The sequence below is a fragment of the Streptomyces sp. ATexAB-D23 genome, assembly GCF_000373645.1.
In the GTDB taxonomy this organism is placed as follows: Bacteria; Actinomycetota; Actinomycetes; order Streptomycetales; family Streptomycetaceae; genus Streptomyces; species Streptomyces castrisilvae.
The window spans coordinates 1-113,141 of sequence record NZ_KB892013.1; the positions used below are offsets into that span (position 1 = coordinate 1).

Annotated in this window: 100 protein-coding genes, 1 tRNA gene and 2 pseudogenes (1 of these 103 running past the window's edge); 46 read left to right on the top strand and 57 right to left on the bottom strand. The window is 71.7% G+C overall.

The genetic code is table 11. The features are described 5' to 3' along the window. Positions 1 to 197: 197 nt before the first annotated feature. On the bottom strand, positions 198 to 1,553 hold the full coding sequence (locus B082_RS0113105) for an ROK family transcriptional regulator (protein ID WP_026249742.1): 1,356 nt from the start codon (positions 1,551 to 1,553) through the stop codon (positions 198 to 200). 144 nt (positions 1,554 to 1,697) lie between these two features. Between B082_RS0113105 and B082_RS0113110 the strand changes: the two genes are divergently transcribed. Genes B082_RS0113110 through B082_RS0113125 form a run of 4 tightly spaced genes read left to right on the top strand, consistent with a single transcriptional unit; the run spans position 1,698 to position 6,309 of the window. Then, positions 1,698 to 3,008, top strand: coding sequence for an ABC transporter substrate-binding protein (locus B082_RS0113110; protein ID WP_018552255.1), 1,311 nt, complete (start codon positions 1,698 to 1,700; stop codon positions 3,006 to 3,008). A 10-nt stretch (positions 3,009 to 3,018) separates the two neighbouring features. Then, complete coding sequence (locus B082_RS0113115; RefSeq protein ID WP_018552256.1) at positions 3,019 to 4,029, top strand: carbohydrate ABC transporter permease; 1,011 nt, start codon at positions 3,019 to 3,021, stop codon at positions 4,027 to 4,029. Continuing rightward, positions 4,022 to 4,930 carry a carbohydrate ABC transporter permease gene (locus B082_RS0113120; RefSeq protein WP_078622564.1) on the top strand — a complete coding sequence of 303 codons (909 nt, stop codon included), beginning with the start codon at positions 4,022 to 4,024 and terminating at the stop codon, positions 4,928 to 4,930. The genes B082_RS0113115 and B082_RS0113120 overlap by 8 nt, the downstream gene beginning before the upstream one ends. Before the next feature lie 20 nt (positions 4,931 to 4,950). Next, positions 4,951 to 6,309, top strand: coding sequence for a GH1 family beta-glucosidase (locus B082_RS0113125; protein ID WP_026249743.1), 1,359 nt, complete (start codon positions 4,951 to 4,953; stop codon positions 6,307 to 6,309). 73 nt (positions 6,310 to 6,382) lie between these two features. Here the strand turns inward: B082_RS0113125 and B082_RS0113130 are convergent, their stop codons facing one another. Next, complete coding sequence (locus B082_RS0113130) at positions 6,383 to 6,964, bottom strand: TetR/AcrR family transcriptional regulator (RefSeq protein ID WP_018552259.1); 582 nt, start codon at positions 6,962 to 6,964, stop codon at positions 6,383 to 6,385. 468 nt (positions 6,965 to 7,432) lie between these two features. On the opposite strand from B082_RS0113130, the gene gndA reads away from it, so the two are divergent. Further along, on the top strand, positions 7,433 to 8,875 hold the full coding sequence (gene gndA / locus B082_RS0113135) for an NADP-dependent phosphogluconate dehydrogenase (RefSeq protein ID WP_018552260.1): 1,443 nt from the start codon (positions 7,433 to 7,435) through the stop codon (positions 8,873 to 8,875). A 31-nt stretch (positions 8,876 to 8,906) separates the two neighbouring features. Here gndA and B082_RS0113140 read toward each other — a convergent pair whose 3' ends face one another. Continuing rightward, positions 8,907 to 9,602, bottom strand: coding sequence for a type 1 glutamine amidotransferase domain-containing protein (locus B082_RS0113140; RefSeq protein WP_026249744.1), 696 nt, complete (start codon positions 9,600 to 9,602; stop codon positions 8,907 to 8,909). A gap of 429 nt (positions 9,603 to 10,031) precedes the next feature. Here B082_RS0113140 and B082_RS0113145 point away from each other — a divergent pair, with 429 nt between their 5' ends. The 5 genes from B082_RS0113145 to B082_RS0113165 all read left to right on the top strand — a co-directional run bounded on the left by B082_RS0113145 (position 10,032) and on the right by B082_RS0113165 (position 15,056). After that, a complete protein-coding gene (locus B082_RS0113145) occupies positions 10,032 to 10,778 on the top strand; it encodes an MgtC/SapB family protein (RefSeq protein ID WP_018552263.1) in 747 nt (248 codons plus the stop codon). A gap of 61 nt (positions 10,779 to 10,839) precedes the next feature. Then, on the top strand, positions 10,840 to 12,480 hold the full coding sequence (locus B082_RS0113150) for a PucR family transcriptional regulator (protein ID WP_018552264.1): 1,641 nt from the start codon (positions 10,840 to 10,842) through the stop codon (positions 12,478 to 12,480). 156 nt (positions 12,481 to 12,636) lie between these two features. After that, on the top strand, positions 12,637 to 14,034 hold the full coding sequence (locus B082_RS0113155; RefSeq protein WP_018552265.1) for a diaminopimelate decarboxylase: 1,398 nt from the start codon (positions 12,637 to 12,639) through the stop codon (positions 14,032 to 14,034). Positions 14,035 to 14,133: 99 nt separating this feature from the next. Next, on the top strand, positions 14,134 to 14,610 hold the full coding sequence (locus B082_RS0113160; protein ID WP_018552266.1) for a MarR family winged helix-turn-helix transcriptional regulator: 477 nt from the start codon (positions 14,134 to 14,136) through the stop codon (positions 14,608 to 14,610). A 2-nt stretch (positions 14,611 to 14,612) separates the two neighbouring features. Continuing rightward, positions 14,613 to 15,056 carry a hypothetical protein gene (locus B082_RS0113165; RefSeq protein ID WP_018552267.1) on the top strand — a complete coding sequence of 148 codons (444 nt, stop codon included), beginning with the start codon at positions 14,613 to 14,615 and terminating at the stop codon, positions 15,054 to 15,056. Positions 15,057 to 15,116: 60 nt separating this feature from the next. On the opposite strand, the gene B082_RS37945 is transcribed toward B082_RS0113165, so the two are convergent. The 5 genes from B082_RS37945 to B082_RS0113185 all read right to left on the bottom strand — a co-directional run bounded on the left by B082_RS37945 (position 15,117) and on the right by B082_RS0113185 (position 18,400). Beyond that, complete coding sequence (locus B082_RS37945) at positions 15,117 to 15,341, bottom strand: hypothetical protein (protein ID WP_078622565.1); 225 nt, start codon at positions 15,339 to 15,341, stop codon at positions 15,117 to 15,119. Between the two features lie 124 nt (positions 15,342 to 15,465). After that, positions 15,466 to 16,104, bottom strand: a complete 639-nt coding sequence (locus B082_RS0113170) for an aspartate/glutamate racemase family protein (RefSeq protein WP_018552268.1) — start codon at positions 16,102 to 16,104, stop codon at positions 15,466 to 15,468. A gap of 24 nt (positions 16,105 to 16,128) precedes the next feature. After that, entirely contained in the window at positions 16,129 to 16,482 is a 354-nt protein-coding gene (locus tag B082_RS0113175) for a GNAT family N-acetyltransferase (RefSeq protein WP_018552269.1), read from the bottom strand. A gap of 30 nt (positions 16,483 to 16,512) precedes the next feature. Beyond that, entirely contained in the window at positions 16,513 to 16,938 is a 426-nt protein-coding gene (gene panD / locus B082_RS0113180; RefSeq protein WP_018552270.1) for an aspartate 1-decarboxylase, read from the bottom strand. An 880-nt stretch (positions 16,939 to 17,818) separates the two neighbouring features. Next, positions 17,819 to 18,400 (bottom strand): hypothetical protein, encoded by a 582-nt coding sequence (locus tag B082_RS0113185; protein ID WP_018552271.1) that lies wholly within the window; start codon positions 18,398 to 18,400, stop codon positions 17,819 to 17,821. Between the two features lie 101 nt (positions 18,401 to 18,501). On the opposite strand from B082_RS0113185, the gene B082_RS0113195 reads away from it, so the two are divergent. Continuing rightward, a complete protein-coding gene (locus B082_RS0113195; RefSeq protein WP_026249746.1) occupies positions 18,502 to 18,693 on the top strand; it encodes a hypothetical protein in 192 nt (63 codons plus the stop codon). Positions 18,694 to 18,987: 294 nt separating this feature from the next. Beyond that, on the top strand, positions 18,988 to 19,548 hold the full coding sequence (locus B082_RS0113200) for an RICIN domain-containing protein (RefSeq protein WP_018552272.1): 561 nt from the start codon (positions 18,988 to 18,990) through the stop codon (positions 19,546 to 19,548). A 226-nt stretch (positions 19,549 to 19,774) separates the two neighbouring features. Here the strand turns inward: B082_RS0113200 and B082_RS0113205 are convergent, their stop codons facing one another. From B082_RS0113205 to B082_RS0113225, 5 genes are read right to left on the bottom strand one after another with little or no spacing between them, the layout of a single operon-like run. Then, positions 19,775 to 21,232: an NAD(P)/FAD-dependent oxidoreductase gene (locus B082_RS0113205; RefSeq protein ID WP_018552273.1), complete on the bottom strand. Its 1,458-nt coding sequence runs from the start codon at positions 21,230 to 21,232 to the stop codon at positions 19,775 to 19,777. Beyond that, positions 21,232 to 21,522, bottom strand: a complete 291-nt coding sequence (locus tag B082_RS0113210) for a (2Fe-2S)-binding protein (RefSeq protein ID WP_018552274.1) — start codon at positions 21,520 to 21,522, stop codon at positions 21,232 to 21,234. Before B082_RS0113210 ends, B082_RS0113205 begins: the two co-directional genes overlap by 1 nt. 11 nt (positions 21,523 to 21,533) lie before the next feature. Further along, positions 21,534 to 22,721: an NAD(P)/FAD-dependent oxidoreductase gene (locus B082_RS0113215; protein WP_018552275.1), complete on the bottom strand. Its 1,188-nt coding sequence runs from the start codon at positions 22,719 to 22,721 to the stop codon at positions 21,534 to 21,536. Then, complete coding sequence (locus B082_RS0113220; protein WP_018552276.1) at positions 22,714 to 23,652, bottom strand: dihydrodipicolinate synthase family protein; 939 nt, start codon at positions 23,650 to 23,652, stop codon at positions 22,714 to 22,716. Before B082_RS0113220 ends, B082_RS0113215 begins: the two co-directional genes overlap by 8 nt. 53 nt (positions 23,653 to 23,705) lie before the next feature. Next, entirely contained in the window at positions 23,706 to 25,163 is a 1,458-nt protein-coding gene (locus B082_RS0113225) for a Na+/H+ antiporter NhaC family protein (RefSeq protein ID WP_018552277.1), read from the bottom strand. 208 nt (positions 25,164 to 25,371) lie between these two features. Here B082_RS0113225 and B082_RS0113230 point away from each other — a divergent pair, with 208 nt between their 5' ends. Next, positions 25,372 to 25,905 (top strand): helix-turn-helix domain-containing protein, encoded by a 534-nt coding sequence (locus B082_RS0113230; protein WP_018552278.1) that lies wholly within the window; start codon positions 25,372 to 25,374, stop codon positions 25,903 to 25,905. Positions 25,906 to 25,995: 90 nt separating this feature from the next. Here B082_RS0113230 and B082_RS0113235 read toward each other — a convergent pair whose 3' ends face one another. The 4 genes from B082_RS0113235 to B082_RS0113250 all read right to left on the bottom strand — a co-directional run bounded on the left by B082_RS0113235 (position 25,996) and on the right by B082_RS0113250 (position 30,676). Then, entirely contained in the window at positions 25,996 to 27,654 is a 1,659-nt protein-coding gene (locus B082_RS0113235) for a catalase (RefSeq protein ID WP_018552279.1), read from the bottom strand. A gap of 178 nt (positions 27,655 to 27,832) precedes the next feature. Continuing rightward, the gene (locus tag B082_RS0113240) at positions 27,833 to 28,078 is read right to left on the bottom strand and encodes a DUF6480 family protein (protein WP_026249748.1); all 246 of its coding nucleotides are present in this window, start codon (positions 28,076 to 28,078) and stop codon (positions 27,833 to 27,835) included. A 157-nt stretch (positions 28,079 to 28,235) separates the two neighbouring features. Then, positions 28,236 to 29,792, bottom strand: a complete 1,557-nt coding sequence (locus B082_RS0113245; RefSeq protein ID WP_018552281.1) for a pectate lyase family protein — start codon at positions 29,790 to 29,792, stop codon at positions 28,236 to 28,238. Between the two features lie 458 nt (positions 29,793 to 30,250). Then, a complete protein-coding gene (locus tag B082_RS0113250; RefSeq protein WP_018552282.1) occupies positions 30,251 to 30,676 on the bottom strand; it encodes a DUF3592 domain-containing protein in 426 nt (141 codons plus the stop codon). Between the two features lie 341 nt (positions 30,677 to 31,017). Between B082_RS0113250 and B082_RS0113255 the strand changes: the two genes are divergently transcribed. After that, positions 31,018 to 31,932 carry an AurF N-oxygenase family protein gene (locus B082_RS0113255; protein WP_018552283.1) on the top strand — a complete coding sequence of 305 codons (915 nt, stop codon included), beginning with the start codon at positions 31,018 to 31,020 and terminating at the stop codon, positions 31,930 to 31,932. Positions 31,933 to 31,957: 25 nt separating this feature from the next. Further along, on the top strand, positions 31,958 to 33,604 hold the full coding sequence (locus B082_RS0113260; protein WP_018552284.1) for an FAD-dependent oxidoreductase: 1,647 nt from the start codon (positions 31,958 to 31,960) through the stop codon (positions 33,602 to 33,604). Positions 33,605 to 33,712: 108 nt separating this feature from the next. Here the strand turns inward: B082_RS0113260 and B082_RS0113265 are convergent, their stop codons facing one another. Next, complete coding sequence (locus tag B082_RS0113265; protein WP_018552285.1) at positions 33,713 to 34,237, bottom strand: DoxX family protein; 525 nt, start codon at positions 34,235 to 34,237, stop codon at positions 33,713 to 33,715. A gap of 234 nt (positions 34,238 to 34,471) precedes the next feature. Between B082_RS0113265 and B082_RS0113270 the strand changes: the two genes are divergently transcribed. Both B082_RS0113270 and B082_RS36075 read left to right on the top strand, forming a co-directional pair. After that, on the top strand, positions 34,472 to 36,487 hold the full coding sequence (locus B082_RS0113270; RefSeq protein ID WP_018552286.1) for an NADPH-dependent 2,4-dienoyl-CoA reductase: 2,016 nt from the start codon (positions 34,472 to 34,474) through the stop codon (positions 36,485 to 36,487). A gap of 53 nt (positions 36,488 to 36,540) precedes the next feature. Then, positions 36,541 to 37,125: a PadR family transcriptional regulator gene (locus B082_RS36075; RefSeq protein ID WP_018552287.1), complete on the top strand. Its 585-nt coding sequence runs from the start codon at positions 36,541 to 36,543 to the stop codon at positions 37,123 to 37,125. On the opposite strand, the gene B082_RS0113280 is transcribed toward B082_RS36075, so the two are convergent. Together B082_RS0113280 and B082_RS0113285 are read right to left on the bottom strand one after the other, a co-directional pair. Beyond that, positions 37,106 to 38,035, bottom strand: coding sequence for a hypothetical protein (locus B082_RS0113280; RefSeq protein ID WP_018552288.1), 930 nt, complete (start codon positions 38,033 to 38,035; stop codon positions 37,106 to 37,108). The genes B082_RS36075 and B082_RS0113280 overlap by 20 nt on opposite strands. Then, a complete protein-coding gene (locus B082_RS0113285) occupies positions 38,032 to 38,847 on the bottom strand; it encodes a phosphatase PAP2 family protein (protein ID WP_018552289.1) in 816 nt (271 codons plus the stop codon). The genes B082_RS0113280 and B082_RS0113285 overlap by 4 nt, the downstream gene beginning before the upstream one ends. 187 nt (positions 38,848 to 39,034) lie before the next feature. Here B082_RS0113285 and B082_RS0113290 point away from each other — a divergent pair, with 187 nt between their 5' ends. From B082_RS0113290 to B082_RS0113310, 5 genes are all read left to right on the top strand, one after another. Continuing rightward, a complete protein-coding gene (locus B082_RS0113290) occupies positions 39,035 to 39,664 on the top strand; it encodes a TetR/AcrR family transcriptional regulator (protein WP_018552290.1) in 630 nt (209 codons plus the stop codon). A 208-nt stretch (positions 39,665 to 39,872) separates the two neighbouring features. Then, entirely contained in the window at positions 39,873 to 40,886 is a 1,014-nt protein-coding gene (locus B082_RS0113295; RefSeq protein ID WP_018552291.1) for an SPFH domain-containing protein, read from the top strand. Then, positions 40,883 to 41,782 (top strand): inorganic polyphosphate kinase, encoded by a 900-nt coding sequence (locus B082_RS0113300; RefSeq protein WP_026249749.1) that lies wholly within the window; start codon positions 40,883 to 40,885, stop codon positions 41,780 to 41,782. Before B082_RS0113295 ends, B082_RS0113300 begins: the two co-directional genes overlap by 4 nt. A 70-nt stretch (positions 41,783 to 41,852) precedes the next feature. Continuing rightward, positions 41,853 to 42,356 carry a nucleotide triphosphate diphosphatase NUDT15 gene (locus B082_RS0113305; RefSeq protein ID WP_018552293.1) on the top strand — a complete coding sequence of 168 codons (504 nt, stop codon included), beginning with the start codon at positions 41,853 to 41,855 and terminating at the stop codon, positions 42,354 to 42,356. A 50-nt stretch (positions 42,357 to 42,406) separates the two neighbouring features. After that, positions 42,407 to 42,901, top strand: coding sequence for an FBP domain-containing protein (locus B082_RS0113310; protein ID WP_018552294.1), 495 nt, complete (start codon positions 42,407 to 42,409; stop codon positions 42,899 to 42,901). A gap of 59 nt (positions 42,902 to 42,960) precedes the next feature. Here B082_RS0113310 and B082_RS0113315 read toward each other — a convergent pair whose 3' ends face one another. From B082_RS0113315 to B082_RS0113340, 6 genes are read right to left on the bottom strand one after another with little or no spacing between them, the layout of a single operon-like run. Next, positions 42,961 to 46,014 (bottom strand): beta-galactosidase, encoded by a 3,054-nt coding sequence (locus B082_RS0113315; protein WP_078622567.1) that lies wholly within the window; start codon positions 46,012 to 46,014, stop codon positions 42,961 to 42,963. A 59-nt stretch (positions 46,015 to 46,073) separates the two neighbouring features. Further along, complete coding sequence (locus B082_RS0113320; RefSeq protein WP_018552296.1) at positions 46,074 to 48,329, bottom strand: DUF4838 domain-containing protein; 2,256 nt, start codon at positions 48,327 to 48,329, stop codon at positions 46,074 to 46,076. Next, positions 48,326 to 49,351 carry an aliphatic sulfonate ABC transporter substrate-binding protein gene (locus tag B082_RS0113325; RefSeq protein WP_018552297.1) on the bottom strand — a complete coding sequence of 342 codons (1,026 nt, stop codon included), beginning with the start codon at positions 49,349 to 49,351 and terminating at the stop codon, positions 48,326 to 48,328. Before B082_RS0113325 ends, B082_RS0113320 begins: the two co-directional genes overlap by 4 nt. Beyond that, positions 49,348 to 50,130, bottom strand: coding sequence for an ABC transporter ATP-binding protein (locus B082_RS0113330; protein WP_018552298.1), 783 nt, complete (start codon positions 50,128 to 50,130; stop codon positions 49,348 to 49,350). The genes B082_RS0113325 and B082_RS0113330 overlap by 4 nt, the downstream gene beginning before the upstream one ends. Before the next feature lie 3 nt (positions 50,131 to 50,133). After that, entirely contained in the window at positions 50,134 to 50,997 is an 864-nt protein-coding gene (locus tag B082_RS0113335) for an ABC transporter permease (protein ID WP_018552299.1), read from the bottom strand. Further along, complete coding sequence (locus tag B082_RS0113340; protein WP_018552300.1) at positions 50,994 to 52,481, bottom strand: sulfatase-like hydrolase/transferase; 1,488 nt, start codon at positions 52,479 to 52,481, stop codon at positions 50,994 to 50,996. The genes B082_RS0113335 and B082_RS0113340 overlap by 4 nt, the downstream gene beginning before the upstream one ends. 204 nt (positions 52,482 to 52,685) lie before the next feature. Here B082_RS0113340 and B082_RS0113345 point away from each other — a divergent pair, with 204 nt between their 5' ends. The 4 genes from B082_RS0113345 to B082_RS0113360 all read left to right on the top strand — a co-directional run bounded on the left by B082_RS0113345 (position 52,686) and on the right by B082_RS0113360 (position 57,671). Then, the gene (locus B082_RS0113345) at positions 52,686 to 53,912 is read left to right on the top strand and encodes an ROK family transcriptional regulator (protein WP_018552301.1); all 1,227 of its coding nucleotides are present in this window, start codon (positions 52,686 to 52,688) and stop codon (positions 53,910 to 53,912) included. Further along, entirely contained in the window at positions 53,909 to 54,892 is a 984-nt protein-coding gene (locus B082_RS0113350; protein ID WP_018552302.1) for a formylglycine-generating enzyme family protein, read from the top strand. The genes B082_RS0113345 and B082_RS0113350 overlap by 4 nt, the downstream gene beginning before the upstream one ends. Before the next feature lie 120 nt (positions 54,893 to 55,012). Next, positions 55,013 to 55,936: an LLM class F420-dependent oxidoreductase gene (locus B082_RS0113355; RefSeq protein ID WP_018552303.1), complete on the top strand. Its 924-nt coding sequence runs from the start codon at positions 55,013 to 55,015 to the stop codon at positions 55,934 to 55,936. 241 nt (positions 55,937 to 56,177) lie between these two features. Continuing rightward, positions 56,178 to 57,671 (top strand): aldehyde dehydrogenase family protein, encoded by a 1,494-nt coding sequence (locus B082_RS0113360; protein WP_018552304.1) that lies wholly within the window; start codon positions 56,178 to 56,180, stop codon positions 57,669 to 57,671. Positions 57,672 to 57,708: 37 nt separating this feature from the next. Here the strand turns inward: B082_RS0113360 and B082_RS0113365 are convergent, their stop codons facing one another. Next, positions 57,709 to 58,335 carry a TetR/AcrR family transcriptional regulator gene (locus B082_RS0113365; protein WP_018552305.1) on the bottom strand — a complete coding sequence of 209 codons (627 nt, stop codon included), beginning with the start codon at positions 58,333 to 58,335 and terminating at the stop codon, positions 57,709 to 57,711. Positions 58,336 to 58,424: 89 nt separating this feature from the next. Between B082_RS0113365 and B082_RS0113370 the strand changes: the two genes are divergently transcribed. After that, entirely contained in the window at positions 58,425 to 59,564 is a 1,140-nt protein-coding gene (locus B082_RS0113370) for an acyl-CoA dehydrogenase family protein (protein WP_018552306.1), read from the top strand. 53 nt (positions 59,565 to 59,617) lie between these two features. On the opposite strand, the gene B082_RS0113375 is transcribed toward B082_RS0113370, so the two are convergent. Both B082_RS0113375 and B082_RS0113380 read right to left on the bottom strand, forming a co-directional pair. Continuing rightward, a complete protein-coding gene (locus B082_RS0113375; protein WP_026249750.1) occupies positions 59,618 to 61,447 on the bottom strand; it encodes an AMP-dependent synthetase/ligase in 1,830 nt (609 codons plus the stop codon). A gap of 50 nt (positions 61,448 to 61,497) precedes the next feature. Beyond that, positions 61,498 to 62,523 carry an LLM class F420-dependent oxidoreductase gene (locus B082_RS0113380; protein ID WP_018552308.1) on the bottom strand — a complete coding sequence of 342 codons (1,026 nt, stop codon included), beginning with the start codon at positions 62,521 to 62,523 and terminating at the stop codon, positions 61,498 to 61,500. A 262-nt stretch (positions 62,524 to 62,785) separates the two neighbouring features. On the opposite strand from B082_RS0113380, the gene B082_RS0113385 reads away from it, so the two are divergent. The 4 genes from B082_RS0113385 to B082_RS0113400 all read left to right on the top strand — a co-directional run bounded on the left by B082_RS0113385 (position 62,786) and on the right by B082_RS0113400 (position 66,353). Continuing rightward, the gene (locus B082_RS0113385; RefSeq protein ID WP_018552309.1) at positions 62,786 to 63,427 is read left to right on the top strand and encodes a TetR/AcrR family transcriptional regulator; all 642 of its coding nucleotides are present in this window, start codon (positions 62,786 to 62,788) and stop codon (positions 63,425 to 63,427) included. 59 nt (positions 63,428 to 63,486) lie between these two features. After that, positions 63,487 to 63,987 carry a DUF4334 domain-containing protein gene (locus B082_RS0113390; protein WP_018552310.1) on the top strand — a complete coding sequence of 167 codons (501 nt, stop codon included), beginning with the start codon at positions 63,487 to 63,489 and terminating at the stop codon, positions 63,985 to 63,987. Further along, positions 63,984 to 65,072, top strand: a complete 1,089-nt coding sequence (locus tag B082_RS0113395; RefSeq protein ID WP_018552311.1) for an NAD(P)-dependent alcohol dehydrogenase — start codon at positions 63,984 to 63,986, stop codon at positions 65,070 to 65,072. The genes B082_RS0113390 and B082_RS0113395 overlap by 4 nt, the downstream gene beginning before the upstream one ends. An 84-nt stretch (positions 65,073 to 65,156) precedes the next feature. Next, positions 65,157 to 66,353 (top strand): TetR/AcrR family transcriptional regulator, encoded by a 1,197-nt coding sequence (locus tag B082_RS0113400; RefSeq protein ID WP_018552312.1) that lies wholly within the window; start codon positions 65,157 to 65,159, stop codon positions 66,351 to 66,353. Between the two features lie 72 nt (positions 66,354 to 66,425). Here B082_RS0113400 and B082_RS0113405 read toward each other — a convergent pair whose 3' ends face one another. Next, on the bottom strand, positions 66,426 to 67,625 hold the full coding sequence (locus B082_RS0113405) for an oxygenase MpaB family protein (protein WP_018552313.1): 1,200 nt from the start codon (positions 67,623 to 67,625) through the stop codon (positions 66,426 to 66,428). Between the two features lie 212 nt (positions 67,626 to 67,837). Here B082_RS0113405 and B082_RS36080 point away from each other — a divergent pair, with 212 nt between their 5' ends. After that, positions 67,838 to 68,878 carry an MBL fold metallo-hydrolase gene (locus B082_RS36080; protein WP_018552314.1) on the top strand — a complete coding sequence of 347 codons (1,041 nt, stop codon included), beginning with the start codon at positions 67,838 to 67,840 and terminating at the stop codon, positions 68,876 to 68,878. Here the strand turns inward: B082_RS36080 and B082_RS37595 are convergent. Beyond that, positions 68,814 to 69,923 carry a PucR family transcriptional regulator gene (locus tag B082_RS37595; protein ID WP_018552315.1) on the bottom strand — a complete coding sequence of 370 codons (1,110 nt, stop codon included), beginning with the start codon at positions 69,921 to 69,923 and terminating at the stop codon, positions 68,814 to 68,816. The two genes, B082_RS36080 and B082_RS37595, sit on opposite strands and share 65 nt — an antisense overlap. Before the next feature lie 388 nt (positions 69,924 to 70,311). Between B082_RS37595 and B082_RS0113420 the strand changes: the two genes are divergently transcribed. Next, positions 70,312 to 70,812: a hypothetical protein gene (locus B082_RS0113420; RefSeq protein ID WP_018552316.1), complete on the top strand. Its 501-nt coding sequence runs from the start codon at positions 70,312 to 70,314 to the stop codon at positions 70,810 to 70,812. Further along, positions 70,809 to 71,180 (top strand): peptidase inhibitor family I36 protein, encoded by a 372-nt coding sequence (locus tag B082_RS0113425; RefSeq protein WP_018552317.1) that lies wholly within the window; start codon positions 70,809 to 70,811, stop codon positions 71,178 to 71,180. The genes B082_RS0113420 and B082_RS0113425 overlap by 4 nt, the downstream gene beginning before the upstream one ends. Before the next feature lie 88 nt (positions 71,181 to 71,268). Here B082_RS0113425 and B082_RS0113430 read toward each other — a convergent pair whose 3' ends face one another. Together B082_RS0113430 and B082_RS0113435 are read right to left on the bottom strand one after the other, a co-directional pair. Then, complete coding sequence (locus B082_RS0113430; RefSeq protein WP_026249754.1) at positions 71,269 to 72,420, bottom strand: lytic polysaccharide monooxygenase auxiliary activity family 9 protein; 1,152 nt, start codon at positions 72,418 to 72,420, stop codon at positions 71,269 to 71,271. 587 nt (positions 72,421 to 73,007) lie between these two features. Continuing rightward, positions 73,008 to 74,030: a LacI family DNA-binding transcriptional regulator gene (locus B082_RS0113435; RefSeq protein WP_026249755.1), complete on the bottom strand. Its 1,023-nt coding sequence runs from the start codon at positions 74,028 to 74,030 to the stop codon at positions 73,008 to 73,010. A 367-nt stretch (positions 74,031 to 74,397) separates the two neighbouring features. Here B082_RS0113435 and B082_RS0113440 point away from each other — a divergent pair, with 367 nt between their 5' ends. The 5 genes from B082_RS0113440 (at position 74,398) to B082_RS0113460 (ending at position 82,403) form a co-directional block, all read left to right on the top strand. Continuing rightward, on the top strand, positions 74,398 to 75,786 hold the full coding sequence (locus tag B082_RS0113440) for a cellulase family glycosylhydrolase (RefSeq protein WP_018552320.1): 1,389 nt from the start codon (positions 74,398 to 74,400) through the stop codon (positions 75,784 to 75,786). An 831-nt stretch (positions 75,787 to 76,617) separates the two neighbouring features. Beyond that, the gene (locus B082_RS0113445) at positions 76,618 to 77,601 is read left to right on the top strand and encodes an ABC transporter permease (RefSeq protein WP_026249756.1); all 984 of its coding nucleotides are present in this window, start codon (positions 76,618 to 76,620) and stop codon (positions 77,599 to 77,601) included. A gap of 1 nt (position 77,602) precedes the next feature. Then, the gene (locus B082_RS0113450) at positions 77,603 to 78,559 is read left to right on the top strand and encodes an ABC transporter permease (RefSeq protein WP_018552322.1); all 957 of its coding nucleotides are present in this window, start codon (positions 77,603 to 77,605) and stop codon (positions 78,557 to 78,559) included. Then, on the top strand, positions 78,556 to 80,682 hold the full coding sequence (locus tag B082_RS0113455; protein WP_018552323.1) for an ABC transporter ATP-binding protein: 2,127 nt from the start codon (positions 78,556 to 78,558) through the stop codon (positions 80,680 to 80,682). Before B082_RS0113450 ends, B082_RS0113455 begins: the two co-directional genes overlap by 4 nt. A gap of 20 nt (positions 80,683 to 80,702) precedes the next feature. After that, a complete protein-coding gene (locus B082_RS0113460; protein ID WP_202454286.1) occupies positions 80,703 to 82,403 on the top strand; it encodes an ABC transporter family substrate-binding protein in 1,701 nt (566 codons plus the stop codon). 181 nt (positions 82,404 to 82,584) lie between these two features. On the opposite strand, the pseudogene B082_RS40495 reads toward B082_RS0113460, so the two are convergent. The 13 genes and pseudogenes from B082_RS40495 to B082_RS0113525 all read right to left on the bottom strand — a co-directional run. Further along, positions 82,585 to 82,692 (bottom strand): annotated as a pseudogene (locus B082_RS40495) (IS3 family transposase); the annotation flags it as partial. Positions 82,693 to 82,909: 217 nt separating this feature from the next. Further along, positions 82,910 to 84,349 carry an aldehyde dehydrogenase gene (locus B082_RS0113470; RefSeq protein WP_018552325.1) on the bottom strand — a complete coding sequence of 480 codons (1,440 nt, stop codon included), beginning with the start codon at positions 84,347 to 84,349 and terminating at the stop codon, positions 82,910 to 82,912. Continuing rightward, positions 84,349 to 84,543 (bottom strand): 2-hydroxymuconate tautomerase, encoded by a 195-nt coding sequence (locus B082_RS0113475; protein WP_018552326.1) that lies wholly within the window; start codon positions 84,541 to 84,543, stop codon positions 84,349 to 84,351. The genes B082_RS0113470 and B082_RS0113475 overlap by 1 nt, the downstream gene beginning before the upstream one ends. Further along, complete coding sequence (locus B082_RS0113480) at positions 84,534 to 85,190, bottom strand: cysteine hydrolase family protein (protein WP_018552327.1); 657 nt, start codon at positions 85,188 to 85,190, stop codon at positions 84,534 to 84,536. Before B082_RS0113480 ends, B082_RS0113475 begins: the two co-directional genes overlap by 10 nt. A 10-nt stretch (positions 85,191 to 85,200) precedes the next feature. After that, positions 85,201 to 85,905 (bottom strand): FadR/GntR family transcriptional regulator, encoded by a 705-nt coding sequence (locus B082_RS0113485; RefSeq protein ID WP_018552328.1) that lies wholly within the window; start codon positions 85,903 to 85,905, stop codon positions 85,201 to 85,203. Further along, on the bottom strand, positions 85,902 to 87,074 hold the full coding sequence (locus tag B082_RS0113490) for an amidohydrolase family protein (RefSeq protein WP_018552329.1): 1,173 nt from the start codon (positions 87,072 to 87,074) through the stop codon (positions 85,902 to 85,904). The genes B082_RS0113485 and B082_RS0113490 overlap by 4 nt, the downstream gene beginning before the upstream one ends. Next, positions 87,067 to 87,396: a hypothetical protein gene (locus tag B082_RS0113495; RefSeq protein WP_018552330.1), complete on the bottom strand. Its 330-nt coding sequence runs from the start codon at positions 87,394 to 87,396 to the stop codon at positions 87,067 to 87,069. The genes B082_RS0113490 and B082_RS0113495 overlap by 8 nt, the downstream gene beginning before the upstream one ends. A 78-nt stretch (positions 87,397 to 87,474) precedes the next feature. Continuing rightward, on the bottom strand, positions 87,475 to 88,320 hold the full coding sequence (locus B082_RS0113500; RefSeq protein WP_026249758.1) for a hypothetical protein: 846 nt from the start codon (positions 88,318 to 88,320) through the stop codon (positions 87,475 to 87,477). Positions 88,321 to 88,377: 57 nt separating this feature from the next. After that, on the bottom strand, positions 88,378 to 89,247 hold the full coding sequence (locus B082_RS0113505; RefSeq protein WP_018552332.1) for an ABC transporter ATP-binding protein: 870 nt from the start codon (positions 89,245 to 89,247) through the stop codon (positions 88,378 to 88,380). Further along, complete coding sequence (locus B082_RS0113510; RefSeq protein WP_018552333.1) at positions 89,244 to 90,032, bottom strand: ABC transporter permease; 789 nt, start codon at positions 90,030 to 90,032, stop codon at positions 89,244 to 89,246. The genes B082_RS0113505 and B082_RS0113510 overlap by 4 nt, the downstream gene beginning before the upstream one ends. Further along, positions 90,029 to 90,952, bottom strand: a complete 924-nt coding sequence (locus B082_RS0113515) for an ABC transporter permease (RefSeq protein ID WP_026249759.1) — start codon at positions 90,950 to 90,952, stop codon at positions 90,029 to 90,031. Before B082_RS0113515 ends, B082_RS0113510 begins: the two co-directional genes overlap by 4 nt. Before the next feature lie 67 nt (positions 90,953 to 91,019). Then, positions 91,020 to 92,018, bottom strand: coding sequence for an ABC transporter substrate-binding protein (locus B082_RS0113520; protein WP_234018155.1), 999 nt, complete (start codon positions 92,016 to 92,018; stop codon positions 91,020 to 91,022). A 197-nt stretch (positions 92,019 to 92,215) separates the two neighbouring features. After that, complete coding sequence (locus B082_RS0113525) at positions 92,216 to 93,004, bottom strand: 2-keto-4-pentenoate hydratase (protein WP_018552336.1); 789 nt, start codon at positions 93,002 to 93,004, stop codon at positions 92,216 to 92,218. Positions 93,005 to 93,633: 629 nt separating this feature from the next. Between B082_RS0113525 and B082_RS0113530 the strand changes: the two genes are divergently transcribed. Both B082_RS0113530 and B082_RS40400 read left to right on the top strand, forming a co-directional pair. Beyond that, complete coding sequence (locus B082_RS0113530; RefSeq protein WP_018552337.1) at positions 93,634 to 94,548, top strand: creatininase family protein; 915 nt, start codon at positions 93,634 to 93,636, stop codon at positions 94,546 to 94,548. Positions 94,549 to 94,688: 140 nt separating this feature from the next. After that, positions 94,689 to 94,856 (top strand): annotated as a pseudogene (locus B082_RS40400) (site-specific integrase); the annotation flags it as partial. A gap of 100 nt (positions 94,857 to 94,956) precedes the next feature. Here B082_RS40400 and B082_RS0113540 read toward each other — a convergent pair. Then, positions 94,957 to 95,030 (bottom strand) — tRNA-Pro (locus tag B082_RS0113540). Positions 95,031 to 95,081: 51 nt separating this feature from the next. Next, the gene (locus tag B082_RS0113545) at positions 95,082 to 97,715 is read right to left on the bottom strand and encodes an ATP-binding protein (RefSeq protein WP_018552339.1); all 2,634 of its coding nucleotides are present in this window, start codon (positions 97,713 to 97,715) and stop codon (positions 95,082 to 95,084) included. Between the two features lie 110 nt (positions 97,716 to 97,825). On the opposite strand from B082_RS0113545, the gene B082_RS0113550 reads away from it, so the two are divergent. Beyond that, the gene (locus B082_RS0113550) at positions 97,826 to 98,320 is read left to right on the top strand and encodes a DUF309 domain-containing protein (RefSeq protein ID WP_018552340.1); all 495 of its coding nucleotides are present in this window, start codon (positions 97,826 to 97,828) and stop codon (positions 98,318 to 98,320) included. A gap of 105 nt (positions 98,321 to 98,425) precedes the next feature. Beyond that, complete coding sequence (locus B082_RS0113555) at positions 98,426 to 98,809, top strand: hypothetical protein (RefSeq protein ID WP_018552341.1); 384 nt, start codon at positions 98,426 to 98,428, stop codon at positions 98,807 to 98,809. A 47-nt stretch (positions 98,810 to 98,856) separates the two neighbouring features. Here the strand turns inward: B082_RS0113555 and B082_RS0113560 are convergent, their stop codons facing one another. The 3 genes from B082_RS0113560 to B082_RS0113570 are packed head-to-tail and all read right to left on the bottom strand — an operon-like array spanning position 98,857 to position 102,933. Next, positions 98,857 to 100,071 (bottom strand): FAD-dependent oxidoreductase, encoded by a 1,215-nt coding sequence (locus tag B082_RS0113560; protein ID WP_018552342.1) that lies wholly within the window; start codon positions 100,069 to 100,071, stop codon positions 98,857 to 98,859. Continuing rightward, entirely contained in the window at positions 100,068 to 101,480 is a 1,413-nt protein-coding gene (locus tag B082_RS0113565; RefSeq protein ID WP_018552343.1) for an NAD(P)/FAD-dependent oxidoreductase, read from the bottom strand. The genes B082_RS0113560 and B082_RS0113565 overlap by 4 nt, the downstream gene beginning before the upstream one ends. Before the next feature lie 19 nt (positions 101,481 to 101,499). Beyond that, positions 101,500 to 102,933, bottom strand: a complete 1,434-nt coding sequence (locus B082_RS0113570) for an FGGY family carbohydrate kinase (RefSeq protein ID WP_018552344.1) — start codon at positions 102,931 to 102,933, stop codon at positions 101,500 to 101,502. A gap of 320 nt (positions 102,934 to 103,253) precedes the next feature. On the opposite strand from B082_RS0113570, the gene B082_RS0113575 reads away from it, so the two are divergent. Together B082_RS0113575 and B082_RS0113580 are read left to right on the top strand one after the other, a co-directional pair. Next, the gene (locus B082_RS0113575) at positions 103,254 to 104,255 is read left to right on the top strand and encodes a hypothetical protein (protein WP_026249761.1); all 1,002 of its coding nucleotides are present in this window, start codon (positions 103,254 to 103,256) and stop codon (positions 104,253 to 104,255) included. Between the two features lie 64 nt (positions 104,256 to 104,319). Then, positions 104,320 to 105,849 (top strand): amino acid permease, encoded by a 1,530-nt coding sequence (locus tag B082_RS0113580; protein WP_018552346.1) that lies wholly within the window; start codon positions 104,320 to 104,322, stop codon positions 105,847 to 105,849. Between the two features lie 63 nt (positions 105,850 to 105,912). Here the strand turns inward: B082_RS0113580 and B082_RS0113585 are convergent, their stop codons facing one another. Beyond that, entirely contained in the window at positions 105,913 to 106,680 is a 768-nt protein-coding gene (locus B082_RS0113585) for a sulfite exporter TauE/SafE family protein (protein ID WP_018552347.1), read from the bottom strand. Positions 106,681 to 106,831: 151 nt separating this feature from the next. Here B082_RS0113585 and B082_RS0113590 point away from each other — a divergent pair, with 151 nt between their 5' ends. Continuing rightward, the gene (locus tag B082_RS0113590; RefSeq protein WP_018552348.1) at positions 106,832 to 107,869 is read left to right on the top strand and encodes a hydroxyacid dehydrogenase; all 1,038 of its coding nucleotides are present in this window, start codon (positions 106,832 to 106,834) and stop codon (positions 107,867 to 107,869) included. A gap of 128 nt (positions 107,870 to 107,997) precedes the next feature. On the opposite strand, the gene B082_RS0113595 is transcribed toward B082_RS0113590, so the two are convergent. From B082_RS0113595 to B082_RS0113615, 5 genes are all read right to left on the bottom strand, one after another. Continuing rightward, positions 107,998 to 108,633, bottom strand: coding sequence for a LutC/YkgG family protein (locus B082_RS0113595; protein WP_018552349.1), 636 nt, complete (start codon positions 108,631 to 108,633; stop codon positions 107,998 to 108,000). Further along, a complete protein-coding gene (locus B082_RS0113600) occupies positions 108,630 to 110,189 on the bottom strand; it encodes a lactate utilization protein B (RefSeq protein ID WP_026249762.1) in 1,560 nt (519 codons plus the stop codon). Before B082_RS0113600 ends, B082_RS0113595 begins: the two co-directional genes overlap by 4 nt. After that, positions 110,186 to 110,953 (bottom strand): (Fe-S)-binding protein, encoded by a 768-nt coding sequence (locus B082_RS0113605; RefSeq protein ID WP_018552351.1) that lies wholly within the window; start codon positions 110,951 to 110,953, stop codon positions 110,186 to 110,188. The genes B082_RS0113600 and B082_RS0113605 overlap by 4 nt, the downstream gene beginning before the upstream one ends. Before the next feature lie 304 nt (positions 110,954 to 111,257). Further along, positions 111,258 to 111,998, bottom strand: a complete 741-nt coding sequence (locus B082_RS0113610) for a FadR/GntR family transcriptional regulator (protein ID WP_018552352.1) — start codon at positions 111,996 to 111,998, stop codon at positions 111,258 to 111,260. A gap of 107 nt (positions 111,999 to 112,105) precedes the next feature. Continuing rightward, positions 112,106 to 113,141, bottom strand: the 3' portion of a protein-coding gene (locus B082_RS0113615) for a S66 family peptidase (protein ID WP_018552353.1). 8 nt of this gene lie beyond the right edge of the window; only the last 1,036 of its 1,044 coding nucleotides appear in the window; its start codon lies off the right edge, out of view; its stop codon occupies positions 112,106 to 112,108.

Sequence of the window (113,141 nt, forward strand, 5' to 3'; positions counted from 1 at the left end):
ACGCGGCGCGCGGGACCGGCACGCGGCGCGCGGGACCGGCACGCGGCGCGCGGGACCGGCACGCCGGGGCCAGGCCATGTGGGCCGCGCCTGGGACGGGAGGGCGGGGCCGCCCGGAAGTCCTGGACCGGGTCCCGAGGCCCGGAGCCGCGCGTACCCGCGAGCACGCACCCCGCACGGCAAGGCGCACGGCTCCCCTCAGCCCGCCTCCGACGTGGTCCGGGAGCGCTCCCTTCTCCGTACGGCGTCCGCCGGGGTGCGCGGCGCCGAGGCCGAGGCGTCGGCCCGGGGCGCGGGTGACGGGCGGCTGCCGCCGCGGGCCAGGAAGTCGGCCAGGGGAAGCGTCGCCGCGCCGACCGTGACCGCGTCGGGCCCGAGGCGGCCCATCTCGATGGTGGTGCGGGCCGCCGCGTGCTTCAGCGCGTACTCCTGGGCGTACCTGCGGATGTCCGGCAGCAGATGGGGGCCGATCAGCAGCCCCGCCCAGCCGCCGAGCAGGATGCGCTCGGGCAGGAAGAGGTTGATCAGGTCGCCCAGCGCCGCGCCCAGGCACTCGGCCGTCTCGTCCAGCAGCGCGACCGCCACGGGGTCGGGTTCACCCCCGACGTCCGGGTAGGCGGCGGCGAGCAGCGCGGCGAGCGCGGTCTCGTCGTCGGCGTCGGCGGGCAGCGGGCCGCCCGCCTCGTGCCAGCGCTCGCGCATCGCCTCGGCGCCCGCGTACGCCTCCAGGCAGCCGATCGATCCGCAGCGGCAGCGCCGGCCGCGCAGCTGCACCGTGCTGTGGCCCCACTCCAGGGCCTGGCTGCTGCGGTCCTCGTCGAGGAGGTCGCCGTGGTTCACGCAGGCGCCGACGCCGGAGCCGATGAGCGCGATGGCCGAGGCGCCCGCGCCACGCCCGCCGCCGAACCACATCTCGGCCTGCCCGAGCGTCTTGGCTCCGTTGTCGATGAAGAACGGGACCTCGGGCGGGACCCGCACGGCGCCCCGGAGCAGCTGCTCGAAGGGCACGGCGCTCCAGTCGATGGTCTGCCCGTGCACGACGGAGCCCACGTCGCCGATGACGCCGTCCGGCGCGTCGCGCTCGATGATGCCGGGGACGCCGATCCCGATGCCGAGCAGCCGGTGCGGGTCGGCGCCGGCGTCCCGCAGCACGTCGGCGACGCCGCTGCGGACATGGCCGACGATGCGGGCGACGTCGTAGCCGTGCTGGGCGAGCAGCCGCTCGGTACGGGCGAGTTCGGTCAGGGAGAGGTCGAAGAGCTCCACCCTGATCCGGGTCTCACCGATGTCGATGCCGATGAGGAGACCGCCGCCGGGGGCGACACGCAGCAAGGTGCGCGGGCGGCCGCCGTCGGAATCGACGACACCGGCCTCCTCCAGGAGGCTCTCGGCGGCGAGTTCCGCAACGACGTTGCTGATGGAACCCGAGCTCAGCCCGGTGGCGGGACCCAGCTCCTGGCGGCTCAGCGGGCCGTCGAAATACAACCGTTGCAATACCCTCGCCCGGTTGCCCCGTCGCAGGTCACGCACGGTCCGTCTGTTGCGCTCAGCCATGTGGCTCCTTCCCTGCCCGCAACATACCGCGACCCCGGGACTTGACGCGACCTTCTCTCACCTCTTAAATCACGTCATAAATTAAGCCCTGAAGGTCGCCCGGCTCCCGGACCGGCCTTCTCCCCCGGAAAGGGGCCACCCAGCATGCGCAACATCAGAGCCGCGGCAGCCGTCACCCTCGCGATCTCCATAGCCGCCGGAGTCACCGGCTGCGGAGGGGGTTCCACGAGCGGCGGCAGCAACGATTCGCCGAAGACCCTCACGTACTGGGCCTCCAACCAGGGCCCCAGCATCGAGGCCGACAAGAAGATCCTGGCGCCCGAGCTGAAGAAGTTCGAGGAGCAGACGGGTATCAAGGTCAAGCTGGAGGTCGTGCCGTGGGCCGACCTGCTCAACCGGATCCTCGCCGCCACCACGTCCGGTCAGGGCCCGGACGTGCTGAACATCGGCAACACCTGGTCGGCCTCGCTCCAGGCGACGGGCGCGCTGCTCCCCTGGAGCAAGGAGAACTTCGACGCGATCGGCGGCCGTGACCGCTTCGTCGACTCGGCGGTGGCCTCGGCCGGCGCGGAGGGCCAGGACCCCGCCGCGGTGCCGCTGTACTCGCTCGCGTACGCCCTCTACTACAACAAGAAGAGCTTCGCCGAGGCCGGCATCGAAAAGCCCCCGGCCACCTGGGACGAGCTGGTCGCGGACGGCAAGAAGCTGTCCAAGGACGGCAAGTGGGGGCTCGGTGCCGAGGGCGCCAACCTCTCCAACAACATCCACCAGACCTTCGTCCTGGGCCAGCAGCACGGCGCGGACTTCTTCGACGGCGACGGCAAGCCGACCTTCACATCGGACGGCGCGGTCGCGGCCGTGAAGCAGTACATCGACTTCATGGCCAAGGACAAGATCATCGCTCCGGGCAACGCGGAGTACGCCCAGAACCAGTCCCTCACGGACTTCGCCAAGGGCAAGACCGCGATGGTGCTGTGGCAGGCCGCCGCCTCCACCTTCGCCTCCCAGGGCATGAAGCCCGAGGACTGGGGAGCGGCCCCCGTCCCCGTCGCCTCCGGCACGCCCGGCGAGGGCAAGAACGTCAACTCCATGGTCGCCGGCATCAACATGGCGGTGTTCAAGAACACCAAGAACATCGACGGCGCCAAGAAGTTCGTGAAGTTCATGACGAGCGACGCCGAGCAGAAGCTGCTCAACAAGACCTACGGGTCGATCCCGCCGGTCAAGACCGCCCAGGCGGACGAGGCGTTCTCGGCGCCCGACCTCGCGGTCCTGCGCGACACGCTGGCCAAGAGCGCGGCCCCGCTGCCGCAGGTGCCGAACGAGTCGCAGTTCGAGACGGCCGTCGGTACGGCGGTCAAGGAGCTGTGGGCCGACGCCGCGGCAGGACGCCCCGTGACCACCGAATCCGTCAAGGCGCGCCTGGAAAAGGCCCAGCAGACGATGCAGCAGTAAGGCACCCTTCATGACCGCCACCGTGACCACCGACAGCCTGACGGAAAAGTCGGACAGGGTGACGAGCCGGGGCAGCGGGGGTGCGCGCAGGAGACTGCCGCGCATCCCCGACCGGATCCGCCAGGGCGGACTGCCCTATCTCCTGCTCCTGCCGGCCGTCCTGCTCGAACTCCTCGTCCACGTGATTCCGATGATCATCGGAATCGTGATGAGCTTCCGCCAGTTCACGCAGTTCTACATCAACAACTGGGGCGGGGCGCCCTGGAGCGGCTTCGACAACTACAAGATCGCCGTCGACTTCAACGCCCCGATCGGCGAGGCACTGCTCCACTCGTTCCTCGTCACTTGCGTCTTCACGTTCTTCGCCGTCGGCCTGGCGTGGCTGTTCGGGGTCGCGGCGGCGATCATGCTCCAGGAGAACTTCCGCGGCAGGGGCTTCCTGCGGGCGATCTTCCTCGTCCCGTACGCCCTGCCGGTCTACGCGGCCGTCATCACCTGGGCCTTCATGTTCCAGCGGGACAACGGCCTGATCAACCACGTGCTGCACGACCAGCTCGGCATCACCGACCAGCCGTCGTTCTGGCTGATCGGCGACAACAGCATCTACGCGCTGATCATCGTCTCGGTCTGGAAGGGCTGGCCCTTCGCCTTCCTGATCGTGATGGCGGGGCTCCAGAACATCCCGCGCGAGCTGTACGAGGCCGCCTCGATCGACGGCGCCGGCATCTGGCAGCAGATCCGCAAGATCACGCTGCCTTCGCTGCGCCCGGTCAACCAGGTGCTGGTGCTGGTGCTGTTCCTCTGGACGTTCAACGACTTCAACACGCCGTACGTGCTGTTCGGGAAGGCCGCCCCGGAGAACGCGGACCTCATCTCGATCCACATCTACCAGTCCTCGTTCGTCACCTGGAACTTCGGCACCGGCTCCGCGATGTCCGTGCTCCTGCTGCTGTTCCTGCTCGTCGTGACGGCCGTCTACCTGCTCATCACCTCACGCGGAAGGAAGGGTGCCGATGCCTAGCCATGCCCAGCCGTCCGCGCTGCCGGCGAAGACGGGAGGGCGTTCGCGCCCCCGTTCCCCGATGGCCGCGCCGCAGTCCTTCCTCTGGACCCGCCGCGTCATCCTGACGTTCCTGGCCGTGTTCGCCCTGCTGCCCGTCTATGTGATGGTCAGCAGCTCGCTCAAGCCGCTCCAGGACGTCTCTGGGAAGTTCCACTGGATACCCTCAGGGCTGACCATCAAGCCCTACTTCGACATCTGGGACACCGTCCCGCTCGCCCGGTACTTCGTGAACTCGCTGATCGTGGCGGGTACGGCGACGGTCCTCTCGGTGATCATCGCGGTGTTCTCGGCCTACGCGGTCAGCCGCTACAAGTTCCGCGGCAAGCGGGTCTTCACCGTCACGGTGCTCTCCACGCAGATGTTCCCGGGCATCCTCTTCCTGCTCCCGCTGTTCCTCATCTTCGTCAACATCGGCAACAGCACGGGCATCGCCCTGTACGGCTCGCGCGGCGGGCTGATCCTCACCTATCTGACGTTCTCGCTGCCGTTCTCCATCTGGATGCTGATCGGCTACTTCGACTCGATCCCCCGGGACCTGGACGAGGCAGCCCTCGTCGACGGCTGCGGGCCGATCGGCGCCCTGTTCCGGGTCGTCGTGCCGGCCGCGGTGCCCGGCATCGTCGCCGTCGCGGTGTACGCGTTCATGACGGCCTGGGGCGAAGTGCTCTTCGCCTCCGTCATGACCAACGACACCACCCGCACGCTGGCCGTCGGCCTCCAGGGCTACGCCACACAGAACGACGTCTACTGGAACCAGGTCATGGCCGCCTCCCTCGTCGTCAGCGTCCCGATCGTCGCCGGCTTCCTGCTCCTGCAGCGCTATCTGGTCGCCGGCCTCACCGCGGGAGCCGTCAAGTGACCGCCAAGGAAAGGAAGTCCGTGAACGACCTCAGCGCCCTCCCGGCCGACTTCACCTGGGGCGTCGCCACAGCCGCGTACCAGATCGAGGGAGCCGTGGCCGAGGACGGCCGCGCCCCCTCCATCTGGGACACGTTCTCCCACACTCCGGGCAAGGTGGCCGGCGGCGACACCGGTGACGTGGCCTGCGACCACTACCACCGGGTGCCGGAGGACATCGGCCTGATCAAGGAGGTCGGCGCGAACGCGTACCGCTTCTCGCTCGCCTGGCCGCGGATCGTGCCCGGCGGCGACGGGCCGGTCAACGCGGCCGGCCTCGACTTCTACGACCGGCTGGTCGACGGCCTCCTGGACGCCGGGATCACCCCGTTCGCCACGCTCTACCACTGGGACCTCCCGCAGGCCCTCCAGGACCGGGGCGGCTGGACCGTACGGGAGACCGCGGAGCACTTCGCCGCGTACACCTCGGTGGTCGTGGAACGGCTCGGCGACCGGGTCAAGGACTGGGCGACCCTGAACGAGCCCCTCTGCTCGGCCTGGATCGGCCATCTGGAGGGCACGATGGCGCCGGGTCTCACCGACCTGACCGCCGCCGTGCGGGCCTCCTACCACCTGCACCTCGGGCACGGCCTCGCCGTCCGGGCGATCCGGAGCCTGACCCCCGACGCCCGCGTCGGCATCGTCAACAACCTGAGCCCGGTGGAGGCGGCCACCGACCGCGAGGCCGACCGGGCGGCCGCGGTGCGCGGCGACGGACACATCAACCGCTGGTGGCTCGACCCGATCCTGGGACGCGGCTACCCGCAGGACATGGTCGACCTGTACGGGGTCGAACTCCCCGTGCGGGACGGCGACATGGAGCTGATCTCGGCGCCGCTGGACTGGCTGGGCGTGAACTACTACTTCCGCCAGGTCGTCACCGCCGACCCGGCCGGTCCCGTCCCGCACGCCAAGCAGGTCTACCTGCCCGGCTCCCGCCACACCCACATGGACTGGGAGGTGCACGCCCAGGGCCTGGAGCAGCTGCTCCTGCGCCTGACCGAGGAGTACGGCGTCGAGCGCGTGTACGTCACCGAGAACGGCTCGGCCTACCAGGACGTCGTACTCGCCGACGGCTCGGTGCACGACCCCGAGCGGACCCAGTACCTGGAGGAACACCTCGCGGCCTGCGCCCGCGCCGTCCGCAAGGGCGCCCCGCTGGCCGGTTACTTCGCCTGGTCCCTCCTGGACAACTTCGAGTGGGCGTACGGCTACGACAAGCGGTTCGGCCTGGTCCACGTCGACTACGCGACCCAGCGCCGCACGGTCAAGAGCAGCGGCCGGCGCTACGCCGAACTGATCCGCGAAGCGGCGGCCGACCGCGACGGCAAGGCCGCCTGACCCGGCGCCCTGCCCCCAGCAGCCTCCGGCCGCGGCGGACTACCGTCGCCGCCGGAGGTTTCGCGCCGTGTACTCACTGTCCGCCGGTCGCCGACGCCCAGTTCGTCAGAAGGAAGTGCAGCCCCTCCACCGCATGCTCCCAGGAGGTCTGCACGGGCCGCGGCGCCTCGAAGCCGCCGTCGGCCTCCAGGGCGGTGAACCCGTGGAAGGTGCTGCGCAGCAGCCGTACCGCGTCGGTGAGGGCGGGTTCGGTCAGACCGTACGCGCGCAGCATCGCCGACGTGGTGCGCAGGGTGCGGTGGTACGCGGGTGCCTCGGCGACGATCGCCGGGTCGACCCGCATCTGCGTGGCCTCGTACCGGCCGGGGCACTCCAGCGCGAAGGTGCGGTAGGCGTCGGCGAACGCGATCAGCGCGTCCTTTCCGGCCCGGCCGGCCACCGCCGCCTCGATCCGGTCGATGAACTCCTCGGCGGCCAGCAGCGCGACCCGGGTCCGCAGGTCGTTCAGGTTCTTGACGTGGGAGTAGAGGCTGGCGTCCTTGACGCCGAAGCCGCGGGCCAGCGCCGAGATGGTGACCTTGTCGAAGCCGGCCGAGTCGGCCAGGTCGGCCGCAGCCGCCACGACCCGCTCGGTGGTGAGCCCCGCGCGAACCATCCCCACCCCCGCCGTCGCATTTCCTAGGACCCTTAGCTTTCCCGAATATACACAGGAGCCCGCAGTGGTCACGGATCACCGTGACCACTGCGGGCTTCCGTACCGTGCCGACAGCGGGGAGTGGGCCGGCACGGTGGTCCGGAGCAGCCGGGAGAGCGCTCTCCCATGTGCGTTGTCAGTGTTGCGCCGCTGTCGACGGAGTGTCAAGAGTTGGCGTGGAACGGCCTTGCTCAGACGTGCACCGGGAAGGACGCCTGGTGGGCCAGCCGCGGTTCGGCACCGTCACCGGTCCCGCCGAGCGACAGGCTAGGGCCGCGGGCGCCCGGCCCCGCCGGTCCAGCCCGGTTCCAGGGGGGCCGCTACCGTCCGCCCGTTGAACAGGCCGTCCCCCGCCCCCGTATCCATACTGGACAACGCCGGCTGCCGCAGCCCCGGCTCCCGGCTTCCCCCTACCGCAGGAGCAGACAGATGAGCGCAACGGCGCAGATCGGCGTCACCGGGCTCGCGGTGATGGGCCGCAACCTGGCTCGCAACTTCGCCCGCAACGGCTTCACGGTCGCCGTGCACAACCGCACGGAGAGCAGGACCGACGCCCTGGTCGAGGAATTCGGCGGCGAGGGTTCCTTCGTCGCCGCGCACAGTCCCGAGGAGTTCGTCCGGTCCCTGGAGCGGCCACGCCGCCTGGTCGTCATGGTGAAGGCGGGCGAGCCGACGGACGCGGTCATCCAGGAGTTCGCCGCGCTGCTCGACGAGGGCGACGTCATCATCGACGGCGGCAACGCCCACTTCGAGGACACCCGGCGCCGGGAGAAGGAGCTGCGCGAGCGCGGCATCCACTTCGTGGGCGCGGGCATCTCCGGCGGTGAGGAGGGCGCGCTGAACGGCCCGAGCATCATGCCGGGCGGCTCCTCCGAGTCGTACGAGTCGCTGGGCCCGATGCTGGAGAGGATCGCGGCGAAGGCCGAGGACGGCACGCCCTGCACGGCGCACATCGGACCGGACGGCGCCGGCCACTTCGTCAAGATGGTGCACAACGGCATCGAGTACGCCGACATGCAGCTGATCGCCGAGGCGTACGACCTGCTGCGCACGGTGGCCGGCTACTCCCCGGCGAGGATCGCCGAGACGTTCCGCGGCTGGAACACCGGCCGCCTCGACTCGTATCTGATCGAGATCACGGCCGAGGTGCTGGCCCACACCGACGCGGCCACCGGCAGGCCGTTCGTGGACATCGTGCAGGACCGGGCGGAGCAGAAGGGCACCGGACGCTGGACGGTGCAGATCGCCCTCGATCTGGGTGTGCCCGTCTCCGGCATCGCGGAGGCGGTCTTCGCCCGTTCGCTGTCCGGGCACAGCGATCTGCGCGAGGCGGCACGGGGTCTCGCGGGTCCCACGGCCACCCCGCTCGGCGAGCGTGAGGCCGCTGCCTTCGCCGACCGGGTCGAGCAGGCGCTGTACGCGTCCAAGATCGTCTCGTACACGCAGGGGTTCCACCAGATCCGGGCGGGCAGCGAGGCGTACGGCTGGAACATCGATCTGGGCTCGGTGGCCTCGATCTGGCGGGCCGGCTGCATCATCCGGGCGGCGTTCCTCGACCGCATCCGCGCGGCCTACGACGCACAGCCGGGGCTGCTGAGCCTGCTGTCCGACGAGCAGTTCGCCGAGGAGATCGGCGCGGCGCAGGACGACTGGCGCTCGGTGGTGGCCGAGGCGGTGCGGCAGGGGGTGCCGACCCCCGGGTTCGCCGCGGCGCTCTCGTACTACGACGGTCTGCGCGCCGACCGGCTGCCGGCGGCGCTCACCCAGGGGCAGCGGGACTTCTTCGGCGCGCACACCTACCGGCGGACCGACCGCGAGGGCTCCTTCCACACCCTCTGGGGCGGGGACAGGACTGAGGTCGAGGCCGGCTGAGCGGGGGCGCCCGGGGCTCTGCGGCGGTCCCTCAGCGCAGTCGCTTGAGCAGTTCACCGGCGAGCGGACCGGCCGATGCGGGGTTCTGGCCGGTGACCAGGTTGCGGTCCACGACCACGTGCGGGGCCCACGGCTCGCCCTCCTGGAAATCGGCCCCGATCTCCACGAGGCGGTCCTGGAGCAGCCACTTGGCCCTGTCGGCGAATCCCGCCTGGCTCTCCTCAGCGTTGGTGAAGCCGGTGAGCCGGTATCCGGCGAAGGTGTGGCCGCCGCCGTCGTCGGTTGCGGCGAGCACGGCGGCCGGGGCGTGGCAGACGATGCCCAGGGGCATGCCCGACTCCAGGGCCCGGTTCAGCAGCCGGCCGGAGTCGGCGTTCACCGCCAGGTCCTCCATGGGGCCGTGTCCGCCGGGGTAGAACACCGCCGCGTAATCCGCGGGGTCGATGTCCTCCACCCTGAGCGGGTGTTCGAGTTCGGTCATGCCGGCGACGGCCGCGGCCATCCGGTCGGCGTTCTCCTGGCCGTCGTTGAACTCGGGAGCAAGGCTGCCCCGGTCGACAGTGGGCACCACGCCGCCGGGGGTGGCGACGACGATCTCGTGCCCCGCCGCTTCGAACGCCTCGTAGGGGGCGACGATCTCCTCCGCCCAGAAGCCGGTCGGATGTTCGGTCCCGTCGGCGAGCGTCCAATGGTCGGCGCCGGTCACAACGAACAGAATCTTTGCCACGTCACGTCTTCCGCAGAGCCGGGGCGTCACCGCCCGGGAGGGTTTCGCGTGACGGCGATCCGGAAAGGGGGCGCCGTCACGCCGGGAGGCAGACCGTACGGCCGCTGCCGTGCGAGGCATACGCGGGCCGCCGCGTGGGAACGGCGGTGCATCCCATGGGATGACGGTGATGAAGCAGACGGCGGTCCCCGGCCCCGCCGACGCCTTCCCGGGCCGGGCGGGGTGAAACCGCGTCATCCCCCGGCGGCCCCGGTGCGGGAGTCACCGCCGTCGGGACGGGTACGGTGGTGATCGCGCCGCCGCACCAGCGCACCGCCCGGCCCGGTGGAGCCCCGGCGCTTCCCCTTCCGGGGGCCGGCCGCCCGGAAGGACGAGGGGTGGCCGTCCGGCACGACGCGCCGGACCGGCCCGACGGGCATCGGAGGTCTCGTGGCACTCGACATCAACGAACCGTTCGGCCAGAACTGGACGCACGCGGCGCAGTTCGGCATCGCGTTCGGCCTGTCGTGTGCGATCGGTATCGAGCGTGAGATCCGCCAGAAGGCGGCAGGACTGCGCACGTACACGATCGTCGGCCTCGGCGCCGCGCTCTTCACACTGGTCAGCAAATTCGGCTTCTCCGACGTCGTGGTCACAGGGCAGGTCGAGCTGGATCCGTCCCGGGTCGCGGCGCAGATCGTCTCCGGGCTCGGGTTCATCGGCGGCGGCGTCATCTTCGTCCACCGCGGCTCGGTACGCGGCCTGACCACGGCGGCCTCGATCTGGCTCACCGCCGCCGTGGGCTGCGCGGCCGGGGCGGGGCTGCCCGTCCTCGCGACGCTGGCCACCCTCGCGTACTTCCTGGTGTCCTACGGCGTCCGTCCCCTCGCCCACCGGCTCCCCGCCCTGCGCAATGCCTCGATCGGCTACCGGATCACCTATACCGAGGGCGTCGGCGCGCTGCGGGAACTCGTCAACCACTGCACGGAGACCGGGTTCGCCGTCTCGGAGCTGACCACGCTCTCCGCCGACGGCTCGGGCATGTTCCGGCGCCGCCGCTCGCAGCCGGACGCCGAGCGGACCGTCGAAGTCGCGCTGAGCGTGCAGGGACGCGGCGACCTGGACGCCCTGACGGCACGGCTGGCGGGCACGGCGGGGGTCCTGGCGTGCAGCCGCAGCGACCTCGCCGACGAGTGAGCGTGGACGGGCGGCGCGAGGGCCGCTCCCGCCTGCCCGTGCGCTCGTATGCTCGGCTGCCATGACGAGACGTACGCCCGCCCCGGCGCAGCCGTCCGTCGCGCTGCGCGAGATCCTCGCCTTCGACGACGGCGGGAGCCTGCGGCTGCTGCTGGCACCGGCCGGGCACGACGTCGGTGTACGGGGTGTGGCCGTGGGCGACGAGGGCCCGGCCCTGCCGCTCGACGGCTGCCTGGTACTGCTGACCGGCCCGCCCTCCGCCTCCCCCGGTGCCGCCGACCCGGTACGGGCGGCGGCCGACCGCGGCGCGTCCGGTGTGGTGCTGCGGGAGGTGGAAGGGGTGGCCGCCGCTCCGCAGGTGCTCGCCGCGGCCGAGGAGGCGGGGGTCGCCCTGCTGACCCGCGCGGAGTGGGCCGACTGGACGGACACCGCGGCGCTGCTGCGGTCCGCGCTGGCCTGCGCGCGGGCGGGCCGGGGCGACGAGGTCCCGGGGCCGGCGGCCGGCGGCGCGGAGAGCCTGTCCGAAATCGCCGCGGCCGTGGCCGAGTACACCGGCGGTTCGATCACCATCGAGGACACCCGGCTGCGGGTGCTGGCCCACTCCGCCACCGGGCCGGACGCCGACGTGCTGCGCCGGTCCACCATCCTGGGCGGCCGGGTGCCGGACTGGCGGGTCGCGGAGCTGCGCCGCAGCGGCATGCTCCGGGCGCTGTGGACGTCCCGGGACGTGATCCACCGCGCGGCCGACGCGGAGGGACCCGAGCGCCTGATCATCGCGGTCCGCAGCGGCCCCGAAGTGCTCGGCTCGATCTGGGTGGCGGGTGACGGGCGCCCCCTGCGCGCGGGCGCGGCGGACGCCCTGCGCCGGGCCGCCGATGTCGCCGCTCCCCTGCTGGTACGGCACCGGCTGCGCGAGAGCGGGGCAGCCCGCCGCAGCGAACTCGCGCTGCGCGGCCTGCTGTACGGGGACGGCGACGCCCGCACCCATGCCTGGTCGCTCGGCCTGTCCCCCGACGCGGCGTGCGCGGTCGTGGTCGCCGAGCGCCGCGCCGCCGCACCGGCCCCGGGCGACCGCACCCTCGACGCGCTCGCGCTCCAGGCGGTCGCCTACCGGCCGTCGGTCCGGGTGCTGCGCGACGGTGAGCGGCTGCTGGTGCTGCTGCCCGTGGAGGCCGGGCCGGAGCGCGGCGCCCTCGCGCTGGCCCGGGAGCTGGCGGTCTCGGCCGCGCCCGGGGGCGCCGGGGTACTGGCGGGTGCCGGTCCGGTGGCCTCCGGCGCCCCCGGGGTGCGGGCCTCGTGCGAGGAGGCGCTGCTGATCGTGCGGGTGCTGCGCGAGCGGGCGGGCGCGGAGACGGAGGCCGACAGCACGCGGGCCGGCAAGCCCTACGCGGATGCCGCGGGCGTGGGTCCTTCGCTGGACGTCGCCCGTGTCCTGGACGCCGCCCGCCCGGTCTGGGAGGCGGGGAACGGTCCCGTGCACGACCTCGTGCGCGCCGATCTGGCGGCGGGCGGTGAGCTGGTCCGTTCACTGGCGGCCTACCTCGACGCGTCGGGCGACGTCGCCCGCGCGGCGGCCCGGCTGGTCGTCCACCCGAACACGCTGCGCTACCGGCTGCGGCGCGCCCGGGAGCGGTTCGGCGTGGACCTGGACGACCCCGACACCCGGCTGCTGGTGACCCTCGCCGTCCGTCTCAGCGGGTAGGTTGCCGTCTGTTCGCGCGGCTGCGGCGGGCGGGCCGCGTCCGTCGTCCCGTACGGCTCCCGACCACCGGGGCCATTGGTTTCCCGGCCAAGGCCGTGCTTCATTGTTGGCCGCCTGGACAGAGACCTGGGGGCACCCATCAACGAATCTGGCTCCATGAGCCCCTCATCGTCGCCTTCCTCCCTGTCCCCCTCCGCCTCCACCTCCGTCCCGCCGGCGCCGGCCTCGTCCGCGCGTGTCGCGGCAGCGGTCCGCCACGCCGTGGCCACCGGGCTGCTCGGCGAGTCCAGCCCGGTCGCCGGCTTCATCGACACGGACGGCGTGCGCGCGTCGGTCGCCGCCCTGCACGAGGCGTTCCCCGGGGTGCCGTCCGTGCTGCACACCTTCGCCGCGAAGGCCTCCTCGCTGGTGCCCGTGCTGCGGCTGCTCGCCCGGTGCGGGATGGGCTGCGAGGTCGCGAGCCCGGGTGAGCTGAGGCTCGCGCTGGACGCCGGGTTCGCTCCGTCGAAGATCGTGCTGGACTCCCCCGCCAAGACACGGGACGAGATCCGCCGCGCCCTGGCGGTCGGTGTGGCGGTCAACGCCGACAACCTCGACGAGGTGGACCGGATCGCGTCGCTGCGCCCGTCCGACGCGGTGTCCGCCATCGGCCTGCGGGTCAACCCGCAGGTCGGCGGCGGCTCCATCGGCGCGATGAGCACGGCGACGGCCACGTCGAAGTTCGGCGTGGCGCTGCGCGACCCCGGCGCGCGCGAGCGGGTCGTGAAGGCGTTCGCCGCGCACCCGTGGCTGACCCGCCTGCACGCGCACGTCGGTTCGCAGGGCTGCTCCCTGGAGCTGATCACGGCCGGGATCGCCGAGACGTACCGGCTGGCCGAGGAGATCAACACCGCGCTCGGCCGCCGGCAGATCACCGGGCTCGACATCGGCGGCGGGCTCCCGGTCAACTTCGCCGACGACGAGGTCCGCCCCAGCTTCGCCGCGTACGCGACGGCGCTGCGTGCGGCGGTGCCCGGCCTCTTCGACGGCCGGTACGAACTGGTCACCGAGTTCGGCCGCTCGCTCCTCGCGAAGAACGGGTTCATCGGGGCGCTGGTCGAGTACACGAAGGACGCGGGCGGTCGCCGCATAGCGCTCACCCACGCGGGCGCCCAGACCGCCACGCGTACCGTCTTCATGCCGGAGGCGTGGCCGCTGCGGGTCGGCGCCTTCGACGCCGAGGGACGGCCCAAGGACGGGCCCGCGCTGGTCCAGGACGTCGCCGGCCCGTGCTGCTTCGCCGGGGACGTCGTCGCGCACGCCAGGGAACTGCCCGAACTGCGGGCCGGGGACTATGTGGTGCTGTACGACACGGGCGCGTACTACTTCTCCACGCCGTGGTCGTACAACAGCCTGCCGCGCCCGGCGGTGTACGGGTTCGACGTGGCGGAACGGGCCGGGCAGGAGGAGCCCGCGGTCCGCTTCGCGCCCGTGCGCGACGCCCAGACGCTCGACTCGGTCTCCGCCGAGAGCGGCCTCGCACACGCGGACGCGCTGCTCGCCCTGCACGGCTGAGGCGGGCCGCGCCGACCCGGGAGGACACGACCGAAGGCGGGCCGGGGAACGGACAGAATTTAGTAGCCATGTACATAGTAGCTATGTACGGTATCCCTCATGAGCAACGCGATCGAAGGCGCGACGCCGGGTTTCCTGGTCTGGCGCCTGTCCATGAAATGGCGAGTGGCACTCGACCGGGCGCTGGCTCCGGTGGGCCTGACCCACGCGCAGTACTCGCTGGTGGCGTCCCTGCTGGGGATGGAGCGGGCGGGGCTGCGGCCGAGTCAGCGCGCACTCGCCGAGCACACCGGACTCGAAGCGCTCTACGTCTCGAAACTGGCCCGCGGCCTGGCGGCCGCGGGGCTCGTCGAGCGCGCCGCCGACCCCTCGGACAGCAGGGCGGTCCAGCTGTCGCTGACCGAGGAGGGTCGCGCGGCGGCGAGCCGCGCGGTCGAGGTGGTGCGGCAGCTGATCGATGAGCTGCTGGCACCCCTCGGCGGGCTCGGCGGACCGGCCACCGAGGCGTTCACCCGGACACTGACGGCACTGCTCGACGTGCCCGTTCCCGCCGTCACCAGTTCTCCCGAGGAGTGACCATGGCTACCGCACCCCCTGTCAACGGCCAGATCATCGGCATGGCGCACTACGCCACCCGGGCCGTCCTTGAACGGCTGCTCGCGACCACCGGCACCACCTTCCACCAGTCCGTCGCGCTGACCGCAACCGCCGACAGGGGCGGGACCGTCGAGCGCCGGCAGCTGGTCGAGCGCATGACCGGGGCGGTGAAGCTGGACGTGGCCGTGGTGGAACGGACCCTGTCGGAGCTGACGTCGGCCGGACTGCTGGAGGAGCGGCCCGGCGAGCGCCCCCTGCTGGCCCTGACCGCCGAGGGCGAGGCGCTGGAGCGTTCACACCGCGCAGGCGTCGCCGCGGTCACGGCCACGCTGTACGGGGACCTGCCGGCCGAGGACCTGGCAGCGGCGGGCCGGGTACTGACCGAGGTGACCGCGCGGGCGAACGCGGTGCTGGCCACGGGCTGACCGCTCCCGGGCCGTGTCCGGAAAATCCCGTCGTACGCTCGAAGAACGCGACCCGGCGGCTCAGCCGACCGGTGACGGCTCCGGCTCGGGCGGCGGCACCGGCTCGGGGTCCGGCGCCGGCGGCTGCGGGATCGGGTCGGGCGCGGGCCCCGGCGGGGTGGGCGAGGGCGGGGTGGGCGCGGGTCCCGGCGGGGTCGGCGTCGGCTCGGGCAGCGGCTGCGGCGGTCCCGGAATCGGCCCGGGGGTGGGTGCCGGCGGTACGGGGTCGGGGAACGGATGAGTCATCTCGGGCCTCCGAACGGTCGGGGGTGGCTCTCTTCCACCGTCTCCCGGAGCGGCTTCCCGCGCCCGGCGAGCCCATACGTACGGACCAAGGGCGCTGCCCCGGCCGGCTCAGCGCCCGGCCGGCTCAGCGCCCGGCCGCCGCCACGGCGGCGGCCAGCCCGGGGCGCGGGCTGGACAGCACCGGGACCCGGGTCGCCGTACGGTCGGCCGCCCCGGCCATGGAGCCCTGCGCGAGCACGATCACATCGGCGTCCGTCACCGCGTCGGCCTCGGCGGCGACGAGGTCCAGGCAGCCGTCCCCGTCACCGGCCGCGAAGCGCTCCCAGGCGCCCGCCACCAGCACGGTGCGCACATCCGCCGCGGGCAGCCCGGCCCTGAGCGCCTCCTCGGCGAGCAGTGCGCGGGTCGGTGCCAGGGTGGAGGCGAGGGTGGCGAGGACGGTGACCCGCCCCGCGCGGACGGCAGTGGCCGCCATCGGCCGGTCGACGCGCAGGACCGGGGCACCCAGCGCGGGACCGGCGGACTCGGCCACGGCGCCGATGGTGGAACAGGTGCAGAGCACCGCGTCCGCCCCCGCGGCGACCGCCTCGGCGACCAGCGCCTCCACCTCGTCCGCCACCACCTCGGGGCCCAGGGCCACGGCCCGGGTGAGCAGTTCCTCGCGCACGACATGACGCAGGACGAGCCCCGGGTGGTCGGCGTCACGCAGGGCGTCGAAGACCGGGACATGGACGGGCGAGGTGTGCAGCAGCGCGAGCGTCATCGGTGACACGCCGGACCTCCGCCGTCAGTACAGCTCGGGGTGCGAGGCGAGCTGCACCTTCGCACGCTCCACCAGCCCGGCCGGCGCCTCGGGAGCCTGCTCGGGATGGCGCGAGGCCCACTTGGCGGCGTACGGGCACAGCGGAACGACGGGCACACCCTCACGGCCCGCCATGGCGTAGAACTCCGCGACCAGCGCGCCCGCGAGGCCCTTGCCCTCGTGCCCGGACTCGACGACCGTGTGCACGGCGACGAGGGCGGCGGGCTCGCCGTCCATCACGAAGTACGCGATGGTCCCGGCGACCCCGCCGTCCTCGTACGCCAGCAGCTTGCCCGCTGCCCGGTCGTCACGGATCTCGGGCCCGGTCTGCTCTGCCATGACGAGATACCCCTAGCTGGAGGAGACGCTTCAGCGCGCCGCGGGCACCGCGTGCGGGCTGCGCTCGGTCTCGCTGCCCGGCACGGGCGCGGAGGCGTCGGCGCCGAGTGCGACGATGCGGTTGTCCGCGTCGACGTGAACGATACGCGGAACGAGGGCACGCGCCTCGGCATCCTCGACCTGGGCGTAGCTGATGAGGATGACCAGATCACCCGGGTGCACGAGGTGGGCGGCGGCACCATTGATCCCGATCACCCCGGAGCCGCGCTCCCCCTCGATGACGTACGTCTCCAGGCGGGCGCCGTTGTCGATGTCCACGATGTGGACCAGCTCGCCGGGCAGCAGATCCGCGGCCTCCATGAGCTCGGCATCGACCGTGACAGACCCGACATAGTGCAGGTCGGCCTGGGTGACGGTGGCGCGGTGGATCTTGGACTTGAACATGGTTCGCAGCATCGAGGCACTCCTGGACTTAGGCTCCCTGCCTGCGTTTTTGCAGGTCAAGGGCTGGTTGACCACTCTACAACGAGTCGCGGGCACGGGCAGCGGTCCCCGGGTTCTTCAGGACTGATGCCGACCCCTTGCCGACTTTCCTGATACCTCATCAGGTGATGTCCGGAAAGCCTCCGCTCGCCGTCGTTCACCGCGACGCCCCGCAATCCTACGTAGCACCCCTCCAGGTGCCGGGGTGATCGTCGTCACCCCGTAGGCGCTACGCCGAGCCACATACGCCAGGGGGCCTGGCCTCCGAACAACCCTCGCCCCGGCGCGATCGCTCACCAGCGATGCGCCGCACCACCAAGTCGGCGACCCTCGCGGCCATGAGACGACCCGTCCGGCCGTCTCCTCTCGACGCCACGAGCGCACATCCGGAGTACCGCGGAAGGCCCCTCCGCGTACCAGCCACGAGGAGGTTCCTTCCTGGGAACTGTCACCCCCTCCCGAACCCGATCGATTCGGCAGGCGCCAGCCTGTCGAGCCTGTCCCGATGGACACCCTGGAGGCCGCCACGGTGCTGAGCATGCCAACGAGTTGGGTCCATGGGGAGGCATCGAAGCTGGGCTCGAAGGGCTACCGACCGGGTCGAGGAAGGAACCAGGGACTGCTGCCTGAGCAGCGGCCGGCCCGCACGTGATGCGGCCCGTGCCGTGAGGCCGCAGCAGATGGGCATTGCCCCTTCGCGTGTGGCCATTGGCCGTCCGCCCGAGGCTTGTCCGTCTCGGGAGCGACGGGCCGGCGCGGGTGTTCTGAGGATGCGGGCGCTGCCATCGAACGACCGGCCGTCGGCATCGGCCGGGTTCAGGCCCTGACCCGATCACGACCAAGCCCCGTACCGTCAGGAGCCGGCGGCGGCGTTGTGTGCGGCTTTGCGGACGCCGACGGTGACCAGTGCTATGACGGCGCCGGCCAGCAACCCGATTCCGCCGACGAGGGCGCAGGCGTGGAGTGCGTCGGTGAAGCTCGCCGCGTAGACCGACTGGGCCTGTGCCGTGGTCGAGGGGCTGGAGAGGCGGAGGAAGGCGCCGGCCTGGATGCCGGCGTCGGAGACCACGCCCAGCACTTGCCCCTTGTCGGCCGCGCCCAGGCTGGATGCGGCGAGGTGGTCCGGCAGGGCGTTCAGGGTGCTGCGGGTGAGCAGAACACCGAAAACCGCGGGGCCGAGCGCGCTGCCTATCTGGCGAAGGGCGTTACTGGCGGCGCCCGCGGTGGGGGCGAGCCGGGGCGGCAGGCTGTTCACGGCGATAGTGGTGATGGGGGCGGTGGCGAGAGCGATGCCGATACCGAGGACGCCGATGACGGCCGCGACGGCGAGGGCGCCGCTCGACGGGCCGAAGGTGGTGATCAGGAGGGCGCCGATGCCCGCTCTCGGCCTTCGCCGAACACGAACACACGGACGAGGCAGCCGGTTTCCCGGCACTGTGAGACCCCGACGGCCGCGGACCGGCGACGTACGACGTACCGCCCGCGGCCTCACGAAGGGCGACGTACCGCCCGCGGCCTCACGACGAGGGAGCACGGATGCTGCCCGCCGAGACCATCGCGGCACTCGCTGAGGAGCTCGCCGACACGGAGCGCGAACGCGGAGTCATCCCGCGCCCCACGGCCCGCCATCCCGAGGCGACGGTCGAGGACTCCTACGCGATCCGGGCGCGTGGCGCGACAGGACCATCGCCGTGGGCCGCCGCCTGGTCGGCCGCAAGATCGGTGTGACCTCCATCACCTGTAAGGCTGAATGCTTTTCAGTCGCCCCATTCGCATCCCGGGGACGCGTCCGACCGGCGGCCGGAACGTTTCCGCGTGTGTCCAGCGGCGAGTCGTCGCCGCGCGATCAGCGGATGCGAGACCCGGAATGACGGAGTCTGGTTTGCGCCATGATCGACGCATTAGAGATATTCCCACCCGAGCGCCGCCATGCTCTCCGGGAAGACAGCACGTGACGTGTCCGTGCCGGAGCGGTGCGTCACACGCTCCGGTGCGGGTGCGCTGGAGAGAACAGGGAACTCAATGTCCAAGCTTCGTCTCGCCCGTACCGCAGCCTGCGCGGCTGCCGCCGCAGCGCTGGCCGGCGGATTCTGCGCCGGGAACGTCTCGGCGGCGGACAACACCGGGCAGGACCTGATCAACAAGTCCGACGGCAGCCGCTTGGCGCTGTACGGCGACTCCGTCGCCGAGGGTGCCACTGCCGTCAGCCTGCGCGACCCCGCCTGGACTCACAAGACCGAGGCCTGGGACCAGGTCAACGGCCGCTGGGAGAGCGGCGGTTACACCGTCACCCTCAGGAACCAGGCCGCCAACCGCTGCCTGCAGCCGTCCTCGGCCACTCCTGTCCGCGGCACCACCATCGTGGTGCGCACCTGTGACGGTTCCGACCTCCAGCGCTGGGTCCTGCGCCCGGAGTACGGCGAGAACTCCCGCTGGTGGCTGTGGGAGCCCAAGGTGAACACGAAGCTCGCCGTTGCGCTCAACCGCTACAACGACGGCAGTTGGAACACCCTGTACCTGGACACCGCCTACCCCAGCGACGACCGGCTCTGGAACCTCGCGCCCAACAACACCAGTTGGTGACGTCTGCCGTCACCGCCTCCGCGGACGTCACACTGCGCCGGAGGGCGGATCAACGACGGACGGTCTCCGTCTCCAGTGCGAGGTCCCCGTCAGTGACGACCGGAGCCCACTTCACGTAGGCGCCCCGCTCCGGCCCCGGCCTCCAGCCGGGGCCGGAGTTCGTGCTTCAGGGTGCGGCTCTGCCCTCTTCAGCGACCACGCGCGCCGCCGTTGCCGACCGCGTCGGTCAATTGATGTCGCGCGGGGTTGCGCGGTCCTCTCGGGGCGGTGTATCGAGCGCACACAGGTCGCCGACGGGTACGGGTTTGACCGGAAGATGGGCGGAGAAGCGGCCGCCGAGGCCGATGGGCTGGTCGCGGGCCGCCGCGAGCACGCCGGCGACGGTGTTCTCGCAGTAGCGGCCCTGGCAGGGCCCCATGCCGGTGCGGCAGGAGAGTTTGACGGCGTTGACGTCGGTGACGAACGGCGCCGACGCCAGGAAGTCGTCCACGTTTCCGCGGCTGACCATTTCACACCTGCACATGATCGTTTCCTGGGTCGCGAGTCGCCCCAGGGCCTCGCGGCCGGGCTCGAAGACGCGCTGCACCACGGTGGAGAAGCGTGCGGCACGGGCCACCGCACGCTCGGCTTCGGTGAACGCGGCGGCCGGAACGGGGCGTCCGAGGTCGGCGGCGAGTGCGAGGGCCGCAAGTGTGCCCTCTGCGCGGGACGCGTCGGCTCCGGCGACTCCCGAGGGTTCTCCGGCGACGGACACCCCGGGGACGGACGTCCGCAGCCGTCCGTCGTGGGCGACCACCCATCCGCCCCTGGGTGAGTCAAAGGTGAGTTCGCATCCCGCCTGGCGGGCGAGTTCGGTGGAGGCGACGAAACCGTATCCGACGACGAGGTGCGATGCGTCGACGTCGCGTGGGGCGCCCTTCGCCTGCCACCGCCGGTCGACGCGGGTGAGCGTGACCCGCGAGACGTGTTCCGTGCCGTGCGCGGCGGTCACGACCGTACGGGGTGAGACGCGTACGCCACGGCGCAGGAGCCGGGTCAGGACGGTGCCCGTCTCGGCCAGCATCCTCAGGTGGCCGGGGACGGCGTTCAGGGCACGCAGCATCTCGGCCGGGGCCGGAATGCTCTGTGCGAACGCGACCTCGCGAACCGGCACCCCGTTGCCGACGAGCAGGTCGGCCACGAGCAGCAGCAGGGGGTGGGCACCGGCCAGCACCACATCGCCGGCGGGCGCGACCTTCTGGGCCTTGACGAGGGTCTGGACGCCGCCCGCGGCCATGACGCCGGGCAGGGTCCACCCCGGGAAGGCGACGGGCAGGTCGTAGGCGCCCGTGGCGATCAGCAGCCGGCGCGCGGTGATCATGCCGGTGCCGCGGGCCGGGTGGTTGACGGCCACGCACAGGGTGTCCGGATCGGTGTCCTCGTGCAGGATGCCGATCGCCGACCAGCCGAACCGTCCGACCACCCGGGTGTCGGCTTCGAAGCGCCGGATGAGGGCGGTGGCCCACTCGTAGCCGGCGGTGGGCCGGAACTCGCTGCCGGTGAAGGTCTCGGGGGGCTGGCGGAAGATCTGTCCGCCCGCGCGCCGCTGCTCGTCGATGACGACGACCCTCAGCCCGTGGTCCGCGGCGGTGAGCGCCGCCGCCATGCCGGCGGGACCGGCGCCGATGATCGCGAGGTCGAACATCACAGCCTGCCCTGTGTCCGCACGGCCATGTCCTCACGTGCCGGAACGAGGCAGGTGCGGGTCAGCGGCCGGCCGTCGACGGTGGCGGCGCATTCGAAGCACGTCCCCATGTTGCACAGCGGCGCCCGGCGGGCCCCCGTGCGGTCACGGTCGAACGCGGCTCCGTGGGCGAGCATCGCCGTCGCCACCGTCTCGCCGGTGCGGGCACGCAGCGGCCGGCCGTCCACGGTGATGGTGACGGCGGCCGCGCGTTCGTTCACGGTGCGGCGCCAGGTGTTGGCCTGGTTCATGGAGGGCTCCTTCACGCGAAGCGGGCGGGGTCGTACGGGGTCAGGTCGATGTCCGGGGTGGCTCCGGCGAGGAGGCCGGCCAGGACCCGCGCGAAGCTCGGCCCGAGGGTGAACGCCGATCCGCCGGTGGCGACGAACACGCCCGGGGCTCCCCCGACCGGGCCGACGAGGGGGAGCTGGTCGGATGCCACCGTGGTCGCGCCGGCCCAGCTGCGCACGGCGGGGACCCGCGCGAGCGCGGGGACGGTGGCGACCGCGGCTCGGGCGTTGCCGGCGATCGAGGCGGGGACGAGCCGGGGCTTGAGGTCGAGGTCCGGGGCGCCGTGCGCGTCGCTCATCAGCCGGGCCGGCCAGCCGCCGCCGATCAGGACCGTGTTGTCGAGCGACTGTTTGAGCGACAGTCGCGCGCCCGCGTGCTGGACGAGGTGCGGGATGAACCGGGGGACCTTCGAGGTGACCGTCATCACCAGCGCGAGCGGGACGGTGGGCAGCACGGCGTCGAAGAGCCGCCCGATCGCGGTGGTCCAGATGCCGGCGGCTATCACCACGGCTGCCGTGCGGACGGTGTGGGTCCGTTCTGTTCCCGCGTGGTCCGTCTGCCGCAGGGTGAGGTCCCACCCCTTCGTCGCGCGGTGTGCGCCGACCAGGCGGGAGCGGGTGCGCACGGTCGCACCGGCCGCGATGGCGGCCCGGCCGACGGCGGGGGCGGCGGTGCGGGCGTCCGCCTTTCCCTCCAGAGGGCTGAAGTTGGCCGCGACGATGCCGGGCGAGAGGTACGGGGCGACGGTGTCCAGCTCGGTGCGGTCGAGCGTGCGCACGTCGAGGCCCCAGGAACGTTCCAGCTCCGCCTTGAATTCGAGCACTCCGACCTGGTCGGCGTTCTCTGCGACCATGAGCCCGCCCGTCTGCCGCACACCGAGGGGCTCCTTGATCTCCTCCTCCATGCACGCCCACCTGTGGGCGGCGTCCAGGTGCAGCGGCATGGCCTCCGCCGCGACGCGGGCGGCCTCCGCTCCCGCCTCGACCATCCGGTACTCGAGCTGGAAGTGCAGACTGCCCGCGTTCTGGCCCGATGCGTGCTGGTTGACCTGGTCCTTGTCGACGAGCAGCACCCGCGCCCCGTCACGGGCGGCCATCCACGCGGTGAGGCAGCCGAGCAGGCCGCCGCCGACGACCACGGTGTCGTAGTGCTCAGTCATCGCAGAGGGGGCCCGTCTCGATGCCGAGCTCGTGCAGGGTCGCCTCGACGCGGGCGACCTCCTGCGGCGTGAGCTCAAGGAGCGGCGCCCGTACGAACCCCGCGGGTATGCCGCGCAGCCGGAGCGCGGTCTTGATGATCGCCTGCTGGTTGCCGAAGCGGACGCCGTAGTCGGGGCGGAACCACGCGTCCATGTACACACGGTCCTTCCCTCCCAGCCGGATCGCCGCCTCCCGGTCCCCCGCGTCGACGGCGTTCCAGAACCCGGCCTGGTCGCGGCCGAGGATGCCCCCGGTCCCCATCAGGCCGTCGCCGTGGCCGAGCATCGCGAGGTCGGCGCCCATGGCGTTGGTGGGCAGGCCGAAGTAGCGGACCTGGCTCTCCAGCGCGTACATCGCGGTGAGGAAACCCGCGAAGTCGCCCGTGGAGTTCTTGATCGCGACGACGTTCTCGATCCGCGCGAGCTCCGTGAGCAGATCGACGTCCATGTCCACGACGCAGCCGCGCGGCCAGTTGTAGACGGTCATCGGGATGTCCGTGGCGTCGCTCACCGCCCGGTAGAACGCGACGATCTCGTTGCGGTTGGGCACGATGTAGGGCGGCGGCGTGAGGAGAATGCCGTCGAGGCCGGCGGCCTCCGCGGCGCGGGCGTGGGCGATCGCCTCGTCCGGGGTGAACGCGTTGCAGGCACCGAGGACGGGGAACGCGTCGCCGCGGTGCTCGGCACCGGCCGCGAACAGCCGCGCGCGTTCCTCCGGGGACATGGAGAACCACTCCCCGCTGGTGCCGGCCAGGATCGCGCCGTGGATGCCCTCGTCGACGAGCCAGGACATCTGGACGTGCAGGGCGTCGATGTCGAGCGCGCCCGCGCGGGTGAAGGGGGTGGTGATGGCCGGGATGTAGCCGCGCCAGTCGACGGTCGTGCGGTCCATGGGTGCTCCAGAGGGTTCGGAATGGTTTCTGCGGTGGTGGGGGGGGCGGCTGTTCAGACCAGGGCCGGCGCGCGTTCGGGGCGCTTCAGCTCGGCGCCGTCCATGCCCTCGAAGCGGCGGCCCCAGCCGGTCGCGGCGGAGGCGACCATGACGACGGTGAGGATGAGCGGGTAGAGCATCGCGGTGAAGATCTCCGTCGTGGACAGGGCGGGCACGCCCTTGATCCCCGACGTCAGCTGTGCGCCGATGAAGAGGTAGGCGCTGAGCACGGGGACGATCGAGGCGATGCCCATCGCGAAGCAGTCCATGACGACCGCGCGGCGGTACGGGTGGAGGCCCACGCGTGAGCCGATCTCGTCGGCGACCGGGCCGAAGGTGAGCAGGGCGGCCGAGTTCACACCGCCGAACAGCAGGGTGGTGGCCGATATGCCGATGCCGATGGCGAACTCCGCGCCGCGCGGGGTGCGCGAGAGCGGCCCGTCGGTGAGGGCGCTCACCAGCCAGTCCAGGACGCCCGCGGCGGTGAGTACGCCCATGATGCCGAACACGCTCACCACCAGCGCGATCACGCTGAGCATGTCGGCGACGCCGGAGACCAGGAAGCCGGTGGGCGCCCCGTCCGAGACGCCGATGATCCCCTGCATGGTCAGCAGACCCGAGGCGAGGCCGGTGACGATGCCGGTTCCCAGCCCGACCGTGACCGCCTTGAAGATGTCGCGGGTGAGCAGTGCCACGGCGAGCATGAGGGCGACCGGGATGAGCATCACGAGGGCCAGCGGGTCCGATGCCTGTTCCAGCAGGCGCTGGGAGTGGCCCGAGTCGCCGGAGTGGCCGGATGCTCCCAGGAGGAGGAATCCCGCGGCCGCCAGGCCCGCCGTGGTGAAGGCGAAGCGGGCGCGGCTGCGCACGACTCCGGCGATGTCGGCGGTACCGGCCTTCCGGCGGAACGTCTGCGTCGAGGAGGAGATGACGGTCGTGTCGGAGATGGGGGCCACGTTGTCCCCGAAGATCGCGCCGGAGATGATCGCGGCGGCGAGGAAGGCCGGCGAGGCCCCGAGGAGCACCCCGGCGGGGTAGAAGATCGGGAACGCGGTGAACATGGTCCCGATGGACGACGCCGTCGCCATCGAGATGACGCAGACCGCGGCGAACGCGAAGAGGGTGAAGGTGCCTCCGCTGACACCGAGCAACCCGGCGAGCCAGACGAACCCGCCCGACACGTTGGTCTCCTTGATCAGTGCGGACATCAGCCCCACGCAGAACAGGATCATCACGATCGTCACCGCCGTGGGTGAGCCGATCCCCCGTGTCACGGCGGACCAGTACGCCGTGTACGGCTTGGCGCACACGGCGCCGACCAGCAGCGCCACGACGCCTCCGGCGGCCAGCGCGGTCATGTCGAACGTCTTGAACACGACGAAGAAGACGATGCAGAACGCGAGGAACACGACGACCGGCAGGAACGCCAGTGTCCTTCCTCCGCGGAAGACCAGATCCTTGTCGGCGGTCATGGCGGTGAACCTCATCTCCGCAGCACTGAGAAGTTCCCAGCTGTGCACTTATTTACGTATGTATACAAGAGTGCACAGCGCTGCGGTTGTCAAGGCCCCCTGGGGGGTGCAATACGGAACACAATCGGAAATATGCGCCACCGAACCACTTCGGGGTGTGCAGAAAAGTGCACAAGAGTGCGCACTGTTCCGTTAAGCTGAGGCTGTGATGGGAGATCAGCTACGCACCCTCCGGACGGAAGCGGGACTCAGCCTGCGCGATCTGGCGGCACAGACCGGCCTGTCCGCGACCCTGCTCAGCCAGGTCGAGCGGGGGGTCCGCGAGCCGAGCCTCAAGACGCTCCGGGCCCTGAGCGCCGCATTCGGCTCCTCGACCGCCTCCCTGTTCCACGAACAGGCCCCGCTCACGGCCCACCACAGCCGTCCGAGCGAGCGGTCCCGCCTGCTGATGCCGAAGGGTCTGGTGCAGTACGAGCGTCTGACACCCAGCAACGGCCAGCTCGAAGTCCTCCTGGGCACGCTCGAACCGGGGCAGTCCTCCGACTACGAGCAGTGGAGCCACGTCGCGGTCGAGTGCGCCTACGTCATCTCCGGCACGGTCGAAGTGCACGTCGCCGACCAGATTTTCGACGTCCGGGCGGGTGAGGCGCTGACCTTCGACGCGGCGCTGCCCCATCGCTACAGCAATCGCGGAGACTCGGTCGCGACCTATCTGGCCTCGGTGACACCACCCACGCCGTAGGGCCGGGCGGTGCCGGGCCGGCACCCTCCTCGTCAACGACATCGGTCCCCCCGCGGCAGCCGCGGGGGGACCGAGTGACGACCGGGTGCGTCAGCGTGTGACCACGTGCCGCTCGTTCGGTACGCAGTGGGTCATCGTCAGTCCGCTCACGTCGCGCGGCGGATTGTCGCCCAGGCGGGAGAGCCGCTGCCGGTCCTCATCGGTCAGGTCCTGGCCGGCCAGCGGCTCCAGGCCCTTGACGTCACCCGCGCCGATGCCGAGGCCCTCGCCGACCTTGAGGCCCAGCTCGTTCTCCACGAGCAGGAAGTGCCAGACCATCCGCTCCTGGACCTGCCGGTCGCACTGGGAGAGCAGGTCGATGAAGTTGTGGACGAGGTCGTCCCGCTCCCACTGCTCCATCAGCAGGTAGCGCTGGCCCGCCTGGACGTAGTCGTTGGTGCGCGGGATGCGCTTGCGCGTGAGCCTGCCGCGGATCTCCGGCCCCACGTCGTCGTGCGTCGGGTACTGCGCCTCCCGCAGACCGCCGGTGATCGACGGCTCGTAGTTGACGATGGGGTTCTCGCCGCCGCCGTCGACGTGATAGGCCATCAGACCGTCGCGCTGGTTGGTGCGCACCTCCGCGTGCTTGGCCCGGTTGACCGGCAGTTGCAGATAGTTGGGGCCGACGCGGTAGCGCTGGGTGTCGCTGTAGGAGAAGGTGCGGCCCACCAGCATCTTGTCGTCGGAGAAGTCGAGCCCGTCCACCAGCACACCGGTGCCGAAGGAGATCTGGTCGTTCTCCGCGAAGTAGTTCTCCGGCATCCGGTCGAGCACCATCCGGCCGACCGTCCTGGGCGGGAACTGCTGCTCGGGCCAGGTCTTGGTGTCGTCGAGCGGGTCGAAGTCCAGCTCGGGGTGGTCGTGGTCGTCCATCAGCTGGACGAGCAGCTCCCACTCCGGGTGTTCGCCGCGCGCGATCGACTCGTACAGGTCCTTGGTCGCGTGGCCGAGACCGTCCGCCTGGACGTTCGCCGCGTCCTGCTCGGTCATGCTGCGGACGCCCGCCTTGGGCATCCAGTGGTATTTGACCAGGAAGGACTCTCCCTCGGCGTTGACCCACTTGTAGGTGTTGACGCCGAAGCCCTGCATGTGGCGGTAGTCCGCCGGGATACCGCGCGGGCTGAACAGGTTGACCAGCATGTGCATGGACTCGGGCGTCTGCGACATGAAGTCGAAGATGCGCCTCGGCTGCTGCTCGAACGTGACGGGGTCCGGCTTGAGCGCGTGGATGACGTCGGGGAACTTGATGGCGTCCCGGATGAAGAAGATCCCCAGGTTGTTGCCGACGAGGTCCCAGTTGCCGTCCTCGGTGTAGAACTTCACCGCGAAGCCGCGCGGGTCGCGGGCCGCCTCGGACGAGTCGCGGCCGCCGATCACGGTCGAGAAGCGCACGGCGAGGTCCGTACGCTTGCCGCGCTCCTGGAAGAGCTTGGCGCGGGTGAAGCGGCTGATGGGCTCGTCGCCGAAGGCTCCGTACGCCTCGAAGTAGCCGTACGCGGTCACGCCCCGGGCGTGGACGACGCGCTCGGGGATGCGCTCCCGGTCGAAGTGGCTGATCTTCTCCAGGAACTGGTAGTTCTCCAGCGTGGCCGGGCCCCGGGCGCCGACGGTGCGCTGGTTCTGGTTGTCGTAGACGGGGTGGCCCTGCCGGTTGGTGAGCGTCCCGCGTTCGTCGCCGGAGGCGGGGCCCCTGCTCGATACGTCCGTCACGTGCGTCGACTCCTTCGAACCGTGTACGAATGCTCCGTTTCACCAAGCTATGCGAGGTTTGCGTACACGGCTGGATGGAGCGGTCCGTGCGGCGGACGGCCGTCGGGGGCACGCCGAACCGTCGTGGTCCCGTCGGTCCTGTCCGGTTCGGCTGTTCGGGTCGCCGCTCCCCCGTTCCTCAGAGCAGCAGGATGATCGCGTAGACCAGGAAGAACGCCGCGATGACCAGCGTCAGGCCGATGATCAGCGCCATCGGGGCCTTCGCCCAGCCCTTGGGCGGGTTGTAGACGGTGTCCTGGGGCCCCGTCTCCGACATGCCGCTCTCGGGGGGCGGGGTCTCGCCCGGCGGGACACCCCTGCCGGGTTCCAGGCCTGGGGTCCTGCGGGGTTGAGGATCGGGGTCCGGGGTCTGCGAAGAGGTCATGGCTTCCACGTTCCCCGATGACCGCCGGGTTCGCCCGCCCGGCGGCGGGGCGCCGTGCCCCGCGCGGGTGAGACGGCGGTGGGCCGGCCCGGGGGTGCGGTGCTCCCCGGGCCGGCCCACCGGCCGGTCCACCCGGCCGCGGCTTCGCCGACAGGCTTTAGCCGGCGTACGTCTCGAACTCCGCGATCCTCGGCGTGCCGCTGGAGCCGGTGATCTCGAAGGTGATCTTGCGCAGGGAGGTGGTGGGGATCGTGATGGCACCGGCACCGCTGCCGGTCTTCAGGACCGCTCCGGTGTCGGCGTCGAGGACCCGCCAGGAGCCGATGGCACCCTGGGCGCCCGCGGCCTCGCGGATGTCGAGCGAGGAGACCGTGGTGGCGGAGGGCCACTTGATGGAGACGGAGCCGGTCGAGCCGGACGGGGACCAGTAGGTGTTCAGGTCACCGTCGCGTACGTTGCCGTAGCTCGTCCCGCTCGCCTTGCTGGAGCCGTCGGCGCCGGCGCCGAGGCTGAGGTTGGTCCCGCCGGGCGTGGTCGGGTCCGTCGGGTCGGTGGGATCGGTCGGGTCGGTGGGGTCCGTCGGGTCGGTCGGGTCGGTCGGGTTCGTCGGGGTGCAGTTGCCGTCCGAGACCTTCAGGCCCTTGTTGGCGCCCGCCGTCCGGGTCACGATGTCGGGCACGCAGGAGGCGGTGTCGAGGTCGTAGGCGTAGGGGATGCTGACGGTGGTGTTGGACTGGGGGTCCGGGCCTGCAGGGTGGTTGTCGCTGCTGGGCGTGGACCAGGTCACGTTGTCGAAGGTGTTGCCGCTGACCTGCCAGTACCCGGTCGTGTCGGTGTAGAAGGTGCCCAGGACGTCCTTGGAGTCCTTGAAGTAGTTGTTGTCCACCTTGGCGTGGGCACCGGCCCGGGAGTTGATCCCGGACTTGTTCAGCTTCACGTAGTAGTTGTTGTAGATGTGGGCGATGCCGCCGCGCAGCAGGGGCGTGCGGGAGTCGACGTTCTCGTACAGGTTGTGGTGGAACGTGACATAGCCGTTGTTGAGCTGGGTCTCGCTCGACCCGATGAGGCCGCCCCGGCCGGAGTTGCGCAGGGTGCTGTAGGACAGGGTCACGTACTGGGTGTTGGCCTTCATGTCGAAGAGGCCGTCGAAGCCCTCCGACTCTCCGCCGGAGGCCTCCAGCGTGGCGTGGTCGACCCACACGTTGCGGACGTCGCTCTCCATGCCGATGGCGTCGCCGCCGTTGGAGGTGGGCGAGCCGGACTTCTTGACGTTCTTGACGGTCACGTTCTGGATGATGATGTTGCTGGACTGGCGTATGTGGATGCCCAGTTGGTCGAAGACGGCGCCGTTGCCGACGCCGACGAGCGTGACGTTGCTGATCTGTTTGAGCTCGATCACTCCGGCCGCCGTGTTGCAGCTGCTGCCCGACACCTTGGCGGTGTTGGCGTGGTTGATGGTCCCCTCGACCTCGATGGTGATCGGGGTGCTGCTGCTGGCCCGGCCGCACAGGGCCTCATGGATCTGGGTCCCGGTGGTGGCGCGTACGGTCTGGCCGCCGGCGCCGCCGGTGGTCCCGCCGTTCTGGCTCGCGTAGCCGGTGGCGCCTCCGGTCGCCGCCGAGGCCTCGGGCATGGTCAGGACCGCGCCGGTCGCGGCCGCCAGGGCCATCGTGGACAGCGCCGCGGAGAGTCGCAGCGCGACTGGTCGCCTCATGTTCGTCCTCATTCGTCGTCGGATCACGGGTGGGGAAGCCGCGTGGTGCGGTCGTGCCGGACGTGCAGGAGCCGCGTACCGCAGTGGTGCGGGCGGACCGCAGAAGTCGCCGCGGTGTGACGCCCGCCGTAACGAGGCTTGAATCAGGTGGAAAGCGCTTTCTGGTCGCCGAGAATAGAGCCGCCAAGGTTGCACTGACAAGGCTGTGAGCACCACAGAATGCGCTCTCTTTTCAGGGACACGTCAAACCGGTGTGCGATCGGGGCGTAACCGGGTCGTAACGGCCGCGAAACCCTTCACCCGTCCGGCACGCAGGCCGGCTAACGGACCCAACTGCCCGTCCGCGGCGGGGTGATGGGCACGGCGCGGGCGGCCGTCCCGGTACGGCGCGGCGGCATGACGGATCGGGCCGCCCGCCCCCGAAGGGGCCGGACCGCCGGACGGGGGGGGCTGACGGATCAGAGCAGCGCGGCCAGCGCGCCGGCGGAGACAAGGGCCAGGACGCAGCCGAGACCGGCGGTCAGTTCCCTGACGCGCCGCGCCCCGAAGGAGGGGGTGCGGGCGGTCGCGTCCTCGGGGGCGTCCTCCGCGTAGTACACGGTCACGATGTCGCCCACCGCCACATCCAGCGGGCGCTGGCGCTCCTCGAACGAGACGGTCCGGCCGTCGGCCGTACGGAACCTCAGAGTCGGTTGCGAATGGGTGGTCGGGACGCCCTCGACGTCCACCGTCTCCTCGGTGCGCACAGCCGTGCACCGCGCCTCGGCGCTGCGCCCGGCCCAGGCGGCCCGCAGCCTCGGCCCCTGCAACTGCCGGTCCACGATCCTCGCGAAGTTCACGGCCCCGGCCGCGGCGAGGACGAAGTAGACGGCGGCGATGACCATGACTCTCCCGGATTCGGCGGCCCCCCGGCCGGCACCATCCGGGCGCCGGGGCCACGGCGGACCGTCATGGTCTCCCGCGCGGCGCCCGCCGACAAGGCCCCCGGCCTCCGCCCCGGGACACACCAACACCACGCGCGCGCCCGCGCCGTGGAGAGAACGTACGAATTCCCTACGCGGGGGTAGTGAGCGCGCCGCTCTTGCTATACCTTCCGTCTAACAGCTTGCTAGACACCGCGTCTAACAAGCGGGGCGGCGCCCGGCAGCCATCGACCTCATCGGCCCACGCGGGATGAGGGGGCCGGGCGGCGACGGGCCGATCCCACGAGTCAAGGAGCCGCAGCATGGCAAGCAGCACCGTCCGGGCGGAGGACCAGGACCGGGCCGCCGAGCAGGACGTCGCCCGGCGCCTGCTGGATTCGTCCGCGAAGCTCTCGTACGATCCGGCCACCGAGGTGGACTGGAACACCCCTCTGGACACGGACCACCACGGCGCGAGCCCCGAGTGGAGCACGCTCTACTCCACCTCGTACTGGGCGGAGTTGACGGAGCCTCAGCGCAAGGCGCTGACACGCCAGGAGGCCGCGTCGGTCGCCAGCACCGGCATCTGGTTCGAGATGATCCTCCAACAGATGGTGCTGCGCGACATGTACGCCAAGGACCCGACCGATCCGCGTTTCCAGTGGGCCCTGACCGAGGTCGCCGACGAGTGCCGGCACTCGATCATGTTCGCGCGGGGCGCCGCGAAGCTCGGCGCACCCGCCTACCGGCCGCGCCGGCCCGTGATCGAACTGGGCCGCGCCTTCAAGACACTTGCCTTCGGCGAGGCCGCCTACGCGGCGATCCTCGTGGCGGAGGAGGTGCTCGACGTGATGCAGCGCGACTGGATGCGGGACGAGCGCGTCGCCCCGTTCGTCCGCACGATCAACAACATCCATGTGGTGGAGGAGTCGCGCCACATGAAGTTCGCCCGGGACGAGACCCGTAAACGGCTGCGCGGCGCGGGCCCGGTCCGCAGGCACCTCAACGCGCTCGTGGTCGCCATCGCCTCGTACTACATCGTCACCAGCATGGTGAACCGTGACGTGTACGCGAACGCGGGCCTGGACGCCGCGCGGGCGCGCGCCGAGGCGAAGACCAACGAGCACCACAAGTCCCTGATGCGGTCGAGCTGTTCGGGGCTGATGGAGTTCCTGGCCTCGGCCCGCCTGCTGACGAAGCCGGCCCTGTTCTTCTACAAGCGCGCCGACCTGATCTGACCCGAGCCGAGAGCCCGAGCCGACCATGACCTACGCCATCACCCAGACCTGCTGCAGCGACGCCACCTGTGTCTCCGTGTGCCCCGTCAACTGCATCCACCCGACACCGGAGGAAAGGGACTTCGGCAGCACGGAGATGCTGTACGTCGACCCGCGGACCTGCATCGACTGCGGTGCCTGCGCCGATGCCTGCCCGGTGGACGCGATCTTCCCGGTGGACAGCCTCTTCGGGGCACGCGAGGAGTACGCCGCCATCAACGCGGCCTACTACGCGGACCGGGAGCCGGAGCCGGCCTCCGGGCCCAACTTCCACGCCTGGGGCGCCCCTTCCTTCGCGCGCAGCCTGCCGTCGGACTTCGCGCCGATCCGGGTGGCGGTCGTCGGCACCGGCCCCGCCGGGATGTACGCCGCCGAGGACCTGCTGCTGCACACCAACGCCGAGGTGACCCTGGTCGACCGGCTGCCGGTGGCGGGCGGCCTCGTCCGGTACGGAGTGGCACCGGACCACCCGGGCACGAAGGGGGTGGGCGAGACCTTCGCGCGCTTCCACTCCCACCCCCGGGTGCGGATGCATCTCGGGGTCGAGGTGGGCAAGGACATCACCGCCGATGAGCTGGCCGCGCACCACGACGCGGTGATCTACGCGGTCGGCGCCGGCGCCGACCGCCGGCTCGGCATCCCGGGCGAGGACCTGCCCTCCAGCATCGCGGCGACCTCGTTCGTCTCCTGGTACAACGCGCACCCCGAGGTGGCGCCGGAGGCCGTGGACCTGTCCGGCGCCGAACGCGTGGTCGTCGCCGGGAACGGCAACGTGGCGCTCGATGTGGCACGCCTGCTGGTCACGGACGCGGCCTCGCTGGCGGGCACCGACATCGCCGATCACGCGCTCGCGGCGCTGCGCGGCTCGGCGGTGCGCGAGGTCTTGCTGCTGGGGCGGCGCGGCCCCGAGGACGCCGCCTGCACCTCGTCCGAGCTGCTCGCGCTCAGCCATCTGCCGGGCGTGGAGCTGGTGGTGGACGACCACGATCCGCGCATCGGCCCCGCGATCGAGGGCGCGGCGTACGGCAGTGCGGCCGCCGTGCTGCGGGGCGTACACCGGGAGCACGTGGACTGGTCGCGCCCGCCGGCGGACGGGCGGCGCATCGTGCTCCGCTTCCACTCCGCACCCGTCGAGATCGTCGGCCGGGACGCCGTGGAAGCCGTCCGGGTCACGGCCGGGGAGGGCGAGGCGCGGCTGCCGGCGCAGCTGTTCCTGCGGGCGATCGGCTACCGGGGCCTGGCGCTCCCGGGCCTGCCCTTCGACGAGGCGAGCGGCACGGTGCCGCACGAGGGCGGCCGGGTGGCGGGCCTGCCCGGGACGTATGTCGTCGGCTGGATCAAGCGCGGCCCCTCGGGCGGCATCGGCGCCAACCGCACCTGCGCGGCCGAGACCGTCGGCACGCTGCTGGCGGACGCGGTCGCCGGGGCGCTTCCCGCCCCCGCCCACCCGGCCAGGGCGTTCGGCCGCCTGGTGCGCGGCCGGAGCCGCCAGGTGGTCGACGCCCGGGGTCTGGCCGCCATCGACCGGGCCGAGCGGGCGCGCGGCCGGGACGGCGGGCGGCCGAGGGTCAAGTTCGCCACGGTGCCCGAGCTGGTCGCGGCGGCGAGGGGGCGCCGCCGGGCCGCGGGCTGATTCCGCGCCGGCCACGCCGTCGGCGCGGCCGGCCGGTCAGAACTCCTCCGGCCCCGACAACCGCCGTGGCCCGCCCCATCATGGACCCACGTCGGCGCGGCCGGCCGGTCAGAACTCCTCCGGCTCCGGGACCCGCGCCCTGGATCGCTTGCCGACCACGGCGGCGGCCGCGACCGCGCTGCCGGCGAAGGCGAGGGCGACCATCCAGGGCTGGTTGAACGCGTGGCCGGTGGCGTGGTCGACGGAGTAGCGGCCGGGGCCGGTCAGGCCGATCGCGGCGGCGGTGAAGCCGAGGAACGCCGGGTACTCGTAGCCGCCGCCCTGCGCGAAGAAGCCCGCGGGCGCGTGGACGGCCACCGCTCCGGCCATGGCGCCGGCCGCCGCCGCCCCGGCCGCCGGGGTGGCGAGGCCCAGAGCGAGCAGCGCGCCTCCGCCCGCCTCGCCGAGCCCGGCCGCGATGGCGCTGTGCTTCGGCGGACGGAAGCCCATGGCCTCCATGGCCGCGGTGGTGCCCTCTACTCCCCCGCCGCCGAACCAGCCGGCGAGCTTCTGGCTGCCGTGCGCGGCGAGCACCGCTCCCGTGCCCACGCGCAGGACGAGCAGACCGAGGTCGTGACGGTTGACACAGCCCATGGGGGCCTCCGGTGGGTTTCGGGGCCCCGCCCGGACGGCGCGGGTCCCTGGATGCCGTACGTCACCACTCTCCGTGCCCCGCGCCGTGCGCGGACCGCGTTGTTACGCCGTCCGGGCGGCCCACAACGGGGCGTGACCCGTGACACAGTGCGACGAACGCCATTGTGCAACTTGTTGCACAATGGCGTTCCGGTGGTCTAGAACTGGGGCGACGCCACAGCGAGGAGCCGCCGCATGAGCCCGTATCCGCATCTGCTGAGCCCGCTCGACCTCGGGTTCACCACCCTGCCGAACAGGGTCCTGATGGGGTCGATGCACGTCGGCCTGGAAGAGGTCGAGAACGGCTTCGAGCGCATGGCCGCCTTCTACGCCGAGCGGGCCCGCGGCGGGGTGGGCCTCATGGTCACCGGCGGCATCGCGCCCAACGAACGGGGCTGCTCGTTCCCGGGCGGGGCGAAGATGACCACCGAGGCGGAGGCGGCGGAGCATGCCCGGGTGACCTCGGCCGTGCACGCGGCCGGCGGGCGGATCGCCATGCAGATCCTGCACTTCGGCCGCTACGCCCACCACCCGGGCCTGGTGGCGCCGAGCGCGATCCAGGCGCCGATCAGCGCGTTCACCCCGCACGCGCTGACCGACGACGAGGTCGAGGCGACGATCGAGGACTTCGTCACGGCGGCCGCGCTGGCGCGCGGCGCCGGTTACGACGGCGTCGAGATCATGGGCTCCGAGGGCTATCTCATCAACGAGTTCATCGCCTCGGCGACCAACCACCGCGAGGACCGGTGGGGCGGCTCGTACGAGAACCGTGTGCGCTTCCCCGTAGAGATCGTGCGCCGGGTGCGTGAGCGGGTCGGCAGCGACTTCATCCTCATCTACCGGCTCTCGATGCTGGACCTGGTGCCCGGCGGCTCGTCGCTGGACGAGGTCGTGCGGCTCGCCCGGGAGATCGAGGCGGCCGGCGCCACCATCATCAACACGGGCATCGGCTGGCACGAGGCCCGCATCCCCACCATCGCCACCTCGGTCCCCCGGGGTGCCTTCACCTGGGTCACCGAGAAGGTGCGCGGCGCCGTCCGCGTACCGCTGGTGACGAGCAACCGGATCAACACCCCCGAGGTCGCCGAGCAGGTCCTCGCGGCGGGCCGCGCGGACATGGTGTCGATGGCCCGGCCGTTCCTGGCCGACCCCGACTTCGTCGCGAAGGCGAGTGAGGGCCGCGCGGACGCGATCAACACCTGCATCGGCTGCAACCAGGCCTGCCTGGACCACGTCTTCAGCGGGCAGGTGACCTCCTGCCTGGTCAATCCGCGCGCCTGCCACGAGACGGAGCTCGTCCTGTCGCCGACCCGCACCCGCAAGCGCGTCGCCGTCGTCGGCGCCGGGCCCGCCGGGCTCGCCTGCGCCGTCACGGCGTCCGAGCGCGGCCATACGGTGACGCTCTTCGACGCGGCCGACGAGATCGGCGGGCAGCTGAACGTGGCCCGCCGGGTGCCCGGCAAGGAGGAGTTCAACGAGACGCTGCGCTACTTCCGCACCCGGCTCGCCGAGGAGAACGTCGAGCTGCGGCTCGGCACCCCGGTCGGCGCCGGGGACCTCGGCGGGTACGACGAGATCGTCCTGGCCACCGGGGTCACCCCCCGGACCCCGGCGATCCCCGGGGCCGACCACCCCAGCGTGGTCAGCTACCTCGATGTGCTGCGGCACGGCGCGCCGGTCGGTGACCGGGTCGCCCTCGTCGGGGCGGGCGGGATCGGCTTCGACGTGGCCGAGTTCCTGACGGACGGCGGGCAGGCGGCGAGCCTGGACCCCGAGGTGTTCTTCCGGCAGTGGGGGGTCGACACCGAGTACCGCGAGCGCGGCGGCCTCACGGCCCCGGAGCGCCCGAAGACCACCCGGACCGTGCACCTGCTCCAGCGCAAGGAGAGCAAGGTCGGCGCCGGACTCGGCCGGACGACGGGCTGGATCCACCGCACCGAACTGCGGCACCGGGGGGTCACCATGACCGCGGGTGTCACCTACGACCGGATCGACGACGAGGGGCTGCACATCACGGTCGGCGGCGAGCAGCACCTGCTGCCGGTCGACACGGTCGTACTGTGCGCGGGCCAGGAGCCCCGCCGGGAGCTGTACGAGGAGCTGCTCGCCGAGGGCCGCGCCGCGCATCTGATCGGCGGCGCGGATGTCGCGGCCGAGCTGGACGCGAAGCGAGCGATCCGGCAGGGCACGGAACTCGCCGGCTCGCTCTGACCCGGACGGCCGGGCGGCCTCCGGACCGTCCGGCCGTCCCTAGGATGCACCCCATGTCACTGCCGCACGCGATCCTCACCGCCCTGCTGGAAAAGCCCTCGTCGGGTCTTGAGCTGACCCGCAGGTTCGACCGGTCGATCGGCTACTTCTGGTCGGCCACCCACCAGCAGATCTACCGCGAGCTGGGCAAGCTGGAGCAGGCCGGGCAGATCAGGGCGCTGACCCCGGCGCAGCCCGCCCGGGGCCGGAAGAAGGAGTACGAGGTGCTGCCGGCGGGCCGCGAGGCGCTGTCCGCCTGGGTGGCCCGGCGGGAGGACCCCAAGCAGGTGCGTGATCCGCTGCTGCTGCGGATGCGGGCGGCGGCGGTCGTCGGAGCGCCCGGACTCGACGGGGAGCTGCGCCGCCATCTGGCGCTGCACCGGCGGCAGCTGGCGGAGTACCTGGAGATCGAGACCCGGGACTTCCCGCCGGGCCGGGACGCGCCGGAGGACCGGCTGCGGCATCTGGTGCTGCGCGGCGGCATCGACCTGGAGAACTTCTGGATCGGGTGGCTGACCCGCGCACTCGCGGACCTTCCCGTCCCGGCTTCTGATCCCGACCAGGCCGTGTCCCGCGAGGTCAGAAGCGGCCGGCCCTGATCCTGCGCGGCTGCTGAGGACGAGCGGCCCCAGGGCTCCTGATGACCACCCTCGACGGGGTACCCGCCGGGGCGGGGGCGGGCGCCGGCTGGGACTGGGCGCGGCTGAGCAGGATCACGCCCCTCACGGCGGCCGCCGCGCCGAGCAGCGCCGGGACGAGTCCGGCCGGGCCGCCCTGGATCCGCTCCCCCAGCAGGGCCAGGCCGATGGCCGCGGCGGCGACCGGGTTGGCGAGGGTGACGACGGCGAGCGGGGCACCGAGGCCGCCCCGGTAGGCCGTCTGGGCGAGGAGCAGCCCGCCCATCGCGAACGCGGACACGAGCACGGCGACGATCACCACGCGTGTGCTGAGCAGCGGTCCCGTGTGGTCGGTGACGGCGACGGTCAGGGTCTGGGTGAGCGCGGAGGCGACGCCGGATGTGATGCCGGAGGCCGCCGCGTGCCGGAGGCCGGGGCGGGCGCCCGGACGGCTGAGGCCGGTGACGAGGACCATGGTCCCGGCTCCGACGGCCAGTGCCTCGGTCAGGGTCAGCGTCTCGTGCGGGGCGCTCCCGCCGGCCGCCAGCAGCAGGGCCCCGAGGCCGAGCAGGGTGAGCAGGGTGCCGCGCCACTCGGTGCGGGTGACCCGGCGGCCCGCGGTCCTGGCGCCCAGCGGGACGGCCGCCACCAGGGTGAGCGCCCCGAGCGGCTGGACCAGGGTGAGCGGCCCGTACTTCAGGGCGGCCACGTGCAGGAGGGCGCCGCCCGCGTTCAGGCCGACCGCGCACCACCAGGCACCGCGCCCGAGCAGCCGGAGCGTCCCGGTGTCCGGTGCGGTGCGGCCGGCCAGCCGTGCCTGGGCCACCGCGGCCGCCGCGTAGGCGGCCGCGGAGACGAGGGACAGCGCGACGGCGGCCGGGGTGGCGTTCACCGGCGCGCTTCCAGACAGGCGTAGGGCCCGGCGGGTTCCCGCTGCGCCACGACGGACGGCCACGGGAGCGGCGGGCGGACCGGTTCGGCGCGCGGCAGCCGCAGCGCGGCGAACGCCACCGAGAGCAGGGCGGTCACCACGATCGAGTCGAGCCAGTAGTGGTTGGCGGTGCCGACGATGACGAGCAGGGTGACCGCCGGGTGCAGCAGCCACAACCAGCGCCACCGGGAGCGGGTGGCGACGACGAGGCCGACGCCGACCATGACCGCCCAGCCGAAGTGCAGCGAGGGCATCGCGGCGAACTGGTTGGCCATGGAGTCGGTGGCGGGAGCAGCCCCGTACACCGTCGGTCCGTAGACCTGGCCGGTGTCGACGAGGCCGGTGGCGGCGAGCAGCCGGGGCGGGGCCAGGGGGAAGACCAGGTGCAGGGCGAGCGCGGTGCCGGTGAGCACGGCGAGGATGCGGCGCGACCAGACGTAGTGGCGGGGGCGGCGCCAGTACAGCCAGGCCAGGAAGAGCAGCGTGGCCGGGAAGTGCACGGTCGCGTAGTAGGTGTTCGCGAGGTGGATCACGGTCTCGTCGTGCAGGAGCAGGCCCTGGACGGCGCCTTCACCGGGCAGCCGCGCGGCGCGTTCCAGGTCCCAGACACGGGCGGCGTTGTGGAACGCCTCGTCGACGTGACCGTTCGCGGCCCGGCGGCCGAGCTTGTAGATCACGAAGAGCCCTGCGACAAGTAGCAGCTCGCGGACGAAAGGCGGTCGGGCTGTGGTGTCCGGCTCCCGGTCGGCGGGCTTGCTGCCGGTGTGCTTCACCCGGTGCCCCTTTGCTGACGATGCGGTGTCCCGGTCGCGTTTGCCGCGATGCGGTGTCTCGGTCGCGGGGCGGACCCGCTTTATCGATACGCCAGTGTACCGATACGCGACCGTATCGGAACACTCGCGTATCGGTACACTGGCGTATCGATGGACCTCGTCGCAGAGTCGCAGAGAGGGAAAGCGCATGCCGTCGCAGGAGACCGAGCCGGAGCAAGCCCCCGCGCAGCGCCGCTCGAAGATCACTCCGGAGCGGGCCCAGGAGCTCTACGCCGCCGTGCTCGACATGCTGAGGGAGAGCGGCTACGAGTCGCTGACCATGGAGGGCGTCGCCTCCCGCTCCCGCTGCGGCAAGTCCACGCTCTACCGCCAGTGGGGGTCCAAGCCCGAGCTGGTCGTGGCCGCCCTGCACGGCACCCGGCGCGGCGCCCTGCGGAAGATCGACACCGGTTCGCTGGCGGGTGACCTGCTGGAGGCGGCACGGGCCATCGGCGAGGGCTCGGGCCGCGACACGCCCCTGATGCTGGCGCTGAGCCACGCGGCGCTCCAGAACCCGGAGCTGCTGTGCGCGTTGCGCGAGTCGCTGATCCTGCCGGAGCTGGCGGCGATCGAGGCGCTCGTGCGGCGCGGAGTGGAGCGCGGCGAGGTGGCGGCGGACAACCCGGCGGCGGAGTTCGTCCCGGCTCAGCTGCTGGGCGTGATGCGGGCCCGCCCAATGCTCACGGGTGCCTACGCGGACGAGACCTACCTCGTCCGCTTCGTGGCGGGCTCGGTCCTTCCCGCACTCGGCCTGGACGCTCCGGCGCCCGGGTCCTGACAGACGTGGGCCGTCGTTCCAGCGGATGACGGCGGCCCGCCCGCGCCGCACCGTGGGGACGGGGGCGGCGCGCAACCCGAACGGCCGGCGACTCCTTCCGGAGTCACCGGCCGTTCGCGTATTCCGACGCCCCCATTTTCATCCTCTTGACGATAAGCGGGAGGACCCCTTATCGTCTTCATGACGAGAAAAGATCGAGGGGGTCACCATGGCCGACATCACCCGCCGCTTCGGCTGGCGCCATCTGCGCTCCGCGCCCACCGCGCACATCCGCCACCACAAGCGCGGCCGGCTCGCCCACGACGGGGCGGGACTGAGCTTCTGGTACCGGTCGCTGAGCGCCGCGCTCTCCGAGGTTCCGGTCAACGACCGGGAGCTGGCCATGGCGTTCCACGCGCGCACCTCCGACTTCCAGGACGTCACCGTGCAGGCCACGGTGACCTACCGCATCAGCGACCCCGCCGAGGCCGCCGCCCGCCTCGACTTCTCCGTCGACCCGGACACCGGCGCCTGGCGCGGCGCACCCCTGGAGCAGATCGCGACCCTCCTCACCGAGACCGCCCAGCAGCACACCCTCGACGTGCTCGCCAGGACCCCGCTGGCCGGCGCCCTGGTGGACGGGGTCGCCGCCGTCCGCGAGCGGGTGGCGGCCGGTCTCACCGACGAGCCCAGGCTGCCCGCCACCGGCATCGACGTGGTGGCCGTGCGCGTCGTCGCCATCCGCCCCGAGGCCGAGGTGGAGCGCGCCCTGCGCACCCCGGCCCGCGAGCAGATCCAGCAGGAGGCCGACCGGGCGACGTACGAACGGCGCGCCGTTGCCGTCGAGCGCGAGCGGACCATCGCCGAGAACGAGCTGGCCAGCCGGATCGAACTGGCCCGCCGCGAGGAGCAGCTCGTCGAGCAGCGCGGCACCAACGCCCGGCGCGAGGCCGAGGAGGGCGCGGCGGCCGACGGCGTACGCGCCGAGGCGGAGGCCGCCCGCACGGTGCGGCTGGCCGGCGCCGAGGCCGAGGCGGCCCGCACGGTGGGCGCGGCGCGCGCCGAGGCGCAGGCGGCCTGGCTGCGGGCGCACGGCGAGGTGGAGGCCGGGACCCTGCACGCGCTGGCGGCCACCCGGCTCGCGGAGAACCTGCCGCACATCGAGAGCCTGACCCTCTCGCCCGACGTCCTCACCGGCCTGCTCACCAAGCTCGGCCGCCCGGCACCCGGGGCGCAGGCGTGAGCCTGGCCCCGCGGGCGGTGCTGGTCCACCGCACCACCGAGTACGAGGAGCTGCTCGCCCGGCACGGCACGCACGGCCAGGCGGCGTTCGTCCTGGCCGGGCGGGGCCGGTCCATCGAGGAGGTGGCCCGCAGGCATGAGCGGACCCGGCAGGCGCTGGCCGACGTGGCGGCGGCCGTTCCGCTCCAGTGGCGCCACAGCCGGGTGGAGCGGGCGGATCTGGACCGGTTCCTGTTCGCGCCCGAGGACGTGGTGGTCGTCATCGGGCAGGACGGTCTGGTCGCCAACGCCGCCAAGTACCTCTCCGGCCAGCCGGTCATCGGCATCGACTCCGACCCGGGCCGCAACCCCGGCGTCCTGGTGCGCCACCGGCCGGCCGACGCGGCGGCGCTCATGCGGGCGGCCGTGGCGGCCGGCGGGCGGGCCGAGGAGCTGACGATGGTCGAGGCGGTGGCCGACGACACGCAGCGGCTGCTCGCCCTCAACGAGATCTACCTCGGTCCGCCCGGCCACCAGACGGCCCGCTACCGGCTCGGCCCCGACCCGGCGGACTCCCCCGGCGAACCGCAGGCCTCCTCCGGTGTCCTGGTCGGGACCGGCACCGGGGCCACCGGCTGGCTGCGCTCGCTGTGGCAGGAGCGCCGCAGCCCCCTCGCCCTGCCGGGACCCACCGATCCCCGGCTGCTCTGGTTCGTCCGGGAGGCGTGGCCGTCGCCCGCGACCGGCACCTCGTTCGTCTCGGGCGAGCTGGGCCCGGGGCAGGGGCTGCGGCTGACCTCGGAGTCCGACCGGGTGGTGGTCTTCGGTGACGGCATGGAGGCGGACGCGCTGGAGCTGACCTGGGGGCAGAGCGTACGGCTCGGCGTTTCGGACACCGCGCTGCGGCTGGCTCTCTGAGCGCGAAAACCGGTCCCGGCCGCCCCGTAGGCTCGACGCCCGAACCGGACCGGCCCCGTCAGGAGACCCCATGGACACCGAGAGCCCTCTCGTCCCCTCCCGCAACTCCCGTCCCCCGCAGGCGCAGGCAGCGCTGGGGGTCGGTGTGATCGTGCAGGACGCACAGGGCCGGGTGCTGCTCGGCCGGCACCACAGCGGCACCTGGGAACTGCCCGGGGGCAAGGTCGATCCGCCCGAGTCCGTCGCGGCGGCGGCCGTGCGCGAACTGCGGGAGGAGACGGGGCTGACGGTCGCCGAGGACGGGGTGAGCGTCTTCGCGATGCTGCACGACGCGGTCGCCGGCATCAACCGCGTCACGATGGCCGCCCTGGTGCGCGTCGGCTCCGGCACCGCGCGGGTGACCGAGCCGCACCTCATCAGCACCTGGGAGTGGACCCCGCCCGACGCGCTGCCCACACCGCTGTTCGACCCCTCGGCCCAGATCCTCGCGACCTGGCGCCCGGACCTCGCCATCGGGCACCCGCCCGTGCACCGCCTCGCGCTCACGGCCGAAGACTCCCAGGTGAAGCCCTAAGCACATTAATGGTTTGCCTAGGGGGCATAGGCAGAGTTAGCTTCGTGGGTATGAAGGCCGTGACCGAGCAGGACATCCGCACATCGTTCGTGAATTGCTCCAAGGGGGAAGCCAAGCGCCTGCCGCTGCCCCGCGATTTCGCGGAGCTGCCGTGGGACGATCTCGACTTCCTGGGATGGCGCGATCTGTCCGCGCCGGGACGCAGCTACATCGTCACCGAGCACGCGGGCGAGCTGACCGGGATCTCGCTGCGCTTCCCCTCCCAGCAGCGCGGGTTCCTCCACCGGAGCATGTGCTCGCTCTGCCTGACCACGCACCCGGGCAGCGGGGTCTCGCTGATGACCGCCCGCAAGACCGGGCCCGCCGGGCGCGAGGGCAATTCGGTCGGCCTGTACATGTGCACCGACCTGGCCTGCTCGCTGTACGTACGCGGCAAGAAGGCCGTGGCCTCCGGCGGGCGCTTCAAGGAGACGCTGACCACACAGGAGCAGATCGCCCGTACGGTCGCCAACCTCTCCGCGTTCGTGACGAAGCTCTCCGGCTGAGCGCGGTCCGGGTGCGGCCGTGAGCGCCCCGGCCGACCGCCGGGGCGCTCACCCCTTCGTTACCGGGCGGCGAGGGCCGCGTAGTCCGGGGCCGCGTTCGGCCGGCCGGCGACGCCCCCGAGGACGGTGCCCTGGTTGACCAGCCGGACCGAGTCGGGGCCGACGCCGCTCTGCTCGGCGGTGACCGCGAGCGCGACGGTGTTCTCGCCGTCCGGCTCCAGGAAGCCGGACGGGATGACGAACTCCTGCTGCGGGCCCACGTTGTTGACGTACTGGCCGGTGTTCCAGCCGTTGACGAAGAGCTGGACGCGGTACTTGTCCGTCCGGCCGCCCGCGTCCTCGATCCGCAGCGCGAGCGCGGTGTCGGCGCCCTTCGGCAGGTCGAGCCGGGCCGTGGTGCGATACCACCGCACGCCGGGCCGGTCGCTCTTGAGCGAGCCGGTGCTCGCCCACGACGCGTCCGGCGCGCCCGGCAGATGCCAGCCCCGGCGCTCCCCGTACAGACCTCCGTTGTTGTAGAGCCCGCGCGCGGTGTCGGCGGGGTCGTCGCCGCCCTCGGCGCCCTGGACGCGCCATTCGGTCCTTCCGGCGCCGGCGATGTCCACGTCGGCCAGTCCGCGGCCGCTCTTGGACCGGCCGTCGGAACTCCAGTCCTCGTACTGGCCCATGTTCCGCACCAGCACCGCCAGCACGGCGGGCTTCCCCGGCTCGGTCAGGCCCTCGGGGACGGTGTAGGCGGCGCTGCCGTCGCCCTGGGCGCCGAGGTAGTGGCCGTCGAGCCAGACCAGGGCGTGGCCGGCGGTTCCGGTCTTCACCGTGACCTTCACCGTGCTGCCGGCCTCGGTGGGTGTGTAGTGGCCGCGGTACCAGGTGTCGCCCTCGTGGAAGCCGTACTCGTCCGTGTCGAGCACGACTCCGGCGGCCGCGCCGGGACCGTGCCGGGGGTTCGCGGCGGTGGTGCGGTCCGCCTTCGTCCACGCCGAGTCGTCGAAGTCAGCCGTGCGCTCGGGATCGGACGCGGAGGTGCGCCAGGTGTCCAGGGGCGGCACCGGGACCCCGGCCGGTCCGGGCAGCCGGGCGACGAGCGCCCCAGAGGCGTCACGCTCGGCGCGGACGGCCCGGTTGTTCCACGTCAGGGTCTTCACCCCGGCCGGTGCGAAGACCCGCAGCGTCCCGGCCTCGCGGGTGTCGCCGGTGAGGTCGAGCGCGGTCCCCTTCACCCGGGCGGTCCGGGCGAGTTCCGGGCCGAGGACCAGCACCTGGCCGCCGCCCGCGTCGAGCTGCCAGGTGCCGGCGACGCCTTCCCGGTCGCCGATCACGACGGTGAGGTCACGGCCGCCGCCGCCCGAGATGCGTACGGTGCGGCTGCCGCCGTGCTCGTAGTCGAGTCGCAGGTCCTTGCGTACCGGGTCCCAGACGCTCTCCACGGGTGCCCCGTCCACGGTGGTGACCTCCGGCTGCTTCGCGTAGCGCAGGACGGTCTCGCCGTCCGTGCCCCTCGCCCCGTCGAGTACGAGCAGATCGCGTCCGGCGTTCAGCTGGGTGAGGAGCTGGGAGGTGGAGTAGACGAGCCGGTGCGATCCGAAGGCGTAGTCCGCCACGAGGGTGGTGGCGTCCCGTCCGTCCACCGTGATCGCGGTGTCCGGTTTCTGCGGGACCCGCGCGTAGCCGCCGTCGCCGCTCAGGTCCAGGGGGAAGGTGACACGGCTGGTCGTGGTGTCGTTGGAGTCGGGGTGGCGCAGCGTGATGAGCCGCATGCCGTTGCCGGACACGGAGGTCTCGTCCGCCCGCTCGGTGGACCGGCGCTGCTGGGCGCTCACCGGGCCGCCGCCCGTGACGGTGAGGCCGGGCGCGGTGTCGGGCGCGGCGGAGGCGATCGGCTTCACGGCGCTCTGCAGGTAGCCGAACTCCTTCTGGACGGCGAGCTTCGGCGTGATCGCGCGGTTCTCGGAGATGGCCGCCCCGTAGTCGTACGAGGTGAAGCCGGAGCCGGGGTCGCCGGTCCAGCCCCAGTTGGTGCCGCCGTACTCCATGTAGGTGTTGGAGAGGGTGGCCCCGTTGGCGAGGTTGTTCACGGCGAACTGGCGGGTGAACGCCTCGTCCGTGAACTTCGCGCACTCATCGGACTGGAAGTCGCGGCCCCACGCGGTGAACGCCCCGCCCTGGCCCTCGGCGATGAAGACCGGGGTGCCGGGCGAGTAGCCGCGGACGCGGGACTCGTAGTCGGTGAGCCCGCCCCGGCCGCCGGCGCAGTCGAAGCCCAGCGGGTAGGTGTCGAAGGCGTAGAGGCCGAGCCTGGAACCTCCGGGGCCGCCGGGCACGTTCCAGCCGTGGCCGTTGCCGTAGTCGTTGTGGAACAGCGGGACGGTGATGCCCTGCTCGACGACCGCGCTCTGGAGTTTCTCGATGTAGTCGATGTGCTCCGCGGAGTTGTCGATCTGTTCGTTCTCGACCTGGTAGACAAGGACGCTGCCGCCGCCGTCGGTGATCTGGTGCCGGCCGATGATGCCGTTGACGGCCTTCAGCCACTCCAGGTCGGCCGCCAGGTTCTGCGGGTCGGCGGTGCGCTGCTCGCCGCCGTAGGTGCTCATGTACGGCGGCAGTCCGCCCATGCTCGCTTCGGCGTTGATGTACGGGCCGGGGCGGGCGATGACGTACAGGCCCTCCTCCTCGGCCATGGTCAGGAGCCGGTCGATGTCGCGGATGCCGCTGAAGTCGTAGGAGCCGGGCCGCTGCGAGTGGTAGCCCCAGAAGAAGTACAGCGAGACGGCGTTGAAGCCCGACGCCTTGAGCTTCTGCAGGACGTCGCGCCACTGGTCGGGGCTGGGCAGTCGCCAGTAGTGGAACTCTCCGGACCAGACGACCAGCCGCTCCCCGTCGATCTTGAGTGACTTCTCGTCCCAGGTGACGGTGTGGGGGCGGTGGTCGTTGCCCGGGAAGCGGTGGGTGGTGGCCTCGGCGGCGGCCGCCCGCCCGGCCTCGGGAGCCGGGTGGGCGGAGACCGGGGAGGGGGAGAACAGGGACAGCGCGAGTCCGGTGGCCAGGCCGCCGACGACCACGCGGCGCCGTAAGCGGCGCGGGCGTGTCCTCGGCGGGTGGGAGTGCTGTGTCATGGACGCCCTTTCGCTGGTGTGCTCGTGGTGCGGGTCCGTGGGCCGTGCGGCGGTACGGGTCAGCGGATGTCGGCGACCACCTGGGAGGCGACGAGCCGGGTACCGTCGGCGAGGTGGAAGTCCAGCGTGACCGGATGGGTGCCGGCCGCCGCGTCGGCCGCGGCGCTCACGGCGACCCGCTGGGCGTCGCCCCGGGTCCCGCGCACCTTCAGCGTGCCGTGGGACGGCCGTACGAGGACGCCGTCCGGTGCGGTGGCCGTCCAGTGCACGGTGTGGCCGGTGAAGTCGGCGTCCTGGGCCTCGACGTCGAGCCGGACCGCGTCGCCGCCCCGTTCCAGCACCAGGACCCCGGGGTCGGCGAACCCGGCGGCCGGGCCCGCGTAGCTGTCGACGACGTCCTGCCGGATCCTCGCGTCGTCGTAGGGGGCCTGGCCATCGGGCCCGTTCCAGCGCCACCACGCCTGCATGTTGGGCAGGCAGATCCCGTTGAACCGGTTGCGGTGCACGAGCGCGCGGTACTCCCGGCGGGCCGCGTCGAGTTCGGCGCCGTCCGCCGGGGCCAGGCCGATCCGCATGTCGGCCAGTGCCACCTCGGCGTTGCGGACCAGCCGGTCCAGGACCGTGCGGGGCGCCGCGCTTGTCACCTGCCCCGCCGCCTCCCGCAGCGCCGCTCGGGCCTGCCCGTACGCGGTGCTGAGCGCGCCGGCGGCGTGCGTGTCCGGGTCCAGACGCGTCAGGTCGTAGTAGCGGCGCATGGCGGGCACCGCCCGGTCCCCGAAGCGGGCGTGCAGGTACCCGTCCAGGAACTCCTCCGCGTCCAGGGAGCTGTCCCAGGCCAGCGCGGCGACCAGGCTCTGTACGTGCTCGTACGTGATCCAGTCGCCGGGCTCGCTGTACATGCCGATGCCGTCGAGCCCGAGCCCCGCCTCGAAGGCGGCGTCGCCCGCGATGGTGGCCAGCGGGTGCACGGGCAGGCTCCGCCAGCGGTAGCGCCGGTAGTACTCGTACATGGCGAGCGGGCCGCTGTGCGTGGTCCGCCAGGCGCGCAGCGCGTCCGCGAAAGGGACGTTGGCCCCGATGGCCGGGTCGCCGAGGTGGCCGTCGTAGTTCCGGGAGTAGGCGGCGAAGTCCACGATGACCTCGGGGTCGCTCGCGTACTCGGCGGCGGGCGGACGCACCGTGGAGGCGTACGCGATCCGTTCGACCCGGACCCCGGGCAGCTCCCGGCGCAGCACCTCGGCCAGTTCGTTGACCACCACCGACTCGGCGTTGGAGGCGGTGCCGTACCGGTCGAGGACGGGCTTCTGGAAGGCGCCGACGTCCGGGGGCCAGCAGTCGAACACCGTGATCTCCGGGCGCTCCCGGAGGAAGGCGACGACCTTGCCGACGTAGGCGTCGAGCGCCTCGGGGTTGTAGATGTCGAAGACCGGGCCGCCGGACTCGTAGAACTGCGGGTGGTCGGCCTTCGGCAGGAAGCTGTCGTAGCCGTGCCCGCCGGTCTCGATCCGCAGTCCCCGCTTGCCCGCCTCCCGGGCCAGTACGTCGCGCACCTTGTCGTACGCGGTGACGCCGAGGCCCAGGTAGTCGGTCGGGTAGACGAAGGTGTTGAGCCGGTTCTTGGCCATCCAGTCGAGCAGCGGCGGAAGGCTCGCGGCGGTGTGGCTGAACCCCTCCTCGGCGTACTGCCGCCGCAGCCCCGTGGCGGGCCGGTCGGTGTGGCGTACGGCCGGCAGGGCGAGGTCACGGGTGGCGGGTACGTGTTCGTGGTGGCCCTCGTACGCGGGGAAGGCGGGGGCGAAGAAGCGGACGCCGGCCAGCTCCAGGAGTGCGTACACCGCGTACAGCGGGGCCCGGTCGCCGAGACCGGTCAGCAGGAGGCAGGTGGCGTCGCCGAGCAGGGTGAAGGAGTCCTCGGGGGCGCCGGCGAGTTCGTGTCCGGCGTCGGCGAGGCGGCTCGCGGTGATCCGGCCGCCGCCGGTCCCGGTGTGCAGGGCCACCAGGCCGGTGACGCCCTCGGGTGCGGCGGCGGGGGCGGGGACGGCGCGCAGCGGGAGGCGGACGCCGGTGATCGCGCGGAGGTAGTCGCGCAGTTCGGCCGCGGCGAACCGGGCGCTGCCGCCGCCCCACCACAGGACCGAGGCGCGGGCCCGGCCGCCGGATGCCACCCGGAGCGGGCCGCCGGACGCTGCCGCCCCGGTGGCGGTGGTCCCGGCGACGAGGGCCGCTCCGGCGAGGCCGGCCGCTCCGACGAGGAAGCCGCGCCGTCTCACCCCTTCCGCCGGGCTGGTGGTGTCGGTGCGCGGCGAGTCGTTCATGAGCGGTCCGCCTTTCCGGCTGCGGCGTAGAGGTCGCCGAGGTAGTAGTCCTTGGCCTTGCCCGGGTCGGGCAGCTTGCCCATCCGGTTGAAGTTGGCGGCCAGTTCGTCGAACCAGCCGTCGACCGTGCCGTCCTGGGTGAGCTTCGTCAGCTCGGCGGAAGGCAGGATCCTGACGTACTTCGTGGAGCCCTTGAGCCCGCCGGCCGGCAGCTTCAGGAAGTCGGCGGTGACGGTCTCCGACTCCTCGGGGTGGGCCGCGATCCAGTCACCGGCCGACTTGAGGACGCCGGTCACCTTCTTCACGAGTCCGGGGTCGCCGGAGGCGAGCTTCGGCTGGGTGACGAAGACATTCGGGAAGGTCAGCTCGGGGTAGTAGTCCTCGGTCCTGCTGATCTCCTTGAGGTCGGGGACCTTCTTCTTCATCGTGTCGATCAGCGGGTACCAGGTGGCGGCCGCGTCCACCTGGCCGGAGGAGAACGCCGTGACGACGGTCGAGGCGTCCATGGCGACCTTGGTGATGTCGTCGGCCTTCAGCCCGGCCTTGCTGAGCGCCAGGTTGAGGATCATGTCGCCGGAGGTTCCCTCGGCGACGGCGACCTTCTTGCCCTTCAAGTCGGCGGGCTTCTCGATGCCGGAGCCGGGCCGGGCGATGACCCGGTCGGCGAGGCCCAGCATGTTGACGGAGACGATGGATGCCTTGCCGGAGGCGGGCAGCCACAGGGCGCCGGGGCCGAGGTAGCCGAAGTCCAGGTTGCCGGTGCCCAGGGCCTGGACCTGGAGCGGGCCGTTGGTGAAGACCTTCAGCTGGGGGTCGATGCCGGCCTTCTTCCACAGCCCCTGCTTCTGGGCGACGGCCAGGGCGACGGAGCCGCTGTAGTCGGCGATGTAGCCGAAGCTCACCTTCCTCGGGCCGCCGGCGGAGTCCGAGGAATCGTCCCCGCAGCCGGCGGCGGTGGAGACGAGGGCGAGGGCGAGGAGCAGGCCGGCCGCGCGGCGGCGGACGGTACGGATCGGCTTCATGACGCGATTCCTTCGAGCGGGGCGGGCTGGTGGTGCACGGCGTGCCACACCTGGGCGCGCAGGGCGGCGAACTCGGGCGACAGGCGCATCTCCTCGGTCCGCGGGTAGGGCAGCGTGACCGGGATGACGGTGTGGATGCGGCCGGGGCGGGCCGCCATGACGACGACGCGGTTCGCGAGGAAGACCGCCTCGTCCACGTCGTGGGTGATGAACATGACGGTGCGCCGGTCGCGGCCCCAGGTGTCCAGGAGCGATTCCTGCATCCGGACCCGGGTGAGGGAGTCGAGGGCGCCGAAGGGTTCGTCCATCAGGAGGACCTTGGGGTCCACGGCGTAGGCGCGGGCGATGGCGCAGCGCTGTTTCATGCCGCCGGAGAGGGTCTTGGGCAGCGAGTCGGCGAAGTCGGTGAGGCCGACGAGTTCGATGACCTCGCGGGCGCGGCGGCGGCGTTCCTCCTTCCTGACCCCGGCGACCTTCAGTCCGTACTCGACGTTGGCGGCGACGGTCATCCAGGGGAAGAGCGCGTACTGCTGGAAGATGACGCCCCGTTCGGGGGAGGGCCCGCCGACCGGGACGCCGTCGACCAGGACTTCGCCGCCCGTGGCGTCGAGGAGTCCGGCGGCGATGTTCATCAGGGTGCTCTTGCCGCAGCCGGAGGGGCCGACGACGGTGACGAATTCGCCGTCCTCGATGTCCAGGGCGACATGGTCCAGGGCGAGGAATCCGCCGTCCTTGACCGCGAAGTCCTTCGTGACGTCGAGGAAGTTGATGGTGGGCATGGGTTACCGCCGTTCCTGCCAGTGGGTGAGCCGGCGCTCGGTGAGGAGCAGCAGCCGGTCCATGGCGAGTCCGATCGCCCCGATGGCGATGAGCTGGACGAAGATGGTCGGCAGGTCGTAGTAGAGCTGCGCCTGCTGCATCCGGAAACCGAGGCCGCCCTGGGCGGCGATGAGTTCGGCGGCGACGACGGTCGCCCACGAGGCGCCGAGGCCGATCCGCATGCCGACCAGGATGAACGGGGTGGACGCGGGCACGACGACGCCGAGGAAGACCTGTGGGTCGCGGGCGCCGAGGACCCGGGCCGCGTTGACGAGGGTGACGTCGACGGCGACGACGCCCTGGAAGGTGGAGACGACGCAGGACAGGAACGAGGCCAGGAAGATCACGAAGATCTTGGGCGTCTCGTCGATGCCCATGAGCACGATGGCCAGCGGGATGATCGCGAGCGGCGGCACCATGCGGAAGAACTGCAGCCAGGGCTCGATCAGTCTGCGGACGACCGGGTACCAGCCCATGACGAATCCGACGGGTATCGCGAGGGCGACGCCGAGGACGTAGCCGATGAGGACGCGTTCGAGGCTGGCGCCCGCGTCCTCGAAGAGCGTGCCGTTCGCGATGAGTTCACCGGCGCGGCGGCCCACGGCGACGGGTCCGGGGAAGCCGTCGACGCCGCTGTTCGCGAGGACGGTCCAGGCGAGCAGCCCGAGTGCCGCGGAGGCGAGGCCGAGGAGTACGGAGGTGAGCCGGCCCGTGCCGCGTTTCCTCGTGGCCCTGCCTGGCGGGCGTCGGGCGGCCGACGGCTCGGTGACCGGCGGGCCGGGTGGTTTCGTCGGGTCCGGTGCGCGGGTCTTGTCCTGCACGCTCATGCCACTTCCTCCGCGACCCCGTCGACGTCGGCCGCCCGGCCGCCGCCGATGTCGGCCATGTAGCTCATCCAGGTGTAGGCGGGGTCGCCGCGGCGCAGCAGTTCGCGGTAGAGGCGGACGGTGAGGTCGCGCCTGACCTGGGCGTAGGCGGGCGCCTCGTACACGTTGCGCAGTTCGTGGGGGTCGGTCTCCAGGTCGTACAGCTCGTGCACGCTCTCCGGGTTGTGGACCAGCTTGTGGCGCCGGTCGCGGATCATGCGCTGGGAGTACGGGAAGTGGTGGCCGTGGAATTCGGTGACGACCTGGTCGCGGGCGTCGCCGGCCTTCTCGCCGTGCAGCAGCGGCAGCAGGCTGGTGCCGTCGCAGGGTTCGGGCACGGGCGCGCCGACCAGTTCGAGGATGGTCGGGTTGAGGTCGATGAGGGTGGCGAAGTCGTCGTTGACCTGGGCGGGGGCGCCGGGGACGCGGGCGATGCCGGGGATGTTGTAGATGTCCTCGTACATCGCGGGGCCCTTGTCGTTGAGCCGGTGGGCGCCGGTGAACTCGCCGTGGTCCGCGGTGAAGAAGACCGCCGTGTCGTCCCACAGGCCGTGGCCCTTGAGCGCCTCGACGAGTCGTCCGACCTGGTGGTCGATCATCGTGACGTAGCCCCAGTAGACGGCGATGAGCTTGCGCCAGGCGGCGGCGTCGAAGGCGTCGGACGACCAGTAGGCGCTGTACTGGCGCTGCACCTCGGGCTTGCCCGCGAAGGTCTCGGCCATGGACGCGGGCAGGGGCACGTCGTCGGGGTCGTAGAGGTCGTAGTAGTGGTCGGGGATCAGGTAGGGCAGGTGCGGGCCGTACCAGTGGCAGGAGAGCATGAACGGCTTGCCGGTCGCCTTCCAGTCGGCGGCGTAGCGGTCCAGCAGGCCGAGTGTGCGGTCGGTGAGGAACGCCTCGATGGTGGCTTCGGCGGGCTGCTGGAGCCGTCCGGCGATGAGGTGGCCGCGTCCGGTGCCGTTGGCGGCGGTCCCGAAGACGGGTTCGCGTACCGCGAAGGGCGGGAAGCCGTTGTCGTCGAGCCACTTCTCGTACGAGGGGTGGTGTACGGGGTTGAGCGCGCCGGGCAGGTGCTCGCCGTCCAGGCCGTAGAACTCGGGGCCGCGCTCGCGGCCGATGTGCCATTTGCCGACGTGGCCGACCGCGTAGCCCCGGTCCGTCAGCTGGCGCCAGAGCATGGGGCTGTCGTCGGACAGCTCGTCCTTGCTGCCGCCGTTGCGCTCGGGGTTGTTGAGCATGCCGTGGCGGAACGGGTGCAGGCCGGTGGCCAGGGAGGCGCGGGCCGGGGTGCAGATGGCGGTCGGGGTGTAGAAGCGGTCGAAACGGGTCCCTTCGGCCGCCAGGGCGTCCAGGGCGGGGGTGTCGACGAGCGGGTTGCCGTAACACCCCAGGGTGTCGGTCCGGTGCTGGTCGGTCATCAGGAACAGGATGTTGCGCGGAGCCACTCGGGCCGCCCTTTCGGTGGTCGCTCATGGTGGTGGCGGGGGCCGGCCGGGGCGTGTTGCGGGGGTGCTCGACGCAGGCCGGCTCCGGCGATTGACGGGAACTGTAGGGAGGACCAGTTTTTTACGTCAACCCTCGGGAATAAACATTGTGTGAATTCGTCCGGTGCGTTGACAGAAACCCCTCGACCGATCGACCATGCCTCCATGACCGAACGCACCGATGCCCTCCAGCGCCTGCGCAGAGCCAATGAAGCCGCCGTACTGGGCGAGTTGCGCAGGTCCGGAGCGCTGAGCCGGGGCGAGCTGAAGGACCGGGTCGGTCTGTCCCGTACGACCCTGTTCGCGATCGTGTCCGACCTGCTGGAACGCAACGCGGTGGTCGAGCAGCCGGCCCCCGACGCCGGGCAGCCCAGGGGCCGCGGCCGCCCGGCCCTGGAGATCTCGCTCAACTCGCGGGGCGCCGAACTGATCGGCATCGACCTCCAGCGCCACCACATCCACGTGGTCGTCGCCAACTGCGCCCACGAGATCGTCGGCCGCTACGGCGCACCCGTCCCGGCCGACAGCCAGGCCGCGGAGCGGGCCGCGCAGGCGATCCGTGCCGTGGAGGAGCTGGTGCGGAGCGAGAACATCAGCCTGGCCCCGGTGCAGGGCATCGGCCTGGGCCTGCCCGGCTTCGTGCAGAATCCGGCCTCCGCCGACCGGCACACGATGACCCCGTTCGCCGGGCACGTCGCCGCCGAACTCGGCCGGCACTTCGGCGCCCCGGTGCTCACCGACAACAACTCCCGGCTGGCCGCGCTCGCCGAGGTCACCTGGGGCGCCGCGCGCGGCTTCGACAACGCCGTGTACCTGCGCTGGTCCCAGGGTGTCGGTGGCGGACTCGTCGTCAACGGCTCGCTGGTGCACGGCGCCCACGGCGCGGCCGGCGAGATCGGGCACACCAGCTGCGACCCGGAGGGCAAGCCCTGTCACTGCGGCGGCCGGGGCTGCCTGGAGGGCCTCATCTCCGTCCCGGCCCTGCTCGCCGCCTGCGCCGACCGCGGGGTGGACGCGAGGGACGCCGAGGAGCTGATCGGCCTCGCCGCCGCCGGCCGGCCGGAGGTGTCCGACGTGCTCCGCGGCGCGGCCGTCACCGCCGGGCGGGTGCTGGCCGCGCTCGCCGCCCAGGTCGATCCGGAGTGCGTCGTCGTCTACGGCGAGCCGGCGGCCCTGGACGACCTCGTCCTCACCCCGATCCGGGAGCAGATCGCCGCGCTCTCCCTGCCGTCCGCGCCCCGCTCCATCGAGGTCCGCGGCTCCACCCTCGGCGGCGACGCGGCCGCGCTCGGCGGCGTGGCGCTGCTGCTGCGCACCACGGGCCAGGACCTGGCGGAACTGCTCGACCGCCCGGCCCCGGCGGGCGGCCACGGCGAGGGGGCTGCCCGATGAGCGCCTGCTGCGGGCCGGGCCGTGGGAGCGCCGCCCCCGCAGCGGTCGTCGAAAGCACCACTCCCCCGGCCGACTTCGCCGTGCCGGCCCGCAGCACCGCCGACCTCCTGCGGGGCACGGTCGCCGTTCCCGGGGGGCCGTTCCTGATGGGCGGCGCCGACGAGGACGCGTTCCCCGCCGACGGGGAGGGCCCGGTCCGCGAGGTGGTCCTCGCCCCGTTCCGGATCGACGCGGCCTGCGTGACCAACGCCGCCTTCGCCCGCTTCGTCAAGGCCACCGGCTACCGCACCGAGGCCGAACTCATCGGCTGGTCCTACGTCTTCGGCCCCTTCGTCCCCCCGGGGGCACGCCACGCCGTGCTTCCCGGGACCGTGCCCGGCGCGCCCTGGTGGAACGCGGTGGCCGGGGCGAGCTGGCGGGCGCCCGAGGGGCCCGGCACCTCGATCGGGGACCGCCGGGACCACCCGGTGGTCCATGTGTCGTGGCACGACGCCTCGGCCTACGCCCGCTGGGCCGGCAAGCGGCTGCCCACCGAGGCCGAGTGGGAGAAGGCGGCCCGCGGCGGACTCGCCCGCGCCCGCTTCCCCTGGGGCGACGAGCTCACCCCGAAGGGCCGGCACCGCTGCAACATCTGGCAGGGCGACTTCCCGGTCCGCAACACCCGGGAGGACGGCTACGCGGGCACCGCCCCCGTCAAGGCCTACGCCCCCAACGGCTACGGGCTCCACAACGTCGCGGGCAACGTGTGGGAGTGGTGCGCCGACCGGTTCAGCGCCGACTGGCACGTCCCGGACCGGCCGGAGACCCGCGTCGACCCCGTCGGACCGCCGGACGGCACGGGCCGGGTGCTGCGCGGCGGCTCGCACCTGTGCCACCGCTCGTACTGCAACCGCTACCGGGTCGCCGCCCGTACCTCCAACACCCCCGACAGCACCACGGGGCACGGCGGGTTCCGCTGCGCGGTGTCGGTGGACGCCTGAGACCGGGCTCCCCGGCGTCGTTCCCTGGCGCCGGGCCCTCGGTCCGGGGACACACAGCCGTCACGGGACTGTCACGGAAAGACCGGAATGTGCGGTCAACTCCTCGCGTTCCCACCTGTCATGACTGTGGGAGTAGCGCTCAGCGCAACCGAATCCGCCAACCAGATCGACGCCACCGTGCACCTCGCCCAGGAGGCCGCCGCCGCAGGGCTGCGGTCCGCCTGGTTCGGCCAGACCTTCGGCGCCGATTCCCCCCAGCTCGCGGCGATCGTCGGCCGTGAGGTGCCCGAGCTACAGGTGGGCACGTCCGCGATCCCCGTCTTCGGACGCCACCCGCTGATCGTCTCCAGCCAGGCCCAGACGGCACAGGCGGCCACGCACGGCCGCTATCACCTCGGACTCGCCCTCGGCACGAAACCGCTGACGGAGTCGGGCTTCGGCATCCCCTACGAGCGGCCCATCGCCCGCCTGCGCGAGTTCCTCACCGCCCTGCGGCAGCTCACGGAGACCGGCAGCGCCGACTTCCGGGGCGAACTCGTCACCGCGGTCACCCCGCTCCCCGCCCGCGTGCCCGGGGCGGAGGGCGGCGTACCCCTCCTCGTGGCAGCCATGGGTCCGCAGGCGCTCCGGGTCAGCGGGGAACTGGCGGACGGGATCCTGCCCTACCTCGCGGGCCCCCGGGTCCTGGCCGAGCACATCGTCCCGGCGGTCACCGCCGCCGCCGAGGCCGCGGGCCGCCCGGCACCCCGGATCGTGGCCCTGGTGCACGGCGTCGTCACCGGCGACCCCGAATCCGCGCGCAGGGCGGCCACCGAACAGCTCGCGTTCTACGAACAGTTCCCGTCGTACGCGCGGGTCATCGAACTCGCGGGCGCCACCCGGGCCGGCGACGTGTCCGTGATCGGCGACGAGAAGGCGGTCGCCGCCGAGGTGCGGCGCTACCGGGACGCCGGAGCGACGGAGGTGGTGTTCGCGGGGACGGACCTCGCCGGGGAAGCCGACCGGCGCCGCACGTGGGAACTGCTGGGGGATCTGGCGGGCTGAGGGACCGGCCGGGCGAGGGGCGGGCGGGCAGGCGCGGAGGGCGGGTCACGGCGCGTTCCGCGCCTCCGTCGCGCCCGGAGTATTGACGGCTGATGATACGGGTCAATACTTTCAGTATCTTCGACTCACAGGGCGTTCCCCGTGAGGCAGGGACCAGTCGGCACCACCACGGCCCGGGTCCGGCGCGCTCCCTCGCGCGGGCCCGGCCGTTCACCCCTCGTGTTCCGCGTCAGGAGACCCGATGACCGACACCACCCCACGCACGGCGACCTTCACCACACGCTCCCCCGCGACCGGCGAGCGGATCGCCGAACACCCGGTGGACGGGCCGCAGGAGATCGCCCGCGCCCTGACCCGGGCCCGGACGGTCCAGGCGGGCTGGGCGGCGCTGCCTGCCTCGCGGCGTCGTGACCATCTGCTGCGCTGGAAGAAGGCCCTCGCCACCGATCTGGACACGGTGGCGAGGACCATCGCCGAGGAGACCGGCAAGCCGGCCGGCGACGCCGCGCTGGAGGTCGTACTCACGCTGGAACACCTGGCATGGGCCGCCCGCAACGCGGAACGCGTACTGCGGCGGCGGAAGGTGGGCACCGGACTGTTCACCGTCCACCAGCGGGCCTCGCTGGTGCACCGGCCGCTCGGCGTGATCGGCGTGATCGGCCCCTGGAACTACCCCCTGTACACGCCGATGGGCTCCATCGGTTACGCCCTGGCGGCGGGCAACGCCGTGGTCTTCAAACCGTCCGAACTGACCCCGGCCACCGGCCTCCTGCTGAGCGGGCTCTTCGACGCCGCCGTGCCCGAGTACGCTGGGCTGCTCACCACGGTCACCGGGCCCGCGTCCACCGGGGACGCGCTCGCCAGGTCCGGGGTCGACAAGCTCGCGTTCACCGGTTCGCCGGGGACGGCCCGCAAGGTGATGGCGGTGTGCGCCGGGACGCTGACGCCGTTCCTCGCCGAATGCGGCGGGAAGGACGCGGTGATCGTGACCGCGGACGCCGACCTGGATGCGGCGGCGGACGCCATCGTCTGGGGCGCGCTGAGCAACGCGGGCCAGACCTGCGCGGGCGTGGAACGCGTCTACGCGGTGCGCGAGATCCACACGGCCCTGTGCGAACGCGTGGTCGAGCGGGCGCAGAAGCTGCGGCCCGGTGCCGGGACGGACGCCGCGTACGGCCCGATGACGCTGCCGGGCCAGGTGGCGATCGTGGAGGGCCAGGTGACCGGGGCGGTCTCGGCGGGCGCGCGGGCCCTTCTGGGCGGGCCCGGTTCGGTGCGCGCCCCGTACGTCGCGCCGGTCGTGCTGACGGGGGTGCCGGAGGACGCGGCGGCGATGACGGAGGAGACCTTCGGGCCGGTCGTGGCGATCAACGCGGTGGCGGACGTGGACGAGGCGGTGGAACGGGCCAACGCCTCCCGTTACGCGCTCGGGGCAGCGGTGTTCTGCCGCGGCGGACGCGCCGGTGCGGCCATCGCGGCGCGGCTGCGGGCGGGGGCGGTTTCGGTGAACTCGGTGCTGGGCTTCGCGGCGGTTCCGGCGCTGCCGTTCGGCGGCTCGCGGGACTCCGGGTTCGGGCGGATCCACGGTGCGGAGGGGCTGCGCGCGTTCACCTCCGTGCAGTCGATGACGGTGCAGCGGTTCGCTCCGCCGATCGCGCTGACCTCCTTCGACGTGCCGGCCGCGACACGGGAGCGCGCGATCCGGATGGCGCGGGCGCTGCACCGGCGCCGCTGAACGGCCGGAGCGGGCCGGCCGGGGGGCGGCCGGTCCGTCAGGCGTCCAGGAGCGGGGCCAGGTAGCGGCGGGCGAACTCCCTGGCCTGCTCCTCGTCCTCCATCTCAATGCAGCTGGCGGGGTTGAGCAGGAAGGACACGGCCACCCGCACCATGAGCTCGGCGACCGGGCGCGGGTCCTCGTCGGGGCGGCCCTCGGCCTGCTGGGCGCGGCGCAGATGGCCCGTCAGGTAGGCGACGGTGGCGGAGAGCGTGGAGCCGCCCCGTACGGTCATGTACGGGAGCACCACCTCGGGCTCCAGCCGCAGCAGCCCGCCGAAGAGCGGGTGGGCACGGGTGTGGCGGAGGGCGACCACGAAGCCCTCGACGACCCGCTCCTCCATGGTGGGCAGCGCGGCCACCGCGGCGTCCAGCCGCTGGAAGAACCGGCCGTGTTCACGCAGCAGGGTGGCCATGACCAGGTTGTCCTTGGTCTGGAAGCGCCGGAAGACGGTGACCCGGGAGACTCCGGCCCGCTTGGCGACGTCGTCCACGGAGGAGCGGCGCAGGCCCAGCAGGGTGAACTGCTCCAGCGCGGCGTCGAGAATCCGCCGCGCCGTCGGGTCCTGCGTCTGCGACTCGGCGATGGCCCGGGTGAGCGCCGCGTCGTTCGTGTCAGTTCTCATACCGCTCACGATACCGGCGAACCCCTCCCGATGAGCCGATGAAACGATTAGCATCACTCAGTAACACGCTTCTGATCCAGGAGGACCTGATGGGCAGTCGCCTCACCGAGGAACAGGCCGGTTTCGTCGCGGCCATCCGCGATTTCGCCAAGCGGGAGTGCGGCACCCGGGAGCAGCGCGACGCGCTGACCTCCGGCGGCCGTGAGGCCCACAACCCCGGGCTGTACGGGCGGCTCGCCGAGTTGGGCTGGCTGGGGGTCTGCCTGCCCGAGGCGTACGGGGGCGCCGGCGGCGGGCTGGCCGACGCGTGCCTCTTCCTGGAGGAGACCTCGTACGGGATGGTCCCGGCGGGCGGCTTCATCACCACCGTCATCGCCGCGAAGGCGTACGAGAAGTTCGGCACCGGGGAACAGCGGCGGAAGGTGCTGTCCGGGGTCGTGCGCGGTGAGGTGCTGTCCATCGCCATGTCGGAGCCCGGGGCCGGGTCGGACGTCGGCGCGCTGCGCTGCCGGGCCCGGCGGGAGGCGGACGGCACGTGGGTGGTGGACGGCCAGAAGACCTGGATCTCCAACGCGCACTGCGCCGAGCACATCCTGCTGGTGGCCCGGACCGGCGAGGACAAGCACGGCGGCCTGACCATGTTCCATCTGCCCGCCCGCACCCCCGGCGTGGAGATCCGGCGCATCGACACCATGGGTGGCCGTGAGGTCAACGACGTCTTCCTCAGCGGTGTGCGCCTGCCGGCGGACGCGGTCGTCGGGCAGGTGGACAACGGCTGGCGGCAGCTGATGGCCGGGCTGAACCACGAGCGGCTGTTCCTCGCGTCGAACATGCTGGGTCTGGCGCGCCGCGCCTTCGACGACACGGTCGGCTATGTGCGCGAGCGGGAGCAGTTCGGCCGGCCCGTCGGCTCCTTCCAGGCGCTGCGGCACCGGATCGCCGACCTCGCCACCGAGATCGAGTGTGCCCGGCTGCTGGTGCGGGAAGTGGCTCTGGACTGCGACGCGCGGCCCGACAAGCTGTTTCCGCGCGAGGCGTCGATGGCCAAGCTGAAGGCGACCGAGACCGCCAAGAGGGCCACCCTGGAGGGCATGCAGATGATGGGCGGCTACGGCTACACCACGGAGTTCGACATGGAACGCCATCTGCGGGCCGCGGTGGTCTCCACGGTCTACGGTGGGACCAGCGAGATCCAGCGGGACGTCATCGGCAAGTCCTACGGGCTCTGAGCCGGCCGGGGGCGCGGCGGGGAAGCCACCCGCCGCGCCCCTGGTCTCCCGGGTCAGTCCTGGTAGAGCCCCGACAGCGAGTCGGCGTACCTGTCCCGGATGATCCGGCGCCGCATCTTGAGCGACGGCGTCAGCTCGCCGGTCTCCGGACCCCATTCCTCGGCCAGCAGCTCGTACCGCTTGACCTGCTCGCTGCGGTTGAGCCGGGCGTTGGCTGCGGCGACGGCCCGGTCCGTCTCCGCCAGGACGGCCGGGTGCCGGACGAGCCCGGCCGGTCCGCCGTCCACGGGGACGCCGTTGGCCTCGGCCCAGGCGGGGGCGGCCTCGGCGTCGAGGACCAGCAGGGCGACGAGGTAGGACCGGTTGTCGCCGTGCACCATGGCCTGGCCGATCAGCGGGTGTTCCTTGAGCGCGTTCTCGACCAGGGCCGGTGAGACGTTCTTGCCGGTGGAGGTGATGATCATCTCCTTCTTGCGGTCGGTGAGCCAGAGGTAGCCGTCCTCGTCCATCCGCCCGATGTCGCCGGTGGCCAGCCAGCCGTCGTCGTCCGTGGCGGGCAGCACCGAACCGTCCGGCCGGAGGTAGCCGGAGCAGACCGAGGCGCCCCGCACCAGGATCTCCCCGTCCTCGGCGACCCGGACCTCCACGGACTCCACCGGGCGCCCCACCGAGCCGAGCCGGAACCCGGCCCGGGGGCTGTTGCTGGTGGCGACCCCCGTCGTCTCGGTCAGCCCCCAGGCATCCATGATGACGATGCCGAAACCGGCCCAGAACCGCACCACGTCGAGCGGCATCGGCGCCGACGCGCTCGCCGCCCAGGTCACCCGGTCCAGGCCGCCCGCGGCCAGCATCGGCAGCAGCACGTCCTCGCGCACCCGGGCGTAGCGCTCCTCCAGTGCGGCGGGCGGTGTCTCGCCGCGCTCCCGGTAACCGACGTGCTCGCGCCCGACCTCGAACGCCTCGTCGATGACCTTCCGCTGCTCCGCCGGCATCAGCGCGAGGATGCCGCGCACGGTGGCGGACAGCTTCTCCCAGATCCTCGGCACCCCGAAGAACTGCGCGGGGCGCACCTTCCGCACCACTGCGGCCACGCCGGCCGGGTCGGCGCAGAGGTGGACGTGCGAGGCCCGGTGGCAGGGCAGGTAGATGCCGAGCATCCGTTCGGCGATGTGGGCGAACGGCAGGTAGCAGATGTGCTCGACGTGCGGCGGCAGCTCCACCACGGCGTCCAGCGCGAGCGCGTTGGACAGCACCTGGCGGTGGGTCAGGACGACGCCTTTGGGGTCGCCGCTGGTGCCGGAGGTGTAGACGACGGTCAGCGGGTCCTCGGGGCGCGCCGTGTCGAGTTCCCCGGCGAACCCGTCCGGCGCCGGCTCCCGGAGCAGGGCGGCGTAGGGGAAGCGCCCGCCCTCCGCGCCCGGCTCGGCCACCACCAGGGTCTCCAGCGGCGTTTCGCCGTCGCTCAGCAGCGGCTCCCACACCGCCGCCTGGGCGGCCCCGTCCACCACGGCGAGGCGGGCCCGGCAGTTGCGGGCGATGTGGGTGATCTGCTCGGGGGCCGCGGTGCCGTAGACGCTGACCGGCACCGCGCCGAGCCGGACGAGGGCCAGGTCGGACAGCCAGTGTTCGGGCCGGTTGGGCATCATCAGCAGGACGCGGTCGCCGCGGCCGACCCCGAGGGCCCGGTAGCCGGCGGCGAGGTGACGGGTGTGCTCATCGACCTCGGCCCAGTCGTACGTGGACCAGCCGCCGGTGTCCGCCGACTGCCAGGAGAGCGCGGGCAGATGCGGGTACGTACGGGCGTTGCGGGCCAGCAGCTGGGGCAGCGTGCGGTCGGCCGGGGCTTCGGGCAGGCCGCCCGTGGTGCGGGGTGCCGGTGTCATCGGGGCCTCCTTGCGGGTGGCGGCGGGCGGTGCGGTGGTGTCCTGCTCGGTCACAGCCAGCTCCTCACGCGTTCGATCAGCCGGGCCGGGTCGGGGCCGACCGGGGTGACGTTGAGCATGGTCACGCCCGCCTCGCGGAAGACCTCGACGCGGTCGCGGACGTATCCCTCGGGGCCGGCCAGGCAGAGGCGCTCCAGCAGTTCGGCCGGGACGGCGGCCTCCGCCTCCTTCTTACGGCCCGCGAGGTAGTGCTCCTGGATGGCCGCCGCCTCGCGCTCGTAGCCGTAGGAGCGGACGAGGTCGTGGTAGAAGTTGCGGCCGGGCGCGCCCATCCCGCCGACGTACAGGGCGACGGTGGGCCGCAGGTGGTCGCGGACCTGCTCGGCGTCGTCCCCGATGGCCAGCAGGCCGCCCGCCACGACCTGGAGCGGGCCGAGCGAGGGATCGCGCCGGGCGGCGCCCTCGGACAGGGCGCCGCCCCAGACCTCGGCGGCGCGCTCGGGTACGTACAGGAAGGGCAGCCAGCCGTCCGCGATCTCGGCGGTCATACGGACGTTGGCCGGGCCCAGCGCGGCGACGTACACGGGAATCGTGTCGCGCACCGGGTGGTTCAGCAGCTTCAGCGGCTTGCCGAGGGTGCCGCCCTTCTCGGGCGGCAGGGGCAGGTCGGTGATCCCGTGGTGCTCGATCACCTCGCGCCGCCAGATCCGCCGGGACAGCTCGATGACCTCGCGGGTGCGGCCGAGCGGGCGGTCGTAGCGGCGGCCGTGCCAGCCCTCGACCACCTGGGGCCCGGACGCGCCGACCCCGAGGAGGGCCTGGCCACCGCTGACCGCGTCCAGGCCGGCGGCGGTCTGGGCGATCAGGGCGGGGGTGCGGGAGTAGACGTTGACGATGGCCGAGCCGATCCGCATCCGGTCGGTCCTCGCGGCCAGATATCCCATGACCGTAGGGGAGTCGAAGCCGTACGCCTCCGCCACCCAGACGGCATCGAGTCCCGCCGACTCCAGGGCGGCGGCCCGGTCGGCGGCGGCACGCGGATCGCCGGCATACGTCAGGGGTGAGGACAGTTCCATGGATTCCTCTCTCGGCGCGCTCAGGGCCCGCCTCAGCCCGGCCGGGATCTACTGAGCGTTCGCTAAGAACGTAGAAGTGCGGAGTCGGGTGGTCAACTCCCCGTACGTCACCAGTTTTTACGGGCATCTACCGGCAAGGCGCGCGCAGGCGGTACGCTGACCGCCGAAGTTTCCTGATCGATCGCTAAGTAACAGGAATGAGGCACCCGCGACGCACGGGCCGCACGAGGCCGCCGGTCGCCGCCCGTCCCGAGGAGAGCAGTTGAGCACCGAGACCAGCCAGGACATCGCGGCACCGGCGGAGCACTGGCGCTCCTACCGCCCGCTCGACCTGCACCCGATCCTGTTGCACGCCATGGAGGCGTTCAACGAGCACGGCTACCACGGGACCTCGGTCCGGGACATCGCGGGCCGGGTGGGTGTCACCGTGCCCGCGCTCTACTACCACTACGCGAACAAGCAGGCCCTGCTGGCCACCTTGCTGGAGACCTCCATCAAGGACGTCCTGGACCGGTGCCGGGCGGCGGCGGCCGAGGCCGGGGACGATCCGCTGGCGCGGTTCGGCGGCATGGTCGAGTCGATCGTGCTCTCCATGGCCCACCGCCGCCAACTGGCCTTCCTGGACACGGAGATCCGGAGCCTGGAGCCGGAGAACCGGGCACGTTACGTCGCGCTGCGCGACTACCTCGAACACATGCTTCTGGACACCGTGGAGGCGGGGCGCGCCCGGGGGGTGTTCGCCACGCCGATCCCCGCCGACGCGGTGCGCGCGGTGCTCATCATGTGCCAGGGGGTCGCCAACTGGTTCCGCGCGGACGGCCCGCTCACCGCCGAGCAGGTCGCGGAACGGCACGTCCTGCTGAGCCTCGGCACCGTGGGCCACCCCCCGGCGCCGGCGTCCTGACCGATCCCCCGCTCCCTCGGCCCGCTCCGACGTGGCCGTACCGACGAGAGGACTCCCCCATGAACGTGCTCGACGCCCGCGCCCGGTTCCAGGAGCTTCGGGAGCAGGACGGCCCGGTCGATCCGCTCGAACTCGACGCCGTCTGGGCCGTGCTGGACACCGTACGCCCGCAGGACATACTCGGCGCGTGGAAGGGCGGCGAGTTCCGCACCGGCCACCCGCTCGAAGGCATGCTGGCCAAGGCCGGCTGGTACGGCAAGACGTTCGCCTCGGTGCACGACGCCAAGCCGCTGATCTGCCGTGACGAGTCGGGCGCGCTGTACTCCAACCTGGAGCTGGGCCAGGGCGAGGCCAGCCTCTGGACGGTCGAGTTCCGCGGCGAGGCGACGGCCACCATGGTCTACGACGGCAGGCCGGTCCTCGACCACTTCAAGCGGGTGGACGGAGTCACGCTGATGGGGATCATGAACGCCAAGGGGGTGCCCGCCGACGGCCCCTTCTACTACTTCTTCCTGGAACGGGCCCCCGAGGCGGCGCCCGCCGCCGGAGAGGACGCGTGAGGCGCGTCCGCGCGGCGGTCACCGACGCCCCCGGCGCCCCGTTCACCGTCCGGGACGCGGACCTCGAAGACCCCCGCCCGCACGAGGTGCTGGTGCGGATGACCGCGGCGGGCCTGTGCCACACCGACCTCGCGATGGCGGGCACCTGGCCGCCCCGCCTCACGCCGATGGTCTTCGGCCACGAGGGCGCCGGCCGGGTCGAGGCGGTGGGTGCGCGGGTGACCGGACTCTCGGCGGGCGACCACGTCTGTCTGACGTTCGCCAGCTGCGGGGCCTGCGAACAGTGCGCGGCGGACCACCCGGCCTACTGCCTCGCCGCGCGGACCCTGAACCTCTCCGGGGGCCGCGACGACGCCACCTCGCCCCTGTCCATGGACGGCGCGCCGCTGTACGCCGGCTTCTTCGGCCAGTCCAGCTTCGCCACGTACGCCGTCGTCCACGAGCGCGGTGCGGTCAAGGTGCCCTCCGGCCTTCCGCCCTCGGTCGCGGCCCCGCTGGGGTGCGGTGGCCAGACGGGCGCCGGGACGGTGCTCAACCGGCTGCGGCCGGAGCCCGGCTCCTCGCTGGTCGTCCTGGGCGCCGGCGGGGTCGGCCTGAGCGCGCTGATGGCCGCCGTCGCCGTGGGCTGCGATCCGGTGGTGGCGGTCGATCCGGTCGCCTCCCGCCGGGAGCTGGCGCTCTCGCTCGGCGCGGCGGCGGCGCTGGCCCCCGGGGGCGGCCTGGCGGCGGCGCTGCGCGAACTGACCGGGGGCGGCGCGCATCACGTCGTGGAGACGACCGGCCGCCCGGAGACGGTCCGCCGGGCGGTCGGCGCGCTGCGCCCGCGCGGCGCGCTCGCCCTGCTCGGCCTCGGCGGCGAGGTGACGTTCGACGTGATGGGGCTGCTCGCCAAGGGGGTCAGGGTGCACGGGGTCGTCGAGGGCGACTCCGACCCCGGACGCTTCATCCCGGAGCTGATCGCCCTGCACGGGCGCGGTCTCTTCCCGCTCGACCGGCTGGTCACCACGTTCCCGTTCGAGGAGATCGGCAGGGCGGTGGCCGCCATGCGGGACGGCAGCGTGGTCAAACCGGTCCTCACCTTCTGAACGGCGGCGTGGGTGAGCCGGCGCCCACCGTCCGGGGCGTCACGGCGGGCCGGCCCTCTGACCCTGTGTGATTGACTGATCCGCATGGTCCCAGCCCCCCGCTCCGCCCGCCGGGCCGCGACCGGCGACCGGGCGACGGCGACCCGCCCCCGCAACCGCAGGCAGCTGATCGTCGAGGCGGCCGGGCGCGTCTTCAGCGAGCGCGGCTACCACACGGCGTCCATGGAGGAGGTGGCCTCCGCGGTGGGGATCACCGCCGCCGCCCTGTACCGGCACTTCCCGAACAAGTACGCCCTGTTCGCCGAGTGCGCCGACGTCATGGTGGACGGGCTGGTCGCCGCACTGGACGAGGTGCCGCCCGGGGCGGCCCTGACCGACGTACTGCTGCCGCTCGCCCGGATCACCGTCGCACATCGCGCGTCGGGCGGGGTGTACCGCTGGGAGGCCCGCTACCTCAGCCGCGAGGACCGGCGGCGTCTCGCGGCGAAGTTCGGCCGCCTGGTCGAGCGGGTGGACGAGGCGGTACGGCGCGAGCACCCGCTGCCCGACGACCGCCTGCGGGCCTTGGCCGCCCTCGGTGCGATCGCCTCGATCACCATGCATCACACCTCCATCGCGCAGCGCCGGGCCGAGGACCTGCTGCTGGCGTCGGCGCTGGACGTGGCCTCCTGCGATCCCTCGGCGGGCCGGCCCGCCGCGCGCCCGGTCGAACTGCCCGTGCAGCCGGTGCCGCGCACCCGGCGCGCGCAGATCCTCGCGGCGTCCGTGCCACTGTTCGCCCGGGACGGCTTCGCCAGCGTCACGAACGGGCAGATCGCGCAGGCGGTGGGGCTGACCCCGTCCGCGCTCTACCGCCATTACCCCGGCAAGATCGACATCCTGGCGGCGGCGTGCCTCCAGGCGGCGGGGCTGCTGGCCCAGGGCGTGGAGCAGAGTCTGCGGGGGGTGGCGGGCCCGCACGAGGCCATCGTCGCGCTGGCGGCGACGTACGTGGCCTACAGCTTCGAGCACACCGAGCTCAACAGCGTCGCCGAGGCGGAGGTGGCCGGCCTTCCGGCTGATCTGCGGCGGCCCCTGGTCCTCGCCCAGCGCGAGCACATCGCCGTCTGGGAGCAGCAGTTGCGCCTGGCCCGCCCGGAGCTGGATCCGCGCCAGGCCAGGGTGCTGGTGCACGCGGGGTTCGGGGTGGCGGTCGAGGCGGGACGCGGACTGCGATGGCGGGACAGTCACGGTCACCGCCAGGCCGTGACCGCGCTGGTCGTGAGCGCGCTGGGTCTTTGAACGGCCCTTCCCCCCACGGTGGTTCCGGACCTCTCCGCGCCCCGCGCCCGGGGCGCGGAGGGGCCGGTACGCTCAGGCCGCCCTGTTCCCGGTGGGGATGGTGATGGGCGTGGTGGTCCCGGAGGAGCCCTTGTTGAGGAAGAGCATCGCGAGACCGCGGACCATCTGGTCGACCGCGTAGAACGTTCCCGGCATGATGGGCGAGAGCCCCTCGCGGAACAGGATGTACGCGGGCCACGCGGTGCGGACCAGCGCCGCCGCCACGTAGTCGCGCTTCAGGCCGAGCCAGTCGCCGACGTCGTCGCTCAGGACGTAGCGCACGAACTCGTTGAGGAACCCCCGGGTGACGCCGAGGTCGATCTGCGCGGTCAGGCCCAGCAGTTCCCTGGCCAGATCGATGCCCTCGGTCGTCGGGGTGAGGATCGGGGTGAGTACCTGCGCCGACTGCGCCTCCGCCTCCGCCCAGGTCTGCGGGATGTACTCGTCCGGCACGCCGAGCAGGTGGATGGCGACCTGCCAGGAGTGCAGGAAGGCGTCCTGGTCCGCCGCCGGGAAGGGCACCTTCCAGTCGAGCAGCTTGCGGTGCACGTAGGTGCCCAGGCTGTGGAAGGTGACCAGGATGTCGGCGGCGCTGATCGGGATGGACTCGTCGGCGACGGCCCGCCAGTGCGGCGACTGCGGCAGCAGGTGGCGCACCGCCGCGTGCACCACGCGGGTCTTGTTGGCGGTGACGACGAACTGCCCCTGCGGCCGGAAGGCCCCCAGCTGGGACAGGTCGTAGCCGAAGGTGAACGTCTTGGCCGCCCGGTCCTGCATGTCGGCGCCGCCCGCGGACCAGTAGACGCTCCTGGCCTCGCGGGGGATGACGGTGCTCATGATCCCGCTGCCGAGGCCGTACAGCATGAACAGGTACGTGTCCTTGCGGCGGTTGAAGTCGGCGGCGCGGTCCAGCTTGGCCTGGTCGGCCCAGGAGGGCAACCGGTTGACCTGCTGGAGGTAGGCGCTGAACTCGGCCGGCAGCCCCGTGGGCAGCGGGTCGTTGTTGTTCACCCACGACGCCCACGCGGTGTTGATGGCGGGTACCTGGCCGTTCTCCAGCATCGACACCATCAGCGGGTCCGCCGTGTCGTCCCAGATCCACTGCGGGCCGGTCCCGGCGTCGACGGCGGTCACCGGGCCCGCGGACGCCCACGCCTGGGCCGGGACCGCCACACCCGCGATGCCGAGTGCGGCACCGAGCGTCAGGAGCTTTCGCCTGCTGAGATTTTCCATTGACTTACCTGCTTCCGTGAGGGACCAGACAGTTCCAGGCGCCTTCTCAGACTTGCTGATTGCGCGACCGACGCGCTGTGGATCTTGTCACGCAGATGTGATTTCTGATTAACATAGCGAGGTGCGTTGCCCTCGGCAATGGTGGTGACCGAGGGCGTGTGGACGAGGCATCATGGAGGATGCCCGCACGCTTCCTGGAACGAGGACGCCGCATGGACACCGACACCGGACACCGTGGCCCGCGCGTGACGTCCGTACTGCGGGGCCTTCGCGCACCTGGAATCGCCCCCTGGGCCCATCTGTACGAGCCGCCGGCGCCGTCCCTGCCGGGTGCGCCGCGCGCCGTGTTCCTGGGTGTGTCGACGCTTCTGCTGGACGACGGCGAAACCGCGATCCTCACGGACGGGTTCTTCAGCCGCCCCGGCCTCCTGCGGATGCGGTTCGGCCGGCTGCGCCCCGATCCCGCACGCGTCGCGGCAGGTCTGCGCAGGGGCGGGATCGACCGGCTCGACGCCGTGTTCGTGGTCCACTCGCACTACGACCACGCCCTGGACTCGCCCCAGGTGGCCGCCGCCACGGGCGCCCGGCTCATCGGCTCCCCGTCCACCCGCAACATCGCCCGGGGCCAGGGCTTTCCCGACGACCGGTTCCAACTCGCGGCCACCGGCGAGCCGTTCGCGGTCGGCGCCTTCACGCTGACCGCCCTGCCCGCCCGGCACAGTCCGGGCGACCTGGCCCCCGGACGGATCGACCGGCCGCTACGGCCCCCGGCCCGGGCCACCGACTACAGGACCGGCGACTGCTACACCCTCCACGTGAGCCACGGCGCGCGTGAACTCCTGATCCACGCCAGCGCCCACACCCTCCCCGGCGCCCTCGACGGCCACCGCGCCGAGACCGTCTACCTGGGGATCGGCGCGCTCGGCCATCAGAGCGAGGCGTTCCGGGAGGAGTACTGGCACCGCCTGGTCACCGGGACGGGCGCCCGGCGCGTCGTCCCCATCCACTGGGACGACTTCTTCCGCCCGCTCGACCGGCCCCTTCGCCCGTTCCGCGCGTTCCTCGACGACTTCCCGGCCACCATGGACTTCCTGACCCGCGCGGCGGACCGTACGGGCGTCCGTCTGGCCCTGCCCACGCTGGGCGTGCGGACCGACCCCTGGCCGGCGGACGCCGCGCCGGACACCGTCAGCAGAGCAGGGCGGCACGCAGGTCGAGCCGGTGATCGAGACGGGACAGGTCGCGTCCGGTGAGGATCTCGATGCGCCGGACACGGTAGTGGACCGTGTTGACGTGCACGTGCAGGGCCTGGGCCGTCCTCGCCCAGGAGCAGTCGTGCGCGAGGAAGAGCTCCAGGGTCTCCAGGAGCACGCCGCCCGGTTTCGCCCCGGCCTTCAGCAGCGGACCGAGGACCGTCTCGCGGTAGACGCTCCGCACCTCGGCGGGGACCCCGGCCAGCAGCAGAGCCACTCCTCCGGATGCGCGCGGACCGGTGACCGCAGGGGGCGTCGCGGCAGCGGCGTGCGCTGCCGCGAGGGAGTAACGAGCCTGCTTCAGCGCGGCGTTCAGCTCGGCGGGCGTGGCGACCGCTGCGCTCAGACCGATCCGCCAGACGCTCTCCGGGCAGCAGCTCCGGATCAGCGGCCACACCTCGCGCAGCCGCTCCGCCACGGCGCCCGCCGCGCATTCCTGGTGCGCGAGGACCGCTGTCGCCTCGCCGTCGACACCCCGGGCGGCGGCGAAGACGACGGACGGCACATGGCCCAGGGCTTCGGTGAGCGCGGCGGTTCCGTCCTCTCCCCTGCCCCCGCGCGTCTCCGGCGCGGCGGTGACCACGGTGTACGCGGCCCGGCCGGCCAGTCCGCAGGACTCCAGCGCGGCGCCCAGCCGGCCGGGGTCGGCACGCGGTGCGCCAACGGCTTCCAGAAGGCGGGCGGCCACGGACGTACGGGCCGCCAGGTCACGGTCCACGCGGCGGCGGTACCGGCCGAGGAGTCCGGATATCTCCTCCAGATCCCCTGACGGCACCCGGCTCCCCTCGGGAAGGTGCAGGTACCAGGCATCGAAGACCGCGCCCCCGGACCCGACCCGCACGGTCGTGCCCCGCCCCTCGCGCAGGATCTCCACGGCCCGCCGGGCGGGCAGCGGATCCGCGCCCCCGGTGCGGGCGACGGTCCGGCCGCTGCCGGTGAGCAGATGGCAGTCGGGCGCCCCGAGGCGGGCGAAGGCGCGGTCGAGCAGTTCGCCCGCCGCCGCGCCGCTCTCCAACGCCCGGTCGAGGTCCTGGCGGACGTGCATACGAGACTCCTTGCGCGCACACGGGACGGAACCCGCCCTCGCATTCACGAGGCGAATACGAGTCATCGCATCGTAGATGCACAGCCGACGACGTAAAACAGCTCTTGGCTGATCCACCAGAGGCCCGGGGCGGACGTCTTGGTAGGGGTGCACGGGGACGCCGTCGGAGTACGGGCCTGCCGCAACGTTTGTACGGGCCTGCCGCAACGTTTCCCCGGGTGAAATCCGCACCCACACGGGTGAGTTCCCGCCCCGGCCCCTGTTGCGGTGAGGCCCGCGGCCACTAGACACCATGGCTGTGATCAACGTGCTTCTCACGGCGGGGACACGCCGTCGCTCATGCCGGGCCGGCAGGCCGACCCCGGCCGCTGCCCTGGTCTGCGCGGTCATGACCGCCTGCACCGTCCTGGCCGGTTGCGCCGCCGGGGCGTCCGGGCCCGCCGATGACCCGGACGAGGTGATCAAGGCGGCCACGCAGCGCCTGACGGACGCGTGCCTGACCCGGCAGGGACTCGTACCGCCCCGCGGCGGGCCGGGCAGCCGGCCGTCCGGGGACGAGGACGACCGGGTCGACGCGGCTCTCTTCGGGACGGGCCGGGCCGAACTGTCCGTGTCACTGCCCACGGGCTACGTCGTACGCGGCCATACGGACGGGTGCCTGGCCGCGGCGCAGCGGCGACTCTACGGGGACCAGCCCGGCTGGTTCCGGGCGTCGGTCGTCGTCAACAACCTCCGGCCGGAGGCCGATCACACCCACCGGACACTCGCCGAGGTCCGGGCCCGCCACCACACCGAGATCGCCGACTGGCAGCGCCTGCGCGCGCACGCCCTCGCCGAAGCCACCACCGTTCTGAACAACACGCCACCGAAGGGAAATCCATCCGCATGAAGCGCCTCATCACCCTCCTCGCAGCCCTCGTGGTCTCCGTCACCGGCCTGCTGGCCACCTCCGCCTCCGCCGAGGCGGCCAGCTGCCGCAGCGGCTACTTCTGCGTCTGGACCGACGCCAACTTCAACGGCATGAAGATCGAGCACTCCGGCGACGACCACTGGTGGGAGGGCGACATGTCGAACCAGGACTCCTCCTGGGCCAACCACGGCGTCTCCGGACCGGGCGTGCCCGACCACGTCAAGATCTACGACGGCCGCGAGCTGACCGGCGGGGTCACGCTCTGTCTCGCCCCCGGCCAGGAGGTCGGCTACAACGCGGGCGCGAACGACCGCGGCAGCTCCCACACCTGGACCACCGGCTGCTGAGACCCTTCCCCGACGACCTGCCACCGATGGTGCGCGGCGGCGCCGGCTCCCCGTGGGACGCGGGAGCCGGCGCCGCCGCCTTCCGCGGCTACGGGGTGACGCAGCCGATCGAGCCGACCGGGAAGTCGTTACCGGTCGATGTCGCCGTGAATCCGAAGGTCACGCTGCCGTCCGGCGGGATGGTCCGGTTGTAGTCGGCGTTCTTGACCGTGACCGTGCCGTCCGACCCCGAGGTCAGCACTCCGCTCCACACGCTGTTGATCTCCGTGCCCGCGCCGGGCGCCCACTGCACCGCCCAGCCGTCACGTGCCGTCGCGTCGTGGTTCATGACCTCGACGGAGCCCTGGAAACCACCGCTCCAGGAGCTGGTCACGCTGTACACGGCCATGCACCCGGTGTGCGGGTCCGTCGGGTCCGTCGGGTCCGTGGGATCGGTCGGGTCCGTCGGGTCCGTCGGGTCCGTCGGGTCGGTCGGGTCGGTCGGGTCGGTCGGGTCCGTGGGGTCGGTCGGCGTCTCGCCCGACCCACGAACGCCGGTCACCTCGCCGTTGCCGCCGTCGAAGACGATGTCGGAGCAGGAGAAGAAGTTCTCCTGACTGTCCGAGCGCACCCACTGGATGAACATCAGCGCGTCACCCGAGCGGCCCGCCGGCAGGTCCAGATTCCAGTAGTAGTGCCCGCCGTCCGTGCCCGGCGATCCGACCTGCGGCGGGTCGGTGACGGTGTCGATCAGCTCCAGGTCGTCCCAGCCCAGTTCGTTGGTGGGCGAGTAGCCGGGCTTGGTGAGGTACACGCGGAACGAGCCGGGGTGCGCGGCCCAGTTGCTGTGCTTGACCTCGATCGTGCTCCCGGACGTCAGGTGGGTCAGGGGCCAGTCGTCGCGCGCGGCGTTGTATCCGGTGAAGTCGTACGGCGACCGGTCACCGGCGCTGCACAGTTTCCCGTCCGGCACATAACCCTCACCGCGTCCACCCGCGTTGGAGTCGAGTACGGCGAACCAGTTGTACAGCGCGGTCGGGCCGCTCTCGGCGAGCGCGGCCTTGCACGCCGGGTTGGTCGGATCGAGGGCACCCGTGCTGGTCTGGGCGTCCAGGTAGCAGAGGTAGGTGCGCGATCCCGGCATCATCGTCACGCCGTGCGCCTGCGCGCTGCCCTGGCCCAGAAAGGTCAGAGCGATCCCGCCGAGCATCGTCGCGAACGCCACGATCAGGGAAGCGAGTTGTTTCCTGCGTCGAGCCATGGTGTCTCCTGTGCCTGTGTGAGGACTGCCTTCCGGCCGGACCTTTCTCCTCTCCTGCGGTCACACCGTTCGTGAACGAAACCTTCGTCCGCCCCGGGCCCGCGCGCCGGGGTGGGAGCGCGTGGTTCCGGGACGGTCTGCGGGATAGGGCGAGTGGGGCGCCCGGGACGATTCAGGAAGGACCGGGTGGGGTGGCAAGGGGCATCGGAAGCGCCGACCGCCAAGCTTGGGAGCGCTCCCACTCAATGGTTCGTAGGGACTGTAGGAGCTAGCCATGCCCCTGACAACCCTCGCGGCGGAAACCGTCGCACAAGCCCGCCGGGACGGCTCCGGGACCGATGGGGGGGGCGGGAGTCGGCGGCCCGACGACGACAGCGGCTCAGGCCGGGCGGCAGCGCGCGGCGCGCAGTCCGCAGCCGCACGGAGCACGGAGCACGGAGCACGGAGCACGGAGGAGTGTCAGAAGCCGCACCTCACCGACCGGACCGAAGCCGCGCGCACCGGCCCAAGCGGTGCGCACCGGCCCATGCGGCGCGCACCGGCCGAACCGGCGCGGCGTGGTCGCAGCGATGCGCGCGGGCGCCGCCTCAGGCCGACTCGCGCACCACCAGCCGGGTCCGCAGGATCACATGGCGCCAGGCCACCTCGGGCTGGTCGATCTCCTCAAGGAGCAGCCTCACCATGGTCCGGCCGATCTCCTCCATCGGCTGACGGACCGTGGTCAGCGCCGGCTCGGTCTGCTCGGCCAGCTCGAAGTCGTCGAAGCCGACCACCGCCACGTCCTGCGGCACCCGCCGGCCGGCCCCGTGCAGGGCCGCCAGCGCCCCGGCCGCCATGCTGTCCGACGCCGCGAAGACGGCGTCCACCTCCGGGTGCCGCTCGATGAGCCCGGCCATCGCCCGCCGCCCGCTGGCCTCGGTGAAATCGCCCTGGGCGACCAGGGACGGCATCTCGCCGAGCCCCGCGTCGCGCAGCGCTTCCCGGTAGCCGAGCAGCCTGCACCGGGCGACGTACATCTCGGGCGGACCCGTGATCGCGGCGATGGCGCGTCGCCCGCCGCTCACCAGGTGTCCGACCGCTGCCCGCGCCCCACCGACGTTGTCCGCGTCCACATAGGTCACCCGCTCCTCGCCCGAGCGCCTGCCCAGCAGCACCGTGGGCAGCCCGGCGTCGGCGAGCATGTCGGGCAACCGGTCCCCCGCCGGTACGGACATCAGCAGGGCCCCGTCGACCCGGCCGCCCCGCACGTACTCCACGAGCCGCTGCCGTTCGGTGTCCGTGTGCACCAGCGTGAGCAGCAGCTGCACGCCCGCCTCCGTCAGGGCGTCCCCCACCGCCCGCGCGACCTCCGAGAAGAACGGCTCCCCGAACAGCCGCCAGTCCGACTTCGTCATCACCAGCGCGACGGCGCCCGCGCGCCGCCCGGCCAGTGAGCGCGCGGCCAGATTGGGCACGTAGTCGAGTTCGTCGATGGCACGCTGCACCGCGCGGCGCGTGGACGCCTTGACGCCCGAAGCGTTGTTGATCACCCGGGAGACCGTGCCCCGCCCCACTCCGGCCAGGGCGGCCACTTCCTCCAGCGTCGGCGTCCCGGAACCCCGTTTCGACATGCTCCCACCCCCAAGAACCCTTGATCCTACGGCCCGCCGGGGGCGCGGGCGGGGCTTCCGGCGGACCGTCCGCGAGCGCCTGGATCACACGGCCGCCCGGGGCCGCTCGACCGGCGGCCGGGGCCGGACCCCGGCCCGCCCGTCACCGGGCAAGCAACGGCCAATCCTGTCCAACCGCTTGACGGCGCGTCGGAGAGCCCCGAGATTGGGAGCGCTCCCATCACTGCGGTGCCCCCTCGGCCCATGTCGGCGCCGGACTGCGCCGACGTTCCATCCGCTCACCTGGCGAAGTCCGGCCGCTCTCGCACCACCGGCCGTCGGGAGCGCTCCCACCGCATCGTCCCCGCTTCATACATGGAGGAATGCTGTGAAACGCCTACTGGCTCTGCTGTCGACCTGCGCGACGGTGGTGGGTCTCACCGTCGCGTTCAGCCCGCACGCGGTGGCCGCCGCGGGATGCAAGGTCGACTACACGGTCACCAGCGAGTGGCAGGGCGGCTTCCAGGCCGGGGTCAAGGTCACCAACCTCGGCGCCCCCGTCGACGGCTGGACCCTCGGCTTCACCCTGCCGGACCCGGGCCAGAAGCTCGTCCAGGGCTGGAACGCCACTTGGTCGCAGTCCGGCTCCGCGGTCAGCGCCGCGGGCATCGACTGGAACCGCGCGCTGGCCACCGGCGCTTCCGCCGACCTGGGCCTGGTGGGTTCGTTCACGGGCGCCAACCCGAAGCCCACGGCGTTCACGCTCAACGGCGTCGCGTGCACGGGCTCCGTGGACGACGAAACCACACCGCCCGACCCGGGCGACGGCACCCCGTCCGGCACCCCCGTGGGCATCAACGGGCAGGTCCACGTGTGCGGCGTGAACCTCTGCAACCAGTACGACCGCCCCGTACAGCTGCGCGGCATGAGCACGCACGGCATCCAGTGGTTCGACCAGTGCTACAACGACGCGTCCCTGGACGCGCTGGCGGACGACTGGAAGGCCGACCTGCTGCGCATCTCCATGTACGTCCAGGAGGACGGTTATGAGACCGACCCGGAGGGCTTCACCAACCGGGTGAACGGCCTCGTCGACCAGGCCGAGGCGCGGGGCCTGTACGCGTTGATCGATTTCCACACCCTGACGCCGGGCGACCCGAACTTCAACCTCGACCGCGCGAAGACGTTCTTCGCGTCCGTCGCGGCCCGCAACGCCGGCAGGACGAACGTGATCTACGAGATCGCCAATGAGCCCAACGGGGTGAGCTGGGCCGGCATCAAGAGCTACGCCGAGCAGGTCATCCCGGTGATCCGGGCCGCCGACCCGGACGCGGTCGTCATCGTCGGCACCCGCGGCTGGTCCTCGCTGGGCGTCTCGGACGGCTCCGACGAGAACGAGATCGTCAACAGCCCCGTCAACGCCGACAACATCATGTACGCGTTCCACTTCTACGCCGCGAGCCACAAGGACAACTACCGCGCCACGCTGAGCCGGGCGGCCTCCCGACTGCCCATGTTCGTCACCGAGTTCGGCACGGTGAGCGCGACCGGCGGTGGCGCGATGGACCGCGAGAGCACCACGGCCTGGCTGAACCTGCTCGATCAGCTGAAGATCGGCTACGCGAACTGGACCTACTCCGACGCCGACGAGAGCAGCGCCGCGTTCCGGCCCGGCACCTGCGACGGCGGCGACTACAGCGGCGCCGGCGTGCTGACCGAATCGGGCGCACTGATCAAGAGCCGGATCAGCACTCCGGACAGCTTCCCCACCAGCTGACCGTACGGCGGCACGACACGGGTGCGGGGCCACGGCGACGCCGGGGCCCCGCACCGCGCCGTTCCCATGACGGACGCGCCCCACGGCCGGCCACCGGGGGCGGCGCGCCGGTTCGCGCGGTCCGCAAGTAGCGACGCGCGCCGACCATTTCGACCGTCCGACGCCGATACGTGCGGCGGCGGCACGCCTGCCGGGCCGGAAGCCACACGGCGACTTTCACTCTATATAGTCGGACGTCCTAGTAATCAACGAGCACCTGGCGCGCACCCCGCGCGTCCGAGGCCCGCAGCACCACCGCAATCCGGCTCGGCCGCACCGGGCCCACCCTTCGGCCCGCCCCCGCCGGCGCCTCGAAGTGACCGTAAAAGGCGGATAGGAACGGATGTTTCGTTCCGCACCTTTTGGAACCTTGCAGATTCTCCGTTCTCCGCGCGTCCACCATGGCGTTGAAAACTTTCGCGAAGTATGTCCGTTATGCGGCTTCGGCTTAACCGGATCGCGACCTGACCAGCCTTGACGTGCCCACAGGCAGTTGGAATCGTCAGCATCGGCACTGCCGAATCGGGTGGTCGCCTTGAATTGACCCAATCCGACGCAAGGTTGTCGCTTCATGCCCGGCGCACCGCCCGTTCACCCCACCTGTGCAGGACCGCCAGCACGTCCCAGGCTCCTACACCGGACCCCTCTCGCACCAATCATTTTCTGAACCCGAGAGTCCGCACGTCCTGTCCGAGCGCTCGCAACCCGGTGCCCGGTCAACGCGGCCAAGCGTCCTGTCACTCACCGGAACTGCGGGCCGATTCGTCCCATGTCAAGAAAGGCCGGCTCACAGTGCTGCGTTACATCGCCCGCAAAGCAGTCGGCTGGTTTTTGATGATCGCCATCGCAACCAACCTCACGTACTTCCTCGCTAATGCCTTCCTCAAGCCAGCGTCGAACTACACCGCGTTGCGACCGCCTCGAACTCCAGCCCAGATCAACCAATCGCTGGCGCTTTACAACCTCAATCCGGACAAACCGATCATGGATCGGTGGTGGCACTGGATCTCCGGGGTCGTGACCCGCTTCGACTGGGGCCAGTCGCCGACCGGGGGCAGCGTCAACGACCAGGTCTCCTACCGGATCTTCGTCAGCGGCCAGCTGGTTCTGGCCTCGACGATCCTCTCCATCGTCATCGGGGTCGGGCTGGGTGTCTACACCGCGTCGCGTCAGTACAAGGCCGCCGACCGGGCGTGGCAGGGAATCTCCGTGATCTCCTTCAACACCCCCTCCGCGGTGGCCTCCCTCGGAGTGGTGCTCGCGGCCATCGCGCTGAACCAGTCCCTGGGCAGCACGCTGCTGCCGGTGGCCGGAGCGCAGAGCCCCGACGTGGTCGGGTTCTGGGCGGTCCTCGGGTCCAGAGCCATGCACGCGATCCTGCCGACCATTTCGCTGACGTTCATCTCGTACGCCGGATACCACCTGTTGCAGCGTTCACTCCTGCTGGACCACATCAACTCCGACTACGTCCGTACGGCACGGTCCAAGGGGCTGACCCGGAAGCAGGCGATCTACCGGCACGGACTGCGGACCTCGATCATTCCCGTCGCCACCCAGGTCGCGTTCGCGATGCCGGCCCTGTTCACCGGTGCGGTGATCACGGAGACGGTCTTCGCCTGGCACGGAATGGGTGAGTACTTCACCAGAACCATCAGTACGAACGACGTGCACGGCGTCGTCGCCGTCGCAGCCTTCGGCGCCCTCATGACGGCCGTCGGCGCGATCCTGGCCGACCTCGTCGTCGTGGCTCTCGACCCCAGGATCAGGGTGAGCTGACGTGGCCATCAACATGCCCGGTGCCGGACCCGCCGCAGAAGAGGCGCGTCCCGAGAACGCCGAAGCCCTGGAGCCGGGGAAGCCCGCGCCCGGTGGCAAGCGCCTCTCCCCGTCCAGGCTCTACATGCGGCGCTTCGCACGCAACAAGCCCGCGCTCCTCGGTCTGGTCCTCTTCGTCCTGCTCGTGCTCTTCTCGCTTTTCGGCCGGTATCTGACCCAGTGGGACCACATGGAGGCGGACTTCACCGCGCTCTCCGTCGCCCCCGGAGTCGACGGCCATCTGCTGGGTACCAACAGCGCGGGCAACGACACCTACGCCCAGCTCGTGCACGGCCTCGGCAGGTCGCTGATCATCGCCGTGGTGGTGTCGCTCCTGACCACCGCCATCGCCGGTCTCTTCGGTACCACCGCCGCCTACTTCGGCGGCAAGATCGAGCGGGCGATGCTCGGCTTCGTGCACTTCCTGCTCATCCTGCCCTCGTTCCTCATCATCGCCCTGGTCGGTACGCACTTCCGGGGTGAGTGGCAGGTTCTGGTCGTGGTCCTCACGCTGTTCGGCTGGATGCTCACCGCCCGGGTGATCTGGTCCCTGGCCACTTCCCTGCGGGAGCGCGAGTACGTGATGGCGGCCCGTTTCATGGGCGTCAGCGCGATCCGTACCATCATCCGCCACCTGGTGCCGAACATCGGGTCCCTGCTGATCGTGACGTTCACCCTCGGTGTCGCCTCGACCGTGCAGTCCGAGACGGCGCTCTCCTTCATCGGTTTCGGCGTCAAGCAGCCCGACGTGTCCCTGGGCTCCATGCTCGCCGACGGGCAGAACACCCTGTCCACCGCTCCCTGGCTGTTCTACATGCCCGCGGCGCTGGTGGTGCTGCTCACCGTGGCCATGGCCCTCATCGGTGACGGTCTGCGCGACGCCCTGGACCCCACATCGCAGTCTGGAGGCCGCGCATGATCGAGCAGCGCGCAGTCACGACCGAGCCCGGTACCAAGCGGGCACTGCTGTCCGTACGCGACCTGAAGGTGGCCTTCCCCTCGGAGGCCGGCCGGGTGGAAGCCGTCCGCGGCGTCTCCTTCGACCTGCACCGCGGCAAGACCCTCGGCATCGTGGGCGAATCGGGTTCGGGCAAGTCCGTCACGTCGATGGCCATCATGGGGCTGCTCCCCGAGTACGCCTCGGTCACCGGCGAGATCATGCTCGACGGGAAGAACCTCCTGGACCTGGACGACCGGCGGATGTCCAAGGTCCGCGGTCAGCAGATCGGCATGATCTTCCAGGACCCGCTCTCGTCGCTCACCCCGATCTTCAGCATCGGGGCCCAGATCGTCGAGTCCCTCCAGATCCACCAGGAGATGTCGTCCGCGGCGGCCTGGAAGCGGGCCGTCGAGCTGCTGGACCTGGTCGGCATCCCCAACCCCGACCGCCGCGCCAAGGGGTTCCCGCACGAGTTCTCGGGCGGCATGCGGCAGCGGGCCGTCATCGCCATGGCCATCGCGAACAACCCCGACCTGATCATCGCCGACGAGCCGACGACCGCACTGGACGTCACCGTCCAGGCGCAGATCCTCGAAGTCCTCAAGACGGCCCAGCGTGAGACCGGCGCCGCGGTCATCATGATCACCCACGACCTCGGGGTGGTGGCCGGCTCCGCCGACGACGTCATGGTGATGTACGCCGGCCGTCCGGTCGAGCATGCCGGGGTGGACGAGCTCTTCGCTCAGCCCCGGATGCCGTACACCATCGGCCTGATGGGCGCGATCCCCCGCCTGGACGACCGTGCCAGGGAGGCGCTGACCCCGGTCCCGGGGACTCCGCCGCTCCTGGTGGACCTGCCCGACGCCTGCCCCTTCGCGGCGCGTTGCCCGGCGGTCCAGGACGCCTGCCGGGAGGCCGAGCCGCCCCTGCTGGCGGTCTCCGGGGACGACTCCGTTACCGGCCACTCGACCGCCTGCCGGCGCGCCGCCGAGATCAGCGACGGCGCCATCGGCGGCGAGCCGATCTTCCCCGTCCCGGCCGACCGGGAGGACCGCGTCGCAGCCGTCCCCCGCGAGGACCGGCCGAAGGTCCTGGAACTCTCCGGTGTCACCAAGACCTTCCCGCTCACCAAGGGCGGCCTGCTCAAGCGCAAGGTGGGCACGGTCTTCGCCGTCAACGGCATCGACCTGGACATCCGCGAGGGCGAGACGCTCGGTCTGGTCGGCGAGTCGGGGTGCGGCAAGACCACCACGCTGCTGGAGATCATGGGGCTGAAGCCGCCCGAGCAGGGCAGCATCGCCGTCTGCGGCCGGGACACGGCGGACCTGAAGCGCAGGCAGGACGTCAGCGCAGTCCGCCGCAACATCCAGATGGTGTTCCAGGACCCCATGGGCGCGCTGGACCCCCGGATGACGGTCTTCGACATCCTCGCGGAGCCGCTGCGCGCGGTGGGCGAGGGCGACAAGAAGGTGCTCAGCACCAAGGTCTCCGAGCTGATGGAGCTGGTGGGCCTCGACCCCGAGCACCGCGACCGCTTCCCCTCGGCCTTCTCCGGCGGGCAGCGGCAGCGCATCGGCATCGCCCGCGCCCTCTCCACGAAGCCCCAGCTGCTGGTGCTCGACGAGCCGGTCTCGGCCCTCGACGTCTCGGTTCAGGCCGGCGTCATCAACCTGCTCAACGACCTCAAGGCCGAACTGGGCCTGTCCTACCTCTTCGTCGCCCACGACCTGTCGGTGGTGTGCCACATCTCCGACCGTGTGGCGGTGATGTACCTGGGGCGGATCGTCGAGATCGGAGCCACGGACTCCGTCTTCGACAACCCCAGGCACCCCTACACCAAGGCGCTCCTCTCCGCGATTCCCCTGCCCGACCCGGTCGCCGAACGCACCCGGGAACGAGTCCTGCTAGAGGGCGACCTTCCCAGTCCCACCGACGAACAGCCCGGTTGCCGGTTCGTCTCCAGGTGTCCGCTCCACACAACGCTGTCGGAGCCGCAGAAGGAGCAGTGTCGCGGTATCACTCCTCTGCTCACCGAGAGGGGGGACCCGGACCACCGCGACGCATGCCATTTCGCGGGCACGACCACGTCTGTCGACAACTAAGCTGAAAGGCCAAGGCCGTCATGAGAAAGATCTCTCTGAGCCTGGTGGCGCTCGCCGCCACCACCTCCCTCGTCCTCACCGGGTGCAGCAGCAGCGACTCCGACGACTCCAGCAAGGAGAAGTCCAAGGGCGCCACCTCGGAGAGCGAGGTCCTGACCTCGTACAACCCGCAGCCCGCGAGCAATCTGAAGGAGGGCGGCAAGCTGACGCTGCCCATCGTGGAGATTCCCGACCAGCTCAACAACTTCCACGGCAACGCGTCGCTGTACACGTCGAAGATCGCCTGGTTCTACCAGCCGGTGCTGTCCTTCAACGACCCCAAGGGCAACATCACCTACAACAAGGACTACCTCACCGACGTCAAGCAGGAGACGGTGGGCGGCAACACCCAGGTCACGTACAGCATCAACCCGAAGGCCAAGTGGAACGACGGCCAGGACATCGACTGGACCTCGTTCCGGGACACCTGGACCGCGCTCAACGGCAAGAACAAGGGATACAACGTCGGCTCGACCGACGGATACTCCAGCATCTCCTCGGTCAAGAAGGGTAAGGACGCCAAGGAGGCGGTCATCACCTTCGACGGGCCGTTCGTCTACTGGAAGTCCCTCTTCGCCGGGCTCGTCAACCCGCACATCGCCAAGGTCGACGACTTCGACAAGAAGTACGTGAGCAACCCGCACGCCGAGTGGGGTGCCGGTCCGTACACCATCTCCAAGTTCGACGCCAAGGGCGGCACCGTCTCCTACAAGCCCAACCCGAAGTGGTGGGGTGACAAGCCGCATCTGGACGAGCTGACCTTCGTGCAGATGGAGTCGAGCGCCAGCATCAACGCGTTCAAGAACGGCCAGATCGACGGGGTGCAGGCGGCCAACGCCGAGGAGCTCAACCAGGTGAAGTCGGTGAAGGGCTCCGAGCTCCGCCGTGGCTCCACCACCTCCAACAACCTCCTCGTCTTCAACAGCACCTCGCCGCAGCTGAAGGACCCGGCGGTGCGCAAGGCCGTGATGGAGGGCATCGACCGCTCCCAGCTCGCGAAGATCACCTTCCAGGGCATGGGCTACACGGAGCCGCTGCCCGGCTCCTTCAACCTGTACCCCTTCCAGAAGGGGTACCAGGACAACTTCGGCAAGCTCGTGAAGTTCGACGCCGAGACGGCGAAGAAGGAGCTGGACGCCGCGGGCTGGAAGGCCGGCTCGGACGGTGTGCGCGCCAAGGACGGCAAGAAGCTCGAACTGAGCTTCCCCACCATCGGTGACAGCTCCACCGTCAAGGCCCGTGCCACCGCGGTCGCTCAGATGATGAAGAACATCGGCGTCAAGGTCGACATCAAGGCGCACCCGTCCGCCGACTTCAACAAGGTGTTCACCGAGCGCTCGTTCGACATCTTCGGCATGGGCTTCATTTCGAGTGACCCGAACGGTCTGCTCTACATCTGCCAGATGTACTGCTCCGACTCCTCGCTCAACGTCTCCCGCTCGGTGCCGAAGAGCATGGACAAGGAAGTCAAGGCCGTCAGCAACCTGCCGACGCTCGACGAGCAGATCAAGGCCGGCAACGAGGCCGAGCTGAAGGCCATGGAGACCTACGGCATCATGCCGCTCCACAACGGCCCCACCATCTGGGCCGTCAAGAAGGGCCTCGCCAACTTCGGTGCCGCCCAGTTCTACGGCCACTACGGCAACATGGGTGCCCCCGAGCTGATCGGCTGGCAGAAGTAAAGAAGTAAGCAGCGGGCTGCCCCGCCAGGGGCAGCCCGCAGTCACCTTCACGTGAGAGAGCCGCAACCGGTCAGGGTTGCGGCTCTCCCGCGTTCACGTGCGGCTCTCCCGCGTTCACGCGGCCGTATGCCGGCACGTCTCCGGAAGCACAGCCACCGCGGCCATACGATGCGGACAAACGTCAGGGGCCGTGCTGGGCCTCGAATTCCTCGGGTGGGAGGTAGTCGAGGGCGGAGCGCAGGCGCTCGGTGTTGTACCAGCCGACCCACTGGACGACTGCGCGTTCGACCTGGTCAGCGTCGCGCTACGGCCGTGGTGTTCGATCAGTTCGGGCGGCGGCCTGCTCCACACCGATGTCGAGCAGCACCTCGTCGGTCAGGTCGGATGCGCCGTGGCCGGCACGCCTGCTGTCGTGCCGGCCCTTCCGGTACGGCCCGGACGCCGCGTACCGGCGTCCTCCCACCGCCCTGCCCCCCGCGCCGCTCCGGACAACGGACGCTCGTGGCTCAGCCCGGACTGATGGCCATCGTCACGGCCTTCGGCTCGGTGAAGAACTCCCGGCTGAAGGTGCCGCCTTCACGTCCGATGCCCGAGTCGCCGAATCCGCCGAAGGGGGCGCGCAGGTCCCGGACGAAGAAGCAGTTGGTCCACACCGTGCCCGCGCGCAGTGCCGCGGAGACGCGGTGGGCGCGGGACAGGTTCTCTGTGAAGACCATGGCGTTGAGGCCGAACCGGGTGCCGTTGGCGGCCGCCACCGCTTCCTCCTCCGTGTCGAACGGTGTGACCACCACGACCGGGCCGAAGATCTCCTCCTGGGCGACACGCGCCGAGGCGGGTGCCCCGGTGACGACGGTCGGCCGTACTGTCCAGCCGTCACCGAGACCGCCGAGGGCCACGGTCCCGCCGTCCGCCTCCACCGTGTCGATGTACGAACGCACCTTGTCGTAGTGGGTCCTCGACGCCAGCGGACCGAGCTGGGTCAACGGGGACTTGGGGTCGCCGATCACCAGTTCCTCGGCGGCGGCGCAGAACCTCCGGAGGAACTCGTCGTACACCTCGCGCTGGACGAACAGCCGGCTGCCCGCCAGGCACACCTGCCCGGCGTTGCTGAAGATGGCCTTCACCGACCAGTCGACGGCCAGGTCGAGGTCGGCGTCGGCGAACACCAGGTTGGCGCCCTTGCCGCCCAGTTCGAGGCTGACCGGGGTGAGGTTCCCGGCTGCGGCGCGGCCGATGATCCGTCCCGTGCCGGACTCCCCGGTGAAGGTGATGCGGTCCACCCGGGGGTCCTGGGTCAGTGCCTCCCCGGCCGAGTCGGGCCCGTAACCGTGGACGACGTTGAGCACGCCGGGAGGCATTCCGGCCTCCAGGGCGAGGCGCGCCAGGATGGTCGCGGAAGCAGGGGTGTCCTCGGCCGGCTTCAGGACGACCGTGTTGCCCCAGGCCAGGGCGGGCGCGATCTTCCAAGTCTCCAGCATGAGTGGGAAGTTCCACGGCGCGATGGCGGTGACGACGCCGGCCGGTTCGAAGCGGGTGTAGGTGTGGTGGCCGCTGTCCATCGGCAGGGCCTCGCCGGCCGACATCCGGGCGTGGTCGGCGAAGAAGCGGAAGTTCATCGCGGACCGCGGGACGTCCTTGGCCGTGCTGTCCGCGATGGGCTTGCCCATGTCGGTGGTGTCGGCCATGGCGAGCTCGTCGCGGTGCACGTCGATCAGGTCCGCGAGCCGGTGCAGGACCGCGCCCCGTTCGGCGAAGCCCATCCGTGGCCACGGGCCCTTGTCGAAGGCGTCGCGTGCGGCGCCGACGGCCTCACCGGCTTCCTCCGCTCCGCCGAGGGCCACCTCGGACCACGGCTGCCGGGTCCACGGGTCGACCGTGTCGAACCGCGCCCCATCGCGGGACTCCTGCTCCTTGCCGCCAATGATGTGCGGAATGAAGTCCTTCATCATTGCCCTCTTCTCTCTTCGATGGTCACGTCTCCCGCCGCCCAGTGCGTGGGCGGCACTTCGCGGACGATGACCCGGATGCTGTCTCTCGGCGCGCCGACGGAGGTCTCCACCGCGTCTGTCACCGAGGTAATGAGGGCGCGCAGTTGTTGCGGCGACCTGCCCTCCACGAGCGTCACCTCGATCAGGGGCATCGCTGTCCGGACTCCACCGCGGCGGGGGCGAACGCCCCGGCAGCCGCCTCCAGGGGAACGACCTCGGCGAAGACCGTGCCCATCAGTCTCAGGCTGTTGTGGTGCAGTTCCTCGAAGTAGCCGGCGACGGCCTCCTCGGGCACGATCGCGTGCAGGTCGCGGAAGAAGGCGTCCCGGACGGTCGACTCGATGCAGAAGTCGGTGCGCACGCCGGCCACGACCACGGTGCCGACGCCGAGCCGCTCCAGTACGTCGGCCAGCGCGGTGCGGTGGAAGGCGCTGAAGCGGGCCTTGACCACGACGGTGTCGTCGGGCAGCTGGTCCAGGCCGGGCACGACGGCGGCGCCCCACGTCCCTTCGCGCAGGCCCTCGGTGCGCAGGAAGGGGCTGCGCTGCGCGAGCAGCCCCACCGCCGCGTCGTCCGCCCACTGCATCCGCACCCAGATCACCGGCTGTCCGGCCGCGCGGGCCGCGGCGATCAGTGTGTTGATGTGCGCGGTGAGGGTGTCGAGTGCGTCGACGCGCAGGCCGGCCCGGGCGAAGACGCCCGAGGGGTCGCAGAAGTCGTTCTGCATGTCCACCACGACCAGGGCCGTCCTCGTGGTGCCGTCCCGGCTGTCCGGGACCGTGGTGCGTTCTGTATTCATTCCACTCTCCTCACGGGTCGGCCGTCAGCGCCGCGTGGGCCGCCAGCACCTCGTCGAGAACGGCCTGGTCTCCCCCACCGATGGCGTCCACCAGGCGTTGGTGCACCTCCGCTCCCTCCAGGGTCGATGTGGACTCGGCCGCGGGGGTCACCCGGCGCAGCCGGCTCTCGACGAAGTCCAGGAGAGATACGTAGGTGTGCCGCAGGATCTCGTTCGGGGTGATGGCCGCGATGCGTTTGTGCAGCGACCAGTTGATGGCCAGGTAGGCCGCCATGTCCGAGCCGGCCTCCGTCATCTGCCGCACCAGGGCGTTCAGTTCTTCGAGGTCCGCGGGGTTCCGGTGCCGCATGGCCTCAAGGGTGACCAGCGGTTCGAGGGCATGTCGCATGGCGAGGGCGTCGGAGACGGGTACCGAGTCCCCGCTCAGTTCGAGCATCTTGCGGCCGAGGCGGACCAGGGCCGGCGGCGAGGAGACGAAGATGCCGCCCTTGGCACCGGGACGGACGGAGATGGTGCCCCGTGAGCTGAGCAGCCGCACCGCTTCGGTGAGGGTGGCCGCCGCCACGTTGAACTCCTGCCGCAGGGTGTCCTTCGTACCGAGGCGGTGGCCACTGGGCAGGCTCTGTGCCGAAATCCGCTCCTCGATGGCCTTGGCCACCGTTTCGGCCCGGGACGAGGCCCGGAGGAGCTGGATGACGTCGCCATCTGCGTTCATGGTCCATGCCCTTCGACTGCGGTGGATTCGATCTCGAGCGTAGCGAGACCGGCCCCGATGTCCGAGCGCCGCCTCCGCGCTCGGAGGTCGGGAACCGGTGAGCCTGCCCCGCTCACCGTAGCCCCGGCGACCCCGGGGGAGAGGCCGCGCAGCAGTGCCGCGGCGTTGCCGCCGAGGACCGCGTTCTCCTGCGACACCTCCAGGCCCAGCGCACGAACCGTCGCCACGGGCTGCTGGTCCCTCAGGTCGAACGGCGCGTCCGTGCCGAGGAGAACGTGCTGCGCGGTCATGTCCTCCACCAGCCTCGCCAGCGTCTTGGTGTCGAACACCGCCGTGTCGTAGAACAGGCGCCGCAGGTACTCCGTCGGCACCCGCTCGATGACCCGGGCCACCGGTTTGCGGTGCCAGCCGAGGTCGAGGCGGGGTGCGACGCCCGGCACGCAGCCGCCGCCGTGCGTCAGGCAGAGCACCAGGTCGTGCCGGCCCAGGACGCCGCCGAAGATCAGCCGCGATACGGCCAGTGCGGTCTCCATCGGGTATCCCAGGAGCTGCACCAGGTGGTAGTCGGCCAGCCGGTCGCGCGAGGACACCCGGCTCGGGTGCAGGAGGGTGAAGCACCTGCGCTCGGCGAGCGCCGACCACAGGTCCTCGTTGACCGGGTCGTCCAGCTCCCGGCCCGCCCCGTAGCTGCCCACGGTCGCACCCGCGAAGCCTAGTTCGTCCATGCACCGGGCCAGCTCCTCGGCCGCGTCGGGCAGTCCGACGGGGACCGTTGCCAGGCCCACCAGGCGGCCGGACGACGCCGCGACGAACTCCGCGAGGGCGTCGTTCGCCCGGCGGGTGACGTCCATGACGAGCGAGGCGTCCGGTGACTCGGAGGCGAAGACGAACGGCGGTGCCGCGACCGCCTGGTGGGTCACACCCATGCTCTCCAGTGACGCCAGGCGCAGTTCCAGGTCGTACTGCTCGGGCGGGAACGGGATGGCCGCGCCGGGGGCCAGGCCGCACAGGTCGGGGTCGAGCCGAAGTACGTGATCGGCCATGCCCGACAGGTCCGCGAGGTCGCGGCGTTCCAGCTGTCGCAGCAAAGGCATCGGCAGGGCGTGCGTGTGGATGTCGATGACGGGCCGGTCTCTCGCGGCCCGAGCACTCATCAGCTGTTCACTCATCGCGCTCCGCCATGTACGTCTCGAACTCGTCGCCGAGCAGTGAGCGGATGAGTGCGGTGGCGGCGTCGGAGGTCCCGGCCTTCTCACCGTTGCCGTGCACGAGGCGGGCGAGCTGGGAGAGCAGATAAGGGTGCAGGCCCAGCTCGTGCAGCGCGCGGTAGTCGCGGGTGCTGATGGCCGTGCGCTCCTCGTCGGTCAGCGGGTAGTCGGCCAGCACTCGCTGCTCGTCGGACTCGAACCGCTTGCGCAGCTCGGTGTCCCATTTCAGGTCCTGCACCAGGTCGTTGGTCCGCAGCAGCGGATTGAATCGGTCGAGCGCCATGTCACTGGTCCTTCCGTCATCCGGTCGTCGGGGAGGGAGCCGATCGTCGTGGTGGTGGCCGGTCGGCCACCGCGAGGGTCACAGGTGCCACCGCACCGCGCCGACGCCGCAACGCCACTGGTCGACCGCGGCGTATCCCAGCGACATGCACGGCCGTGGTCCGACGGCTCCCATGACGACCGTCCAGGACAGGAGTTCGGCGGTGCCTCCGGAGCCGGCTTCCTCCATGCGCTCGAAGGTGGCCTGCGACAGAACCTGCTCGTGGTCGCCGGCCTCCAGAAGGTCGAGGTACCAGCGGTCGAACTTCTCATCGATCTCCAGGTAGCGCGGCCCGCCCGGTTCGTGGCTGAGTCCGCCGGACCCCAGCAGGCCGACCCGCAGTCCGTCGGGCAGTTGGGTCCTGATGGCGTCGCCGAGCGTCTGGCCAAAGCTGTAGCAGGCGCGTTCGTCCGGGACCGGGGGGACGGTGCAGTTCTGCAGCACCGGCACGATCGCCACCCCGGCGGACTCCAGGCGCGCCATGTGGACCGGGACCGAAAGGTTGTCGTCGAAGCGGAGGTTGTGCTCGACACCCCTGACGTTCAGTCCGGTGTCGCGTACGGCCTCGTGGAGAATCGCGGCGCTCTCGGGTGAGCCCGGCAGGTCGTAGTCGGCCATGCGCAGCCACGGCTTGAACCAGTCGTCGGGGCCGGTGTGCCGGGGGGCCTGGCCGAAGGTGAAGTCGGCGTAGTCGTTGAGCCGGGCGTTGGCCACGTGGTCGTTGCCGATGACGAGGAGTACGTCCGTGCGCGACTCGACCACGGCGTCGTGGATCGCGTCGTAAGCCTTGCGGACCGTCGCCCGGTCCGCCTCGGGGGCCTTGTCGAACCAGCCGGCCAGGCCAGGAGCGTGACTGGCGGCCATCGCCAAAGATATCTCTGCCATCATTCCTCCGGATTCAGATACCGCCGTAGTTGGCTACGCCGGTTTCCTTGGGCTGCTTCAGCCTCGGTCGGCCTTGCCGGCGGCGGAGCCGTCGCTTGACGTGGTGGTGTGGTACGTCTTCGCCCGCTGCACCTGCTCGTGGACGTGGGCCCGCAGTTCCCCGAAGCGGGGCGCGGAGCGGGTGGTTATCTGGTCCCGCTCGGCGGGCAGGTCGACGGTGATGTCCTCCATGACCACCGTGGGTGACGCGGACAGCACCAGGACGCGCTGCCCCAGGTACACCGCTTCGTCGATGTCGTGGGTGACGAACAGCAGCGTCATCCCCAGTCGCTGCCACAACGACCGTGTGAGGTCCTCCAGTTCGGCCCGGGTCTGCGCGTCCACGGCGGCGAACGGCTCGTCCATGAGCAGCACGGCCGGCTCGTAGGCGACGGCCCGGGCGATGGCGACGCGCTGCTGCATGCCACCCGACAGCTGCCAGGGGTGGGCGTCGGCCACATCGGTCAGGCCGACCGCCTCCAGCGCCTGGGCCACCAGTTCGGCACGGCGCCCCTTGGACAGCTTCTTCTGCCTCAGCGGCAGGTCGATGTTGCCCTGGACCGTCATCCACGGAAACAGGCTGCGGCCGTACTCCTGGAAGACCACGGCCATGCCCGGCGGCGGCTCCACCACCCGCTCGTCACCGAGCCGCACCTCGCCGGAGGTGGGGGCAAGCAGGCCGGCGACACACTTCAGGAGTGTGGTCTTGCCCGCCCCGGAGGGGCCGACTATGCAGACCAGCTCTCCCTCGCCGAGACTGAAGGTGAGGTCGCGTACCGCCTCGACGCTCCGGCCGGCACCCCGGTAGATCTTCTGCACCCCCCGCACGTCGAGACGGGCATGGCCCGCACCCGTGGACAGGGCGGAGTCAATATGCGTCATGGTCATTTCTCTCCCCTTTGGGAACGCCGCAGGCCGTGGTACCAACCGAGAACTCGGGAGTCGAAGCGGTCGAAGAGCAGTGAGAGGGCGAACCCGAGCAGGCCGAGCAGGATGATCCCGCTCCACATGGCGGGGACCGCGAAGCTGCGCTGGAACTGGACGATGGTGAAGCCGAGTCCGTTCGAGCTGGCGAACATCTCGCTGATCACCATCAGGATGATCGAGATGGACAGGGCCTGCCGCATGCCCGCGACGATCTGCGGACTCGCCGCGGGCAGGACCAGGTGCCGCAGCCGGGCGAAGCCGGTGATGCCGTAGCACCGCGCGCTGTCCGACAGCACATTGTCGACGGCCCGTACGCCTTCCACCGTGTTGAGCAGGACCGGCCAGACGGCGCCCGAGATGATGACGAGAATCTTCATTCCGTCGCCGACACCGCTGAAGAGCATCAGGATCGGGATCAGCACCGTGGGCGGGATGGCCCGGAAGAACTCGAGGATCGGCTCGGTCAGGGCCCGCAGCCGGGGCAGGGAGCCCAGGAGCGTGCCGAGGGCCACGCCCACGCAGACGGCGCCCGCGTAACCGGCGGCAAGGCGGGCCAGGCTCGGCAGCACATCACCGGTGACGCGTTCCCACCCCCAGGTGTCGCCGAACGCGGACAGGATCGTGCCGAGCGAGGGGTAGTAGAAGCTGGTGGTCCGGCCGCCGAGCACCGCCCATGAAGCCACCAGCACCGCCGGCAGTGCGAGCAGGTAGGCCGCCTTGCGGGTCCATACGCCGAGGACGCTCACGCCGTGCCCTCCTTCCGTACCGAGGTGTGCCAGGACAGCAAGGTCCGCTCCAGTACCCGGAAGACGATGTTGACGCAGAGTCCGAGCAGCCCGGTCACCGCGACCAGCGCATAGGTCTCCGGTACGGCGTCGGCGGCCTGCGCCGACGCGATCAGGCTGCCGAGCCCGGAACCGCCGATGATCAGCTCGGCGCTGACAGCCAGGATCAGGGCCACCGAGGCCGCAAGGCGCAATCCGGTCATGAAGTACGGCAGCGTGGTGGGCCACAGCAGGTAGCGCAGGCGCGCCAGTGGCGACAGCCGGTAGGAGGCCGCGGTGTCACGGGCCACCGGGTCGATGTCCCGTACCCCGCTGAGCACTTGGAGGAGCACGGGCCAGAACGAGGCATACACGACAAGGAGCAGGGTGGAGCGCAGACCGGTGCCGTAGACAAGCACCGCCAGCGGGACGAGTGCCACCGAAGGGATCGGCCGCAGGAACTCGATGGTCGAGGCCGTGGCCTTGCGCAGCACCTCCACGCTGCCGAGCAGCAGCCCGAGGGCCGTCCCCGCCACGACGGCGATGGCCAGTCCGATCCCCCAGCCCTGCAAGGTGTCCGTCAGCGCCGTCCAGAAGGCGGAGCCCCCGGCTTCGCCCGCCAGGGCACGGGCCATGTCGCTGACCGGCGGCAGGTGGCGGTCGCTCACCAGGCCGAGCCGGGGCAGCGCCTCCACCACACCGGCGAAGATCAGCACTCCGGCCGCCCCGAGCACCGGGTCGGGTACGGACCGGCGCCGCGGCCGGCCGTCGGGGGCCGGTGCCGGACGGACGTCGGAGGTCCGGCTCTTCGTCACGGACGCCGGACCGTCCGCGGTCCGTTCGTCCGCAGCAGATGCGGACGGTGTCGCCGGTCCGTCATCGCTGTGCGGCTGTAGTTTCATGTCGTCTCCCTCCTTGCAGACATCAAGTGACCCAGGTGCACGCTGAGTTCACGGAGCCGCGCGTTCCTCACTTCGCAAGGAGGCTGTCCAGCGCGTCGGTGTTCTTGATGAGCCCCGCGTCGACGGTGTATTGCGCCAGCGGCTTCATCTCCGCCGCGTCCGTCGCCGGGTCCCATCCGGGCAGCGTCACCTTTTCGCTGACACCCGGCTTCAGCTTCAGGTAGGTCTTCAGGACGGCCCTCGCCTCGTCGGGGTGGTCCTCCGCGTAGGTCAGCGACTCCTGGAGCGCGGCCTTGAAACGGGACACGACCTCGGGATTGGCGGCCGCGTACTGCTCGGAGGTGAACCAGCCGGCGAACGGGGACAGCTTTCCGAGGCTGGCGTAGCTGACCGGCAGTGCGCGAGCGCCGTCGGCCTTGGCCGTCGTGGTGAACGGCTCCCCGATCAGTGCTGCGGACACCTGCCCCTTCTCGATCGCCGTCTGCATGTTGGGAATCGGCACCTCGACCAGCTCGATGTCGCCGGCCTTGACGCCGTACTTCTCCAGGCCGGTGCGGACGGCGACTTCGCTGAGTCCCTTGAGCGTGTTGACCGCGACCTTCTTGCCCTTCAGGTCGCCGGCCTTCTTCACCTCTGGGTCACTGGTCAGCAACTGACCCGAGCCGTCTTCCGATACGTCGTCGGAGGCGCGGGCACCGACGGAGACCATCTTCACCGGCAGCTTCTCCGCACGGGCCACCAGCAGACTGACGATGTTCGAGTAGCCGAACTGGTAGCTGCCGCTCACCACCGCCGGAACGATGACGGCGCCACCCTGTGCGTCCTGCATGGTGATCTTCAGGTCTCGCTTGGAGAAGAAACCCTTCTCGATGCCGAGCCGCACGGGTGCTACATCTATGACGGGCATCGTGCCGAGTTTGATCTCGGTGATACCGGACTCGGAAGAGGCTGCTGCTCCCCCCTGACTGCCACCGCACGCGGTGACCGCTGTCAGCCCCAGGACGACGCACGACGAGGCGATCATGAGCCGGTGTTTTCTCGCGATGAAGGACATACGACGCTCCATGCTCCAGAGATTCGGGAAAGATCAATCCGCCACGGCCGGGGCCGATGACAGCTGGGGGCGGCCGGAAGGCCGGGCGCGCGTCACGTGCGGGGTGACGCGGAGGAACTCGGTTCGCGGTGCGCGTCCGCGAAAGCGGGAAGCCGTAGCGGCCGGGGAAGCCCGGTGCGCCCCGCGGCGGGCGTGGTCCGCGCCTTGAACTACGGGTGGCCGGAGGTCACCGTCAGGCTGCCGAGGTGGGCGAACTCCACCGAGACCGTGCGTCCCGGCTCCACGAACACCGCGTCCGTGAGCCCACCGGTCAGCACGGTCCAGCCCGCTTCGACCGCGATCCCCCGCCGGGCCAGGCTGTTGGCGGCGAGCGCCAGCGCCTGGGCGGGATGCCCCTGCACGGCCGCCCCGGTGGCCGAGTGGATCAGCTCACCGTCCACGGAGATCGTGCACGCCTCGCCGACCAGGTCGAGCCCGTCGGGCGCGAAGCCTTCGGCGCTCACCGCGAACCGTGACGACGAGGCGTTGTCCGCCACGACGTCGGGCAGGGCGAAGCTGAAGTCTCGGTAGCGGCTGTCGATGATCTCGAACCCGGCGTGCACGCTCTCCACGGCGGCCAGCGCCTGCTCCCAGGTCACTCCGGGGCCCTCGAGGCGCCGGCCCATGACGAACACGATCTCGGGTTCGACGCGTGGGTGGATCATCTCGGCCACGGGCACCGCCTCCCCCGTCGCGAGCGTCATGGCGTCCGTGAGCCATCCGGTCAGCGGCGAATCGATGCCCATGCGCTGCTGCTTGGCCTGCGAGGTGAGCCCGAGCTTCACGCCGACGATGTTCTCCCCGGCCCGGCGCTTGCGGTCGATCAGCGCGTCCTGGACCCGGTAGGCGGTGGCCAGATCGAGCTCGGGCCACTGGTCGGTGATCCTCCCGCCGTCCTGCCGTTCCCGCTCGCGCCGGAGGAGTTCCTCGACGGCCCGGTCGATGGTCCAGTCAGTCATTGGTGTTCTTCTCCCTCGAGCGGGTTTGTGGTCTACGCGCGGCGGCGTCCGGGTGAGTCGGGTTCCTCGTCTGCGTGAGGCGTACGGCACCGGGAAATTCAGGCGGGAAATCGGTACGCGGAGTCGCTACGAAGGTCAGTACGCGGGGTCATTGAGCCGGGCCGGAGGCCGGGCCGGGTTGTCCGGCCGTCTCATCGCGTCCACGTGATTCGAACATCGACAACCGGGTCATCTCGGTCGAAGTGACCGTGTTCCGATGGCTTGAAGTATGCACATCAGAACCACCGGATTCAATAGGTTGAATATAGTCGGTTGGTGGTCTTCACTCGAGAGATGCGTACTTCCCGCGTGATCCGCTCGCACCGTCCCCGCGTGCCGCAGGCCCCCTTCACCGGCCCGGCCCGACGCGACCCCGCTCCTCACACACCGCACCTGAGCAAGGCATTCACCGGAATCGACCGCAGGTCGAGGGCAACGACGGCAGCGGCGCCGATCACATACGAAGGGGCTTGACCGTGACGCCCCGCGTTACTGACACTCCTCGCAGCGAACAGACGCCGCACCCACATGATCAAGCCACAGGGCACGGACTGCCGGGCGGTCGCCCGGCCCGAGAGCGGAGTACTCCCATGCACGGTGCCGACAGTTCGCACACGGACGGAACTCACGAGGACAGGCCGCGCGAGGACAGGCCTCACGAGGATGTCGGCAGCGACGTCTTCCGCGACACCATCGCGGAGATGACCTGGCAGGAGGTGGAACGGGCCGCGAACGACGGCGCGGTCCTGCTGTGGGCCTTCGGCGTGATCGAACAGCACGGTCCGCATCTGCCGGCCGGCACCGACGTATACCTCCCGTCGGCCCAACTTCGCGGTGTGCGCCGGGAACTGGCCCGACGCGGGGTACCGGCCCTCATCATGCCCCCGTACTACTGGGGAGTTAACGTCGTCTCCGGGTCCTTTCCCTCCTCCTACAATGTGCGCCCCGAGGTGATGAAGGCACTGATGGCCGACGTGCTGACCGGGATCGGCAAGGACGGCTTCCGCCACGTCTTCTGTTTCAGCGGCCACGGCGACGCGCTGAACAACCGGACCGTCCACGAGGGCATCAGGCTGGGCAGCCAACTGACCGGCCTGGACATCAGCTTCGTCATCGACCGCGGGCTCGCCGAGCGGCTTGGACTCGATCCCGACGATCCCCATGTGTCCCCCACCGGCGCGGCACTGTCGAAGTCGGACACGTCGGCGACGCCCGCCCACATCGACGTGCACGCCGGCGACTGGGAGACGTCGCAGATGCTGGCCGCCCAGCCCTCCCTCGTCAGGAACGACGTGCGGGCCGGACTCAAGAGCACCGAGTACGGCCCCGAGGATCTCGCCGTCTGGCGGAAGGGGTACGGACATGCCCGCGTAAAGACCCCACTCGGCTACTTCGGCGACCCCGCGGCGGCCGATGCCGCCAACGGACGGCGCCTGCTGGAGCAGCAGGTGACGAACGCGGCGGACGCCATCCAGGAACGACTGCGCCTGATGGGACGGGCGTAGGGTCTGTCCGGTGCCGGGTGCCGGGTGCCCCCAAGATGGGAGAGTCTCCTATATCGAGCTCGTGCACGGTGGCCGTGAGGCGTCGAGGATCGCGGCTGGGCCCGATGTTCACACAGATCGTGCCACCGCCGGCCCTCCCAGTACACGTCCTCCGCAGGATCGCCGGCCACGGTTCGCCGACCACCACCCAGCGCTGCCTTCACCCGGACGTCCACAGGATCACGGCCGCCGGGGCGGCGCTCTCTGGCCACTTCAACGTGGTGCGCGCACCGCGCTCACTGCCGAGCCCCATCGTCATGGCCCGCTGACCCGGTCATAGACGCAGGAGCTCCAGCTGGTCCCCAAAAATGATCAGGGGCCGGTTTCGGATTTCTCCGAAACCGGCCCCTGATCTACGACTGTCTCCAGTCGGGACGACAGGATTTGAACCTGCGACCCCTTGACCCCCAGTCAAGTGCGCTACCAAGCTGCGCCACGTCCCGCCGCGAGTCCGCCCGGTCGGGCCGGGCGGCTGCTGCACGACAAACATTACCTCACTCGGCGGACCGGATCGACGCGCGTGCCTGCTGGGCGCGGGCCGCCACTCCTTCGGCGCCGCAGGCCGTGGCCAGCTTGTGGGCTCGGGCCAGCTCCCGGGGCGAGCGCGTCGCGATGCCGAGGTCCACCAGTGCCTGGGCCAACTCGTACGTGGACGGGGACGCCTCCAGATGGCGCACGGCCTCGCCCAGGAGATGCACGGCCTCCTCGGGCGGGGCGAAGAGGGCGACGCAACGCAGGGCCTCACCGATGGCGGTGTCCGTGCCGAACCGCTCCGCGTGCACCCGTGCGGTGTTGGCGACCTGGGCGGCGCGGCCCGGGTCCTCTTCGGCCAGGGCACGGGCCAGGTCACCGGCCCAGGGTCCCCAGATGCCGTTGAACCTGCCGCGCGGTTCCAGTGCCCGCCCGGCCGCCTCAAGCTCGGTCACGGCCTCCCTCGTACGGCCTTCGGCCAGGAGCAGGCGGCCGCGGACGCACGGGGCGTCGGGCAGCACCATGGCGCTGGGGTAGGGCAGGCCGAAGTTGTACTGGTCGGCGACCTTGCGTGCCTCGGGTACCCGGCCTCGGGCCAGGAGGGTGTCGATCAGCAGGCAGGCGGCGTCCCAGTGGACGGGCAGTCCGCTGCCGACCCGGTCGGCGAGGCGCAGTCCCTCGCGCAGGAAGCCCTCCGCCTCCGCGAGGCGTCCGCGGCGGCGGTGCACCAGGCCCAGAAGGGTGTGCGCGAAGGCCAGGTGGGCGCCGCTCCAGCCGGAGATCTCGAAGGCCCGGACCGCTTCGCCGAACAGCTCCTCGGCGCGGTCGAGCCGGTCGGTGAAGGCGTAGGTGATGCCGACCAGGGCCGGGAGCTCGAAGCCCCACTCGGTGTCGGTCCAGCCGAGTCCGCGTGCGGGGTGGCCGTCGACCAGGGCGCGTTCGCAGAAGTCGCCGACGATCTGGGCGTTCTCGCCCCGCAGCATCGCGTCGAAGGCCCGCAGGGTGAGCAGGGCGCGTTCGGCGTTGTCGCGGCCGGCGAGGTGGTCGGTGTTGGCGGCGAGCCGGCGCGACCTTCCGGGGCCGTCCTCCTCGGTGGCCTGCATGCCCTCCCAGAGGAAGTGCGCGGCCTGCAAGCGCATCAGGCCGGGACCCGGCGCGGTGCGCTCGGCCTCGGCCGCCAGAGCCAGGGCGGCTTCCTTGAGCTGGTTGTTGTGGGAGAGCGCGGCGGCGAGCCGGAAGGTGGCGTCCACCCGCACGTCGTCGGCGAGACCCGGCATGTCGAGCGCGGCCCGCAGGTGCTGCACGGTGGTGGGCGGGGAGCTGAGGAGTGTCGCGCACCCCAGCTCGTACAGCAGGGTGGCGCGCACGTCGTGGCGCGGCGGCTCCTGGAGGGCGCGCTCCAGGCAGCGGCGGGCGGCCTCGGGGGCGCCGACGGCGAGGTGCTGCTTCGCCGCCGCCCGCAGTTGCTCGACCAGTTCCTGGTCGTCGTCCGGGTGGACTTCGAGCAGGTGGCGGGAGGCGGCGGCGGGGCCGAGCCCGGCCCGGGTGATCGCCCAGGCGGCCCTGCCGTGCATGGCGGTGCGGGTGGCCGGCGGGATGGAGCGGTACACGGCGGAGGCGATCAGCGGGTGCACGAACTCCAGCGGGTCGAAGCCGCTGACGATGCGGGCCTCGCGCAGCCGGGCGGTGCAGTCGGCCGCCTCGGCCGGGCTCATCCCGGCGAGGGTGGCGGCGAGGTCCTGGGAGATCTCGGTGCCGAGGACGGCGGCCGCCCAGGCGAACCGGTTGGCGTTGGTGCCGAGCCGTTCGAGCCGGGCGACGAGGCCGCTGCCCCGGGCGGACGCGCCGAGTTCGCGCAGCAGCCCGGCGGACTCCTCCAGCGGGACGAGCTCGCGGTCCTGGACCTTGGCGACGAGCTCGACCGCCTCGTAGGGGTTGCCGCCGGTGACGGCCCAGACCTCGCGGCAGAAGGGGTCGTCGGCGTGCTCTCCGAGGGCCGCGCGGACCAGTTCCGCGGTGGCGTCGGGGGTGAGGGCGCGCAGCGCGACGCGGATCTGCGCGGGGTGGCCGCCCGCCGCGTTGCGCGCGGCCTCGCGGGCCGCCAGCTCCTCGGGACGGTGTGCCTGGACGACGAGCACGCGCAGGTCGCCGAGGCGGGCGGTGAACGAGGCGAGCCAGGCCAGGGATTCACCGTCCGCCCAGTGGGCGTCGTCGATGAGGAGCAGCAGCGGGCGGTGGCTCAGCCGGGAGGCGAGGCGCTTGACGACGTAGTCGAGGCCGTCGCGTACACCCTGGGGGTCGGGCTGCGGGCCGGAGGGCTCGGCGAGTCCGAGGGCCGGGGCCGCGATGTCGAACCAGGAGCCGAACAGGGCCCGCACGTCGTCCGCCGGGAACTGGTCCAGCGCGGGCTGGAGCAGCTGCCGTACGACGTGGAACGGCACAGAGGTGACGGTCTCACCGCCGCGTGCGGACCAGATGGTGCACCGGTCCTGCGCCATGGCCCTGACCTCGGCCAGGAGCGCGGTCTTGCCGATGCCTGCTTCGCCGCTGTAGATCAGCAGCCCGCCGGTCGCCTGCGCACCGCAGAGCGCGTCGATGGCTTGCGCGGCAGTGGCGAGTTCCGGTTCGCGCTCATAAAGCGGCCGGGACGGCTTCATGCCTAGCCTCCCCCAAAGTCGTGAACATGGTGGTCGAGCCTAGTCGTGCGCGGGGCCCGACCGACAGTGGTTCGGACAGTTCACCGCAGGTACGAGGCACAATCGGTGGTGTGAACGAGACACGCAGGGACCGGGACTCCGAGGGCAGGGCGCACAACGCGCGCCCCCGCGACGGGCTGGGGCGCCCGTTGCCGTACGGGACACCGGGGGTGGAGAGGCAGCCTGAGGGGGTCGTGCGCACCGCCGACGAAACGGTGCGGGAGGCCCAGCGGCTGCTGGACGCGGGCATGCCCTTCCACGCCCACGAGGTTTTCGAGGACGCCTGGAAGTCGGGCCCCGAGGGGGAACGGGAGTTGTGGCGCGGGCTCGCCCAGCTGGCCGTGGGGCTGACCCACGCGGCCCGGGGCAACGCCACGGGCGGGGCACGGCTGCTGCGGCGTGGCGCGGTGGCCCTGGAGGCGTACGGGACGGCCGGGACGCATGGGATCGGGGCCGGTGCGCTGGCCGGCTGGGCCCGGGAGCTGGCGGCGCGGGTGGAGCGTACGGACACGGGGCCCGTCGACGCGGCCGCCGAGGCGCCGAGGCTCCGGGCGGACGCGTCGTGACCGCGGCTGGACACGGGTCCGGGGCCGGATGAACTCGGCCTGGTTTCGACGGTGTTGGTTGACAGCGGGGAACAGGTGCGGTCGGAGCCATTACCATCCGGCCTCATGAGCACTTCTGACCAGGACCGGACCGTGGACGCCCCGATAGCCGACGAGGCGGCCGTGGACGTGGTGGAGGACGTCACGGACGAGGCGGCGGACGACGAGGGTGTGGCCGGGGACGGCGGTGAGCACCGGCTGACTCCGCGCCAGGCGAGACAGCTGCGCATCGTGCTCTCGTCGGTGGGGATGGCGGCGATGGCCGTGGTGCTCGGTCTGCGGATCGCGAGCCGGTCCTCGGTGCTGGTCGTCGGGGTGTACGGGCTGGCGCTCATCCTGTGCGGAGTCGTGATCGAGCTGAGCCGCAATGGCCGTACGCGGCTGGGCAGTTGGCTGCTGGGACTCGGCCTGATCGCCGCGATCGGCTCGGACTGGCTGCTGATTCCCTGAGTCACTGAGCCGCCGGTCCCCCGGGCCACCGGCGTCCGGGTCAGCGGTCACCCGCCGATGGTCAGGTGCACCGCCCCGCCCCGCGGGTCGGCCCGCTCCAGCCAGTCGGCGGCCAGGGGAAAGGCTCGGCCCGGCGGGACGGTCCTGGCCACCCGGTGCCGGTGCAGCACGGCCCCGTCCTGCCGGGCGACGAGCAGGGGCGCGGTCAGCCGGCGGGCGGTGCGCAGCAGGAGCCGGGTGCCGCCGGGCCCGGCCAGGTTGGGGGCGATCCATTCCAGGGGTTCTTCGACGGTGAGCGGCGGCCCGCTCGCCGGCCAGGCGCCGGTGGCCAGGTGGCGCAGTACGGGTGCGGTGACGGCCCGGCCCTCTCGGGCGGCGGTGCCCGCGCTCTCCCCGCCGTGCAGGAGGCTGCCCACGGCGAAGACTCCCGGCTGCCCGGTGCGGTACGCGGGGTCGTGGGCGGGGCCCCGGGTGCCGGGATCCATGGGCAGCCCGCCGCGTCGCGCGAGTTCGTGGTCCGGGATCCAGTCGGCGGTGAACACCACGGTGTCGCAGGCCAGGGTGGCCGCACGGCCGTCCTCGTGACGCACCCGGACACCGGTGAGCCGGGGGCGGCCGGTCAGGGCGGTGACGGTGGTGCGGGTGAGCAGCGGTGCGCCGCCTCCCCCGCGCACGGCGGCCAGGGGGCGGGGCGGGTGGGTGGTGACCCGGGCGACGAGGTGGACTCCGGCGGTGCGCAGGGTGTCGGCCGCCGCGTCGCTGACCGGTTCGTCGCCGATGACCACCGCCCGGGTGCCGATGTGCTGGTGGTGGAGGTGGACGGCCTGCTGGAGTTCGCCGGTGGTGTAGACGCCGGCGGGGCGGGTGCCGGGGACGAGCCGGGCGGCGCGGGGGCGTTCGCGGGCGCCGGTGGCGAGGACGACGGTCCGGGCGGTGATCCGTTCGAGGCCGCCGGGGCCGGTGGCGTCGAGGGTGCGGGGCCCGGCCCAGCCGGTGACGGTGAGGCCGGTGCGCAGCGTGGCACCGGCCCCTCGGGCCTCGGCCGCGCAGTGCAGGGCGTACGCGGGACCGCTGAGGTCGCCGGTCTCGCGCGTGCCGAAGCCGCCGTGGGCGCAGTGGCGGGGGATGCCGCCCGCGGTCTGTTCGCGTTCCAGGACCTCGACGTGGAGGTGCCCGGCCGCGGCGAGTCCGGCCGCGGCGGCGAGCCCGGCCGGCCCGGCTCCGACGACCAGGACGTCGACGGCGCGTTCGCGTCGGGTCATGAGCGGGCTCCCTCGATACGTGCGCGGATCGCGGCCCCGCAGTGGAAGCCCTGGCAGCGTCCGTTGCCGGCCCGGGTCCTGCGGGCGAGCCCTTCGGTGGAGCGCGGCGGGAGTGTGGAGTTGAGGGCGTCACGGATCTCGCCCTCGGTGACGCGTTCGCAGTGGCAGACGAGGGTGCCGTAGGCGGGGTCCCGGGCGATGAGGCCGGCGTCGAGGTAGGGGCGGTCGGCCCCCTCGCCGAGGGCGGGCATGGTCAGGGGGGCGAGTTCGGCGGGTTCGCCCGGGTCGAGTCCGGTGCCGGGGAGGAGGGAGACGACGTACTCGGCGATGGCCATGGAGGCGGTGAGGCCGGTGGAGCGGATGCCGCCGACGGTGATGGAGCGCTGCTCGGGCCGGGCCGTGATCCGGTAGTCCTCCTGGCCGGTGGCCGCCCGCAGGCCCGCGTAGACGGCGGTGACCTCCTCGTCGAGCAGCCGGGGCAGGATGCGGCGCCCCTTCTCCCGGAGCAGGGCGAGCCCTTCGGCGGTGGACTCGGTGGCGGTCTTGTCGTCCAGGTCCTCGGCGTTGGGGCCGAGCAGGACGTTGCCGAAGACGGTCGGGGCCACCAGGACGCCCTTGCCGGCCGCGGTGGGGACGGGGAGCAGGATGTGGCCGACCAGGTCGCGGGCGAGCTTGTCGAAGACGATGAGCTGGCCGCGGCGCGGGCGCACGGTGAAGGTGTCGTGGCCGAGCAGGCGGTCGATCGCGTCGGCGTACAGGCCGGCGGCGTTGATCAGCAGGCCGGTGCGCAGGGTGCCCCGGCCGGTGGTGAGGGTGTGCAGGCCGTCGGCGTACGCGAGGTCCTGGACGGGGCAGTCCAGATGGAGGTGGACCCCGGCCCGGATCGCCTGGGTGGCGTAGGAGAGCGGGGTGGTCCACGGGCAGATGACGGCTTCGTCGGGGATCTCCAGGGCGCCGAGCGCGCCCGGCCCGATGTGGGGTTCGCGTGCGGCGGTCTCCTCGGCGTCCAGGAGCCGGGCGGCGTGGTAGCCGTTGCGTTCGGCCTTGGCCAACAGGCCGGGCAGGGCGTCCAGTTGTTCCTGGTCCCAGGCGACGAGGAGGGCGCCGACGCGTTCGACGGGGATACCGGTCCGTTCGGCGTGGGCGGCCAGCAGGCGCTGTCCCTCGCGTACGAGGCGGGCCTCCAGGGTGCCGGGGACGGCGTCGAAGCCGGTGTGCAGGATCGCGGTGTTGGCCTTGGAGGTGCCGTTGGCGATGTCGTCCGTGGCCTCGACCAGGGCGGTGCGCAGCGGGTGACGGGCCAGTTCCCGGGCGATGGCGGTGCCGACCACTCCGGCGCCGATGACCGTGACGTCGTACGGGGGGCCGCCGGGCAGCGGCTGACCGGCCCTGGTGACGGTGGGTGTCACCGGGCGGTCCCGGCGGGGTTCATGACCGTTCCAGGAGGGTGTGCACGGCCGCGCGGAAGGTGCCGAGGCGTTCGGCGGCCTCGTCGGGGCCGACGCGTGGTTCGTAGACCGCGGCCGGTCTCCAGTCGGGGACGGCCCGGTCGAGCGGGAGCGTGGGGTCGTGGCCCATCCGGGCCACCGCGCCGACGCCGAGCGCGGTGACGTCGGGCAGCGCGGACACCTCGACGGGCCGTTGCAGCAGGTCGGCCTGGGTCTGCATGAGGAGGGCCGAGCGGGTCAGGCCGCCGTCGACGCGGAGCACGGACAGGGGTGTGCCCCGGTCGGCCGTGACCGCGCCGGCCAGCTCGGCCACCTGGGCGGCGATCCCCTCGCACAGGGCCCGCACCAGGTGCCCGGCCGAGGTGTCGAGGCCGAGGCCGGTGAGCGAGCCGCGCAGGTCGCCGCGCCACCAGGGGGCCGCGAGGCCCGCGAGTGCGGGGACGAAGGTGACGCCTGCGGAGTCGGGCACCGAGGAGCCGACCGGGTCGAGGTCGGCGGCGCCGGAGATCACCTTGAGGTCGGTGAGCCAGCGCACCGCGGAGGCCGCGGTGTAGACCTGCCCGTCCAGGCAGTAGCTGGTGTGCCCGCCGAACCGCCAGGCCACGCAGCTGACGAGGCCGCTGCCGCCCCGGACCGGCGTGGAGCCGGTCCCTGCCAGCAGGAACGCTCCGGTGCCGTAGGTGCACTTGGCGGTGCCCGGGTCCAGGGCGCTCTGCGCGAGCAGGGCCGCCTGCTGGTCGACGAGGAGGCCGGTGAGCGGGAGGTCGCCGCCGAACGCTCCGGTCGTGCCGAAGGGGCCGGCGGCGTCGACCACGTCCGGCAGGCGTTCGCCGCCGAGCCCGAAGACGTCGAGGGCGGCCGGTGACCAGGCGGCGCGGTCCAGGTCGAGCAGCTGGGTGCGCCCGGCGGTGGCGGCGTCCGTGACGAAGGCGCCGGTGAGCTGGTGGACGAGCCAGGCGTCGCTGGTGGTGACGACGCCCTCGCTGGTCAGCTCGCGGCGGATCCACGCCATTTTCGGGGCGGCGAAGTAGGGGTCGAGCGGAAGTCCGGTGAGCTGCTTCAGCTCTTCCCCGTGGGGGGCGAGTTCCGTGCAGACCGTCTCGGCGCGCCGGTCCTGCCAGACGATCGCCTCGGTGAGGGGGCGCCCGGTGTCCGGGTCCCAGGCGAGTACGGTCTCGCCCTGGTTGGCGAGCCCCACGGCGTCAACGGTCCCGCCGGATTCGGCGAGCGCCCGTTCTCCGGCCCCGATGACCGATGCGAGCAATTCCGCGGGGTCGGCCTCGACCGCTCCGCCCGGACCGTATCGGGGACGCACGGGAGCGGAACCGGAACCGATCACGCCACGCTCGGGACAGATCACCAGCGCCTTCGTTCCCGAAGTGCCCTGGTCGATTGCGAGCACCGGGCCTGTCATCGGTTCTCCAGCGGTACGCAAGCCCGGAGGCTTGAACGGAATCATGATCTACGGTCGCGGCAACCCAGAGTGGTGCAGACCAAGGGTTACGTCAAGCGCCTGCCACCTGTATGTCCGGAACCGTGCGGAGATCACCAACACCGGCCGGTAGCAAGAGACTTCAATGAAATCCAGGATTCGTTCGAGAGTTCCGCGCAAAGGGCTCTACACTCACCGCCGAGCAGCAACCGGACGCCCAAGAGCAGTTCGCAGTTCAACAGTTTCTTCGCCGCAATATTCCTGAGGATCGATGAATTCAGCACCCAGTCCCGAGCGCGTCCATGGCCAACGGTGAATTCCGGCCGGTTTACCATCCGGCCGGCCACGACAATGAGCTCAGAGCGGCGTTACAGGACTTACGCACCGGACGCTGGCTCGCCATGCGCGACCTCCTCGACCGCACCCCGGACTGGTCTCTGTGGACGCAGCGCACCCAGGTGCTCGGCGCGGTCGCCGCGGGCTCGGACGCGGTGCAGGCCTGGCTGACCGAGGAGCCCGGGAGCGTCGCCGCGGTCGTGATGCGCGCCCGGGTCGCCGTGGAGCGGGCGGTACGGGCCAACCGCGCGGGACACCCCAGCGGTCAGGAGCTCTGGCAGGAGGCCTGGGAGGCGTGCCGGTCGGCGGCCCACGCCTCGCCGGCCGACCCGGTGCCGTGGGTGTGCCTGCTGGCCCTGGCCCAGCTCGACGACGACCAGCGCCTGGCCGAGCACCGGCTGCCGCCGCCCGGCCCGATGCTCTTCCCCGGCCCCTGGGGGCTGCTGGCCGAGGCCGACCAGCGCGACCCGCACAACCGCGAGGCGTACCACCGGATGCTCCAGTTCGTGTACGCCTGCAAGACCCGCGGCACCCTCTCCGCGGCGGTCAACTTCGTTCAGTGGGCGTCCTCCACGGCCCCCGCCGGCTCCCCCCTCCACGTACTCCCGCTGTACGTCCGGGTCGAGCGCTACCGCCGCGAGCACGACCACGGCAAGGCGCTCGACCTGCACTGGATCACCGAGGACGCGGAACGCGAGGCCCTGCGCGCGCTGGAGATCTGGTACCACCGCTCCCCCGCCGCCGCGCGCACCCTGCTCGACCTCAACCACCTGGCGCACGCCTTGTGGGGGGCGCTCCAGTTCGCGGAGGCCGCAGCGGTGTTCAGGGAGCTGGGGCCGTACTTCACCTCGCTCCCCTGGGCCTACCGCTCCCGCACGTCCGACGACCCCGGCGGCGCCGAGGAAGTGTTCGTCCGCGCCCGCAGCCGCGCCCTCGCGGCGGACCGGGGCTCCGGCAGGCAGGGCTGAGCACGGCTCCGTCTGCCCTTCCCCGCTCTCTTTTCCTGCCCATCCACCGCTCAGGAGGTTCCCCATGTCCGTGTCCACCTCTCCCCGGAAGGGCGCCGGAACGACCACGGCGAAGGACGAGGAGCAACGGCTCCGCGAACTCGGCTACCAGCCGGTCCTGGCCCGCCGCATGGGCGGGTTCGGCAACTTCGCCATCAGCTTCTCCGTCATCTCGATCCTCTCCGGGTGCATGACCCTGTACGGCTTCGGCATGTCGACGGGCGGGCCGTCGGTGATGCTCTGGGGCTGGGCGGGGGTCGGTCTGTTCGTGCTCTGCGTCGGCATGGCGCTCGCCGAGGTGACGAGCGCGTATCCGACGTCCGGCGCCCTGTACTACATGGCGGACCGGCTGGGCGGCCGCAAGTGGGGCTGGTACACCGGCTGGCTGAACCTGCTCGGGCTGCTCGGTGCGATCGCGGGCATCGACTACGGCGCCGCGCTGTTCACGGGTGCGCTGATGAACCTCCAGTGGGGCTTCACACCCACCCCCGGCAAGACCATGATCATCTTTGTCTGCATCCTGCTCCTCCACGCCGTGCTGAACCTCTTCGGCGTCCGGCTCGTCAGCGTCCTGAACTCCATCAGCGTGTGGTGGCACCTGGCCGGTGTCGCGGTGATCGTCTCCGTACTGGCGATCGTGCCCTCGCACCACCAGTCGCCGTCCTTCGTCTTCACCGAGTTCGTCAACGACACCGGCTGGGAGAACCCGCTCTACGTGGCGGCGATCGGGCTGCTGCTGGCGCAGTACACGTTCTGCGGCTACGACGCCTCCGCCCACCTGTCCGAGGAGACGTCGAACGCCTCGGTCTCGGCCGCGCGCGGCATCGTCCGGGCGATCTGGGTGTCATGGGTGGCCGGTTTCGTGCTGCTGGCCGGGCTCACCTTCGCGATCCAGGACTACGCGGGAACCCAGGCCAGCGCCACCGGGGTGCCGCCCGCACAGATCCTGATCGACGCGCTCGGCACCTCGGGCGCCACGGCGATGCTGCTGATCGTGATCGCGGCACAGCTGTTCTGCGGGAACGCCGAGGTCGCCGCCGCCAGCCGGATGGTGTTCGCCTTCAGCCGCGACAACGCGCTGCCCGGTTCCGCGCTCTGGCGCAAGGTGAGCGCCCGCACCCAGACGCCCGTCCCCGCGGTGTGGCTCTCGGTGATCGTCGCCGGGGTGCTCGCCGTGCCGTCGCTCTACTCGGAGACCGCGTACGGTGCGGTGACCGCGATCAACGTCATCGGCATCACCCCGGCGTACGCGATACCGATCTTCCTGAAGCTGCGCGCGGGCAGCCGGTTCGAGCGCGGGCCGTGGCACCTGGGCCGCTGGTCGAAGCCGGTGGGCTGGATCGCGGTGGCGTGGGTGGCGATCGTGACCGTGCTGTTCCTGCTGCCGCAGTCCTCGCCGGTGACCATCGACTCCATGAACTACGCGTCGATCGCGCTGGTCGCCGTGCTGGTCCTGGCCACCGTCTGGTGGTTCATCGCGCGACGCTCGTACGGCACGCCGTCGGCGTACGGGAACGCGCGCGAGCAGGCCGAGATCGAGGAAGGCATCATCTGACCGGTCCCTCGGGCCCCGGCCCCCGGCGGACGCCCGTCCGCCGGGGGCCGGCCCGGTTCGCCCTCAGGCCAGGAGCAGTTGGAGGCCACCGACGACGGTGGCGGCCAGCACGAGCCGCTCGAAGAGCCGCTCGTTGATCCGGTCCACGCAGACGCGGCCGAGCCAGGCGCCCGGGAGCACGAACAGCAGCATGCAGGCGTCCAGCAGCAGCGTCTGCCCGTCGATCAGTCCGAGGCCGACGCTGAACGGCACCTTCGAGACGTTCACGATCAGGAAGAACAGCGCCGAGGTGCCCAGGAAGCCGAGTTTGCGGAATCCGGCCGAGAGCAGATAGAGCGACATCACGGGGCCGCCCGCGTTGGCGACCATGGTGGTGAATCCGCCGAGCACCCCGTACGAGCGGGCCTTGAGCCGCTCGGCAGCGGTGGGCGGCCCGTCCGGCTCGCCCGGTTCCCCGCCCGCCTCCGTCCGGCGCCGGCGCCAGATGGTGACACCGGCCATGAAGACGAGGATCGCGCCGATGGAGGTCCGTACGGTCGCGTCGTCGGCCCACATCATGAACAGCGTCCCCGCCACCACGCCGACGGCCACGGCAGGGAAGAGCCGCAGCAGGGTCGGCCAGTGCGCGTGGCGCCGGTAGACCAGGACGGCGAGCACATCGCCGACGATCAGGATCGGGAGCAGCACTCCGGTCGACTCGCGGGCGGGAAGTACCGCCGCGAAGACCGCGAGGCTGATCGTGTTGGCACCGCTGACGGCCGTCTTGGAGAAGCCGACGAGCGCGGATGCCGCGGCCAGTGCCGCCAGTTGCCAGAGGGTAAGTGTGTCCATGCCGGACGGAGAGCCTAATCCCCGGGTCGACCACGCGTGCCCGGGGTCCGGCCTGAACGGGCCCCGGTACGGGCTGGCTATGCTGCGCCGAAGTCGCGCGGCGCCGTCAGGCGGCCGGGACCGTCCGCCCGCCCTCGCCACCTGGAGACCGATGCCCAGCACGACACCCGCCCACCGGCCCGACGGACACCGCCCGCGCGCCGCTTTCGCCATGGGATCCGAGACCGCCGAAGCGATACTGGACGAACGCACCCTGGCGGCGTTCTCCCAGATGTGCGACCTGGCGCCGCCGCCCGTGCTCGACGACTTCACCACCGACCGGGCCCGCACCGTGCTCGCGGACACCGAACTCCTGGTCACCGGCTGGGGATGCCCGCCCCTGGACTCCGCGGCACTCGCCTCGGCGCCCCGGCTGCGGGCGGTCGTGCACACGGCGGGCTCCGTGCGGGGACACATCACGGACGCCTGCTGGGAGCGCGGCATCGAGGTGTCGTCCGCCGCCGCGGCCAACGCGCTGCCGGTCGCCGAATACACCGTCGCGATGATCCTGCTCTCGGGCAAGCGGGTCCTGGAGCGGGCCCGCTCCTACCGTGCCGGCCACCGCGACGACTGGCTCACCGGCTCCCCGGAGGTGGGCAACTACCGGCGGACCGTGGGCATTCTGTCCGCCTCGCTCATCGGCCGCCGGGTGGTCGAGCTGCTGCGCCCGTACGACCTGCGGGTGCTGCTGCACGACCCGTACGTCTCCGACGAGGAGGCCGCCGCGCTGGGCGTCCGGCCGGTGGGGCTCGGCGAGCTCTTCGCGGCCGGCGACGTGGTGAGCGTCCACACCCCGCTGCTGCCCGCGACCCACGGTCTGGTCGGCCGAGAACTGCTGATGTCCATGCGGCCGGACGCGGTGCTCCTCAACACCGCGCGAGGCGCCGTCATCGACCAGGACGCCCTGGTCGACGTGTTGCGGCAGGACCGTATCCGGGCGGTCCTGGACGTCACGGAACCGGACACCCTGCCGGCCGGACACCCACTGTGGGAGTGCGAGAACGCCCTGATCACCCCCCATCTGGCGGGCTCCCAGGGCAACGAGTGGCAGCGCCTGGCCGATCTGGCCGCCACCGAGGCCGGCCGCTGGGCCACGGGCGAGGGCTTCGCCCATCCCGTACGACGCGAAAGGCTGGCGTTCCTCGCCTGAGCGCACCGCACCCGGGCCGGCTGCCCCGGCTCCCGGCCGACGGGCTGCCGGAGGGCGCCCGGCGGTGCCCCGCCCGACCCGCCGGGTGACACGGCGGCGGGGGCGGTGCGGCCCCGCCCGCCCGTGTCCTACGCGTCCGTGCGGATGACGACCGCCAGGGTGCGCGGGCCGTGGACGCCCTCGACGCGCTCCAGCTCGATGTCGGAGGTGGCCGAAGGGCCGCTGATCAGCGTGGTCGGGCGCTCCGGTACCAGCCGGGCCACCGCCTCCGGTACGCCCACCTCCACGGTCGACAGGTCGACCACGCACACATGGAGGTCGGGCACCAGGGACAGCGCCCGCCGTCCCTGGTCGGGCGAGCCGTCCAGGAAGATGGTGCCGGTCTCGGCGCAGCTGACGGCGGAGGCGGTGACGACGCCGTCGAGGGCGTCCAGGCCCGGCGCGGGGATGTCCGCGGAGTCCTGCTGGACCTCGCCGTCGTGGGCGGCGAGCCACCGCGGGTCGAGGCCGGGGGGCACGCCGATCCGTTCGGCTCCCTGTTCGCGCAGCACTTCGGCGATGACCTCGGCGGTCCGGCCGGCGGTGCAGGGGTGGACCCGTGCCTTGTAGTCGACCAGGCGGTCGGTGAACAGCGCGAGGCGTTCCTCGTCGGGCAGGGTGCGGCCGGTGCGGTAGGCACGCGGGACGGGGGCGCCGCCGGCGGCGGGTGCGAGGGCGAGTGCGTCCCGGACGCGGCCGAGGACGGTCTCACGGGCGGTCGTCACTTGTCCTCCTCCTGCTGCTGGTCGTGGGCGGGCTGTTCGCCGCGGGTGTGCTCGTCGGCGGCCGCGCGCATGGTCGCCGCGCCCTCCGCCGAGGCCAGCCAGGCCCGGAAGGTCTGTTTGGGCGGGGCCGGGGTGTCGCGGCTGTCGCTCCAGCCGGAGAACGGCGGCGGCAGGTGCGAGAGCTTCCCGTCGCGGCCGGCCAGGACCCGGCCGAGTCCTGATGCCTTCTGCGCCGCCGTGTACACCTTGGGCCTGCTCATCACTCCGGCGGCTGCCTTCATGGCCAGCTTCTCGGCGGTGGTGCCGGACTGCTCGGTGTGCTGGTGGCGCAGCTCGACCAGCAGGGAGGGGATGTCGATCTTGACGGGGCAGGCGTCGAAGCAGGCGCCGCAGAGGCTGGAGGCGTACGGCAGCGAGCTGTTGGGGTCGCCCTTGGCCGCGTCCATACCGGCGAGCTGGGGGGTGAGGACGGCGCCGATGGGTCCGGGGTAGGTCGAGCCGTAGGCGTGGCCGCCGGTGCGTTCGTACACCGGGCAGACGTTGAGGCAGGCCGAGCAGCGGATGCAGTTGAGCGCCTCGCGGCCGATCCGGTCGGCGAGGGCCGCGGTCCGGCCGTTGTCGAGGAGGACCAGGTGGAAGGTCTGCGGCCCGTCCCCGGGGGTGACGCCGGTCCACATCGAGGTGTACGGGTTCATCCGCTCGCCCGTGGACGAGCGCGGCAGGAGCTGGAGGAAGACTTCCAGGTCCTGGTAGCGCGGCAGGACCTTCTCGATGCCCATGACGGTGATCAGGGTGTCGGGCAGGGTCAGGCACATGCGGCCGTTTCCCTCCGACTCGACGACGGACAGGGTGCCGGTCTCGGCGATGCCGAAGTTGGCCCCGGAGACGGCCACCTGGGTGGTCATGAACTTCTCGCGCAGATAGACACGGGCCGCGGCGGCCAGGTGCGCGGGGACGTTGTCCAGGGACGGATCGACGCCCGGGATCTCCTTGAGGAAGATCTGCCGGATCTCGTCCCGGTTGCGGTGGATCGCGGGCACCAGGATGTGCGAGGGCTTGTCGTGGGCGAGCTGCACGATGAGTTCGGCGAGGTCGGTCTCGTGCGCGGTGATGCCGAGCGATTCGAGGTGCTCGTTGAGGCCGATCTCCTGGGTGGCCATCGACTTGACCTTGATGACCTCCTCGCTGCCCGTCTCCTTGATCAGCCGGGCGACGATCTCGTTGGCCTCGACGCCGTCGCGTGCCCAGTGGACGGTGCCGCCGCGCGCGGTGACGTTGCGCTCCAGCTCCTCCAGGAGTTCGGGGAGGCGGTTCATGGTGTCGGTCTTGATGGCCGATCCGGCGTCGCGCAGCTGCTCCCAGTCGGGCAGCTCGCCGGTGACGGTCAGCCGTTTGGCGCGGATGGTGCGGGTGGCGCGGCCGAGGTTGCCGCGCAGCTGTTCGTTGCGCAGTTCGTCGTGGGCGGCGGCGGGGAACTTCCGGTCACCGCGCAGGTTGCCCGTGCCGTAGGGGGACCGGGGCGGGGTCGCGGGCATGCCGAGAAAGGTTGCGCTCATCGGGCGGCCTCCGTCAGGACGTGCGGCGAGGTGCGGGTGGAGGAGAGGATCTGCGCCAGGTGCAGGGTGCGGGTGCCGGACGTGATCCGGGAGAGCCCGCCGCCGATGTGCATCAGACAGGACGAGTCGCCCGCGGTGCACACGGCCGCGCCGGTGGCGGTGACGTTGCGCGTCTTGTCCTGGAGCATCGCCGTCGAGGTCTCGGCGTTCTTCACGGCGAAGGTGCCGCCGAACCCGCAGCAGGCGTCCGCCTCGGGCAGCTCGGCCAGATCGATCGAGTCGACGGCCCGCAGCAGCCGCAGTGGCTTGTCACCGACGCGCAGCATGCGCAGCGAGTGGCAGGTGGGGTGGTACGTGACGCGGTGCGGGAAGTACGCGCCGACGTCGGTCACGTCCAGCACGTCGACGAGCAGCTCCGAGAGCTCGTACGTCTTCGCCTTGACGGTGGCGACGCCCGCGCGCAGGGTCGCGTCCCCGTAGCGCTCGGCGATGATCTCGTGCTGGTGGCGGACCGAGCCGGCACACGAGCCCGACGGCATGACGACGGCGTCGATGGAGGCGTCGCCGAACTGTTCGGCGAAGTTGCGCACCAGGGGCACGGGCTCGCGCTGGTAGCCGGTGTTGACGTGCATCTGGCCGCAGCAGGTCTGGCCCGGCGGGAACACCACGTCGTGGCCCAGGCGGGCCAGCAGCACCGCGGTGGATTTCACCGCCTCGGGGAAGAGCGTGTCTCCCAGACAGGTGGCGAAGAGTCCGATACGCATGGAGCCTCCCCGATCGCAAGTTGTGGTCCGACCATACTACCCTCCGTCCGATTTCGGCGGATGTACACGCACCCGGAGCGCCTGCCGGACGGGGTCGCCCCGACCCTGCCGGGCAGGATGCGTTCCGAGCCGGGCATCGCGACGTCGTCGCGGCGATGGCCAGGTTCGGCGGGCCGACCAGCTCGGCGGCCACTCCACCTCCTGGACGCTGCCGCGGCCGCACCGCACGGCCGCCGCGACACGGAAAGGGGCCGGTGCGTGGACCAGGTCCACGCACCGGCCCCACGCCGTGGGTGAGCGGGCGCTACTCGGTGGCGCCGGGCCGGTCCTCGTCGACCAGCGTGCCGTGGAAGCCGCGGATGTGCTGCTCGGCGAGGTCGGCGGCCTCGGCGCCGTGGCCGGTGCGCACCAGCCTCAGCATCTCGGTGTGCTGGCGGTTGAGATGGGCCTGGGTGGCCGGCCAGTCGTCCACGTCTTCGAGGGCCCTCAGGATGAGGGAGCGTACGGACTCACGCACCGCGGCGGTCAGCGTCGAGGTGAGCGCGTTGCCCGAACTGCTCGCCACCTTGACGTGGAACTCGGTGTCGAGCTCGTTGAATTCCTCCGGCTCGATCCCCTCGCGCGACATCCGGCGCACGATCTCGCCCGCCGCGTCCAGGTCCGTGCCGGAGGCGTGCGCCGCGGCGGCGGCGAAGCTGGCGCGCTCCAGGGCGACCCGGGCCTCCATCACATCGTGGAGGCTGTAGCTGCCCAGGGCGAAATGGAGCCGCAGCAGCCGCCCGAGGGCGTCGTCCGGATTGCGGACGATGCGGGCCCCGGAGTCGTGCCCCCGGCCGGGCTGCGCGACCAGCACCCCGATGGTCTCCAGCACCCGGAGCGCCTCACGCAACGCGGAACGGCTCACCCCGAAGACGGGGGCCAGTTCGCGTTCGGGCGGCAGCCGGTCACCGGCCCTGAGCTTCCCCGCGACGACCTGCTCCTCGATGCTCTGCAGCACGAGTTCATGGGTCCGGGCCTGCCGCACGGGCTGCCACTCGACAGGCATCCGCTACTCCCACTCCCCGTACCGGTCTGTACACATATCTCGACTATGTCACACATGCCATGTGGTCGGACCACAGAAGAATGAACCGCACACCGCCGAAAACGCGCTCAGTACGTGACCACGATGCGCCGGGCCCGCCCGTCCACCCGGATCCGGCCGCCGTACGGAATGATCACCTGCGGGTCGGTGTGCCCGAAGTCGACGTCGAAGACGGCCATCATCTCCGGGGCGTACTCCTCCAACACCCGCAGCACCGCCTGCCGTTGCTGCTCGCGGTACTGCTCACCGGCCGCGGCGTCGAGCGGCCGGTCGAAGGACCAGTTCTTGGCCCGGCCCATCAGCAGGGCGGGGAAGCGCCGCAGCAGGCCCCGCTCCCCCATGTTCCGCAGGATGCGGTACACCTCGTCGGCGCTCGGCAGTTCCTCGGACGTCTCCAGGAACAGCACCCGGCCCTCGTACGCGTCCGGCGGCAGGATCTCCCGGTCGGCCATCAGCAGCCAGGACAGGATCTCCAGGTTGCCGCCCCAGCCCGCGCCCTGGACCACCCGCCCGGGGTTGTGCCAGGTCCAGCCGCCGGCGGGGAGCAGCGTGGATTCGCTGTCGAAGGTACGCGGGTCCTCCCAGGGCCGGTCGAAGCTGCCGGTCTCCTTCGCCGGAGTCAGCTCGTGGTCGCCATGGGTGAAGAGCGCGGCCCGCAGGGACTCGGCCGTCATCGGGTGCAGCGCGCCGGGCCGCCCGAACTCGACCATCACCGAACCACCGTGGTAGCCGACGATGCCGAGGTTGTCGAGGAGCACCAGCAGGTTGACGCAGTCGCTGTAGCCGAAGAACGGTTTGGGGTGGGCACGCAGCAGTTCCCGGTCCAGATGGGGCAGTACGGTGATCTGATCGTCGCCGCCGATGCTGGAGATGACCGCCTTGATGTCCGGGTCGGCGAACGCCGCGTGGAGGTCGGCGGCCCGCTCCTGCGGGGTGGAGCCCATCTTCCGGGTGGACGGGTACTCCACCGGCTCCAGCCCGAAGTCCTCGCCAAGACGGCGCAGTCCCAGTTCGTACGGGAGCGGGAGGATGCCGGGAAGCCCGGACGACGGGGAGAGCACGGCGACGCGGTCGCCGGGGCGGGGCTTGGGCGGATAGTGGGAT

Coding starts and splice junctions, on each gene's coding strand:
- B082_RS0113105 (WP_026249742.1), bottom strand. CDS start 1,553: ATGGCTGAGCGCAACAGACGGACCGTGCGTGACCTGCGACGGGGCAAC.
- B082_RS0113110 (WP_018552255.1), top strand. CDS start 1,698: ATGCGCAACATCAGAGCCGCGGCAGCCGTCACCCTCGCGATCTCCATA.
- B082_RS0113115 (WP_018552256.1), top strand. CDS start 3,019: ATGACCGCCACCGTGACCACCGACAGCCTGACGGAAAAGTCGGACAGG.
- B082_RS0113120 (WP_078622564.1), top strand. CDS start 4,022: ATGCCTAGCCATGCCCAGCCGTCCGCGCTGCCGGCGAAGACGGGAGGG.
- B082_RS0113130 (WP_018552259.1), bottom strand. CDS start 6,964: ATGGTTCGCGCGGGGCTCACCACCGAGCGGGTCGTGGCGGCTGCGGCC.
- gndA (WP_018552260.1), top strand. CDS start 7,433: ATGAGCGCAACGGCGCAGATCGGCGTCACCGGGCTCGCGGTGATGGGC.
- B082_RS0113150 (WP_018552264.1), top strand. CDS start 10,840: ATGACGAGACGTACGCCCGCCCCGGCGCAGCCGTCCGTCGCGCTGCGC.
- B082_RS0113155 (WP_018552265.1), top strand. CDS start 12,637: ATGAGCCCCTCATCGTCGCCTTCCTCCCTGTCCCCCTCCGCCTCCACC.
- B082_RS0113160 (WP_018552266.1), top strand. CDS start 14,134: ATGAGCAACGCGATCGAAGGCGCGACGCCGGGTTTCCTGGTCTGGCGC.
- B082_RS0113165 (WP_018552267.1), top strand. CDS start 14,613: ATGGCTACCGCACCCCCTGTCAACGGCCAGATCATCGGCATGGCGCAC.
- B082_RS37945 (WP_078622565.1), bottom strand. CDS start 15,341: ATGACTCATCCGTTCCCCGACCCCGTACCGCCGGCACCCACCCCCGGG.
- B082_RS0113170 (WP_018552268.1), bottom strand. CDS start 16,104: ATGACGCTCGCGCTGCTGCACACCTCGCCCGTCCATGTCCCGGTCTTC.
- B082_RS0113175 (WP_018552269.1), bottom strand. CDS start 16,482: ATGGCAGAGCAGACCGGGCCCGAGATCCGTGACGACCGGGCAGCGGGC.
- panD (WP_018552270.1), bottom strand. CDS start 16,938: ATGCTGCGAACCATGTTCAAGTCCAAGATCCACCGCGCCACCGTCACC.
- B082_RS0113195 (WP_026249746.1), top strand. CDS start 18,502: ATGCTGCCCGCCGAGACCATCGCGGCACTCGCTGAGGAGCTCGCCGAC.
- B082_RS0113200 (WP_018552272.1), top strand. CDS start 18,988: ATGTCCAAGCTTCGTCTCGCCCGTACCGCAGCCTGCGCGGCTGCCGCC.
- B082_RS0113205 (WP_018552273.1), bottom strand. CDS start 21,232: ATGTTCGACCTCGCGATCATCGGCGCCGGTCCCGCCGGCATGGCGGCG.
- B082_RS0113210 (WP_018552274.1), bottom strand. CDS start 21,522: ATGAACCAGGCCAACACCTGGCGCCGCACCGTGAACGAACGCGCGGCC.
- B082_RS0113215 (WP_018552275.1), bottom strand. CDS start 22,721: ATGACTGAGCACTACGACACCGTGGTCGTCGGCGGCGGCCTGCTCGGC.
- B082_RS0113220 (WP_018552276.1), bottom strand. CDS start 23,652: ATGGACCGCACGACCGTCGACTGGCGCGGCTACATCCCGGCCATCACC.
- B082_RS0113225 (WP_018552277.1), bottom strand. CDS start 25,163: ATGACCGCCGACAAGGATCTGGTCTTCCGCGGAGGAAGGACACTGGCG.
- B082_RS0113230 (WP_018552278.1), top strand. CDS start 25,372: ATGGGAGATCAGCTACGCACCCTCCGGACGGAAGCGGGACTCAGCCTG.
- B082_RS0113240 (WP_026249748.1), bottom strand. CDS start 28,078: ATGACCTCTTCGCAGACCCCGGACCCCGATCCTCAACCCCGCAGGACC.
- B082_RS0113245 (WP_018552281.1), bottom strand. CDS start 29,792: ATGAGGCGACCAGTCGCGCTGCGACTCTCCGCGGCGCTGTCCACGATG.
- B082_RS0113250 (WP_018552282.1), bottom strand. CDS start 30,676: ATGGTCATCGCCGCCGTCTACTTCGTCCTCGCCGCGGCCGGGGCCGTG.
- B082_RS0113255 (WP_018552283.1), top strand. CDS start 31,018: ATGGCAAGCAGCACCGTCCGGGCGGAGGACCAGGACCGGGCCGCCGAG.
- B082_RS0113260 (WP_018552284.1), top strand. CDS start 31,958: ATGACCTACGCCATCACCCAGACCTGCTGCAGCGACGCCACCTGTGTC.
- B082_RS0113265 (WP_018552285.1), bottom strand. CDS start 34,237: ATGGGCTGTGTCAACCGTCACGACCTCGGTCTGCTCGTCCTGCGCGTG.
- B082_RS0113270 (WP_018552286.1), top strand. CDS start 34,472: ATGAGCCCGTATCCGCATCTGCTGAGCCCGCTCGACCTCGGGTTCACC.
- B082_RS36075 (WP_018552287.1), top strand. CDS start 36,541: ATGTCACTGCCGCACGCGATCCTCACCGCCCTGCTGGAAAAGCCCTCG.
- B082_RS0113290 (WP_018552290.1), top strand. CDS start 39,035: ATGCCGTCGCAGGAGACCGAGCCGGAGCAAGCCCCCGCGCAGCGCCGC.
- B082_RS0113295 (WP_018552291.1), top strand. CDS start 39,873: ATGGCCGACATCACCCGCCGCTTCGGCTGGCGCCATCTGCGCTCCGCG.
- B082_RS0113305 (WP_018552293.1), top strand. CDS start 41,853: ATGGACACCGAGAGCCCTCTCGTCCCCTCCCGCAACTCCCGTCCCCCG.
- B082_RS0113310 (WP_018552294.1), top strand. CDS start 42,407: ATGAAGGCCGTGACCGAGCAGGACATCCGCACATCGTTCGTGAATTGC.
- B082_RS0113315 (WP_078622567.1), bottom strand. CDS start 46,014: ATGACACAGCACTCCCACCCGCCGAGGACACGCCCGCGCCGCTTACGG.
- B082_RS0113320 (WP_018552296.1), bottom strand. CDS start 48,329: ATGAACGACTCGCCGCGCACCGACACCACCAGCCCGGCGGAAGGGGTG.
- B082_RS0113325 (WP_018552297.1), bottom strand. CDS start 49,351: ATGAAGCCGATCCGTACCGTCCGCCGCCGCGCGGCCGGCCTGCTCCTC.
- B082_RS0113330 (WP_018552298.1), bottom strand. CDS start 50,130: ATGCCCACCATCAACTTCCTCGACGTCACGAAGGACTTCGCGGTCAAG.
- B082_RS0113335 (WP_018552299.1), bottom strand. CDS start 50,997: ATGAGCGTGCAGGACAAGACCCGCGCACCGGACCCGACGAAACCACCC.
- B082_RS0113345 (WP_018552301.1), top strand. CDS start 52,686: ATGACCGAACGCACCGATGCCCTCCAGCGCCTGCGCAGAGCCAATGAA.
- B082_RS0113350 (WP_018552302.1), top strand. CDS start 53,909: ATGAGCGCCTGCTGCGGGCCGGGCCGTGGGAGCGCCGCCCCCGCAGCG.
- B082_RS0113355 (WP_018552303.1), top strand. CDS start 55,013: ATGACTGTGGGAGTAGCGCTCAGCGCAACCGAATCCGCCAACCAGATC.
- B082_RS0113360 (WP_018552304.1), top strand. CDS start 56,178: ATGACCGACACCACCCCACGCACGGCGACCTTCACCACACGCTCCCCC.
- B082_RS0113365 (WP_018552305.1), bottom strand. CDS start 58,335: ATGAGAACTGACACGAACGACGCGGCGCTCACCCGGGCCATCGCCGAG.
- B082_RS0113370 (WP_018552306.1), top strand. CDS start 58,425: ATGGGCAGTCGCCTCACCGAGGAACAGGCCGGTTTCGTCGCGGCCATC.
- B082_RS0113375 (WP_026249750.1), bottom strand. CDS start 61,447: ATGACACCGGCACCCCGCACCACGGGCGGCCTGCCCGAAGCCCCGGCC.
- B082_RS0113380 (WP_018552308.1), bottom strand. CDS start 62,523: ATGGAACTGTCCTCACCCCTGACGTATGCCGGCGATCCGCGTGCCGCC.
- B082_RS0113390 (WP_018552310.1), top strand. CDS start 63,487: ATGAACGTGCTCGACGCCCGCGCCCGGTTCCAGGAGCTTCGGGAGCAG.
- B082_RS0113400 (WP_018552312.1), top strand. CDS start 65,157: ATGGTCCCAGCCCCCCGCTCCGCCCGCCGGGCCGCGACCGGCGACCGG.
- B082_RS0113405 (WP_018552313.1), bottom strand. CDS start 67,625: ATGGAAAATCTCAGCAGGCGAAAGCTCCTGACGCTCGGTGCCGCACTC.
- B082_RS36080 (WP_018552314.1), top strand. CDS start 67,838: ATGGACACCGACACCGGACACCGTGGCCCGCGCGTGACGTCCGTACTG.
- B082_RS37595 (WP_018552315.1), bottom strand. CDS start 69,923: ATGCACGTCCGCCAGGACCTCGACCGGGCGTTGGAGAGCGGCGCGGCG.
- B082_RS0113420 (WP_018552316.1), top strand. CDS start 70,312: ATGACCGCCTGCACCGTCCTGGCCGGTTGCGCCGCCGGGGCGTCCGGG.
- B082_RS0113425 (WP_018552317.1), top strand. CDS start 70,809: ATGAAGCGCCTCATCACCCTCCTCGCAGCCCTCGTGGTCTCCGTCACC.
- B082_RS0113430 (WP_026249754.1), bottom strand. CDS start 72,420: ATGGCTCGACGCAGGAAACAACTCGCTTCCCTGATCGTGGCGTTCGCG.
- B082_RS0113435 (WP_026249755.1), bottom strand. CDS start 74,030: ATGTCGAAACGGGGTTCCGGGACGCCGACGCTGGAGGAAGTGGCCGCC.
- B082_RS0113455 (WP_018552323.1), top strand. CDS start 78,556: ATGATCGAGCAGCGCGCAGTCACGACCGAGCCCGGTACCAAGCGGGCA.
- B082_RS0113460 (WP_202454286.1), top strand. CDS start 80,703: ATGAGAAAGATCTCTCTGAGCCTGGTGGCGCTCGCCGCCACCACCTCC.
- B082_RS0113470 (WP_018552325.1), bottom strand. CDS start 84,349: ATGAAGGACTTCATTCCGCACATCATTGGCGGCAAGGAGCAGGAGTCC.
- B082_RS0113475 (WP_018552326.1), bottom strand. CDS start 84,543: ATGCCCCTGATCGAGGTGACGCTCGTGGAGGGCAGGTCGCCGCAACAA.
- B082_RS0113480 (WP_018552327.1), bottom strand. CDS start 85,190: ATGAATACAGAACGCACCACGGTCCCGGACAGCCGGGACGGCACCACG.
- B082_RS0113485 (WP_018552328.1), bottom strand. CDS start 85,905: ATGAACGCAGATGGCGACGTCATCCAGCTCCTCCGGGCCTCGTCCCGG.
- B082_RS0113490 (WP_018552329.1), bottom strand. CDS start 87,074: ATGAGTGAACAGCTGATGAGTGCTCGGGCCGCGAGAGACCGGCCCGTC.
- B082_RS0113495 (WP_018552330.1), bottom strand. CDS start 87,396: ATGGCGCTCGACCGATTCAATCCGCTGCTGCGGACCAACGACCTGGTG.
- B082_RS0113500 (WP_026249758.1), bottom strand. CDS start 88,320: ATGGCAGAGATATCTTTGGCGATGGCCGCCAGTCACGCTCCTGGCCTG.
- B082_RS0113505 (WP_018552332.1), bottom strand. CDS start 89,247: ATGACCATGACGCATATTGACTCCGCCCTGTCCACGGGTGCGGGCCAT.
- B082_RS0113515 (WP_026249759.1), bottom strand. CDS start 90,952: ATGAAACTACAGCCGCACAGCGATGACGGACCGGCGACACCGTCCGCA.
- B082_RS0113520 (WP_234018155.1), bottom strand. CDS start 92,018: ATGGAGCGTCGTATGTCCTTCATCGCGAGAAAACACCGGCTCATGATC.
- B082_RS0113525 (WP_018552336.1), bottom strand. CDS start 93,004: ATGACTGACTGGACCATCGACCGGGCCGTCGAGGAACTCCTCCGGCGC.
- B082_RS0113530 (WP_018552337.1), top strand. CDS start 93,634: ATGCACGGTGCCGACAGTTCGCACACGGACGGAACTCACGAGGACAGG.
- B082_RS0113545 (WP_018552339.1), bottom strand. CDS start 97,715: ATGAAGCCGTCCCGGCCGCTTTATGAGCGCGAACCGGAACTCGCCACT.
- B082_RS0113555 (WP_018552341.1), top strand. CDS start 98,426: ATGAGCACTTCTGACCAGGACCGGACCGTGGACGCCCCGATAGCCGAC.
- B082_RS0113560 (WP_018552342.1), bottom strand. CDS start 100,071: ATGACCCGACGCGAACGCGCCGTCGACGTCCTGGTCGTCGGAGCCGGG.
- B082_RS0113570 (WP_018552344.1), bottom strand. CDS start 102,933: ATGACAGGCCCGGTGCTCGCAATCGACCAGGGCACTTCGGGAACGAAG.
- B082_RS0113575 (WP_026249761.1), top strand. CDS start 103,254: ATGGCCAACGGTGAATTCCGGCCGGTTTACCATCCGGCCGGCCACGAC.
- B082_RS0113580 (WP_018552346.1), top strand. CDS start 104,320: ATGTCCGTGTCCACCTCTCCCCGGAAGGGCGCCGGAACGACCACGGCG.
- B082_RS0113585 (WP_018552347.1), bottom strand. CDS start 106,680: ATGGACACACTTACCCTCTGGCAACTGGCGGCACTGGCCGCGGCATCC.
- B082_RS0113590 (WP_018552348.1), top strand. CDS start 106,832: ATGCCCAGCACGACACCCGCCCACCGGCCCGACGGACACCGCCCGCGC.
- B082_RS0113600 (WP_026249762.1), bottom strand. CDS start 110,189: ATGAGCGCAACCTTTCTCGGCATGCCCGCGACCCCGCCCCGGTCCCCC.
- B082_RS0113605 (WP_018552351.1), bottom strand. CDS start 110,953: ATGCGTATCGGACTCTTCGCCACCTGTCTGGGAGACACGCTCTTCCCC.
- B082_RS0113610 (WP_018552352.1), bottom strand. CDS start 111,998: ATGCCTGTCGAGTGGCAGCCCGTGCGGCAGGCCCGGACCCATGAACTC.